The organism is Bulleidia sp. zg-1013 (assembly GCF_019798045.1).
GTDB lineage: Bacteria > Bacillota_I > Bacilli_A > Erysipelotrichales > Erysipelotrichaceae > Bulleidia.
Genome location: NZ_JAGXEX010000004.1, coordinates 1 through 108,976, shown reverse-complemented (window position 1 = coordinate 108,976; position 108,976 = coordinate 1). Strand labels below are relative to the sequence as shown.

Genomic DNA, 108,976 nt, shown 5'->3' with positions numbered 1-108,976 from the left:
GGAGGAATTTTAATGAAGATATATCCATATTTTTTGATAGGAATAAAGCAGACATGGGACAATAATCTCTTTAAAATTGTGCTATTTACAGTTGGAACTGTCCTTCTTGTATCGTTGATACGCAAGCTTGTGATGGTCAGCAAGAGTGGCGGAAAATTTTCAGAGCCTATGCATATCGCCAATGGAAATTTATATATTCATAGCGGTATTGTTCCGGGGAACCGAGTGATTCCTTTGAAGGAGCTCGAAGCGGTTGATATACACTTTGTGCGCGAAAGGCATCTAAATGGTCACAGATATTTTATAGAGTTTGTGAGAAAAAAGGGAGAAACAAGGGTATCATTATTGGAAAGGATAAGGGTACTGAAGAGAGACTGTCTCAGATTAAGAAGCAGCTGAAGAAGAACAGAGTGAAGGTTCACGAGATAAAGTAAGTGAAGGAAAATAGGTTAATGATAGTGGAAACTAAGAAAAAATCGGTTCCTTGGAAAGAAGGGAAAGTCATATCGGTGTACCTTCGAGATGGGAGATACATATTGGCGCAGATGGTAAAATCGCCATACATGGTTTTCTTTAACCTTTTTAGCGAGGATAACTCGTGGGAAGGTGTGACTTTGTCAACTGATAAGGTGCTGTTCTGTCATGCGGTTACGCGTCAGTGGAAAGCGCACAGTCCCATCGAGCGCATTAAAGGTGTAGAGTCGCTTTCTGACTACGAGCTTCCAACCAGATGGATTCATACAGAAGGGCTCGGTCACAGAAGTCGAGAAATTATCGTTGATGGAGTAAAGCGAAGTGTGGTAATTCTCGGTACACGACTAGCATTGGTTGAAAGAGATATGATAGATAATAGCAAGAACAATGCACCGTGCGGACTCTATCATACGATGGTTAAGTCTGATTTAAAAGAAGCAGATTGGCCGATGGTGGAAAATATAGAAACAATGTCAGTCGAGATGTACCCGGGCTTGAATGAGCGGCTATACTTGTGTAGCCTTCTGGGGAAAAATGTAAATCCGGAGCTTGAGATTTACCTCGGTAGACCGATTCCGGAAGTATATAACACATATGTAAAGATAATGTGCGGAGACAAAATCCCCGATTACTGTTAATACGACGAATTAAAATCAACACCTAGTTAAACCCCTTGAATCCGGAAGATGAAAAGGGTATTATACTGGGCACAGATTAATGGATTTAACCATGGTAAATCAAAATAAATCGAAGGAAATGGGAGGACACAATGGGAAATAGAGAAATGAAAGTTAGAGTTAATATGCCGGTACTCCCCGAGAGATTAGGGGGATACACAGTTACAGCAAATAGGTTCGACGACATGTTCCTAAAGCTCTTCGACAAAGAGCCTTACGGAATCAACTCGGAGATTAACCTTATCGCCGGGGACGAGAGAACTAGCGTTGAAACCTTGGATATAGATAGAGGTGGAAGCTGCATGAGCATCAGCCTCAAGATTGGATATCCAGAAGCATTTACTTCAGGTGAAGTGCTAAGTAGACTTGCTGATGCGGTTGTGCCTTATAAGTGTGGCGTCGAGAAGATAGCGTAGATATTAAATGAAATCGGATGAAGCCCATAAAAGTTTACATATAGAGCGAAAAATAGCATGTAAATAGCGATAAAATGACTCAGACACTCGATAAATCACATGTAAACGTGATATATTTAATGGGATTGTGCATTTGCGAGAACAAAACGGTAATAGGAAGGATATACTATAGTTCGTTTCCTTATTGTGTTGGAGAGATTGAGTACTTATGCCCGGAGTGTATAGCTAGTGGTGAGGCAGCTAAAGAATTCGATGCGGAATTCGTGCAGGATGCCGAATGGGAAGGAGAAGTCGAAGGAGTTATTTGAAAGAACTCCAGGCTATATGAGCTGGCAGGGAGAGCACTGGCTATCATGCTGTAACGACTACTGCGCATATCTAGGAACAGTTGGCACAAAGGAGCTTGAGGAGATGGGTATTGCAGATGAGGTTATAGAAGAGTACGAGATGAGATCAGAATATACCGATATCAGAGAGTACCTATACAAAGATGGCGATATCTATGTCGATGCGAGTTAATTTGTACGGTTGATAGGTGAATCTGGCATATTAAAGCGAAAGACGAATTCGGAGGAATTTTAATGAAGATATATCCATATTTTTTGATAGGAATAAAGCAGACATGGGACAATAATCTCTTTAAAATTGTGCTATTTACAGTTGGAACTGTCCTTCTTGTATCGTTGATACGCAAGCTTGTGATGGTCAGCAAGAGTGGCGGAAAATTTTCAGAGCCTATGCATATCGCCAATGGAAATTTATATATTCATAGCGGTATTGTTCCGGGGAACCGAGTGATTCCTTTGAAGGAGCTCGAAGCGGTTGATATACACTTTGTGCGCGAAAGGCATCTAAATGGTCACAGATATTTTATAGAGTTTGTGAGAAAAAAGGGAGAAACAAGGGTATCATTATTGGAAAGGATAAGGGTACTGAAGAGAGACTGTCTCAGATTAAGAAGCAGCTGAAGAAGAACAGAGTGAAGGTTCACGAGATAAAGTAAGTGAAGGAAAATAGGTTAATGATAGTGGAAACTAAGAAAAAATCGGTTCCTTGGAAAGAGTTTTCCGGAATGATAAGAGAATGCAAAAAGGAAATATAGATATAGTATTAACTAAAGGTATAAGTTGTTTTGATTATGATACTAAAGATGAATTAGAAGCTATAAGAAAATTCAAACCGTGGGAAAAAGAATTATTTTTGTGAAAGATAAAATTGATACCGAAACGGTAAATGATGAACTATAAATAATTGGAGAAGTGAAAATATGCGTTGAGGATTGAAACACAGGGTAGAGAATGGAATATCAGGATTATATAGTAGAGTTTGCTATGGCTATAAAAAAGGTAAAAATGGCATGCTTGTCATTGATGAAGTAGAAGCAAAAGTCGCAAGAAATATTTTTGATTGGTATTTAGAAGGACTGAGCATTGGTGGGATTATAAATAGGCTTGAAGAAAAGAAAATCAAGATACCTAAAGGGAAAAAGCGTTGGAGTAAAAGAGCAATTTGAAGCAGTTCAACTTGAAATGGTATCTCGCAACAATATGGAAGTTTTAGAAGACGGAACAGTGCATAGAAAGAATAAAAAATATAGTTCGAAGAAAGGTGTCAAATCATGATGGAAAACTTAAAATATAGATTATGGTATTCATTAATCTTATGTTTCAGAAAATTTATGGGATTGTTATTTTTCGTTTATGAAATTGTAAGATACCCAATTAAAAATATTTCAATATGGTTAGTGGGATCTTGAATTTACACTCTAAATGCAACAATTAAATAATGACTCATAGCCTTGGTATAGTGGTGTTTGAGAAGACATCCCATTACCCAAGGAGGAACTATGAGTCATTGCAAATATCTTACATTAAATGATAGAAATAAGATAGAGGTTTGAAATGCGACGGGATATTTTGAGGATGAATATGGTGTTTGTGCGGATGCTATCACAAGCATATTGGATTCCGGCTATGATTTAATGAAGCTGAGATAACAGGATATTATAAAAAACTCACAGAGTTATACCATCAATAAGTCAGATAATAATATAGATTTCCGTTTAGTAAGAAATTGAAAAGTCTACTTTGATAATACCGAATAAAGTTTGATCATAGATATGATAAATCAACGTGGTATCACCTATGTTATTCATCATGCTAGTCCATGGCAATTTTCTTATAAACAAGATATTTTAGAAAAGAGAGATGATATTATTAATTATTATCGTATTCAAACTTAATAATCATTAAAAAAGGAACAATCGTTCCTTTTTTAGCCTTTATTGTAATTATCAAGTGATTTAATTAAGAATGGCATGGCTTGTTCAAAGTTAACCCCATAGGTATTATAATTTTCTTCTTCCAATGTCTTATGAATAGACTCTTTCACATAATCACAAGCAAGGGTCATAGCTTTTAACAATGATAAACCTTGTATAAGTCCACCACTGAAAGTACTTGCCCAAATATCACCAGTACCATGGAAATGTCTCGGTTCTTCTTGATTGAAGTAACTCGTGAAGGTATCGCTATCTTTTTCATATGCATAAGCACCAATAGAGCCATGTTCAAATTGAATACCTGTAAGAATAGCAGTAGGACAACCAAGGTCGGTTAGTTTACGCAAAACATCTTGAATATAAGCTTCATCATATTTTTCTTGATAAGGAATGTCTAATAAGAAGGATGCTTCCGTAAGATTGGGGACAATTATATCTGCAACAGCGCATAATTCACCCATTTTATGAGCAAATGGAACATCAAATCCGGGGTATAATTCACCATTATCTGCCATGCATGGATCGACAACCTTTAAAGCATTTTTGCCGAATTGATTAAATAAATTTTGTGCTAACTCAATCTGAGCAAAGGACCCTAAGTATCCAGTGTATACTCCATTAAATGAAAAGCCTTCTTTTTGCCAATGGGCAAGAATCGGTTCAACTTCTCTTGTTAAATCATGAAAGGTGAATTCTGAAAACATGGTATGAGTAGATAATACAGCAGTAGGGATAACAGCTGTTTCAATACCTATTGCCGAAAGAATTGGTAAAGCAACCGTTAATGAACACTTTCCTACACAGGAAACATCCTGCATTGTAATAATTTTTTTCATATAAACTATTCTCCAATACCATCATTATAATGGTTTTGTATGAAAATACCATTGCATGATAGTATTCTTATACAGAATTAGTTGTGTTGAGAGAGATAAGTTAGAATGAAAGTAACAAAAGAAAGTTATCATTAGGGGAAAAATAGGGCATATGAAAAGGCATGAAATATCGATTATTGATATGAACTAATCCTATTTCTACCATTGGAAATTTTTAGAAGATATTCTAAATGAGGAAAGGACACAACGAAATAGAAAATCCTTTGTGCAACAAAGAATTAAGAGAAATGAAACTATTTATCTAATTATAAGTGTATTATTATAAGAGCGATGATGAGTAAAAAAGAGAATTTCAGTTATATGAAGTTATTTTTTGAAATGATGCTAATCAGTGCATTTACTTTTGGGGGTGGATTTGTCATCATCAGCATGATGAAAAAGAAATTTTGTGAAGAATTGCACTGGGTTGGGGAAGATGAGGTGCTGGACATGACCGCAATTGCTCAATCTGCGCCAGGAGCTCTTGCTGTTAATAGTGCGATTATTTTTGGGTATCATGTTGCCGGAATTACGGGTGTTTTGTTATCTACTCTTGCGATAATTATTCCGCCAATAGTTATCATTACAATTGTTTGTATGATATATGAGGCATTTTCTACTAATGCGGTAGCACAAACAGCTTTACGTGTTATGCGTGCAGGTATAACAGCAATAATTATAGATGTTGTTATTGATCTTGGAAGTTTAGTGATTCATGCAAGGAATAGAATTCATATTTTTTTGATGTCGGTTGCATTTATAGCAGTCTATTTCTTTAGTATTGGTACCATTACAATTATTTTATTATTTATTATTTTGGGTATTGCAATGAATTTCTTAAAAGGGGAGATATCATGATATTTATTGAAATGTTTCTAACCTATTTTCAAATTGGCTTGTTTTCATTTGGTGGTGGTTATGCTGCAATGCCACTTATTCAGTCTCTTGTGGTCGAAGGCAAGAAGTGGTTAACTTTTTCGGAATATTCGGATTTAGTAACAATCGCAGAAATGACACCGGGACCTATAGCTGTTAATAGCGCGACATTTGTTGGGCAGAAGATAGCCGGCATGCCCGGAGCGATTGTTTGTACACTGGGTTGTATTACACCATCTTTGCTTATTGTCCTATTGCTGGCATGGGCATACAAAAAATATCGTGGATTATCAATTGTTCGGAATATCTTAGAAGAAGTACGATTGGCAGTAATTGCAATGATTGCTGGAGTGGGTATAACTATTTTATTGTTATCCTGTTTTAAAATTCATTCACTTTGGCACATAACTAATGCAGATATACAGTGGGTAGAACTAGTCTTATTTGTGGTGTCACTTATCTTGTTGCGTAAAAAGAAAGTTGGTCCAGTACAAATTATTTTTGGGACAGCAGTAATTGGAACATTTGTTTACACAATGATTTTATAAATAATTCACTTTAAGAAGGTTGCCATTACCTCGTGTTATAAGGCTAGCTTTTTTATAATGGAACGGATGATAAGTTGTATTCTTAAAATTCAAGAAAAAAGTATTTGTTCATTGAATAAAAAAAGTAAAAGGAATAATTCCAGTGCATCGAAGATAAGAAAACAGATAGATTGATTTTTAAAACCCCCAAAAAGCAATTTATCTCTGAAAATAATCTATAGTTTAACCAGTTGAAAATCACTTATCATGATTTCTACGGAATTGATTCGGTGAAACACCATTCTTGTCTTTAAAATACTTGTACAGGATATTAAGATTAGAAAAACCAGTATTCTCAGCAATTTTTTCAATCGTTAAGGAACTGTTCAGAAGATATTTTTCAACCTCTAAAATTTTATTATCAATTTGAATTTCTTTAAATGTTTTGCCATAGTTCTTCTTTAATAAGTTAGACAAATATTTTTCATGATAGCCAAATAGCTTAGCCACTTGTGTTAAAGTAGCTGTTTTGTAGTTATTGTTCAAATAATTAACGATATTAAAAACATGATTGGATTTTTGATCGGAAAAATGAACCGTTGAAGTCAAATAATCGTTTTTAGGATTGAACAATTCAAGTAAGATGATAGAAAAATAGTTTTGAATAGAATACAACTTATAAGGATTATCTTCATAGTATTCAATTAATAAATATTGAAATAAGTGTCTAATTTTTGGATTTTTAGCAGTCTTAAAAATAATGTAGTTATCATGACTTTCATTGGAGTAAAGAGCCTTGTTCATAAAAGTAGATAAAGTATTGTTCGTATTGACCGTTAAAAGTGATTTGAAATAATCATTGGACATAACAATATTGATGATAATATCTTTGAATTTCGGTTTCATCTTAGCTCTTACAACCTGTGTATCAAAGAAACAAATATCTCCTTCTTCAAGAATAATTTCTTTATCTTCAATAAAATACGCACATTTACCTGAATAAATATAATTCACATTCAAATTGGTAAAGATATGAAAAGGCATAAAATTATAACGAGAATCCTTACGAATGAATAAAGGTGAATTTTCTAATTGCCTTGTTGTAACCTCAATCACTTCTTTTCCTTTAATAAACTTTCTTTTTGAATAGCCCAGTTCATACTTTTTGGAATAACTACCAGCATGACTAAGGTAATACAATTCATTTTCAGTATGTGTAAATAGTTTTTTTTCTAAGTTTTTAATTTCTTGATCCATAAAAATATTATATCTTACTTTTTGATAAGAAATACCTTTCTTTCTGGAATTTAGATGAGGATATTTATGAGGTAGAATAAAATTGTTAAGGGATAAAGGAGGAACATACTATGGGGAAAGATTATTCTGCATTGGCTGCTGACATTGTTAAGCATGTTGGTGGAAAAGAGAATGTTATTGATTTAAGACATTGTGTTACTCGCCTTCGCTTCAAACTAAAAGATGAATCGAAAGCAGATACAGAGTATCTTAAAAAACGTGAGGGTATTGTTACGGTTGTACAAGCGAGTGGTCAATACCAAGTGGTGATTGGTAATCATGTTCCGGATGTTTATGCTGCTGTCGTAAAAGAAGGCATTACGGTTGGCAGAGAAGTAGAGGAAGAAGAATTCGTTGTCACAAAAGGAAATATTTTCAACCGATTAATTGATGTGATTTCGGGTATTTTCCAACCAGTATTAGGGGCTATGGCCGCCGCCGGTATTATCAAGGGTGTTGTTGCACTGTTGAAAGCAGTGTGGGCTATTACTCCACAAAATTCAATCTTGGCTTTATTGTTAAACGCCGCCGGCGATGGATTGTATCAATTTTTACCGATTATTTTGGCTATTACAGCCGCAAGAAAATTCAAAATGTCTGAATTTACCGCTACAGCTATTGGAGCGGCATTAGTATATCCCACTTTACCGGCCGGTGTTGCCGCTTTGAAAAAGGTAGGAATAACAACGATATTTGGTATTCCATTTAGCTTACCGACAGCCGGTAATTACTTATCTACCGTTGTGCCAATTATCTTAGCTATTTGGTTTGCGTCACATATTGAAAGAATTGTAAAGAAACATTCACCGGACTTCATCAAGATGTTTCTAGCACCATTCGTAACAATCATTTTAACAGTTCCACTATCATTTATGATTATTGGACCGGTTGCTAATATCCTTTCCGATCTTCTTTCGCAAGGATTCACGAGTATTTTATCTTTCAGTCCAATTTTATATGGCTTCGTAATGGCCGGTATGTGGCAAATCTTGGTTATGTTTGGCTTACACTGGGCAATTGTTCCTTTAGGAATTTTGCAGTTCTCGCAAAATGGATGGGCGACAATTTTAGTTCCTAACGCTATTGTTGCCTTTACACAAACAGGCGTGCTTTTAGCTATCCTTATGAAGACAAAAGAATCGAAGGTGAAATCACTTGGTTGGCCAGCGCTTATTTCCTCTGTGTTTGGTATCACAGAACCATCGATTTATGGTATTACCTTACCAATGAAAACACCATTTATTATCTCATGTATTGTATCCGCTATCTTAGGTGGTGTGTTGCAAATCTTTAATTTAAAAAACTATGCCATGGGAGCTTTGGGTGTCTTCGCAATCCCGGGTTATATCAGTCCAACCGAAGGTTTAACACCGATGTTTATTTTGATTGCCATGCAGATTGTAGCTGTACTTGTTTCTTTTGCGGTTCAAATGGTGATTCCAATTCCTATTTTATATGGAGAAGATAAGAAACAAAATAATGTTGAAAAGAATGAAACTGAACAAAAAGATATGGAAACAGTAAAAGGAGAAGTATTCACAAGTCCTATGATGGGAACTATGGTTCGTTTAAAGGATGTTCCGGATGAAGTGTTTGCGTCAGGCTCTATGGGAAAAGGCGTTGCGATTAATCCAAGTGATGGTACAGTCGTTGCTCCAATTGATGCAGAAATTACTGTTGTATTCCCAACCGGTCATGCGATTGGCATGCGCACAAAAGGAGGTGCTGAAGTCTTGATTCATATAGGTATGGATACAGTATCTTTGGCAGGTAAAGGCTTTAAACCATTTGTGTCTGTTGGTGATAAAGTAAAAGCAGGAGATAAGCTTCTTGAGTTTAACTTAGATATCATTCGTGAAGCAAAACGACCAGTAATTTCACCAATCATCGTCACAAATTCAGCTGAATTCAGTGATGTGGAAGTAACAGATGCAGGAAATATTCAAATCAATGATTTCCTATTTAAAACAATCAAATAAGGAATTCTTTCCTTATAGCAAATAAAAAGGGAGGTAAAATCATGAAAAACAATTTTCCAAAAGGGTTTTTATGGGGTGGTGCCATTGCGGCAACCCAAGCTGAAGGGGCGTATGATGTTGGGGGTAGAGGTTTAATCAAGTTAGATGTTACGACCGGTGGATCAAAGGAGCACCCACGTATTACGACTTATATTGATAAAGACGGTAAACCGGGCGAGGCCTTTGGTCATGGTCATCATGCTATGATTCCGGAAGGTGCCAAATACGCTATTTTAGACGGCTATTATTATCCAAATCACGATGGCGTTAATTTTTATTATCGTTATAAAGAAGACATTAAGTTATTTGCAGAAATGGGCTATTCTATTTTCAGACTATCTATTTCTTGGAGCCGTATTTTCCCAAATGGTGATGAATTAGAACCAAACCAAGAAGGCTTAAACTTCTATCGCCAAGTGTTTGAAGAATGCCACAAATATGGCATTGAACCATTGGTTTCTATTTGGCATTTTGATACACCACTTACCTTAGAAGTGAACTATGGTGGTTGGAATAACCGTAAGCTAATTGAATTCTATGAACGCTTTGCAAGAGTTATTTTCACTGAATACAAAGGTCTTGTTAAGTATTGGCTAACTTTTAATGAAATCAATAATACCGTAATGATGCTAGATATGTTTGGTGGTAAAGCAACGAAAGAAATGTATCAACAAGGGTATCAACAATTGCATTATCAATTCGTAGCAAGTGCTCGTGCTGTACAAGTTGGTCATGAAATTGATCCCGAAAATAAGATTGGTTGTATGATTTGCGGAATTACCTTCTATCCGGCAACTTGTGATCCTAACGACATTTTGGCGAATGAACATAAGTGGCAACAAGGCATTTATTATTGTGGTGATGTTCAAGTAAAAGGTGAATATCCAAGCTATGCAAAACGTCTATGGAATTTACATGATGTGAAGTTGGATATAACTGAGCAAGATTTGCAAGAATTAAAGAAGGGTTGTGTGGATATGTACACATTCTCTTACTATATGTCCAACAATGTAACAACCCATGCGGTAAGTGAAGAGGATAAGGTAAAGGGAAATTTTTCAACAGGTGCTCGTAATGAGTATTTGGAATATTCTGATTGGGGTTGGGCACAGGATCCAAAGGGTTTAACTTACTATCTTGAGAAGATTTACGATCGTTATCGTGTACCTTTGATGGTGGTTGAAAATGGTTTAGGTGCTTTGGATAAGGTAGAAGCAGATGGTAGTATTCATGATGATTATCGTATTGATTATCATCGTAATCATATCAAAGCTATGGCGGAAGCTATTGCTAATGGGGTTGATTTGATTGCTTATACAACTTGGGGCTGTATTGATATTGTTTCAGCGGGTACAGGTGAAATGCGTAAACGCTATGGTTTTATCTACGTAGATAAAGATGATGAAGGCAAGGGAACATTTAATCGTACACCAAAGGACTCTTTCTATTGGTATAAAAAAGTAATTGCTTCGAATGGTGATGATTTGGATTAGTTGTTATTGCACTAGAAAAGCGATTGAGAAAACATATTTCTCAGTCGTTTTTCGTTGTAAAATAAAAACGCTCTTTAAAAGAAGAGCGAGCAAGGGCGATTGAAATGGATACCTATTGTATACCACCAAATAAGAAAAGCCCTTAAAACAAGGACTTTTAAACCATATAGGCGATTGACGAGACTCGAACTCGCGAGTGCTGGAGCCACAATCCAGTGTGTTAACCAACTTCACCACAACCGCCATGTGCCTGAATATTCTAGCATATAGAAAGGATGAGTTCAATATGCAAGATATAAAATTTTTATATTCCATTGCGAATGAGCTTTATACTGTAAAGGTTCGTTTTAAAAACATTCGTCATTTGTACTTAAGAGTCATTGGCGATCACGTCATTCAGATTAGTTGCAATCGTTTTGTTGAAAAAGAAAAAATACTTCGTTTTATTCAATCAAAGGAACTGTGGATACATCAACATTCAAAACCACGCTCTAAAATAAAAGGAGTGAGCATTCAAGATGGATACTTAATTGTCTTTGGTCAAAAGAAAGCCATCACTTTAAAAAGAGGAGATAGACACAATATTGTTCCAATTAAGGATGATTACATTATTACACTTCCGGAATTTACACAAAAAGAATTCGAGAAAGTGGTACAAGCATTTTATCGTTTTTATATGCTTAATGAAGCAATGGCTATGCGAAATAAATACGATGAAAAAATTAAAGCGACTGGTATGGATAAACTTCCACATATCTATGTCAGCAAAATGAAATCGCGCTGGGGCTCTTTCTCAGTTAGAACCAATCGTATTCATTTAAATCAACAACTCATCTTTTATCCTAAGAGGGCATTAGAAGCTGTCTTGGCTCATGAATATGCCCATATTTTAGTTCCTAATCATAGTCTTTCTTTTTATCAAGTGTTATTAAAATGGTTACCTGACTATAAAGAATACACCAAACTATTAAAAGAAGAACCATACGATTTCGAAGGAAATGACATTCTTTGAAAGTGCTTTCATAATTTTTAATAAATTTAACATAAGAACAAAGTAAAAGCTATTGAGTTGTGCTAAAAGATTGTTACAATGAGACTAGAAGAAAGTCAAAGCGAGGTGATCATTATGAAAAGGGTCGTTCAAATACAATTCGTTTTCATTGAACCATCCGATAGGGTTGTCTTGGTCTTTGGCGTGGAAAATGGTGTAGGTTTTAAAGTGGACTGATTTTGATTGGTCCACTTTTTCTATACTTGTTTGAGACAAGGAGGTAAAGAAAATGGATCAGACAAACCTGGAATTCTTCGAAGCTGCCGCAAATGGTGATTTCGCAAAAGTATGTAGTACAGTTGCTAAAGGGGCTGATGTGAATGTGGTCAATGGCGAAGGTAGAACAGCTTTAATGAGAAGTGCAAAACGCGGCTACGAAGACATCGTTCGTTTCTTAATCGACCATGGTGCAAAGGTGGATGCGCGTGATAAGAATAATAAGACAGCCATCATGGGAGCGGCTAAGAAGGGACATTTAGAAATTGTTCGTATGCTGGAGCATGCCGGAGCAGATGTGAATGCGCGTGATAATAAAGGTCGTAGTGCACTGGCAAGAGCTGCTTTATTGGGAGAATTAGAAGCCGTAGAATATTTAATTTCAAAGGGAGCTGATGTGAATTCACAAGATGAAAAGGGAAGAACTGCTTTAATGGAAGCTGTCAATTCCTACAGTATGGATGTTGTAGAAGTCTTGGTGAAACATGGAGCGAATGTGAATCAAGCTGACTTTGAAGGTTGCACCGCTTTAATGAGAGCGGCTTATACAGGCATTCCAAGTTTAGTACAAACTTTATTGCACTTAGGGGCTGATCGTAATGTTATGGATCACCATGGTAAATTAGCCATTCATTATGTTCGTAAAGAATGCTTTGAAGATTTGAAAGGCGTTTTGGCGTGAGGTGGTTTCTATGCAATTAAGAGATTATAAAGCAAATGAGGTTCGTAATGTTGTCGTACTTGGTCATTCTGGAGCTGGTAAGTCTTCTTTAATGGAAGCGGCTTTGTATTACACCAAAGGAATTGAGAAATATGGTAAAAACCAAGACGGTACCAGTGCCTTAAATTACGATGCCGAGGAAGGGAAAAGAGGTGTATCGGTGTATTGTCATGTGGCACCAATTCTTTGGAAAGATATGAAAATCAATCTATTGGATACACCGGGTTATTTAGATTATCAAGGTGAAGAAGTCACGGGTTTAAGAGTGGGTGATAATGCTTTGATTGTTGTGGATGCGAAAGAATCTTTGAAATCAGGTACGATTCGTGCTTGGAAAGAAGCGGTTCTCAGACAACAGCTTCCAACCATTTTCTTCATCAATAAATTAGATGATGAACAAGCGGATTTTCAAACACGCTATGAAGAATTAAGAGAGAAATTCGGGAAGTCTGTCATCTTATTTGAAAGACCAATTATTGAAAATCGTAAGGTGTTAGGATCGGTTAATATTCTTCGTAAAAAAGCTTGGTATTATGATCATCCTGATAAGCCGGAAGAAGTGCCGGCTAATCTAAAAGAAGAAATTGATGCTTATTACAATGAAATTAGTGAAGTCATTGCAATGGGTGATGATGAATTGATGGAAAAGTTCTTCTCGGGTGAAGCCTTTGATGAGCATGAATTAGCAAAAGGCTTGCGTTTGGGTGTTCGCTCGGGTGAAATTCATCCGGTTTATTGTGGTAGTGCTGATCAACAAACCGGTATTGAGCGTTTGTTGGATTTAATTCATGAATACTTCCCAAGCTATGCAGAGAAAGGAAGTATAGAAGCAGAAGATTTAAAAGGTAATCCGGTTTTATTGGAAACCAATGAACAAGAAGCTCTTAGTGCCTTTATTTTTAAGACAATCGTGGATCCATATGTTGGTAAGATTTCTTACTTGAAAGTGATGAGTGGTGTCTTAAATAGTGATTCGCAAGTTTACAATCCAAAGAAAGATACAACTGAAAAGGTATCGCAGGTTTATGTTTTAAATGGCAAATACCAGATTGGTGTAGGTAAATTATTTACCGGTGATATTGGAGCGGTTGTTAAGCTGCAAAAAAGTGAAACAGGGGATACCCTGGGAACTCGTGCTAAAGAAGTGGTTTATCCGGAAATTGATTATCCAAAACCAATGTTGGGCTATGCGATTCATCCTGTTTCCAAAGCCGATGAAGATAAGATGTCAGTTGGCATTCATAATTTAATGTTGGAAGATAAGACCATTCATTTTATGAATAATGAAGAAACGCATGAACAAGTGTTATACGGGTTGGGAGATCAACATATTGATTTAATTCTAAGTAAGCTAAAATCTAAATATAAAGTTCAGGTAACAACGTCCGTTCCAATCATTCAATATCGTGAAACCATTACACAAACGGCACAGGCACAAGGTCGTTATAAGAAACAAAATGGTGGTGCTGGTCAATTTGGTGATGTTTGGGTACGCTTTGAACCATGCGATAGTGAGGAAATGGTCTTTGCAGAAGAGGTCTTTGGTGGAGCTGTTCCAAAACAATTCTTTGCGCCGACAGAAACAGGCTTGCGTGAAGCGATGAAGAAGGGTCCTTTGGCCGGCTATAAAGTGGTCGGTATTAAAGCTACCCTATACGATGGTTCTTACCACCCGGTGGATTCAAAAGAAAATGCCTTCAAAGAGGCGGCACGTTTAGCTGTTCAAGCCGGTTTACCAAAAGCAAAGCCGGTCTTATTAGAACCAATCGGTAAAGTGACAGTTATGGCACCGGAGGAATACACGGGTACGATTATGGGTGATGTTACGAAGAGACGTGGTGTGATTACCGATGTGAGTGCTAATGAAACGGGTGAACAGATTATTCAAGCCGAAGTTCCGATGGCAGAAATGTTAACATACGCGACAGAGTTAAGGTCGATGAGTCAAGGCGTTGGTACCTATGTCTTAGAGTTTGACCGTTATGAACCTGCTCCTCGTGACGTATCAGAAAAAGTTATCGCAACTAGAAAAGAAGCACGGCAATAAAGGAAATCGAAAAGATTTCCTTTTTTAAAGGGGATTTTTCGTTTTGGCGGGAAAGAAATAGATGAGGCAAGAAAAGCCGAGGAGGAATACTATGTGTGATACCAATGCGGTAGAAATCAGTGGAACCATTGCGGAAGAACCTGTTTATCGAACCACGAAGAACAATCAAGGAATGTCTACTTTTTGCATTAAAGTGCAAAGACAAGAGCCTTCCAAAGCTAAAGACTTTTTAAATGTGGTTGCTTGGGGTGAACAAGCTAATCTAGTTCGTGAATCATATCATGAAGGTGAACGAATTGGGGTAAAGGGTCATCTGCGTAAGCAATACTACATAGGTCAAGATGGAACGAAACGTTATAATCTGCAAATTGTAGCAGAAGATATCTATCAACCAAAAAGTTAGAAAAAGTGCGGTGTCATCCGCATTTTTTATGCCATAATAGTAACCATGGATGCCTTTTCAACTTTTCAATGGATTTTAGAAATGCTCGGAACAATTGCGTTTGCGATATCTGGTTCCATCATCGGTATACGGTCAAAATTGGATTTATTCGGTGTATCGATGTTGTCAGTGATTACCGCTACTTGCGGGGGATTGATTCGTGATGTCATACTGGGTATTTTTCCGCCGGTTTCTTTACAAAATCCAAGTTATATATTGTTATCAATTGCAGTTGGGATTATTACTTTTTGTGTGGTTTACTTTCGTATGGAAGAGAAAATATCGGGACGTAAAAATGCGCGGATTGTCTTATTGTGGATGGATTCCATTGGTTTGGGTGTTTTTACAGTTGTTGGGATTGCCCAAGCTTATCGCTTGTACCCCCAAAGAAGCAATTCTTTGTTTGTACTGGCCGGTGTTTTGACTGGTGTTGGTGGAGGATTGATTCGTGATGTGATTGTGAATGATTTGCCACAAATCTTTCGGAAAGACATTTATGCGAGTGCTTCGATTGTCGGAGCCTTGGTGTGTACTTTGTTAATTCGTATGCAAGTTTCCATGAGTGTTTGGATGTTATTTGGTACAATATTGATAACGATTATACGCTTAGTAGCGGTGTATCGGAAATGGGAGCTACCGAAGCTTAAATAAAGGAGAAAAAAATGAATGAAGAAAACAAACAAGTCCTCTATCATCCGGTAAAGTTGTCAGTAAAAGCTGAACAATTGGAAAATCAATGGGCTAAGGTATTAGTTACCAATAAATTTGAAAGTAAAATTTTAGATACTTATTATGAAAACGGAAACTATGTGGCTCGTTTTCTGCCTCGATATGAAGGTCGTTACAACTATGTTTTCCAAAGCAATTTTGGTTTAAAGGAACATGGCACAATTGATGTGGAAAAAGGACATTTCCATGGTCAAGTTATGGTGAAAGATGGTCAATTTGTTTATCAAGATGGTAGTTATTTCTATCCTTTTGGTAGTGTTGTAATGGATTTATTACAGTATGAGGAAGAAGAATTTAGAGCATGTGTGCATGAATTGGTTGAAAATGCTGTGAACTTAGTTTCTTTTTCTATCCTGGCTGACAAACAAGAAACCTTGGATGATGCGTATTGGAGCTATTTATCAGATGTAATAGCTTATCTTGAAGACAAACAAATTCAAGCTGAGCTTGTTTTATTGACGGAAGATAGCCCAAGCATTTCTCGTTTGGATTGGTTAAAGATTGCTTTAAATCGTTTGTCGGTGTTTACAAATGTTTGGTGGAACTTAGGTAATCCAAATGAAGCGATTGTATGGACAAATAATGATTTCAATCTTCTAGCAAAAGAAATTGTTTCAAAGGATCAAGACCATCGTCTTCTCAGTGTTATTTCAAATGAAATAATGGATGTTGAAAACTCTTCCTTTACACACATCGAATGGGATGCAAGCGATAATTATGCTAAAGAAATAGAAATGATGAAGTCTTACCATAAACCACTCATCGTTCGTTCTTATGGTCATGAGGGTGGTGATATGGAAGCAATTATGGCGCAAGAAGTTAGTCGCCGTATGTGGGATATTATTTTAAGAGGAGCTTCTATTTTTGCCGGTGGATTAACTTTGAAGCGCATGCCTCTATTGGCAATTTTCTTTGAACAAATGAAGCCGGTCGTTGCTTCAAAAATATTAAAGGATACCTTAGTTCTAAAAGAAGAGGAGACAACATTAAAGCCGACGATGTCCTTACGCTACTTTGGGTACCATACACCAGCTAAAGTGAAGTTGGATTTCGATAAGGAAGAAAGCTATCAGGTAGAAGTAATGGATACTTGGAACTTGGCTTTTAGTGAAGCTTCTTATCATGGACAAGATGAGGTTGTTTTGCCGGAAGAACCTTACATGGCACTATTTATACAAAAAAATAAAGGGATTTCTTTACTGAAAGAAGCCTATGGTGTAGAAGATGAAATGGAAGAAGAACCAATTCAAGAAGAAGTGGTAGTGGAGGATTACCAAACAGAACAAGAAGAACTTCCATCTTTCGCAAATGATTTTGATTTTGAATTACCGGATGGACCGGTTGAAAGAGATTTAATTGATGAATTGAAAGATTCTTTTTCCTTGTCTACATTGGATGAAGGTGAAACGGAATCATTTTCTTTAACCGATTCTTTACAGGTATCAACTGACTTTGATTTAGTGGACGACGAATTACCGGATATTGTGACACAAGCTCATGACTTCCGGTTGGATGAAAAAAAGGAAGAAGATTCCTTGGAAATACCTAGTATCCGTTTTCATGATTAAGTAGTATATAATATGTAGAGGGAGAATAATTATGGAACCATTAGAATTTAAATTTGATACACAATTATTAATTGATGGCGAAAATCTTGATGAAGATGAAATTGATGAATATATTACCGAAAATTTTGAAGGAGATAGTTTATTAGTGGTAGGTGATGATACTTTAATTAAGATTCATTTCCACACCAATCGTCCTTGGGAAATTTTGGCATATGGTCAATCCATTGGTGACATCTATGATGTGGTTGTCGAAAATATGGAGCGCCAACAAAATGGTTTAAAGGGTTAAAGCCCTTTTTTTGTACTTAAAATATAACTATAGAAATAATTCATAGCAATCCAATAGCTGTACTCACTTAAACCAGTAATCTTACCTTGACTAATGATGGATAAAGCCGCTAATAAGAAAAACAAACTTAATATTTTCCAAGTGGATGGGTAACAATAAAATTCCTTTAAAAAAGGATAGGTATAAAGAGCCAATGAAATATTTGCGAAAAGTAAATGAAGCTGTGGATGTATTGGATAAGTAATAAACAAAGTCAACAATAAAGAAGTCAATAAACAAAAAGAAATTTTATGATATTGAATGCGATAAAGGGTATAGGAAACCTGCAGTGCCATTCCGAAAGCGATAAGTTGATAGAAAAGAGATTGATTAACCAATCCGCTTAAATTTTCTTGTGGATGAGCTATCCATAAACAAAGATATAAGAAAGACATAATCCATTTAAGGAAGAAAGAATAATGCATACAATTAGTATACAAGTCTTCATTTGAAAAATTAAGAATGGAGTCTTATAATAATCGAGGACTCAAGGGCAAGGGCCCGTTGAAGTCTTTTTTATTTGGAAAAGAGGAGGATTTGGATGGAATACTTATTTAATCTAGCGATGATTTTATTCGTAGCAAAGTTATTGAGTGTTGGTGCTAAGAAATTAAACCTCCCGGAAGTGGTGGGCATGATTTTTGCGGGTTTATTATTGGGACCATCCGGTTTTTCACTTGTGAAGGAAACGGATTTCATTGATAAAGTAGCAGAAATTGGTGTCATTTTATTGATGTTTGAGGCCGGTTTGGAAACGGATTTAAAACAATTAAAGGAAACGGGATTGAAGTCCACTTTGATTGCCTGTGCCGGTGTTTTTGTGCCAGTACTTTTGGGAACCGTCTTATTCATGTGTTTTTATGGTTTTGGTCCTTTTGGTTCAGAAGCTATGTTGAAGGGATTGTTTGTAGGAACGATTATGGCAGCCACTTCAGTTTCCATTACGGTAGCGGTCTTAAAAGAGTTGGGAGTTTTAACTGGAAAGGTTGGGACGACGATTACGGGTGCCGCTATTATCGATGATGTGATTGGGATTGTGGTTTTAACACTTGTTATGAGCATGAAAGACACAAGTACAAATGTCGGGATTGTTATTTTGAAAGCCACCTTATTCTTTGCGTTAGCAATTGGGTTAGGTATTATTATCTACCGAACATTTGCGTGGCTGTCAGCTCGTTATTCCAAACAAAGAAGAATTTCCATCGCTTCACTTGTGTATTGCTTAATCATGGCGTATATGGCGGAAACGTATTTTGGTATTGCGGATATTACCGGTGCTTATGTGGCAGGTGTGGTGCTTTGTAACTTAGATGATTCCACTTATATTGAAAGAAGGATTGAAATTAGCTCTTACATGATTTTTGCGCCGGTTTTCTTTGCGAGCATTGGTTTAAAGACAAGCTTTCATTCAATGAATTTAACTTTATTTTTATTCTCCATTGCTTTTGTGCTTGCATCCATGCTTGGAAAAGTGATTGGTTGTGGTGGGACCGCTCGTTTGTTAGGCTTTAATCAAAAAGAATCCCTACAAATTGGTTCGGGTATGATGGCTCGAGGAGAAGTGGCTTTGATTACGGCACAAAAAGGATTAGCGATTGGTTTATTAACATCTGAATTTTTTACGCCGGTGATTTTCTTAATCTTAGTTAGTTCCTTTGTGACACCAATTGCATTAAAGAAGCTTTTTGGCTCAAAGGCTTAGATGAAAGGAATTTGTTAAGAAAGCATCTTAAGCAATCCAGCTAAAGCGATAGATGCTTTGTGTAGAGCTATTCAACAAGTGGAGAATAGACTTCTAACGAAGTTGGGTGAAAATTTAGTAAGCTAAGTGAAAGAGCTTCGCAAGCAGGTCAGTAAACACGAAGCGATATATAACAAAATCATAAAAACGGTTTGGGACTTTAAAAGTCCAAATCAGATAGTAGAAGAGTAGTTCTCAAAGTGTAACATTATGTGTTGATCGTTAAGAAGGTGATAAAACCTGTTGCCAAATATATCCATCGAAACGTAGTTAAACCAATTATCCAGTTTGCAAAAAATAAAATACTGAATCCTATCGGTTAATTTTTTAAGAGATTATGGAGATAAAGGAGGCAGAAGATGAAGAAGAAAAATTTACTAGGGATTATGACAATAATTGTATTGACAGTAGTATTGATTGGATATGGTTACTATAACGGCTATTTGATAGAGTATATAGAGATAAATTTAATTAATAAAATGATAAGCAAGTGTAATCAGCTTATTAACCGATTACACTTGTTTCTTCATGCCTAAAAGCTATAGCTTCAGAGTATAGCTACAGTGTCATTGTATCCAAGACAGAAGAAAACTAGAAAGAAAGATAGACAAGTAGTGAATTTTTAGATAGAATAATTAAGCGCCCTCGTGATGAAATTGGTAGACGTAGGGGACTCAAAATCCCCCGGTAGTGATACCGTGCCGGTTCGAGTCCGGCCGAGGGCACTGAATAATATATCGCTAGTGTCCGCTAGCAAGTAAAAAGTCAGTTAAATACTGACTTTTTTATTTTCGCCTTTATTTTAATATCCGCCAGAATACCCTGAAAACCGTTTAAAACTATTCATAAACTATTCATGAAAATAAAAAGAGAACTACTTTGATTTTGATTTAATTTGGCAATTTGAAATTTTGTAGGGTCTAGTTGTATAAAACTAAAAACTCCTTTTTAGAATGAGATTGAATCTTATTCTGAAAGGAGGTTTTTTATTTATGATTAACGATTCAATCAGTTCTATCATCGCTCTTAAAGATGATGAAGTAGAATACTGTAAAGAGGTAATATCTAAAAAGAATAATAAAGATGTACACACCTTCTATGTACGCTTAGTAAACCACGGAGGTAGATGCCCTAAGTGTGGCACCTTCTCCGAAAAAGTTAAAGCATACAGAAAAAGAACCATCAAACACTCTATCTTTCTCCAAGATACTTGTACTATTAAATACTCTGCTAGAAGATTTATATGGACCGGCTGCCATTCCACCTTTTATGAAGATAATCCCTTCCAAAAACAGTATAAAGCTTTCTCTGATAAAAAAGTTCCTGTATCGGTTAATACTGTAATATCTATCTTTGATGAACACGTTCAACCGGAAAGGAATATTCTTTCTACTAGTATCGGTTTAGATGAGTTCTATTTCTCTAGGAAAGCTAGGAAGAAATATGCCCTTATGATACTTAGTTTAGACAAAGGTTATATCATCGATATTCTTCCTAACATGGGGAAGAACTCATTGGCTTATATGTGTTTTCATAATTCCAAGGTATGTGCCGATCCTTTCCATGTACTAAAACTGATTAATAAAGCTTTAGATGAACTGCCCCATTGAAAATGGACAGTTCAAAATGGGGCTTTTATAATTTTGTGATAACAAAATACGCCAAAGTAATACCGGCTACCGAAGGCACAAAGGCAGAAGAACCAGGTGGCTTCTTTTTTAAATTCAATGTTTCACCAAAATAATTCGGTTTGATGGGTGCCTCTATACTATGAACAACATCCAGAGAAAAAATACCCTTTTTACGCAATTCATGGCGCATCACTTTCGCTAAAGAATCGTGAGTGACTTGAAATAAATCGTCAATTTGAACTTTTGTTGGATCTAAGCGATTACCACAGCCCATGGCAGAGACAATAGGAATGCTATTTTCTTTAGCCCGTGAAATCAATTCTACTTTGGCAGACACCGTATCAATTGCATCAATGATGTAATCAAAATCATGTAAAGGAAATTCGTCTGCGTTTTCAGGTAAATAAAACAAGGGGTAAGTATGTACTTTTATATCTGGATTGATAGCCAATAAATGTTGTTTCATGATGTCTACTTTAAGACAATCTTTTGTATTGATTGTAGCAACGTACTGACGATTGATATTGCTTAATGTTACACAATCGTGGTCAACAATAGAAATTTCACCAATACCACTACGCACTAAAGCATCAATCGCATGCCCCCCAACACCGCCTACGCCGAAAACACAAATATGTTTCTGATGTAAGATATGCATTCGCTCTTGACCAACAAGGAAGGCGGTTCTTTGAAATAATTCTTCGTTCATATCTCCATTCTATAATGAAAGAAAAAAATGTGTTAGACTTTTCCGGGTAAGAAAAGAAAGGATGAGTGATGAATATGGCTAAGAAAGAAAAAAAGACCAATGCACAACGCATGTTAGACCAAAATGAGATTGGGTATGTCAATCATGAATTTGATGTGGATGAAAAGGTTTTAGATTATCAAACTTCAAATAATCATGAAAATGTATATAAAACATTGGTAACACAGGCAAATACAAAAGAATACTTTGTGTTTATGGTACAAGTAGACCGAACATTGGATTTGAAAAAAGCGGCTAAAGTAGCAGGCGTGAAAAAAATTGAAATGTTGGCACAAAAAGATTTATTGGCTTTAACAGGTTATGTTCATGGTGGATGTTCACCCGTTGGTATGAAGAAAAAATTTCCTACTTTCATTGGCGAAAGTTGTTTAAAGCACGATAAAATTCTTTGCTCTGGTGGAAGAGTCGGATTGCTTGTCGAGGTGAATCGAAAGGCTTTGTTGGAATACATTGGCGTAAAAGTTGCAGATGTTGAAATCGGATAATGGTGTTATAATACGGAATATGAAGAAAAATTGGGTAACAATCATAATCTTTTCAATGATGGTTTGCTTGGGTACTATTCGTGTACAGGCAGAGCCGAGTTACGATGATACAGCGTATTGGACAGAGAAGTGCGGCAAAGCGGTTCCAAGAGCGAGTGATGTGAAAGCTTGCAAAGCATTCCGTGCTCATTTGGCTTCAAAATCAGATGATTTGAATAAACAATTAAAAGATATTGCCTCAAAACGCTCAGAAATCTTAAAGAATATTTCAGAATACCAAAAATTAATCGATGATTATGCGAATCAATCAAAGGAAGTGCAGGCTAAGATTGGTGAATTATCACAAAAGATTAGAGGTTTTGAGCAACAAATCAACGATATTCAAAAAAATATTGATGACCTCATGATTAAAATTGCGGACAAGCAAAAGATAATTGATGAAATCAAAGGGAAATTAAAGAAGCGTATGGTTGAAAAACAACCAACCATGCGTATGAATAGCCTTGTGGAATTACTTTTGGGAGCAAAATCGTTTGATGAAATTTTACGTATCTTAAGTGGTTTGGATGCGATTGCTAAAAGTGATCAAAAAGCACATAGTGAGTTCTTAACGGCTGTTGAAGAATTAAACAAAGAAAAAGCAGATTTAGGCAAACAAAAAGGAGATTTAGAAACAGCGAAAACCAATTTGGATGTGCAAAAGAAAGCTTTGAACGTTCAAGCGGAAAAGATTATGGCTTTAAAAGCGAGAGCGGAAGTGGTTCAAGATGCTTATGAAAGCCAATCAGCTCAATTAGAAGCGCAAGGAAATACGATTGCCGGTGATATTGCAAATATCAAGAAGAAGATGGCTAGTATTACCACTCGTTTGGAGCAAGTTCCAGAAACGAATCCACATAACACAAACCCAAGTAATATCAATACCGCCAGTGGTTGGGTTAGACCGGTGAATGGAGCGTATCGTTCAGCTGGTACTTGGTATTATTCCGGTGGCGGTGTTCATTTGGGTTATGACTTTGCGGCGGCGGTAGGTACTCCTGTTTTAGCTGTTGGTAATGGTGTTATTCTAAAATCGGCAGATGGTTGTCCGACGATTGGTGGAATTGGTAGTGGTTGTGGTCCAAGTAATGGTGGTTCTTATGGTGGGGGTAATCAAGTTTACCTATTAACTAAAATCAATGGAAATTTATATGCCATCAAGTATTTGCATCTGCAACAAGGTTCGCCAATTGCTACAGGTACAATTGTGATGGCCGGTCAACAGATTGGTCTTCTTGGTTCATCGGGTAATTCTTCCGGTCCACATTGTCACATTGAAGTCTTTTATTTAGGAAATTCAAGCAATTTCGCAAGCTATGCGCAAAGCTGGAATGGTGATTTAGCCTTTGGGGCCGGTTGGGGTCATGCGGCGTTAGCAAATACTTGCAGTAGCCGTGGTGGTCGTGCCCCTTGTCGCTTACGACCGGAGAGTTTCTTTGGTGGAGAATAATGTAAAAGCCTTCGTTAGAAGGCTTTATTTATGTAGCTTAATAAATAAGGTTTGTAGCTTTCGTTTGATCTTATTGGATAATTCGAGAGCTCTTTTTCCGGTTGGATTTAAAACATAGTCAAATTGCCCAATATCTTCAATGAAAGTTGCGTTCCATTGATGCTTGTATTGATAAAGAGAGTAACCAATATCCCAATCATGTGGAGTTGTTAGTCCACCAAAGCCTAGAAAGTCAAAAGCCTTATGCCCATTATTTCTGGCTTGTTGGATGGCGTGGAATAGCAAAGAATCCAAAGGGCTTAAGCTTTCGATGGCATGATCACGATAATAATATTTTCCATAACTGACATGACCATCATCAAAAATCATACCTACCGCTAAGACAGGATTGTTCCCTTTTTCTTTTTGCAATTTTAAAGCTTCTTGGTAATGCTTCAAGGCACTGGAGGCTTCCTTTGGATTATCAGACTTTGTTTTATCAAGCAGGACGGAAAGATAGCTTTCCATCGGTAAAATAGTTTTGTAAAAGTGAACATGTCCCGCAAAAGCATCATAAATTGCTTCATAGAAAGAAAGTGGATGACGAATGACTTCTTTGGTTTTTCCTAAATCATCCTCTAAACGAACAAATTCTTGGATTTCACTTCGATCGGCTTCTACTGTGTATAAATGAAACTTATGGTTTTTCTTAATACTTCTTTTCCGTAGCGTGCTAAAGCCTTTAAAAATAGTTTCAATTGGTTCATCTAATTTGGTGATTAAGGTAAAACGATTGGAGAAGGAACCGTCATAAGCATACGTATAACCACGATGCTTAAAACCGATTTGATTGATATACTCTGTAACAAATTCATTATTTTCACCATGTTCAATTTTATTGCCCTTGATATCTCTTTCCATGCGTAGTACATTGGGGTCAATGGTCATAAAAAGAGCACGATTTTTTTTGGTATATTCTTTCAATAAAGTAAGAACCTGATTGGTTAATTTTTGATCTTTGTAATCAACACATGGTCCTTTTGGAACATAAAGGTAATGACCGAACAATGTTTTTTTAACCAAGATTAAAGCGGTCGCAACTAATTCATTTTGATTGTTATAAAACCCCAGCATATGATAGGGGCTGTGTTCTGTTTTTTGAATAAATTCACCCCACATAGCTGTTTTTTGAAAGTGGGAATAAGGATGGCTTTGGACAAATGCATCGAACTGTTGAACATCTTCCATTTGTTTATAAATCATAAAATCTCCTTGCTTATTGCCAAGTCATTATACTTGATTTTAGCAGGCAGTGAAAATGAAAATTAGGGGCTAGTGAGAAATAAAGTGGCTATGTTATAATAAGCAACGTGGATAGAAAAGTGATTAAAAACTTAATATTTGTTGTGATTGGGACATTTTTATTGACAGTTTCCGTCCAATTTTTTATCTTGCCTTATCACATTCTTTCTGGTGGAGTAGCCGGTTTAGCAGTAGCGTTTAACCCTTTTTTCCACATTGATGAAACCCTTTTTGCGAATGTGTTAGTGTTGGTTTTATTTGTAATAGGGGCTTGGACTTTAGGGAAAGAATTTGCGATTAATACAATGGTTAGTTCTTTATTGTATCCTGTGTTCAATGGCTTGTTATCGCATATTGCATTGTCTGTTGAAATACCGACAATTTTAGCTTCTTTTTACGCCGGTTTAATTGGTGGAGCCGGAATTGGTCTTGTAATGCGAACCGGAGCCAGTACAGGTGGAATGGATGTACCACCATTAATTGTGCATAAATATTTTGGTGTTAAGGTTTCGACTTTGGTGATTATTACCGATGGACTGACTGTTTTATTAGGAGTTGCGGCGTATGGTTTATCGGCCGCCTTAATCGGTTTGGTTTCCGTTTTTTCTGCTGCCGCGGCGATTGATAGAGTCTTGAGCTATGGACAAGGTTCCAGAGCGAAGTCAGTGCAGATTATTTCAGAACATTGGGAAGAAATTGTTTTGGAGGTTTCACAACGTTTAAAGCGTTCGGCAACGGTGATTCAAAGTACTGGCGGATTTACAAAAGAAGTGAAACCGATGGTTTTGTGTGCAGTATCTGATAAACAATATAGTGCATTAATGACGATCATCAATGAAATTGATGATAAAGCCTTTGTGATTACTACAGATGCTTCAGATATGCATGGCGAAGGATTTACATATCCTTCTGTGGGAATTTAAGGAGTGGCTTATGATTGAATGTAAGAGTGTCTATAAACGCTATAAAAGTGGCACAAATGCTCTTTATGATGTCAATTTAAACATTGATCAGGGGGAATTTGTTTATATTATTGGTCCAACCGGTTCGGGAAAATCAACGTTGATTAAGATGTTTAATGCTGAAGAAGTACCGACAAAAGGGGATATTAAAATGATTGGTATCAATGTTGGTAAATTAAGAAGACGCCAAATTCCTTTGTTTCGAAGAAATATTGGGGTTGTTTTCCAAGATTATAAATTATTACCAGCTAAGACCGTTAGTGAAAATGTGGCTTATGCTTTAGAAGTAATTGGTATGCGTAAACATCAAATTCAAGTGCGTGTTAAAGAAGTCTTATCTGTTGTTGGTTTAGAGGATAAGGGTGATTCTTTTCCGAAGCAATTGTCCGGTGGTCAACAACAGCGTGTCGCTATTGCCAGAGCGATTGCTAATCGTCCTAAAGTATTGGTGGCAGATGAACCAACAGGTAATTTAGACCCTACTAAGTCGGATGAAATCATGGAATTATTGAAACGCATTAATAAGCTATATGGCTCCACTGTATTGATGGTTACTCATGATTTAACGATTGTGAATAAGTATCGTAATCGTACGATAGTTTTAGAACATGGTCATGTGGTGGCTGACTTGAAGGAAGGAGGCTATGTTCGTCATGATCAGTAGACCTTTTAAAGAAGGCATTAGTGGTGTGGGACGCCATTGGGCTATGTCTATTTCTTCTGCTTTAGCAGTAACGATTACATTGATTATCATTAGTTTGATTTCTATTTTATCGATAAATTTACAATCTTTTACTAAATCTATTGAAAATACAGTTCAAATCTCGGTTCAAGTGGCTTATGAAGCAGAAGGCAATGAAGCAAACATTAAAAATCAAATTCTAGCGATTGATGGTGTTGCAAAAGTGAACTTTTCTTCCAAAGCACAAGAATTGGAATATTATTTGAATTCTTTCGATGATGAGAAAACAAGGAAGATTTTTGAACCATTTAAGGAAGAAAATCCAATGCACGATTCCTTCTATGTTGAAGCAAAGTCGGGTAATAAGATTGAATCTATTGCGAAAGAAATTCGTAAGATTAAAGGTATTTATTCGGTTAACTATGGTGGTCAAAGTACCATTACCTTAGTAACGGCAATGAACGGGATTCGTCGTTCCGGTTTGATTTTAGGAGCCGGTCTTGGTATCTTAGCTATCTTCTTAATTCAAAATACGATTCGTTTGACCATCTTCTCACGTCAAGATGAAATTACGATTATGAAAAACGTCGGGGCAACTAATCATTTCATTCGTAGCCCATTCTTGATAGAAGGAATGTTGATAGGAATTATGGGGTCGATTATCCCAATTGTTCTGACGGCTTGGTCCTATATTTACATTTATAATCGAACCAACGGTATTTTATTATCGAGTTTATTCCGATTATACAAACCAAATCCATTTGTGGTTTATGTGTCCTTGGCTTTAGCAGCCGTGGGAATGGGCGTTGGTTTGGTTGGTTCTTTTATTTCTGTGAACCGTTATTTACGACAACATCGTTGAAGCCTCAGAGTGCTCTGAGGCTTTTGCCCTAATAGAAAGTAGGTTTTTATGAAAGACTTAGAAAAATCAAATACGAAATTAATCCCTCTTCAGAAACATGTTTTTCAAGAAGAGGCTTTACAAAAATCCTTGCGAAAAGAAAAGAAGTTAAAAAATATCCTATTTGTATCAATTATTATCTCTTTAATTTTAGGTTATGTGGCAGGTTCTATTTTACCTTCACAAGGCTTAAATCAATTAAGGAATAGACTTCAAGAAGGACAAGTTATTTCGGATAATAAGATCAATGCTGTTTTAGATATCATGAAAAAAAATTGGTTTTTTGGGAAGGATATTTCTAATCTTTCTTCTCGTTTGGAAGACCAAGCTTTAAAAGGTATCACGAGTAATAAAGAAGATGACCATACGGAATACATGACGAAAGAAGAAGTGGTTGCCTTTAATAATCAACTGAAAAGACAGTATGTAGGTATTGGTATTCAATACCTAAAAAGCAATGAAAAAATTCTAGTTCAAAAAGTTTTCCGTAATTCTCCGGCTGAAAAAGCAGGGGTTCAGGTGGGTGATTTAATCAGTAAGGTTAATGGTACTTCTTTAGAAGGCAAAACGGTGAATGAAACAAGAGATTTAGTAAGAGGAAAAGAAGGCACAAAGATTGTCCTTGAAGTTCAACGCGGCTCAAAAATAATATCCCTTCAAGTTACCCGTGGTCCGGTATTAGCTTCTACTTATGGAAAAATCATCAATGATACGACTGCTTATCTTGAATTATTCCAATTTGGTGAAAGCACACACGTAGAATTAAAACCGTATTTAGATGAATTCGAAAAAAAGGGTGTCACCAAATTGATTGTTGATTTAAGAGATAATGGTGGGGGTTACTTAACAACCTTAAAGGATATTGCTTCTTATTTCTTATCGTCAAAAACAACCGTCATGGAACAAGTGTATTCTGATGGTAGTAGAGAAGTGATTCGTACCTCGGGAAAGCCTTACGAAAATTTCAAACAAATTGTTCTGTTGGTGAATGAAAATACAGCTTCAGCTTCAGAAGTGCTTACTTTAGCTCTTAAGGAACAAAGAAAAGATGTGACGGTGATTGGCACAAAAACCTATGGTAAAGGAACCGTTCAGGTGAGTCGAGCTTTCAGAGATGGATCAGCTATCAAATACACCACAAGTAAATGGGTTTCACCAAAAGGAGAATGGATTAATAAAAAAGGAATTGAACCGGATATTAAGACCGATGTACCGGAAGTTTTAAGAACGGCACAACCAAATCTGAAGGAAGGGGATGTTCTAAAGGTAGATAGTGTTTCACCGGTTACGAAGTATGCACAAGAAGCTTTGGCTTATTTGGGATATCAACCAGGAAGAAGGGATGGCTATTTCTCTGAACAAATGCGCAAAGCGATTCTGAAGTTTCAAGAGAAGGAAGGCTTAGAAACAACGGGTGCTATTAACCGTAAGACCTATAACGCTATTGTGTCTCGCATGGTTTATGTGTATAACACCGATAAATCCAAAGATAAAGCCTATCAAAAAGCCTTAGAGGTTTTACATGGATAATCGACCATTTGAACTAGTATCTTCTTTTAAACCAACGGGTGATCAGCCAAAAGCAATCAGCGAATTGGTACAAGGCATTTTGTCCGGTAAAAAAGAACAGGTCTTACAAGGGGCGACGGGAACCGGTAAAACTTTTACAATGGCGAATATTATCGCCAAAGTGAATAAGCCAACCTTAATCTTTTCTCACAACAAAACCCTGGCCGGACAATTATATTCTGAGTTTAAAGAACTCTTTCCTAAAAATCGAGTCGAGTATTTTATTTCAAACTTTGATTACTACCAACCAGAAGCTTATGTAGCACAAAGGGATATGTATATTGAAAAAACAGCGGCGATTAATGACGAATTGGATATGTTTCGAGAATCTACCATCAATTCTTTGTTAGAAAGAAGAGATACGATTGTGGTTGCTTCGGTAGCTTGTATTTATGCGGCGAGTGATCCGAAACAGTATAAAGACATGTTCTTTACGATTCGTGTCGGTGAAAGTTATAACCGTAATGCACTATTAAGAAGATTGGTTGAAATGCAATATGTGCGCAATGATATTGACCAAGTGCGTGGTTCTATGCGGGTTCGTGGGGATGTAATTGATTTAACGCCATCTTATACGGATCAATTTAATATTCGTATTGAATTGTTCGGTGATGAAATTGAACGAATCACAGAAGTGAATCCAACCACAGGGGCAACCTTAAATGCATATCAATTTTATAATATTTTCCCGGCTTCCGGTTATGCTCGAAATAAAGAATCTATTCAGCGCGCCTGTGATGCGATTGAAGAAGAACTTGAAGAGCGTTTAAGGTATTTTAAAGAGCATGACAAGTTATTGGAATATGAGCGTTTGGAACAAAGAGCGCGATTTGATATTGAAAGTTTACGTGAAAATGGTTATGTGTCAGGTATAGAAAACTATTCTTTTCATATTGACCATCGCAAACAAGGGCAACGACCATGGAATTTATTTGATTATTTCCCAGAAGATTTCTTGATTATGATTGATGAATCGCATGTTTCTTTACCGCAAATTCGAGGTATGTACAATGGGGATCATTCTCGCAAACAAACCCTGGTGGATTATGGTTTCCGTCTTCCGAGTGCTTTGGAAAATCGACCAATGAAATGGGATGAATTTGAAACCATGATACCGCAAGCTATTTATTGTTCAGCAACGCCGGGAGATTATGAATTGGAAAGGGTACATAATCAGGTGGTTGAACAGATTATTCGACCTACGGGGTTATTGGATCCGGTGGTGGAGCTGCGTTCAACCAAAGGGCAGGTGGATGATATCTGTATGGCTCTGGATGAGCGTATTCAAAAGAAAGAAAAGGTCTTGATTACAACCTTAACGGTTCGCATGTCGGAGGATTTAACCTCTTATTTGAAAGAGCGTGGCTATCAAGTAGCGTATATTCATCATGAAACGAATACGATTGAACGTTCGCAAATCATTCATGATTTACGTATTGGGAAATACGATGCGATTGTTGGAATTAACTTATTAAGAGAAGGCTTGGACATACCGGAAGTTAGTTTGATTTGTATCTTAGATGCGGATAAAGAGGGTTTCTTGCGTTCTAAACGTTCTTTAATTCAGATTATTGGTCGTGCGGCGCGTAATGCGAATGGGCATGTGTATATGTATGGAGATACAATCACCGATTCTATGCGTGAAGCGATGGATGAAACGAATCGTCGTCGCTCTATTCAAGAGGTTTATAATAAGGAACATGGTATTATACCAAAAACAGTTATGAAGTCAGTGGGTGATGTGATTCGCGGCAAAGAAACGCAAGAAATGGCAAGTCGTTATGTTCGTAAGAAAGCAAAGATGTCGAAACAGGATACCAATACATTGATTGTTAATTTAGAAGCTGAAATGAAAGAAGCCGCGACAGCCTTGAATTTTGAAAGAGCGGCTGAATTGAGGGATATGGTTTTGGAGTTGAAGTCGGAAATGGCTTAGATGGTATTTATGAACTTGAAAAAGTAGAAGTATAAGTTATGATGTTAAAAGTTAATAATTCAGTCGGCTGGAATTGAGGTTGTTATCAAGAAAAAGAGGGTATTCCTTTTTAGCTAAATCTATGCTAGCATATTACGGTGAGTGGATTAACCACTCCTTGCCTGAAAAGGCCATTAGACCAGAAGGAGGTGTACAAATGAGAAAGTATGAAGTAATGTACATCATCAAGGAATCTGTTGAAACAGAAAAACGTGGTGAATTAGTGAGCCAAATCGCCGGATTCTTAACCGGCAATGGTGCTGTTATCACAAAGACAGATGAATGGGGAATGAGAGACTTTGCCTATGAAATTGATGATATGAAGAAGGGTTATTACGTTGTATTAAAGTTTGAAGCTGACAATACAGCAGTCAAAGAATTTGACCGTTTAATGAGTATCAATGTGAATGTAGTTCGTTTCATGATTACTCGTGATGAAGCGGCTGAAGCGGAGGCTAAGTAATGATTAATCGTGTTGTGCTTGTCGGTCGTTTGACCAAAGATGTTGAAGTCCGTAAGACACAAAGCGGTATTTCTTCGGCTCGATTTACGGTTGCTTGTGATCGTCGAGTTAGTAGAGATGCGAATCCTAACCAACCAACAGCTGATTTCATCGGTTGTGTAGCTTGGCGTCAGTCTGCTGATTTCTTGGGGCAATACGCTCATAAAGGGAATGTAGTAGCAGTAGATGGTCATATCCAAACCGGTAGTTATGAACGTGATGGACAAAGAATTTATACAACGGATGTAGTTGTGGATTCGGTTCGTTTGATTCGTGAACAACGTGCAGAAACCGGTTCTTATAATTCGGATACTATGAATTATAATCAACCATCTAATAATTCTGCTAATCCTGAACCAAGTAATCAAGGGTTTGGTGATGATGATTTCGGTAATGGTGGATTTGATTTGTCCACAGATGATTTACCATTTTAGAAAAGGAGACCAACATGGCTTTTAGAAAACAAAGAATGGGTCGTCGTAAGGTTTGTTACTTCACAAAAAACAACATCAAGTTTATTGACTACAAAGATGTTGAATTATTAAAGAAGTTTATTAGCCCTAATGCTAAGATTACACCGCGTCGTGTAACCGGTACTCGTGCTAAATACCAAAGACCGTTGGCTATCGCAATTAAGCGCGCTCGTCAAATGGCTTTACTACCATACGTAGCTGACTAATGGAAAGGACAAAGAAATTTGTCCTTTTTTTGTGAAAGGATAAAAGATATAAGAATATACAAAAAAATATATTTGAATTCATCCTACACAGTCAGTTTATTCTAACTAGAATGAAGTTAGAGAAAATAAGGAGGTTTCATGAATTTTTTAGAAGATGCAAGACACTATGAAAAGGATATGGTTGAAGACATTCGCTCTTTAATGGCAATTGAATCAGTGCGTGATGATGAAAATGCCGGTCCCGGTCAACCTTTTGGACCGAATATCCGTAAAGCTTTAGAAACAATGCTTGAAATTGGCAAACGAGATGGTTTTAAAGTTAAGAATGTAGACGGCTACGCCGGTGTGGTTCAATATGGTGATCAGGAAGAATCGGTCGGTGTTCTAGGTCATTTGGATGTAGTTCCATTGGGTGATTTAAACGATTGGCATTTTGATCCTTTGAAAGGTGAAATTAAAGATGGATTTATTATGGGTCGTGGTAGTGCTGATGATAAAGGACCGGCTATTGCGGCTTATTATGCGGTTCGCATTTTGAAAGACCATGGTTTTAAGTTGAAACATAATATTCAATGTATCTTCGGTACAGATGAGGAGACAACTTCAGCAGGTGTTCTTTATTATAAGGCACATGAAAAAAATCCAATAATGGGAATTGTACCAGATGCGGATTTCCCTTGCATTTATGCGGAAAAAGGAATTTTAGATTTCAATGTTTATGGGAAAGTAAACACATGTATTCAAGAAATGGAAGCCGGCAATGCCTATAATGTGGTCATTGGTAAAGCGAATGCCCTTGTTAATAAACCATTAGAAAAAGACTACTTTGAAAAATATTTATTAGCACAAAATATCGCCGGAAGTTGCTATGAAGATGAAAAGGGAGCTCATTATCATATTGATGGAAAGCCATTCCATGCTTCAAAACCATTCCATGGTATCAATGCGGCGGTGAAGATGTTCCAATTTATTGGCAGCTGCTATAATGATGAATTCTCTTTAAAAGCAAGCCATATCTTAGCGGATCATTATGGAGAGGGCTTTGGTGTTGATTTTAATGGTGCATATATGGGACCATTAACTTTTAATTTAGGTAAAGTGAACATTCACGATGGTGAAATTGATATGTTCTGCGATTATCGTTATCCAAATGAATGTACGGGATCAGAATTATTTGCTCAAAGTGCTAAGATCTTAAAAGAAAGCCTAGGTTTAGAAGCAAAAATCTTTGATGATTCTAAATGGTTATTGAGTGATCCGAATAGTGAATTGGTAAAGACAGTTATGAAGCATTATCGTGAAATGAGTGGAGACACTTACACACCTGCATTAAGCATTGGTGGTGGTACTTATGCTCGTACATTTGATAATTTCGTTGCTTGTGGACCGGTTTTCCCAAATCGTCCTTATCCATCTTGGGTAGCGGGGGAGCATGAAGCGGATGAAGGCTTCGAGATTGAAACGATGTTAAGAGCTTGTGCGGTTTATGCAAACATCCTTTATGATTTAGCTTGTGAAAAAGAATAAAGAATGGCTCAACGGGAGTTCCGGATCAGTTTTTATGTAAAAAAGTGATAATATTGGTTGACTATGTTCATTAGGGGGTGTAGATTACTAGGTAAGGTATACCTAATAAGGAGAATTTACTATGAAGAAAATTATTGCGTCAATGCTAAGTATATTGATGCTGGCGGCTTGTGGTCAGCCAAGTACAAGTACCACACAACCTACTAATGAAAAGAAATTGAAGGTAACGGTTACGACTTCTTTCTTACAGGATATGGTCACTCAGTTAGCGAAGGATTACACCGATGTTAAGTTGGTTATTCCAGCGGGTGAAGATCCTCATACCTACGAAGCAAAACCGGAAGATTATAGCAAGATTAAGGATGCGGATTTAGTTTTATATCATGGTCTTCACTTTGAAGGAAAGATGGTTGAATTGTTAGAAAACGCCAAAGGACATGCGGTTACGAAAAACTTTGATAAGAAATCACTATTAACCATGGAAGAAGATGGTGTTAAGATTACTGACCCACACTTTTGGTTTGATGTTGACTTATACAAGAAAGCAACTACCGAAGCGGCGAATAGCTTGAAAGAAAAATTGCCAAAATATAAGGACAAGATTGAAGAAAACCTGCAAGCTTATCTTAAGAAGTTAGATGATTTAAAGGTATATTGCCAATCACAAATTAACATGATTCCTAAGAAATCACGTATTTTAATTACTCCTCATGATGCGTTTAGTTATTTTTCCAGACAGTATGGTATTGCAGTGGAAGCGCCACAAGGTGTTAGCACGGATGCGGAATTAAGTACGAAAGATATGGCTAAGACAGCTCAATTTATTGTTGACCATCAAATTAAGGCCATCTTTGCGGAATCCACAACCGATCCGGCACGTATGGAAAAATTAAAAGAATCTTGTGCCGCAAAGGGCTTTAAGGTTAAAGTCGTAAAAGGTGAAGGGCAAGAATTATTCAGTGACTCTTTAGCACCTAAGGGACAAAAGGGTGATACCTATATCGACATGGTTAAGATGAATGTAGATTTAATGGTATCGAATTTGAAATAGAAAAGGAAGTGCGTATGAGTGTTATTCATGTGGAGGATTTGACCGTTTCTTATGGCTATCAACCGGTATTATGGGATATTGATGTGGATATTGAAGAAGCTAGTTTGACCGCTATTGTAGGACCGAATGGAGCTGGCAAGTCGACTTTATTGAAAGCTATTTTAGGTTTTGTGAAATCTTTGTCAGGCGTGGTAACACTCTATGACTTACCTTTGAAAGATGTGTTAAATCGTTTGGCCTATGTCCCCCAACAAGCTTCTGTAAATTGGGATTTTCCAATTACGGTTTTTGATGTTGTATTGATGGGACGTTATTCTTCTTTGGGTTGGTTTCATCGACCAAACAAAGAAGAAAAAAAGCTGGCCATGGATGCTTTAGAAGAAATGAAAATTAGTGATTTGAAAGATCGTCAGATTTCGGAATTGTCAGGTGGTCAGAAACAACGTGTGTTTATTGCTCGTGCTTTGTGTCAAAATGCCCAGCTAATTTTAATGGATGAGCCATTGGCTGGAGTGGATAAAACAAGCGAAAAAATCATTATGGATAAAATGAAGGCTCTTCAAAAAGAAGGAAGAACGATAGTTTGTGTGCATCATGATTTACAGACTTTAAGAGATTATTTTGACCATGTAGTTCTTATCAATCGAAACATTATTGCTTATGGACCAATAAAAGACATATTAACCCAAGAAAATTTAGATATTACTTTCCAAGAGGGACCGGTATGTTAGCGGTATTAACATCGTATGACTTTCTAGTGGTTGCCTTCGGGACAACAGTGTTAGCCATGGTTAGTGCTGTGGTGGGTTGTTTTAGTGTCTACAAAGGACAAAGTCTAGTTGGTGATGCGATAGGGCATGCGACTTTTCCGGGGATTGTATTGACGTTTATGCTTTTCCAAACTAGAAATCCACTTTTATTAACGATTGGAGCTGCGCTATCGGCCGGGCTTGCTTATGAAGTGATACAGGCTTTCGTGCGTCATAGTAAAATTCAATTTGATGCGGCTTTAGCAATTGTATTAAGTGGCTTCTTTGGCTTGGGCTTGGTTTTAAAAAGCTATATTCAGGGTCATCCAAGTTATGTGAATGCCTCGCAAGCAGGGTTGAAAAATTATATTTTTGGTTTAGCGGCATTCATGATGAAAAAGGATGTTGTGTTGATTTTTATTGTGGCGGGCGTTTGTTCATTGATTTTATTTTTATTTTATAAAGAATTGGTTTTAAGTGTTTTTGATGCAACGTATGGCGAAAGTATTGGCATTTCTTCTAAATTGGTGGATCGAATTCTTTTGATTATGACGATTGCGTTGATTGCGGTTGGTATTAAAAGTGTGGGAGCTATTCTGATTTCTTCTTTTTTAATTATTCCATGTATCTGCGCTCATCAGCATAGTCATCGTTTAAAGAATGTGTTGATGATTGCGTCTGGTACGGCAGGCTTTAGTGCTTTCTTAGGAACGTTCTTGAGTTCGTTATATCGTGGTCTATCGACCGGTCCCACCATTATTTTAGTGATGGGTACATTAACTTTTCTTTCAATGATTTTTGGTAAGAATAGTGCCTTGCAAAAAAGGAGGTCACTTGTATGATGGAAGTTCTATTGGTCATTTTAATGACCTCTTTAGCTTGTGCCATTCTAGGACCTTTCCTTGTTTTACAGAAATTATCGATGACGGCTGATGCACTTTCTCATTCTGTTTTATTGGGAATTGTAGTGGCCTTTATGTATGTGCAAGATTTGAATTCACCTTGGTTGTTTATTGGGGCCGCTTTGTTTGGACTATTGACTGTTTATGTGGTTGAGACGGTAGCCGATAAATATCAAGTGAAAAAGGATGATGCCCTAGGAATTATTTTTCCGATGTTTTTTTCATTGGCGGTGATTTTAATCAGTCGTTTTTTCCGCAATGCGCACTTGGATGTGGACATTGTGTTAATGGGGAATCCGTTATTTGCACCATTTATTCGTTTGTTTGATTTACCGAAATCCTTTGTGGTGATGTTGATACTATTTATCTTAAACTTAGCTTTTGTGCTATTGTTCTACCAACCTTTAAAGATAACTAGCTTTGATCCAAAATACGCTCGCTTAAAAGGCATTAAGACGGGGTATTTGTTCTACGGCTTAATGACTTTGACTTCTTTAACAACCGTAACAGCTTTTGATAGTGTCGGAGCGATTTTGGTGATTTCTTTCTTGGTAGCACCAGCAGCTTGTGCTTGTCTTGTCACAAAGGATTTGAAATATACACTTATTGTAAGCTTATTCTTTGCGATGAGCAGTTCTATTTTAGGTTTTGCTTTTGGTAATTTATGGAATGTGTCAATTGCCGGTATGTGTAGTTTTATTGGTCTTTTACAGTGTATTCTAGTGATTCTTTTTCATAAGAATGGTTGGTTGAGTGAAAAGATAAAAAGATCCAAACAAAGAAAGGAAGTGTATCGTGATTTATTCTTAATGCATGTCTATCATCATCCGGGAAATCAAGAAGAAATTGGATTAAGCACGATACAAAATCATCTAAATTGGTCATCGAAACAAACAAAAAAAATCATTCAAGATCTTTTGAAATTCGACTGGATTGTAGAAAATGAAACACTTAATGTCTATGAACTTAGACCAAAAGGCTTAAAGCGTGTTACACTTTTAATGGAGAATTTATATGACCAACAATCGAGAAGATTATTTAAAAACCATATTTCGCCTTCATGAATCAGGCGAAAAAGCAACGAATAAAAAGATTTCGATGCATTTAAACATTGCACCGGCTTCTGTTTCAGAAATGTTGAAGAAGCTGTTATCAGAGGGCTTTATTATCTTCAATGGTACAGAAATTTGTTTAACTGAAGAGGGAGTAAAAGAAAGTAAGCGAGTGTTAAGTTGCCACCGTTTATGGGAAACTTTCCTTTTAGAAAAGTTACATTACAACTGGCAAGATGTGCATGAACAAGCGGATTTATTGGAACATGTTACCAATGATGAATTAAAGAAGCATCTTAATGTGTATTTGAATTATCCAAAGAATTGTCCACATGGTTCAATCATCTATGAAAACATGGATGGACCGGTGGAAGAAAGTTTATTCTTAGCGGATTTGGAAGTTGGTCAAAAGGCGATGATTATTAAAGTAGATGATGATGAGAAACAATTTTTAGCTTACTTGGATCGCATTGGTTTAGAACTTCATGATGAGCTGGAAATATTAGAGAGAGATTCTTTTGATGATTCTTTATTGGTGCTTTGTAAGGGAAAGAAGATTTCAATTTCCATAAAAGCCATGCGCCATATTTACGTTAAAGTTTTAGATAAGTAAGAGCCATAGTGCTCTTTTTTAGTGAATCTGATAGTGATGATTGTAGAAATCCCACAGAAGCCAGGTATTTAGAATTATTTTTGGGATAAAGGGAGAAGAGCTAAAAAGGGCAGTTTATCATCTGCCCTTTAGATAAATATAGTGTCGCATTTTCAATTTTGCTAGACTACTTAGTAAGTTTCACTGTTATCAAGATATTATCCAGGTTATGATATAAGAATCATTTAATGAAAGCTTAGGAAAGTATGTGGCGGAAGAATTATTGCTGATGGGATATAGCAAGAAAATCTGCTCTTGTTCACTTTGGATAATAGCTTGACGGCTATATAGCTATTTAAACCGGAAGTAAATTTCGGTATGGTCAATTTTGTTGAAGCTATGGTTTGAGAATCAATGATTGCGGATCTATTTTTTTTGATGATTGATTTCTTGACAATATGAATGAATATTTCGCTGTTTTTAGAGTCGAGTTCAACCTTGAGGTATTCATTTTTCTCTATATCCTTGATAGGAATGTTGAAGTCATGTATGGATCTCCACTTATGCTGACCGGTATTAGAGTGATAAACAGTGAATTTCACTTCTTTATAGGGAAGATTTTCTTTTGAAAAGCCTACGTCATTTCTGTATTAGATTTCTTTTTTACCACAGTCGGAAACGAGGAGTGCCAGAATAAACAACCATGTCATTTTTCGTATAATTTTTAGTTTTTTCATTTTCCCTCCCAAAGGATTATTTTACTTTAACCACATCTAATGAAGTGTCAATATGTATTTTAGAAGCGTTAGTCTTATACCTGGAAATATACATAAAATATAGGATTACCTTTCTCAATCAAGTTATAAAGTACATTTCAAAAAAGTAAACGGTTTCATTTGTTATAAAATAGCTTCTAAAAAGAGCTTACTTGTTATTTGACAATATAATCGAGATAATAGCATAGTGTGTTATCACCTAACATGTGATATCTAAAAGGAAAAAGGAGTATGTTAATGAAGGGAAAAATATTATTAGTTGAAGATGATGAAGTTACACGTGAAGGTGTTGCTGAATTTCTTACTGTAAAGAATTACGAAGTAGTATCTGTTGCAGATGGAGAAAAAGCTATTCGTACGTTTCTAAATCAAGACTTTGATTTAGTTATTTTAGATATTATGCTTCCAAAGGCAGATGGCTTTGAAGTTTTGAAGAAAATAAGATCACACAATCAAACATTCGTCTTAATGTTAACAGCTATGGCTGATGATAGTACACAGATTATGAGTTTTGATGAACAGGCAGATGACTATATAAGTAAACCATTTTCGCTTGCAATTTTAGAAAAACGTGTCGAAGCCTTGATTAGAAGAAGTCATTTTCAACATAAAAAAGAAGAATGGGTATATGGGGATGCTAGGGTGAATTTATCCGGATTTAGTGCCACCTACAAAGGTCAGTATGTAAATATCAAGCCCAAGGAGATAAAAATATTAAATCTTCTAATTAACCATCCGGGACAAGTTTTTTCACGTGACCAAATACTGGATAGGTTATGGATTGATGAAGTGCCTTTTGATAGGGTGATAGATGTGTACATTAAAAATTTGAGAAAAAAGCTTCACCTAGACTGCATAAAAACGGTAAAAAGTGTGGGCTACAAGTATGAGAGTGATGTATGAAAAGATTAAAGTTATTCCCGAAGACTTTCATATACACTATGGTGATTATGAGTGTTATCACCATAATGATTCATGGTCTTATATATTTTCTCCTACCTAGCTTTTATTTCAATAAAAAGCAAGAGGAGGTCAAGAATAGGTCTATGGAACTGGTTAAAATTTTGGAGGAAACTAGTGAATCAAAGGCGTTAGAAGTAACAAAGAATTACGCTATTATATACAACGTAAATATAACTCTTTATATTGGAAATAATACATATCAGTATCACGGTTTTACACCTGCTAATATCCAACTTGACCCTGTTAGAGCAAAAGATATATTAAGGAGAGATACTTCTATTACACAGTTAGAATCACTTGGTGACCATCCGGTTATCATTGATAAAAAGACCTTTAAAAATAAAGATAATCAAGTCTGTGATCTTTACTTAATTTTAAGTACCGGATCTATAGACGAAACAAAACAAGTTACTATTAAAGTTCTTCCTTATTCCATAGGCATTAGTTTTATTATTTCTCTTATTGCAGCATATATTTATAGTAAAAAAATTACTAAACCTATAAAAAACATATTAAAATCCACAAAAGATATGGAAAGGTTAAAAAAAGATAGTTATTGCAACGTAGAAAGTGAAGATGAAATTGGAATGATAGCTAATAATATTAATTCTTTATATGACACGATATGGAATACAATTGAATCACTAAAACAAAAGATTGATGATATTAGTCAAGTAGAAAAAGAAAAGGTAGAATTTTTACGAGCGGCTTCCCATGAACTTAAAACGCCTTTAACATCACTACGTGTTTTATTGGAAAATATGCGCTATAAGATTGGTAAATATAAAGATCGAGATTTTTATTTAGACAAGGCACAGGAAATAGTCATAGAATCGACAGATATGGTTCAAAGCATATTAGATATAAGCAAATTGCAGGTAGTTAATAAAGGTTGTGAAGAGGACTTGGATATACGAATGATTTTAGTTGAGATAATAGAATCATATAAGGTTTTAGCAAGGGCGAAGGATTTAAAAATAAATTTGAAAATAGAAGAGCCATGTGATTGTTTTATGAACAAGGAATCTATGAAAAAAGTAATTTCTAATATTATCTCAAACGCTATTAACTACACAGACCAAGGCAATCGAATCAATATACAGATATCAAATGGAATATTAATAGTAGAAAACGAGTGTAAATCACTTTCTGAAGATGTGTTAAAGCATGTATTTAAAGCTTTTTATAGACCGGATTTTAGTAGGGATAAAAAAGATGGTGGGACTGGTCTAGGTCTATATATCGTTAAAAATATTTTAACCGATGCTAATCTTGAGTTTCAGTTTAAACCTAGCCATTTAGGTATGAAATTTACTATTGATTTTAGAAGCCATTAAAGTTAATATCCTAATTTTGAAAAAAGGCAGATATATTTTGAAAAATCGAATTGTATAATTAATAGTGAAATTAGAAAAAATATCAGCAGAATAATTTAGAACTAAGCCCCAAGAGCAGAAATTAGAAAAATTTACTTTTGGGGTTTTGTGTGCTGAAAAAAGAGCATATTTTTTATAAAGAAAGAGATAAGATGAACTAGAAAAGGCATCCTGATGAGTTTAAGTGAAAAACTAATGGAATTATTTTTAAAAATTTCATATGGGTTTCATATAGAACATTAATATAGATACAGATGAGGAGGTCATAAAAATGTCAGTATTAAAAAGGGCGTTACTATATGTAACAAGAAAGAAAGCTAAATCCATCATAATGTTTTTCATTTTATTTGGAATCGCAACTTCTATGATTGCGGGTTTTGCTATTAAGTCCGCCACAAAACAAACTAGAAAAAATATAAATAGTTCAATTAGAGCGAGTTTTGAAATTGGTGTAAATTTACAAAATAGTTTTGGAGTAGGTACAAGGGGGCTTGGTAATGTACCGGGATCTATTGTTGAAAAAGTCAAGTCAATTGATGGAGTTACTTCAAATGATTTGAGAACTATATCTGAAGTTGATATTTCCGGCTTGAAAAAGGTGCCGTTAAATACCCCAAGAAGACAGTACAATCCTGAAAAAGAAGCCATCATTAAGAAAATGGCGGATTTACAAGGTAATGAAGAATCAAAATTTGATAATAAATTTGTAGGTGGAGCTTTAAAACTAACGCAAGGTAGACATATTAAAAGAGGGGATGTCAATAAAGTTTTAGTGCATGAAGAGTTTGCTAAATTAAATAATCTAAAAATTGGTGATAAGATTACTGTTACACCAAGCAAGCATAGATCTGTAAATTTAGATAAAGAATTAAATGCTAAAGTAACGCTTGAGATAGTAGGGCTCTTTACTGGTAGTAACCAAGATAGAGCTACTCATGAAATCGAGTTAATAGAAAATATCTTGATGTCAGATGTACATACTGCTACACAATTAAGTGGAAATTCTAAAGAGAATCTATACTATCAAGATGTAAAATTTTATGTTTCTGATCCGGCAAGATTAAATGAAATTATTGAAAAAGTTAAAAAATTAGATATAGACTGGTCACAATATACAGTAACAAGTTCAGATAAAAACTTCCTATCATTAACAACTTCACTAGATGCAATGGATAATCTAATCAGTCAACTAATTGTTGGTTCTATCGTGGTCAGTTCAATCATCTTATCACTTGTATTAGCCTTCTGGATTAATGGTCGTATTCATGAAACGGGAGTTTTACTGTCACTAGGAATTTCAAAAATAAATATTGTCGTTCAATATGTAATTGAATTATTGATGATAGCTATTTTCAGTTTTGGAGCCTCCATTGGGTCAGGATTTTTAATTGCACAAAAATTGGGGGACAGTTTAGTTAAGCAGGCAAACAATGCCGGTAGATTAGCTCTTGGTCAAAACCTTGGTGGACTTAATTTAGGAGCGGATGCCGAATCAAGTTTAATTGCTAAAACACTTGACAACTTAAATGTTTCAATTGGAGCCAATGAGTTTATGTGGGTGTGGATTATGGGAATTGCAATTATAGTAGTATCAGTTGCAATCTCTTCAATGAATATCATTAAATTAAAGCCAAAAGAAATACTATCTAAAATGAGCTAAGAGAGGATATAAATTATGAGTATTATTCGACTAAAAAATGTAAGTTATGTATATAAAGATAGCAAAAAAAATAAAATCTTAAGTGATGTGAGTTGTGAATTTGAAAGGGGAAAGTTTTACGCAATCGTTGGAGAATCAGGTTCAGGTAAAACTACCCTACTGTCAATACTAGCCGGTCTTGACGAACCCACAGGTGGAAATGTACTATTTGAAGATAAAAGCATAAAAGACATAGGATATACATTTTACAGAAAGAACGATATCTCAATGGTGTTCCAAAATTATAACCTATTAGATTATTTGACTCCATTAGAAAATATAAAACTAGTAAAACCGGATGCAAAAAGTGACATACTATTGAGTATGGGTTTAGAAGAGGAACAAATTAATAGAAATGTTTTACATCTTTCGGGAGGTCAACAGCAACGTGTAGCGATTGCTAGAGCCTTAGTGTCTGGTGCACCATTAGTTTTGGCTGATGAGCCTACTGGAAATTTAGATGAAAATACATCGGATGAAATTATTAGTTTATTAAAGTCTACAGCACATGACCAAAACAAATGCGTAATTGTAGTGACCCATAGTAAACAGCTTTCAAGACAAGCGGATATTGTTTTTAGATTAAAAGGTAGGAAACTTATGAAAGCCCATTAGGAAAATTGGAAGTTGTGTCATGTGATAAAACATGTGTTACAACTATTCTCATAGAAAGCCTTTCTCTGATACTACGATTTGTTAGTTAAACTCATTCTATCAGATGGCTTTCTATTTTTTGTATTTTCACCTAACACTTTTTAAATTTTTAATGTATAATACAAGGGTCACATATCGTATATCCTCTCGGATTGGCGAGAGAGTTTCTACCCCATGGCCTTAACTATGGGACTACGGTGTCTAGGATATTTTTAGGCACTCTGTAGGAATCTACAGAGTTTTTCTTTTTTCGATGTGTGATAAGAAAAAGGAGAAAATATGTTGGAAAATTTCTTTAAGCTTAAAAAGAATGGTACGAATGTTCGTACTGAACTCATGGCCGGTGTAACCACATTCATAACCATGGTCTACATTTTGGCGTTAAACCCATCGATTTTGAGTGCTTCCGGTATGGATAAGGGAAGCATTTTAACGGCAACGGCTGTTGCTTCAGCTATTGCTTGTTTCGCAATGGCTTTATTGTCGAATAAACCGTTTGCCTTATCGGCCGGCTTGGGCTTGAATGCTTACTTTGCGTATACAGTTTGTGGACAAATGGGATTTAGTTGGCAAGTGGCTTTAACAGCTGTATTGGTAGAAGGAATTATATTCCTTATTTTATCGGTAACGAATGTTCGTGAAGCAATCTTCAACGCAATTCCAGCTTCTTTAAAGACGGCTGTTGGTGTCGGCATTGGTTTCTTTATCACATTTATTGGTTTACAAAATGCCGGTATTATCGTTGATGGTAATACATTAGTTAGTTTATTTAGTTTGAAAGCGGCGATTTCTTCGGGAACAATTCATACCCAAGGGGTTGCGGTTCTATTGGCTTTACTTGGTACACTACTGATTGCATTTATGTTTATCAAGGGTATTAAGGGATATATGTTATGGGGAATTTTAATCACTTGGGGATTAGGAATTATCTTACAATTGGTTGGTTTCTATGTACCAAATGCGGTGGCTGGTTATTATTCTCTTATTCCAAGTGATTTGTTCTCAATGCCTTCTAGTATGGCTCCAACTATGTTTAAATTTGACTTTGGTTTCATAACATCACATTTGGGTGATTTTATTGTGGTGTTATTTGCGTTCTTATTTGTGGATATATTCGATACGATTGGAACAGTTATTGGCTGTGCTGAAAAGTCCAGCATGTTGGATAAGGAAGGTAAATTACCTGAAATTAAGGGTATCTTATTATCCGATGCGATTGGGACAACGGTCGGTGCTTGCTTAGGTACTTCTACCGTCACAACATTCGTTGAATCTTCTTCCGGTATTTCCGAAGGTGGTCGCACTGGTTTAACAAGTGTTACAACGGGTGTGTTATTCTTATTGGCTTTATTCTTTAGTCCATTATTCTTAACAATTCCATCTTTTGCGACAGCGCCTGCTTTGATATTTGTTGGTTTCTTAATGATGCAACAAGTCGCAAATATCAATTGGCAAGATTTAACCAAAGCTATTCCGACTTTCGTTACAATCACGATGATGGGGTTTGCGTATAGTATTTCTGATGGCATTGCGTTTGGTTTCATCACGTATACCATTTTACATTTATTCACAGGTAAGAAAGATGAGTTATCACCATTGATGTATATTTTAAGTGTTGTCTTTGTTTTAAAATATTTCTTAGTATAAAATGAGAGAAGAGATGCTTAGGCATCTTTTTTCTTTGGCTAAAAAATGCTAAAGTAGATATGTTAATAGATGGAGGATTCTATGAAATTAGTATTAGTTCGTCATGGTGAAAGCGAGTGGAATAAGTTAAACTTATTCACCGGTTGGACAGATGTTGAGTTATCAGAAAAAGGTATTGAAGAAGCGAAGGCCGGTGGTCGTGCTTTAAAAGAAGCAGGATATGATTTTGATTTATGCTATACATCGTATTTAAAGAGAGCCATTCATACATTGAATCACATTTTGGCTGAAATGGATCGTGAATGGTTACCGGTCACAAAGACTTGGAAATTAAATGAACGTCATTATGGTGCTTTACAAGGTTTGAATAAGTCAGAAACAGCGGAAAAGTATGGTGAAGAACAAGTTAAGATTTGGCGTCGTTCTTTTGATGTTCAACCACCTGCTTTGGAGGTTAGTGATAATCGTAACCCAGCTAATCAAGAAGCTTATCGTAATGAAAACAAGGATGAATTGCCATTATCTGAAAGTCTAAAGACAACGATTGAACGTGCTGTTCCTTATTATGAACAAGAAATTTTACCTAAGATGAAAGAAGGTAAGAGAGTGTTAATTACAGCTCATGGAAACAGCTTACGTGCTTTGGTGAAGTATTTTGAAGGTTTAAGTGATGAGGAAATTATCGGTGTTAATATTCCAACCGGTGTTCCTCTTGTGTATACTTTCGATGATGAAGGTCATTTCATTTCAAAGGAATATTTAGGTGATCAATCAGCTATTGAAGCTAAGATGGCTGCGGTTGCTAATCAAGGTTCTGTTAAGAAATAAATGGAAAACTTCCTTCGGGAAGTTTTTTAATAGAAAGAAACATTTATGAAAGTCGGTATTTACGGAATTGAAAGTCTAATTAGTAGACAGTTGTTAGAAAAGAAAGAAATAAATTGGGTTTTATTAGACCAAAAGAAAGATAAGAAACGTATCCAAGGTATTGAATGGAGAGTATATGATATCCATCATTATCCCGTCCATGAATTAGATGCCCTTATTTGTTTAAAAGAGGAAAAAGTGTCTTGTTCAATACCACAATTCAAACAAAAAGCAGGGATGAGTTTGGTTCACTTTGTTGAAGAAATGAAGAAGCGTTTCCCGGATGCTAAGAATGTGAGCTTACACATCTATCCCTCTTTAGCACATTATGGGTTACAAGGCTTTCGCCAATATCAGCAAGAACTAAGTGCATTAACCACAGGTGAAGAAATCATTTCTTCTTTCTCAGATCCTATTTTGAATAACTTGGTACCGCATTCCATTGGTTGTATTGACTGGGAATGTTTATGGGAAGAAAAGGTGAGTGTTGTACAAGTACCCATTTTAAGGGTAGATAGTGTTGAATTTGAGTTTAATTCTGAAGTGCAACAACCATGGTTAGAAAGTGATATTGTCTTAAAAGAAAGAGGTTCTTCGTATTCCCTAGCCAATCAAGATAAGGTTGGAATATGTTTGAAAAAAGATTGTGCGAAAAATTATTATCACTTTTTTGCGTATGTGGATACCATTTATTATCAAGTGAAAGAGATAGAAAATTGGCTCTTAGATGTAAAAAATAAATAATATGGTAAAATAAATAAAGAGAGGTTATAAATATGAGTATTAAATTTTGGGGAATTGTTGCGGCGGCGACGGTTGGAGCTATCGTAGTAGCGAAGAAAGTATTGGACAAAAAAGATGAGTCTGAAATGGAAGAAGTTGAACTTGTTGAAGTTGATAATTCCGGAGAAAGTGATGAAATTTTGGAATTAAAGACAGTGTATCCTTTTTTACCAACGAACTTTTTAAAAGAAACTGTGGAAAATGAAAACAACTATGTGGAGAGATTTATACCGGGTGAAGAAGTTCAGATTGTGCATCATGTATCTTATGACTCACAAGAAAGTGCTGAAGATTTTAAAGGTATTTTAGAAAGTGCCGGTTACAGCGTTTCGGAGGATGAAGTATTAGCTTATAGCGTTAAGCGTTCGTTTGCTTATGAAGAGGGTGCTGTTGCGAGTGATATCTTCAATGTCGCAAACCAAGTGATTTCCTTAGGTGGTAATTATCACGAGACTTTTGTTGAAAAAGTCTAATGATTCATACTAATAAAAAGTTGGTATGTACCAACTTTTTTATCGCTTAATTTTTTCATATAGGAGGATTGGAAATGATAAAAGCTGTATTTATAAACTATATTCTATCCGTTATCTTACCTAAGGGTGAAGATTTTCAAGCGGTTAGTGATGAAGTTGTGCATCATAGTAAATTAAATTCCACAGAGGAGGCGCGTGATTGGCTTTTGAAGAAGATGGATAGTTATGTGCAAGATAAACCTTATACGAAATTAGAAAATACGGTTTTAAATATTCTCAAATATAAATCTGATGATATAAAATTTAAAGGGAGTTCACAAAAAGTCATACGTGCTCTCCAAACCTTTTGGATGTACGCGCCAATTAGTGATGACTTCAAAAATTTTTTACGACAATGTCCGATACCGGTGTATATTATCTGTAATGAATCAGCGGATTATGTTCGGGTGAATTTGAAAAGAAACAATTTGCATGTAGCAGAAGTGATTAGCGCTGATTTTGTTGAAAAGACATTGATGAATAAAGAAGCATTTGAAAAGGCGTTAGAAGTGGCACAAGTGAAGAAAGAGGAAGTGTTGAATATTAGCTCCATTTTAGAGGAATTGGAAGTTGCGGAAAAAGAAGTTGGTTTGAACTCCATTCTTTTAGATCGTAATCGAAAATACCTTAATAGCAAGCACAAACGAACAAGAGCTCTTTTAGAAACTTTGCCACAGATATTTAAAGAATTAGGGGATAATGAATGGCAAACACAATCGAAGTAAAAGACTTATATTTCTCGTATGAGCTAGGGAACCCAGTCATTCAAGGCGCCTCTTTTTCTATTTCTGCCGGTTCTTATACTACGATTATTGGTCACAATGGTAGTGGAAAAAGCACATTAGCGAAACTGCTGGCAGGATTATTGGAAAAAGAATCTGGTTCCATTCAAATTCAAGGAAAAGAAATGAGTGCAGAAAGTTTGGATGAAATTCGTTCGCAAATCGGAATTGTTTTCCAAAATCCAGATAATCAATTTATTGGTTCAACCGTACGAGATGACATTGCTTTTGGTTTAGAAAATCACCAAGTGGAGCCTGCTAAAATGGATGCAATTATTGAAGATAATGCACAAAGAGTGGGAATGTTTTCGTTCTTAGATAAAGAACCAAGTCATCTTTCCGGTGGTCAGAAACAAAGAGTGGCGATTGCGGGTGTTTTAGCCATGTCTCCGGATGTGCTAATTCTGGATGAAGCTACGTCAATGTTAGATCCAATGGGAAAATATAGTATCAACCAATTGATTAAGCAACTATACAAAAAAGAAGGTCTAACGATTCTTTCGATTACTCATGATATGAACGAGGTGCTTCAAAGCACAAATGTGATTGCATTGGCGGATGGCAGACCAATTTATACAGGTGATCCGATGCCATTATTTCACCAACCGGATTTATTAAAGAAGCTTCAAGTTGAAGTCCCTTTCGTGGTTGAAGTAGAAGCAAGATTGAAGAAAAAGGGCATTTCGGTAGATGCAACGAAAGGAATAGAAGGGATGGTGGATGAGTTATGGCAATTCATTTCCAAGAAGTAAGTCACTTTTATTCCAAGGGTTCTAAGTTTGAAACAGAAGCTTTAAAGAAAATTAGCTTGTCTATTGCAGAACATAAAATGACAGCTATTATTGGTCATACCGGTTCTGGTAAGAGTACTTTGGTGCAACACTTAAATGCATTATTATTGCCGGATGAAGGGCAAATTGAAATTGTGAATCGAACCATTGTGGCAGGAGATAAGAATAAAGGTCTAAAATCCTTACGCAAAGAAGTTGGTTTGGTGTTTCAGTTTCCTGAATACCAATTATTTGAAGAAACGGTTTTAAAAGATGTTTCTTTTGGTCCAAAGAATTTTGGTATGTCAGTGGAAGAGGCTATTGAAAAAGCGAAGCTTGCTTTGAAGGCGGTTGGTATTTCCGAGAATTTGTATGAAAGAAGTCCTTTGGAGTTATCTGGTGGTCAAAAAAGAAGAGTGGCGATTGCGGGCATTTTAGCCATGGAACCAAAGATTTTAGTTTTAGATGAGCCAACAGCCGGTTTGGATCCACAAGGTGCGAAACAAATGATGACTTTATTTTCACAGTTACAAAAAGAAAGAGATTTAACGGTTATTTTAGTTTCTCATGATATGGATCAAGTCTTGCAATATTGTGAAGATGTGGTTGTTTTACAAGAAGGAAAACTAGCTTTTCAGGGTAATGCTTGGGACTTTTTCCATGAGCCTGCTTTGTTGGAACAGCTCCATGTTTTAGCTCCTTCCTTCATTCGTTTTCAACAAGCAATGATTCAGAAGGGTTTTCCTTTAGAGGAGTTATTCCAAACAAAAGAAGAATTCTTTTCGTGGATAGAAAGCCAGGTGGCGCATGTCTAATTTTACACTTGGTCGTTACGTCCCGATGGATTCACCGATTCATTGCATGGATCCTAGAGCAAAAATCATGGCGATGTTGGTGTTGCTGGTGTGTATTTTTATTCCGGCAGGATGGGCCGGCTATGCTTTGATGTTTGTGGTTGCTTGTTCAGCTATTTTGATTGCTAAGTTGTCATTCAAGTTTATTTGGAAGAGTATGAAGCCAATGTTATTTATGTTGGTATTCTTATTCGCCATTAACATTTTTTCTATTCAATCGGGCTCTGTTTGGTTAAAAATCGGTTCTTTTGAGCTTCATTCACAAGCGGTTTTCCAAACACTATATATTGCGGTGAGATTGTTGTTGATGATTATGATTACTACTTGTTTAACAGCTACCACCAAGCCGTTGGATATGACGTTAGGAATAGAAGATTTATTAAAACCTTTTGAAAAAATTCATGTGCCTAGTCATATGATTGCGATGTTAATATCAATTGCTTTGCGTTTTATTCCGGATTTAATTGAAGAAACACAACGAATTATGAAAGCGCAAGAATCGCGTGGTGTGGATTTGAAGGAAGGAAAACTCAAGGAAAAGGTAATGGCTATTTTAGCCTTGATTGTGCCTTTGTTTGTGTCAGCTTTTCAAAGAGCGGAAGATTTGGCTGAAGCAATGGAAGCGAGAGGTTTTGTGCCGGGGCGTATGCGTACTAGATATAAGCAACTTCATTTTACAAAGGTGGATTATGTTCTTTTAGTCTTTGTGCATATACTTTTACTCGTTTTAATGGGAATAGCAATTTGGTTATGAGATACTTTAAAGCCATTGTGTCCTATGTGGGAGCGAACTATTGTGGTTGGCAATCCCAGAAAAAAGGAAATTCTATTCAAGAAAAGATTGAGGATATACTAGAACAAATCAATCAAAAAAAGACGAGTATTATTGCTTCGGGAAGAACGGATGCGAAAGTGAATGCTTTGGGACAATGTTTCCAATTTCAAAGTGAGAAGGATATTGATGCGTATCATTGGTTGGGTATTTTTCATTCTTTTTTACCAAAGGATATTTATGTAAAAGAAATAGAAGAAGTGGATGAGGATTTTCATGCTCGCTTTCTTGTGGAACAAAAGACCTATGTGTATCGGCTTCATTTGGGGGAGTATGATGTTTTTCAAAAAGATTGTGCTTTGCAACTGGATGAAAGTTTGGATTTAAATGTCATGAGGGCTTGTTGGCATTTGTTCAAGGGGACACATTCTTTCTTATCGTTTAACACTTCTTCCTTAACAGAATATCCAAATCAAATTAGAACGATTTTCCATACGGAATTTCGGGAATTAACATTTGGCTTAGAGTTGGAGATTAGTGGTAATGGCTATTTAAGACATATGGTTCGCATGTTGGTGGGAACTTGTCTTGAAGTGGGAAGAAATAAACTTTCTTTGGACGAGGTTTGTACTATGTTGAAGGAACCTTCTCGAAAGTATTCGACGAAGAAAGTTGCTGCACAGGGCTTGTGTTTAAAGAATGTGACCTATCATCATGCTTTGGCTCGGAATGAGGCATATCTTTTGCGGGATGTCAGCTCATATGATCGATTGGATGAAAAGGTTGCTTATGTGTTAATCGAGCGAAAAGAGAATGGTTGTTGTTATGCGTTGGATTCGTCCGGTTGTTTGTTAGAGGGTAGTTTACCAACGGATGCTAATTTCCTGGAAATTGTTGAAAAAGCTAAGAGAAAAGGGCTTTGTATCATTGACAAGGCAAAGTGAATCATGAATTGATTGTGGTATAACGGTATCGGTAAGAACGCTTATTCAGCTCTCTTACCGTAGTCTTTAGCCTCTTGAAGTAGTTTGTCCAACTCTTCAAGGGCTTTTTCTTTTGTGTGGATAGTGGGCATAAAATTCAGAAAAATCACTTTTATTCTGTAAAATTAAATTGTCTGGATTTGACTTTTCATTTAAAGACAATGTACTAAAGTCGGTAGAGATGACACTGCTTTGGGATGATCCTTTTTAGGTTTAATTTGTCAAAAATTGATTCATGAAGGTTTTATTTAAAGATTTCATTGAAAAGAAAGGGTTTTCATAAATATTAAAAGAGTTAAGATAGATGTAAAGATATAAATAAAACAGGAGGAAACTATGACAAATGGCAAAATTTTAGGACTGGATATTGGTGTTGCTTCGGTTGGTGTCGGGATTATCGATAGTCAAACAGGCGATATTCTTCATGCTAGTTCACGCTTATTTAATTCGGCAAACCCAGACAATAATGTAATAAGAAGAACGAGACGCTCTGCCAGAAGATTACTCAGACGTAGAAAACATCGTGTTGAAAGAGTGGAAGAGTTATTTGATCGGTATCATATCGAATATTCCTTAGGAAATGAAAATTACAATCCATACGAAATTCGAGTGAAAGGATTAAGCGAAGAATTGAGCCCTGAGGAACTATTTGTGGCATTAAGAAATTTGGTTAAACGTAGGGGGATTAGTTATTTGGATGATGCGGAAGAGAATGGTATGAATTCGTCTAGTGACTATAAAGAATCTATTCAAAGAAATAAAAAGCTTCTTAAAGATAAAACCCCTGCTGAAATTCAGCTGACGAGATTAAAAGAATTTGGTCAAGTTCGAGGGGATTTCACCATTGAAAAAGATGGACAAAAAATTCGCATCATCAATGTTTTTTCGACCGGTGATTACCAAAAAGAAGTCCTTAAAATTTTTGAACATCAACCACAACTTTCAAAAAAATTTCAAGAAGAGTATTTAAAAATCCTTTTAGGAAAGAGAAAATACTACAAAGGACCAGGGAATGAAAAATCCAGAACAGATTATGGTATTTACAGAGAGAATGGAGAAAAACTAGAAAATTTATTTAGTATTTTGATTGGTACTTGTTCGTATTATCCAACTGCAAGAAGAGCAGCAACTTGTTCTTACTCTGCACAAGAATTTAATTTCTTAAATGATTTAGTGAATTTGAAAGTTCCCACAGAAACGAAGCATCTTTCGGAAGAAACTAAGCGTAAGTTGTTAGATGCTGTTAAAAAGGAAAAGGAGATGAATGGATCGAAGCTGATTAAGAAGCTGATTAAACTGATTGCCAAGGAACTCGGCTGTAAGGAAGAAGATATCACAGGATTCAGAAAAGATTCAAAGGATAAACCAACTTTGCATACATTTGAACCATATCGTAAATTAAAGAATTTCTTTCACCATTTGGAAAATGAAAATGAAAAAGTAGATATTGATGCTTTGATTGAAAAACAAACAACTTTTTATCAACATATCCAAAAAACCCCAGATGATTTTAAGTTAGGTATTTTTGATGAATTGTTGGAAATTTTGACCATCAATACGGAAAAAGAAGGAATAGAGGAATCCATTAAAAATAGATTGCCAAATCAATTTTCAGATAAGCAAATTCTTTCTTTGTATCAATTTAGAAGAAAGAATTCACAGTTGTTTTCAAAAGGTTGGCATAGGTTTTCAGTTAAGTTAATGCGTTTGCATTTGATAGAAGAACTGTTCGTTGGTGACAAAGAACAAATGGCGATTCTTTCTGAAATGGATCATATCAAGTCGGTAAAAGTTTCGAATAAAACGGTTTATTTAGATGAACAAATCGCCACGGACGAAATTTATAATCCAGTCGTTGCTAAATCAGTTCGACAAGCGATTAAAATTATCAATCTAGCCATGAAAAAATATGGAGACTTCGGTTATATTATGATTGAAATGCCACGTGATAAAAATAAGGAGCCAAAAAAGAAGGAAATTGAAAAAATACAAAAAGAAAATAAAAATCGAAAAGATAAAGCGTTGGAAAGAGTAGCACTTCTATATTGTGGTAGCGATGTATTGCCAACCGAAAAATATTTCAAGAATAAAAAGTTGCATGAAAAGATTCTGCTTTGGGATCAACAGGATGGCATTTGTCCATATTCTGGAAAACACATTAGTCCGATAGATTTAGTGGATAATGTTATGCCTTTAGAAATTGATCACATTATTCCATTATCGATTTCTTTTGATGATAGTTTTCATAACAAAGTATTGGTTTATCGTGAATATAATCAGGAAAAAGGGCAAAGAACACCTTTTCAAGCCTTGGATACAATGGAAACGGCATGGTCTTATCGAGAATTGATAGATTGGTGTTCGAATAATAAAAAATTAACGAAGAAAAAAAAGGAATATTTATTATCGCAAGAAGACTACAACAAAATAGAAGTAAAGCAAAAATTTATAGCTCGAAATTTGGTGGATACAGCCTATGCTTCTAGAACGGTTTTAAATTATTTGACTTCTGAATTGAGGAGACTAGGCAAAGAAACAAAAGTCGGTGTTATTCGTGGAGCTTTTACACATAATTTAAGAAAGAAGTGGAAAGTTGATCCAAGTGGTGAAAAGAGTCGAAAAACCAATCATCATCACGCTATTGATGCTTTGATTATTGCGGCTTCAGCGAAGTTAAGATTATGGGAAAAGACAGATAATCCAATATTTGAAGATTATAGTATTGGAATTAAGGTAAATCAAGAAACCGGAGAAGTGGTGGATATTACGGATAGTGAATATAAGGAATTGGTATTTAGTCCTCCGTATGTGAATTTTGTGAATCAAATTCGAGAATCTGGTTTTATGGATTCCATTAAATTTTCTTATCAAGTGGATTCCAAACCAAATCGACTCATATCTGACGCAACAATTTATAGTACACGTACAACTAAGTTAGGCAAGGATAAAGAAGTTATCTATACACTTGGAAAAGTCAAGGATATTTATTCAGACAAGGGATATGAAAAATTTAAGGAAATTTATAATCACGATAAATCTAAATTCCTTCTCTTTCATAAGGACCCAGATACATGGTATAGTGTTATTGAAGTGATTCTTTCACAATATCCTGATAAAAAGACAGGAGAAGACGGAAAAGAGATTAAGGTAAACCCATTCTTGGAATATCGAAAAGAATTTGGAATGGTTCGGAAATTAAGCAAGAAAAACAAAGGACCAGCGATTAAAAATTTAAAATATTATTATAAGAAGCTTGGTTCACACATTAATATTTCAGATAAAGTGGATAGCAAGCATAAATTGGTAGCGTTAAAGTCTTTAAAACCATGGCGCGCTGATGTATATTTTAACGAAGAAACAATGAAATATGAAATCCTAGGATTGCGTCACAGTGATTTGAAGTTTGAAAAAGGCGCATATGTTTTGACGGATGAAAAATATCAAGAAAGACGAAAAGAGGAAAAAATTGGCGAGAAGTCAATCTTTAAGTTCTCATTGTTTACCAATGATTTCATTATGATTAAAGATGATTTGGGAAATGTTTTGAAGGCTCGCTTTTTATCAAGGTCTAAGCCAAATAGCAAGAATTATGTGGAATTGAAGCCGATTGAAAAAAATGAGTATGAGGGAGGAGAAAATTTAATCCTTCCAGAATTGGGAACTGTTCCGAATAAACAGCGCCAAAAACCTCAGTGCCAAAAACCTTTGGGAAAAGAGAAGATTTCTATTTATAAAATTCGAACAGATGTGCTGGGGAACCAATATCTAATAAAAGAAGAAAAAGGTCCGATGTTTAATATTCAGTTGTAAGGGGTTGCTATTTTTGTAGGAAATGGTAAAATGAGAACGCAAAGGACGCTTTGCACATTCACTTAAAACTTGCTAGAGCCTACAAAAATAAGGCTTAATGCCGAACTCAACACCCCTTCAGGGGTGTTTTTCGTTGTGAAAGGAGAATTATATGGCTTGGCGTACGGTATATGTTTCAGCAAGTGAATATATGCGTTTAAAATTAGACAATTTATTTGTAGAGAAAAATCTTGAGCAGTTCACAATTCCATTGCAAGATATTTCTATGGTGATTGTGGAAGGTGGAACAACGGTGGTGACGGTTCGTTTATTAGCAGCTTTAGCAAAATATAATATTGTTTTGGTTGTGTGTGATGATAAGCATTTACCAGCTGGAATCTATCTTTCTAGTAATCAACATTTTCACGCTTATAAAAGATTGATGTGCCAATTATCTTGGGGTCAGGAACAAAGAAACCAAATTTGGAACCAAATTATTAAGTATAAAATTTTAAATCAAAGAGAAGTCTTGTGTTTTTATGAAAAAGATTTAGAGTCTACGAAATTATTACTTTCGTATATTGCTGAAATTCACGATGGTGATGTTTCGAATCGGGAAGGACATGCCGCAAAAGTTTACTTTAATAGTTTGTTTGGGCAAGGTTTTAAAAGAGAAAGTCAGTGTGAAACGGATGCCATTAATGCAGGAATGAACTATGGATATACTATTTTTAGAGCTCAGTTAGCTAGAGTGGTTTGTGGCACTGGATTAAATCCGATTTTGGGTGTTTTCCACAAAAACGAATATAATTCTTTTAATCTTGTGGATGATTAAATTGAACCTTTTCGGCAAATTGTGGATATGTGGGTTTATGCGAATCTTCAGCAATCTCAATTTCTTACCTTTAAAAACAGGAAAGATATTGTTGCTTTATTGAGTTGCAAAGTGATTTATGACCAACAAAAAATGACAGTATCAACAGCGATGGAAAAGTATGTGGCAGCGTTCTTGGAAGCAATGGAATCAGGGAATTATACACATTTCCATTTTCCACTTGCCTCGAGTTTAATATATGAGGTATCTGATGAGGTATAATGCTGTGAGATTATTATGTTTATTTGATTTGCCAATGGAAACTGCTCAAGAAAAAAGGGCATATCGTTTATTTCGGAAAAAGTTAATAGAAAATGGCTTTGTGATGTTACAATTTTCTGTTTATTATCGAATTTGCCCAAATAGAAGTTTTGCGGAAAAATACAAACAAAAATTGCAAAAGTCGTTTTTACCAGAAGGTAATGTAAGGCTTTTGTGTGTTACGGAAAAGCAATTTGAAGATATGGTCGTTATCGTGGGAGGGAAAACAAAGCAAGAGGATATTGTTGGAAAAAATGCTTTGGTTATTATATGAGATGGAGTATACCAACTAAAAGAAAAGGGAATATTGAATTAGAAGTTTCAAATTTCACTCAGTTGACGGGGACGAATAAACAATTAATTTTTGATATTATGCAAGTTGTGAAGTGGTATTTTTGTGGTAGAAAATACACGGAAGAAGATTTATCGCTGTTTTTTCAAAATGAACTAATTATTGAAAGGGAGATTGGCACTGTTAAACGGGATAGTTTCAAAGTGATTTGTTTGGATACAATGGAAAGTATATCCAATCAACTTGGGTTTAAAAAAAGTTCTATTTCTTTTGAATATTTGAAATATGTGATGAGAAAAACTTCTTTTGAAGGACATTTGGAATTGCTTAATAATGAATTGTTGTCTTTAGTCCAACAAATAGATAAAGATTCTGCCATTTATATGGAAGAAAGCTCGTTTCATGTGGCTATAAAAGAAATATTGTCGGAAAACATTATTCAAAAATTTTTAAATCCAGTTTTTGCATGGAGTGATATGGAAGTAGCTTTTGAATGGTTAGACAACTTTGAAAAAATGTTTTTGATTTTAAAAATGTTGGAATATATTCTTATGAATTCAGATGAAGATTATTTATTGATTTTAGAAGGAATGGATCAATATTTGACTGGGGATCAATATCAAAAGATTCTTAAGAAATTGAATCAAATCAGTGAGCAATATCATTTGACAGTGGTGAATGAGGTTTTTGATGGGGAATATTTATGGATGGAAGATAAAACTTTACCAAGTATAAATATTATTTCGGATTACATAAATCATTTCCATGATTTAGAATTTATGAAAGAGAGATTTATGAATGAGTATCCTACTAATATTGAGATGGAGGATAAAGAAATGTTAGAGGTATTGAGAAATGTAAGCCAATTTATATTTACTGAGAATTTGGAGCGGAAATCAATTTCGGAGTTTGATTTGATAGCGACTGCTATTATCAATAAGCTATATTTACTGGAAATTTCACCAAAAATTTCGTATAGAGAGTGTTTAGAAACAGAAAAGAATTTTCAAAAAAAGTGCTATTTTAATGTGAAAAATAATGGTAAAATTGAGGTGTAGAGGATAAAAACCTTAATTTGAGGTTTTTGTACTCTAAAGTTTTAAGTGAATGTAAAACATGTTTTGAAGCAGGCTTTACATATAGCCGTTTTTGTACTCTAAAGTTTTAAGTGAATGTAAAACATATCCATGGGTTTTTGAAACTTTAAAAGAGTTTTTGTACTCTAAAGTTTTAAGTGAATGTAAAACGGGGCAGAGGTTGAAATTATTGACAATTTGTTTTTGTACTCTAAAGTTTTAAGTGAATGTAAAACGAGATTGGTATGAATCATACCAATTGAATAGTTTTTGTACTCTAAAGTTTTAAGTGAATGTAAAACTAGTTCAAATTTCAGCACTTGCAAAAGATGGTTTTTGTACTCTAAAGTTTTAAGTGAATGTAAAACTATTAGCCGGTCATAAGATAGAAAATGATAGTTTTTGTACTCTAAAGTTTTAAGTGAATGTAAAACTTGTTAGCACGAATTTAGAGAAAGGAAATCGTTTTTGTACTCTAAAGTTTTAAGTGAATGTAAAACGAATATTAAGCGTGATAGCTTAACAGACTTGTTTTTGTACTCTAAAGTTTTAAGTGAATGTAAAACGGCGCTTCTATACACTGTATATAGAGCTGTGTTTTTGTACTCTAAAGTTTTAAGTGAATGTAAAACCTTTGTTTGTATTGGATGTTATCTTCAACTGTTTTTGTACTCTAAAGTTTTAAGTGAATGTAAAACCAATTAGAAGAATTATCAAACAATAAGGGGTTTTTGTACTCTAAAGTTTTAAGTGAATGTAAAACGCTTTTTGTTAAAAAATACTGCTCCACCACGTTTTTGTACTCTAAAGTTTTAAGTGAATGTAAAACAAGTAAGATCTTCATCCTTTGGTGTACCATGTTTGACACCATCATCAATTTGTTCCCTTTCTTTGTTGTTGCTCATGTCCTTGTGTTTGCCTAATTATCAAAACTCTTCCAGCCTTGATAACTATCGTGAATTAACACAAATAAGGTTTGTTGGTTATATCATAAATATTTTCTATATTTCCATAAAAACCGACATCCCCACTGAAACATTAGGTTTCATATTGAGAATATCGGCTTATTTTAAATCAAATTTTGATGACGATTACCAAACTATTTTTAGATTTTATCATCACTACCAAAAGTGATAATCTTCTTCATGACTGCGTCTTCAATATTGGTTTTAACTTGCTTTGTTAGCTTTTTAGGATCAATTTCTTGACGACTAACAACCGCACATTGATTTCGGATAGTATCTGTATACACCTTTTTCAATTCAGTGCCCACGTTGATTTTACTCATACCACAATCCACACAACGCTTAAAATCTTTATCAGGAACACCTGTACCACCATGTAAGACTAGATGGCACGGAACGAGATTCCGTATGGTTTGAAGACGTTCAAAATCAATTTTAGGTTCTTTTTTATAGAAACCATGGGCAGTACCAATAGCTACCGCCAAGGCATCCACTTTCGTTGCTTCATAGAACTTTTGAGCATCGCTAGGATTTGTTAATAAAGCATCCTCCTTGGAAACAACGATGTTATCTTCCACTCCACCAACATGACCGATTTCAGCTTCTACACTAGCTCCATACTTACGAGCAAATTGAACCACTTCCACGGTATCATGGATATTGTCTTCATAACTTTTCGCAGAAGCATCAATCATGACAGAACCAAAACCAGCCACAATCGCTTCTTTACACAAATCAACTGAAGTGGAATGATCCAGATGTAAACAAACAGGAATATCCACGGCTTCAGCAATACCTCTGACCATGCCTACAATTTGTTTTAAACCAAAATAACGAACCACACTCATAGAGGCGGCCACAATGATTGGTGCATTTAATTGACTGGCAGCATTGACAATGCCTTGGACATCTTCGTAACCATTAAAGTTAAAAGCCCCGACAGCGAATTTTTGATTTTTTGTATTCCTCAAAACTTCCTTTAAATTAACATAAGACATTAGGCTACCTCATTATTACGATTCTTTTTAGCGTATACACGTTTTTCATGAATAATCATCAAAGAGGCAACAACGAAGACACCAACAATTAAGGCTAGTAAGAATCCGGTGATGTTTTCAACGATTGGCCACATGAAGAAACCATAGGAAGACCCCGGGAAAACATTAGCTCCCATGCTGAAACCAATTGCTCCACCAATACCAGAACCAATCATACAAATAGGAATAATCATTGGATCCATGATAATAAATGGTAAGACACCTTCAGAGATACCCAATACCCCTAAAATTAAGCAAGATAAGCCACCAGCTTGAAGCTGAGGATCAAACACATCTTCTTTTAATAAGTGCTTGGAAATCAAAGTAGATAAACCAATACCAATAGGTGGTATCAAAGCTCCTAACATTAAAGCAATGTAGGAATAGCCGGTATCAAAATACAATTGTTTACCAATGGTACCAGCCATTTTATTCGCCGGTCCACCAAAGTCAAAGGCACGAGCAGCCCCTAAAGCTGCCGATAACAAAGAGCCTCCTCCTTTACCGATGGAGTTAACAATGGTTTTACTGAGTAAAGAAAAACCGGAGCCAATAGGAGCAATCACAAAGTAGGCGATAATAGCGGTGAATACACCTCCCAAGACAGGTAAAATAAATAACGATTTAACACCAACATATTTTCTATCCAGTTTGATGAGTGTATTAAGACTTTTCACTAGATAACCAGCGCAAAAGCCAATTAAGACAGCCCCAATAAATCCTGAATTTAAATGAACGGCTAAGTAGCCACCCAGCATACCGGGAGAAAGACCCGGACGGTCGGCAATAGCGAAGGCAATATAGCCGGCTAAAACAGGATACATCAAGCTAAACATTCCTTTACCGGCAATTTGGTTCAACCAGCATAAAATATATTTCAAGCCGGTAGCTTCTTTGATAATATCTTTAGTTCCAATATTGACATTGAAGATGGTTTGACCAAGTAAAGTTGTCAATCCTAATGTAACTCCCGCAATGACGATGATTGGCATCATGTAAGAAATACCGGTCATGAGTTGTTTATGAATATTTTCTAATTTTTGTTTATTCATTTAAGAATACCTCTTTTCATCATTTCGTTTTTAATAAGTTCATTTCCTTTTGCGATGACATTTTGAAGCGAAACTACGAAAATCTTATGTTGGTAGTTTTGAAATCGTTCAAATTCTCTAACAGCAACAGCCGCTGTGATAATGACAATATCAGCCCTGTTAATATCATCGATGGTTAATTTGTTTTCGATACCGATAGAACCTTGGGTTTCAACCTTGAATTCAGCTCCGAGATTTTGAGCCGCCTTTTCAATAGCATCCGCCGCCATATACGTGTGTGCGATTCCTGTTGGACATGCGGAAATACCAATTACATACATTTCATTTCCTCCTTTATATATTTTCCACTTTCTAATCGAATGATTTATTCAAGACTTGCGCATAGTTCTTGATAAATAGCATCTTGATTGTTTTCGGATGTAAGTTGAGCTCTAAAATCTTCATCCATCAGCTTTTTTGCAAGCTTGCTTAGTAATATCAGATGCAAATTGCATTCGGAATTAGCGGGTACAATAATCGAAATAACAATACGAATGAGCTGACCATCTAAACTTTTCCAATCAATTCCACGATTGTTTTTAATGAATAGAATAGCGGGTTTTAAAACACAAGCATCTTTGGCGTGTGGAATGGCAATTCCATCGGTAAAACCGGTGCTGATTTCGTTTTCTCGCCGCCAAAGGCTTTGATAAAGACTTTCCGAATCACTAATTAGGCGCAATGATTCAGCTTTTTCACTAATAAACTTAAAACAGTCATCTTTGGTTTCAATATTCATATTTAAAATCACGGCTTCTTTATTAAGAATGGCATTCATGATTCATCTCCTTCGTTTAAGATATGGATAAATTCGAGGTAGCTGTAAGAAGATAATAATTGATCAACAATTTTATATTCGCCAATTTTTTTATACAGTTTTTTGAGTATTTCAATTTTATTCAGGTCTTTACGATTGAGTAATAGGATAAAAATTAGTTGTACTTCTCCTGTTGACCAAATGATTTTTTTATCATTTCTAAAGACGGCGATAAAGGATTTGAAATCGCCACTTTTAATAGCGTGCGGCATAGCGAAAAGATGACCGATTTCAGTGGTGGATAGTTGTTCTCGTTCCATGATGGCCTCCATGAGGTCTTGTTCAATAGCAAGGGTATCGATTAATTTCTTTTCAATGATGGTCAAGATTTCATCTTTATTGCGACCTTGAATATTGAAGAATAAGTTTGGACTGAAGAAAAAGTTTAGATTGTTGTCGGTGGTAAAATCCAGCTCGTAGTTGTCCTTTAATAAAACATCACCAGCATCGATTAAAGGGATATTGGATGGATAATAATCCAACTTGGTTGTGGTAATGATGAAATCCGGGGAACTGTTGATAGCAATGTTCAAAAAAGTTGAAGGATAAACACCGATAATTTCGATGTCATCATATGTTTTTTCGATTTTTTGTTTGACAATCAAAGAGGTTCCTACACCATAATTGCAAAGGATGATGGCAGTTTTCTTTTTGTTTATTCTCCTAGCCGAAGAAGCTAAATGAATGGCTAAGTAGCCGATTTCATCATCGGATATTTCCAAATCAAAGTGTTCTTTAATTAAGTTTCCCAGTTTAATAGCGTCATTGAATTCAACCAGATACTCTTTTTTGATATTGCTTAATAAAGGGTTGATGAATACGTTTGGAGTATTGGTGCGTTTGATTAATAAATCCATGTGAATGAATAATAGGTTATAAAAGTTATCATTGAATTGATAATAATCAGGGTTTTCTTGATGAATTACCGCCATTGCCATGTGAATAAAGTCTTTAATTTTATTATTGGTGACATCGGAAGCTGTTTCCTTATTAAGAATTGTATTGGTACTGATATAATGAATTTCCTTGTCGTCCATGTTGAGTTGAAAGGATTCGTTAATTTCGTTGACAATTTCCTGAATGAAAGAATCGTCTTCATTTCCTTGGAAAGTAGAAGCGGCTTTGGTGTGGGAATTTCTAAAAGAAGCCGCAATAATCACTACTAATAGATTGGAGTAATCCATATCCGACAGAATGAAATGATAGTCGTATAATTTATTTTTAATGATTTTTTCTAGTAATTTGAAATTTTCTTTGTTGAAGATGGGAAGAATGGTATCGACGATGCGATTGTTGTTGAAAATCATGTATTCTTGGATGATTAAATTTCGAATATGAGCTTCACTTCCTTTGATTTCAATTCCATAATTTGGTTTTGAAAAGTACGTGAGGTGATATTTGTTTAATAAAGACTCCACGTTTTTTAATTTAGAACTGATAACCGATTCGCTATAATACAATTTTTCAGCTAAGTCTGTAATGCTGGTCGGTGAGTTCTGTAGAATTTCCGCAATGATTTGAAGTTCAATGGTATTTTTTGAAGAAATATCCAGCTCTTTTTGTAAGTTTAATAGATGGTTGTGATTGTCGAAGGATAATTTATAACCTAAATGTTTATGTAACTGGAGAGTCATGTGATAATCCTTCAATTTATCTTTGATATCGGAAATGGCTCTGCTTACCGTACGGTTGGATATGGATAAATCATCAGCGATTTTTTGAATATGAATATATTCACCGTTTAAAAACATTTTTAAAATGCTTGTTTCTTTATCGTTAAACATATAGCCCTCCCTAAGCCTATGATAAATAGAGTCATCAATTTAATTAATTTACGAAATGTCACCATATATGGACAAGTAATAGAGTTTGTCTTGAATGGATGGGCTTGGCTATGTTTTTCACAAAGAGTAGATAGATTTACATGTATCATCTCTATTGGGGGGACAATCAACTACCGAAAGTGTTTCATTTTTCAAGAAATGGCTTTATAGGAGATGGAATTTAAAGGGATAGAGAGGTAAATAAAAAAAGATATTATGAATGACTTTCTTTTCGGGAATGGATTTAAGGATAAAGAAGCTAAAATCAAATTGACTTAAACAAGGTTTTGAAGTATCATATTTCATGTCACTTTATGGCGTGAGCCCCGGAAACTCAGTCAAAAAAGGAGAAATTATTATGCGTCAAACAACTATGTTAAAACCGGCAGAAGTTAAGCGCACTTGGTATGTCGTTGATGGTAATGGCAAAACTTTAGGTCGTTTAGCAACTCAGGTCGCAACTATTTTAAGAGGTAAGCACAAGCCTACTTATACACCAAATGTGGATTGTGGAGATTATGTAATCGTTGTGAATGCAGACAAGGTTCAAATCACAGGCGATCAAGACTTCAAGAAGTTCTATTACAGTCATTCTCAATTCCCGGGTGGATTACGTACAAGAAGCACTAAGGAAATGCGTGAAAACTATACAATTGAATGGGTTGAAAAAGCCATCAAGGGTATGTTACCACACACAAAGCTTGGTGATGTTATGCGTACTCATTTATTTGTTTATGTTGGAAATGAACATCCACATGCTGCTCAAAAACCGGTTGTGATAGAAGTTAAATAAGGAGGAAAAGACAGATGGCAACTAAGAAGAAAACAGGTGTTACCTACGTTGGTACAGGTCGTCGTAAGACATCCGTAGCTCGTGTCTTTATGACTCCGGGTACTGGTGTAATGACAGTGAATGGTAAAGCGTTAGAGGAATATCTTCCATTAGCAACGTTAAGAATGGTTGTTAATTCACCATTAGTATTAACAGAAACAAAAGATCAATTTGACATCAAGGTTAATGTTTATGGTGGTGGATACACTGGTCAAGCCGGTGCAATGCGTCATGGTATTGCTCGTGCTTTGCTTGAAGCAAGTGAGGATTACCGTCCGGCTCTTAAGAAGGCCGGTTTCTTAACGCGTGATTCTCGTGGTAAGGAACGTAAGAAGTACGGATTAAAGGGTGCTCGTCGTGCTCCTCAATTCAGTAAGCGTTAATTCAACGTATTATTGCAAATATTCGGAAAGTCCCATCTATAGGGGCTTTTCTTTTTGTATTTCTATGATGATTGTTTTGATTAATGCCCTTCAATGGACTTCTGGTGTTTTTATTATTAGGCAGTAAAAGAGGCTTTAATATCTACTTTTCTAGCACATATCCTTTGTACAAGTATGATAAAAGGGAACTTTTAAAAATATTGGAGTCTTTCCTTTGGTGTTTACCTATGGTTACCGGATGGTCTATTAGAAAAAAGTATGATATATTATAAAAAACATAGTTGCAGGGAAAACAGCCTACATAAGTCCTGCACTTTTCTATGTCTATAAACGTAAATGAGATAGGGCTTTCATACTAATGGATAGTTGGCTTTATCAAGAATGAAGAAGGAGAATTTGAAAAGTATGAAACAAATGGAGAGAATTGCCGGCTTTATTTTGCTTGCAATTGTAGTATTGTTCGGCATGTTTGGACTGAGTTCCTCTATGCTATATTTCAGGTTATTGATGGGTGTGCTTTTAGGCTATGCGCTATCAAGAGGCTATATGGGCTTTGCGGGAAGTGTCAATCGTGCCTATAATGGTGGTTCTACTAAATTGATGAGGGCTTTGATGTTTATGTTTTTTGTTACGGCTGCAGTTAGTACTGCGGTTTTATACAATGCGGATGTTTCAAAGTTTGATCTCTGGATAAATCCGATTAATATTGGCTTGCTTTTAGGAGGACTTCTCTTCGGTTTTGGTATGGCGTTTTCGTCTTGCTGTGCATCGGGAGTATTGACAGACCTTGTAGCTGCATTCCCAAGAGCTTTTGTTACCTTAATATTTTTCTGTATGGGTGTTTTTGTAGGCTTTCCAATTCAAAATACAGCAAGCTGGGTACAGGATTCTCTGATTAAAATTGAAGGAAAAAACGGTGTGTATTTTCCGGATTTATTCGGATTTGACGGTTTACAGGGTTACCTAGGTGCACTCATTTTGACTGGAATCCTTTGCCTTATCGTAGTGAAGTTGAGTTATATCTACGAAAACAGAAGAAAGAAAGCAGGTACATATTTTGGGGTCATAAGTGAAACCGCACAGCTTTCTGGTGAAAAGAAGTCTCTGGAAGAAAGTGGAGAGGTTTGTCCTTTCTGCGAGAACGGTTATGAGAAAATCTTTGTACGTCCATGGAGCTTAAAGACAGCGACTCTTGTCATTTCTGCTGTTTTTATACTTCTGATGGGTGTTACTAAGGCTGGTTGGGGAGCAAGTACACCATACGGCTTCTGGTTCGGGAAAATTCTTATGGTCTTTGGAGTTAAGGTAGATGCTATCGTAGAGTTTACAAAGGGAGTGGCAGGACCTTATGAAATGCCTTTCTTTAAGCATCCAATAAATGTACAGAATATTGGTATTGTCTTAGGCACATTGTTCTATATGCTTACTTCTAACAGCTTCTTATCCACATGCAAGGCAAGTCTGAAGATTAATGCAAAGCAAGCCTTCTTCTATGCCCTTGGTGGATTTGCAATGGGATTTGGAACCAGACTTGCTAACGGATGTAACGTAGGAGCTTTATATACTCCAATTGCAAACTTCTCCTTATCTGGATGGATTTTCCTTGTCGTCCTAGTAGCTGGAGGAATTATCGGGAATATGGTGGCAAAAAAAGTTCACCTATAAAATTGATGAATAAAAAATTAAGATACATTGATGTTCTTGGATTAGTAATAGGAGCCATTATAGGCTGGGGCTCCTTTACTCTGCCGGGCACAAAGTTTTTAAAAGAAGCGGGTGTAATCAATACCTTTATAGGACTTTTGATTGGAGGTATTTTTATCATGGTGATACAAAATGCTTATCACATCATGCTGGAAAGTCATAGAGAAGATGGTGGAGAATTCACTTATACCTTAAATCATTTAGGCAAGGTACACGGCTTTGTAGTAGGATGGTCCTTAAGTCTTTGTTATTTAAGTATGGTTCCGTTAAATGCGGGCGCCTTTGTGCTTCTTCTCCGTGAGATATTTGGGTCGAAGATGGACTTTTTATATCTGTATTCCATTTCAGGTTACCCAATATACCTTACGGATGTGCTTGTGATGTCAGCCGTGATTCTGTTGTTTGGCTTCATCAATATCCAAGGATTAAAAATTAGCACTAAGGTGCAGAATGTTATGAGTATTCTTTTAGCCATGATTGTATCGGTGCTTCTCTGCCTTATGTTTATGAAAAGCGATCTACAGGCTTTTCATCAAAACTATGTGGGAAATTACCACTTCTCTCTAAAGGAGATTTCTAAAATTATTGCGATTGCTCCCTTTTTGTTTGTGGGATTTGATGTAGTGCCACAGGTTTCAGAGGAGTTGGGTTTTAAACCCGAAAAGTCTACCTTACTTGTAGGGATTTCGGTGCTGGTTGGTATATTTCTCTATGGTGCTTTAAATACTATAGCTGGACTAGGCTTTTCACCAGATGCAGCAGTGAAAACACATTGGGCTGTAGCGGATGCCGTGATTCATATTTTAGGGAAAACAGGATTTTATGTCATGTTGATTGCCTTGGCGGCTGCAGTAGTAGGTGGAATCAATGGCTTTATGATTGCGGCAAGCAAACTCATTGCCAGTCTTTCCCGAAGAAAGCATCTTGGGGAAAGATATGGGATAAAGAATAAAAAAGGGGTACAACCTTATGCCATTATCTTTGTTTGTGCCATTAGCCTTATTGGTGCGTTTATAGGCAGAAGAGTGATTATTTACATTGTGGATATGGCGAGTGTTCTGGCTGCGGTAGCCTATATGTATGTTAGCTTTATCAGCATTTCCTTTGCGAAAGGGAAAGTAGAAAAAGTTTTAAGTGTACTATCTGTGCTGATTTCCATAGGTTTTATTGTACTTTTGGTGTTTCCAAGATCTCCCGCAAGACTTTCAAAGGGAGCCTTTATCAGTCTGATTTTGTGGGTGTTTTGTGGTGTTTTGGTATATCAATTTCAAACTAGAAAAAGAAAGAATTCATAGTATAGTATAGAAAAGGAGGAAAGTATGAAAATTGTAATTGTAGGAGGTGTAGCGGGTGGAGCCGGTGTTGCTGCAAGAGCAAGAAGAATCGATGAGACAGCAGAAATCATTATGTTTGAAAGAGGAGAAAATGTATCCTTTTCTAACTGCTGTTTGCCTTTCGCTTTAAGTGGGGTAGTGGATAACAGTGATAAGCTAGTGCTCATGAATCCGGACGAGTTTTGGAATAAATACAGAATTAAGGCGCTAGTAAAGCACGAGGTTACAGAGATTATTCCGAGTAAAAAAGAAGTGAAGGTAAAAAATCTACTTACAGGAGAATGCTTTATGGAGAGCTATGATAAGCTTGCTCTTGCACCGGGAGCGAATGCTATTTTACCATCTTCCATCAAAGGAATTGATAGAGAGAATGTTTTTGTTGTGAAAAATGTTACTGATATCAAGAGAATCGAAGCCTTTGTTGCTAAAAAGAAGGTAAATAAGATAACCGTTGTTGGTGGAGGTTTTATTGGTCTTGAGGTAGCGGAAAACTTCAAAAAGGCTGGAAAAGAAGTGAATCTTGTGGAGGGTTTACCACAGGTCATGAAGCCTCTTGATGAGGACATGGCGCAAATTCTCCATAAGGAAATTATTGATAACGGTATTCAACTTTATTTGGGAAAGACCCTGACCGAAGTGAAAGAGGGAGAGGTTGTTCTTTCCGGCGGAGAGCGCCTTCCGGCAGAATTAGTCATTATGGCTATTGGTGTTACACCGGAAACGAAGCTCGCAAAGGATTGTGGAATCAAACTCGGAAAGACAGGAGCTATTTTAGTAAATTATAATTATCAGACTAATTATCCCGATATTTATGCTGTGGGAGATGCTATTGAAGTGACAAATAGACTGACGAATGATAAGACTAGACTCCCACTTGCAGGTCCTGCACAAAGACAGGCAAGAGCTGCTGCTGATCACATGTTTGGAGAAACACATAGTAATAGAGGAGTGATTGGATCCAGCTGTATTCACCTCTTTAATCTTAATGTGGCAAATACCGGCTTAAATGAGAAAGATTGTCAGAAGTATGGCTATAACTATGATTTTGCCTACACCATTCCAGCAGATAAGGTCAGTCTTATGCCGGAATGCAATCCACTCTTCTTTAAGCTGATTTATGAAAAGCCTACAGGAAGAATTTTGGGAGCCCAAGCTGTTGGAAAGGGAAGTGTAGATAAGAGAATTGATGTGATTGCGGCTATGATTAGCATGAATGCAACATTAGAGGATTTAAAGGAACTAGAGCTTTGCTATTCTCCTTACTATTCTACGGCTAAAGATGTTGTTAACCATACCGCCCTTGTAGCGTTGAATCTTTTGCATGAGAAATTCAGACAGGTTCCGGTTTACAAGGTTAGAGAGTTGGTGGAGAGCAATGCATGCATTATTGACGTGAGAGAGGAAAGTGAGTTTGCAAGAGGGCACCTCATTAATGCGGTGAATATTCCCATGTCCCAGTTTAGAGAGAGACTTTCTGAAATCCCGAAGGATGTTCCGGTCTACTTGCATTGTCGCTCCTCACAACGTAGCTACAATGTGATTTGTGCTCTACAGAAGCTCGGATATACGAATCTCTATAATATTTCCGGATCCTATCTCGGTATTAGCTTCTATGAGTATTACAAAGATAAAGCGGAAGGCAGAAAGCCGATTGTAACAGAGTATAATTTTGCTTAATAGTAGGCGTTATACTCAAAAATATAATTAGGAATAGATGAATCATAGCTTAATCCTAATTATCAATACAATGAAACATAATATAAAATAACAAAGGGTAGAAAGAGTAGATGAGAGTAATGTCTCTAAGTTTACAATTTCTATCTTTTTTTTGTAAATGCAAAATACATTATACCTAATTGTAGATGATGATTATTTTCATAATTGGTTCTAAGTCAACTAGGGGATAAACCATAGACAAACAAATTCTTAGTAGACAACGTTTTGCAAGCCTTATCCTATGTCGCACAAGTAGAGCGAAAAAAGTACCCATCAAAGACAAACGGAAGGTATAAAAGAAGCCAAAGAAAAGTGCCAAGTTTGGTAAACCAAAACAAAAACTTCCGAAAGATTTTTACGAAATCGTAACATTATGACAAAACGATAAAATCAACCGTAGAGAAGGCGCTAAACATTTAAAAATAAGCCATTCAACATTTTCAAGAAAACAAATAAAGATACTAAAATTATATGTTTAGTAAAGATTGGGTAAAGGCGAATAGTCCCTAGAAGTATATTGTGGTATACTTAGCTTGGCAATGTATATTCTTGTGGTGATTATTGTCATAACAGAAATATATTGAGTAATGAAGTGTCTTTAATTACGACAGGAGAAAGGAAAAGAAAATTATGAAAACTAAGTTAGGTCATAAGATTACTTCCGTGTTTGTAGTTCTTATGATAGCGTTAGGTATGCTGGTTCCTTCAGCAAGTATTGTTCATGCTGCGAAGGAATTAGAAATTGCAAAGCACACAAGTGTTAGTGGGACAGTTAGTGGTGTAACTGGTTCAAACAAGGGTACTTACACAGGTATATGGACCGCAAAAGTTCCTATGGCTGATGTTATGGCCGCTTTTGAAGAAGATATGAAGTTTCAAGCAGACCACGGTTATTTCCCATGGGATAAGGAAACGGTCAGTACAAGTGCTTCTGTTTACTATAATGTTACGTTCCCGGAGAATGTGACAATCGGGACACCCGTTACAAATAGTAAATCAGAGATGTTCCCTAATTCAACTGTAACAAACACAGTATCGGGACAAAAAGTTTCATTTAAATTTAAGCTCATAGATTCAAACTGGGCAGATATTTTAGAGGCTTATAAGAAAGATAAGGCTGCCGGAACAGAAAATAGAACAATCGATGTTGCAATTCCATATACTGTAAAAGCCAACAGTAAGAGTGAAGCGGAAAGTTTTGATTCAAAAAAGATTATGGGGCAAGGAAACTTTTCGTTCTATCCAAGTAAATCATGGGGCAAATGGGGCGTGGGGCTTCAAACCTTCAATTCAGATACTTCCTCGCTTCCTTTAACGAAAGATTTTGCGAAGTCAGATATTTTCAAGGTACAAGAAGGCAATGTGACATATACAGTTGATTTGCCGGCTGATTTGAAGTTGGGTGGTAACACAGGCAACCAAGTTATCACAAAGAAACGTGATGACAACATGGATTTTGAAGGTGTTATTAATGCTAAGACCATCAAAGAACAAATGGCTAATATTGAAAGTCAATACCAAGCAGAAGCGCAAAATATTAAATTAGAAAAATTAAGCACTTCTTTCACAGCAAAATTGAACCTACCAGAACAACTAAGTTTCACCGCACAAAATCCAGTTTTAAGTGGTGCGAATGGTTCTTTTGAAATTGAAAGTACAACTTTAGAAAATAATGCTAAGACAGCAGTGGTTAAGTTTAAATTAAAGAATGCTAATCAGATTACGAATTTTGCGCAATTAAAAGAAGCTGTTAATAAAGTAGAAGATGAATTAAAAGTAACTTTTAAGACAGCTAAGTTTAATGGGAATGCCCAAGCCGATACCGACTATGAAGTGACAGGTAGTATTGCAGGTAGTCTCAAAGCTAAGGCAACGCACACTGTTTCAAATAAAGTTATCAACTTTGACTTGAAATGGAATGGTAAACAAACCGATGAAGGTAAGAGTGGAAGTAATCCTAATGCGATTGCTCTATCGGTTAGATATCAAAACCCAATGACGGGCAATGTTACAGAAACCGGTAAGTTACAAGGTGATTTGTTAGCCAATGATGATACGCAACATGATAAGGTACTTGAATTCAAGAAGAGTGATGTCTTTAAAGTAACCGGTTTATTAGATGTTTCACCAATTAAGAAGAAAATTCATGATCTTGAAACGCATTACAATATGGCTGGTAATGCCAGCAATATTTCCGTTGAAAACATGAAGAATGAATTCACGGCGACAATGGAACTTCCGGAAGGGCTCCAATTTGTGAATAACATTGAAGATAAAGTTTCTTTGGTTGGAACTAATGGCAAGTTTAAGATTTCGGAAGTGAAATTAGTGGGAAAGAAATTAACAGTTAAGCTTGTATTAACTAATCCGGTGAATAATTTCCAAGAACTAAAGGATGCTGTTACTGCGGTGGATAATCAACTTAGGGTAGATGTGAATGGCGTCACTTTTGCGCCAAGTGCTACTAAGGGTACTAATTATACAATTAGAGGTAATGTTTCCGGTTTATTCAGTGCGAAAGCAACCAATACAGTAACTGGTAATGCGATTAATTTTAACTATAAATGGTTTGGTGAACAATTGGATGGTGGTGAAGATTTCACTGATCTTGCAACAAACGATATTAAATTAACGGTTAAATACACAAAGGGTTCTGAAGGAACTTATGAAAAGACAGAAAAATTATCCGGTGATATCTTAGTCGGTAATGAAACAGAGCATGATAAGGTTTATGAAGTAACGAAAGATGAAACCGTCAACTTTATGGGTTCTTTAGATGTTTCAACTGTTAAGAAACAATTACGAGATATTGAAGCGTTATATAACAAAACGAGTGCTAATCCAAATAGTATCGCTTTGGATAATTACAGTTCAACATTTACTGCTAAGTTAAGGTTGCCGGAAGAAATGGATTTCGTAACTCATCCAACTGTTACACTTTTGAATGATAATGGTAAATATAAGATTGTTGATACGAAGTTTGATGGTAAGACAGTGACTGTTACTATGACTGTTACGAAGGAAGTTCGAACATTCGCTGATCTTCGTGATGCTGTATTAGGTATGGAAGATAGGCTAAATGTGGTTGTCAGTGGTGCTAAATTTAATGCAAAGGCTAAACCAAATACCAATTATACAGTTAAGGGTATGATGCAAGGTAACTTAAAGGCTGATGCTTTGGATACAGTAAGTGGTAGTGTTGTTCATTTCAAGTTGAATTGGTTGGTTGAACAATCTGCTGAAGGAGCTGATTTCATCAATCCGACAAGTAAGGCTATTACTTTTACGTTGAAGTACAGAGAAAACCCGGCTAAACCAATACCAGGGAAACCATCTAATCCGAATAAACCTAAGATGCCTAGTACCAGTGATTCAACGAACATTTGGATGTTGGTAGGATTACTTGGAGCCGCTTTGGTTAGCTTAGGTGTTGTATTTATGATATTGAAGAAAAAAGATAAAAAGTAAATAACTCTTGGAAACACTCCTTATGCTAGATGAAACTAGGATGAGGGGTTTTATTTTCAAAAAATATTGATGGAACAGCATTTATGAAAAAATTTATGGCATGGATATTAAAAAAATAGTTATCGCAGACCATTTCATAAAATTTAAGAGGATAAAAATAGCATAAAATTTCATGGTATTTTCCATAAATGTATATTATTTATATTTCCTTTTTTAATGACTTTATATGTAATAACAGATACTTTTGGTAGAAATATAAATTTCTTTAATGCTCTCTTTTTTCTTTGTATTCTACATTGTGTTACAATGAATTGAATGAAAAAAGCAACTTTACAAACGACAGAAGGAGCTATGATTTTAGCGATGATGGGAGTATTTCTCCTGATTGATCGGCAATTAGCTGGAGGTTTATCGTCCATCTTTGCTTTTGTGATGCCATTACCAATGGCGGTTTACACTCGAAAACATAGTGAGAAAGCAGGAATCATTGTCTTAATAGCAGCCTTTTTCTTGAATGTCTTATTAGTCAGTCCTTTGTCCTTATTCTTGGTATCGGCAGAAGAAGTGATTGGTTTTTTCTATGGCTATTTAGCCAATAAAGGAAATAGCTTTAAACAAATTCTTTGGAAACTAATGGTAGTTGGTGTTGTGGTACAATTAATCGATTTCACCATTTCATTAAAAGTCTTCGGAATTAGCCTTGATCAACAAAGCCAAGAAATGGCGGAATTATTCCCATCTTTAACAAGGATGTATCAACCATCAGTTTTGAAGAATCTTGTGTATTTAAGTTCTATTTTGCTAGGCATCTTACAAGCCTTGAGCACCTGTTTATTATCACAAATTCTTTTGGATCGCTTAAAAATTGCAAGCCCTGCTTTTGAACGTTTTAACAAACAAAGGACAAAACCTTTATATGGTTATTTAGCTTCATTTGCGACCATCCTTTTTGTCTATCTAATGCGTCAACCATTGCAACAAGAATTACTGCAAATGTTAGGATTAACCATTGGTTTGCTTGGCTTTTTATACCTACTTTTCTGGGGTTGTTTAACAGTAAGCATTTGGTTGATGCGTTTTCATTTTCCGAGAATGGTATCGGTTTTATTGGTGTTAATAGTGGCTTTTTTATTAAGCTATGTCATCGTATTGATAGGGATGGTTTCCGTCTTCTATCCAAAAATTAGGGGATAAGAATTATGAAAGAAAAGTTATCGCAAATACAACGAATAGCCGCCATCATCATGGGGATTGAACTACTTATGGCGATTGCCCTAGGTGTATTCGTTAAAATCAGTGTTTGGCCAATGATGTTAGTTTTGATTGCCGAAGTGGTTCTTTTGGTTTGGTGTTTCGATTACCTTGAAAAAAGTTCTTTAGAGGAAACCACCACCATTGAACATGTCTTGGGTAAATCAGCTATGAATGGTTATCGCCTAGCGAAGTTAGGTATGATTGTCTATGATGAGAACTATGTCATTATTCAAATGTCTGATTTATTTAAAGATTTAGGAATTGACCGTATTGGCTATAAATTATTAAGTTGGTTACCAGAAGCGAATGATTTATTAAGTGGCGATGCGGATATTAGTTATGTTAGTCTGGATGGAAGAATCTATGAATTAACTCGTCAAGAAGATGAACCAATTATTTTCTTTAAAGATGTGACGGATTTGCATGAATTAAAAAATCAATTAAAACAAGAAAAGATAGTGGTTGCCTTAGCCAACTTTGATAACTACGAAGAAAGTATCTTGTATGCGGATGAAGGGGATATTGCTTTCGTTAATGCCGGTATTCGTACCCCATTGAATGTTTATGCCCAAGAACATAAGATGTTTTTACGCCGTTTAAGTAATAATCGTTACCTAATGGTTTTAAATGAACAAATCTATGAAGAATTGGTGGAAGATAAATTTTCTATTTTAAGAACCATTCGTAAAGCCGCTAATGCAGTAGATGTATCCATCACCCTATCCATGGCTTTTGCGAAAGGAACAACGGATTTCTTGGAATTAGATGAAATGGTCACCAAGTTATTAGATTTAGCCCAGACTCGAGGGGGCGATCAAGTAGCTATTCAAACTAAAGGTGAAGAAGTCCAGTTCTTTGGTGGTTCTTCAGAAGCAACGGAAAAACGTTCTCGGGTACGTGTACGTGTGATTTCTCATGCCCTTCGTGATTTAATTCTAAATAGTTCAAATGTGATTATTGCAGGGCATAAAGATGCGGATTTTGATTGTGTTGGCTCGGCTTTAGCGCTTGCTAAAATGACCATGTCTTTAGGTAAGGATACTTCGATTATTACCAAAACAGGTGGTTTAGAAGAAAAGGTTGGAGCGGCTTTAGAAGAACACCTTACTGAATTTGAAGAAGAAGGTATTCATTTTATTTCTGAAAATGAAGCTTTGAATGAGCTTCGCTCTGAAACATTGGTCATTATGGTTGATCACCATAATGTGCAACAATCCAATGGTTCTAAAGTGGAAGAACAAGCTAAAAAAGTGGTTATCATTGATCACCATCGTCGTAGTAGCGAGATGGGTGTTAAGCCAATTCTAATGTATATCGAAGCAGCAGCTTCAAGTGCCAATGAATTGGTTTCGGAGATGATACCATATGTGGCACCTAAGGCAGATATTAGTCCATTGGATGCGTCCTTTATGCTAGCAGGGATGATTATTGATACAAGACAATGGCGTGTGCGTACAGGTTCTCGTACTTACGATGCGGCGAGTGTCATTCGTAGTTATGGTGGGGATCCTCAAGTTGCTTATGGTTATTTAAAGGAAACCTATGAAGAGTTCCAACTTAAGAACCAAATCATGTCAAATTCCGAACGCTATGAGGGTGGAATTGTAATTTCCCTGGTTACACAAAAACGAATTTCTCGTTCAATGATGTCGCAAATCGCTGATAAGATATTAAGTGTTCAAGGCAGTGAAGCCGCCTTTGTGATTGCGAATGATGAACAAGGTCTAAGTTGTGTTAGCGCTCGTAGTAATGGGAATGTGAATGTACAAAGAATAATGGAACAATTAGGTGGTGGTGGTCATTTAAGTGCCGCCGCTGTACAAAGAAACGATATTGATATTAAAGAATTAAAAGCCCAATTGATTCAACAGATTCAACAAGAAGGAGGAAATGAGAATGAGAGTGATCTTGAAACAGGACGTTAAAAAAGTAGGTAAAAAAGGAGAAGTCGTTGAAGTCTCTGATGGTTATGGACGTAACTTTTTAGTCGCTCGTGGTTTAGCTGTTATGGAAACAAAAGCTTCTCGTGAAATTCTTTCTGAACAAAAAGAAGAGGCGAGAAAGGAATATGAGGCTAATCAAGCAAAAGCGCAAGAAACAGCGAAAGAATTAGATAATCTTGTGTTAACTTTCCATGTAAAATCGGGAGAAGGAGGTCGTATGTTTGGTTCTGTATCCACCAAACAAATCATGACTGAATTAAGAAAGCTTGGTTATCATTTTGATAAACATGTCATCTTAGATACTCATCCTATTCAAAGCTTAGGTACAACTAAAGTCCGCTTGGAAATTTTTAAGGGTGTTATTGGTACCATTTCAGTGAAAGTGTTAGGAACAAACTAATGGCTAAGAAATTACCAACTGTCCCGGAGATAGAACGAAGCTTTTTAGGGACTATTTTACTGTACCCGGAAGGTAATCATCAAGTTTTAGAAAGTTTGGAGGAACAAGATTTCTTTGAAGAAAGACATCAATATGTATTCCGTGTTTTAAAAAAGCTAAGAGAGAAAGGAATACCAAGTGAAATTCCCTCAGTTCAAGTCGCCTTGGAAGATGAAAATCTACTGGATTTAGTGGGTGGTTTCCCCTATTTATTAGAGCTACAAGAATCGGCTGTTTCGTACAATAAGCCAGAACAATTTGTGCCAATTTTAAAAGAAAAACGCATTCAAAGAGAAATGATTCAAGCCAGTGAAGCCATTGCTGAAAAAGGTTATCAAGGCGTAGTGGATGTAGGGGAATACCTGTCGGAAGCAGAGGACCATATTTTACGCATTGCCCGCTCCAGGCAAGCGGGTGACTTTAAAGATATGGTTCAAACCATGGATGAATTAAAAGATGAACTAAAGAGAAATGCGGAATTAAATACAGATATAACGGGTTATAAAACGGCATATAAGGATTTGGATCGTATGACCCATGGTCTACAAAAAGGAGATTTAATTGTTGTGGCGGCTCGTCCGGCGATGGGTAAAACAGCCTTTGCTTTAAATGTGTTAAAGAACGTTGCGAATCATAATGAAGGGGCTGTAATTATGTTTTCTTTAGAAATGGGGAATGTGGATTTAGGAAGACGTATTCTAAGTGCTGCATCGGGTATTAAATCCAATAAATTAAAATCACCAAGGAATTTAAATAATGATGAATGGAATTTATTGTATGAAGTGATGAATGACTTCAAGGCAAAGAATAAGATTTTTATTGATGATGCCCCTAATCGAAAAGTTAGGGATATGTATCAGAAGTGTCGGGAAATTAAAAAGCAACATGGTCTTAGTCTTGTGGTTGTCGACTACATTCAGTTATTATCCGGTGATCGTAGACCGGGTGAAAACCGTCAACAAGAAGTTTCAGAGATTTCGCGTGCTTTAAAAGGACTGGCAAGAGAGTTAGAGGTGCCTGTTCTTGCCCTTTCCCAATTGTCCCGTGAAGTTGAAAAGCGTGAAAATAAACGACCAATGTTATCAGACTTGCGTGAATCGGGTGCGATTGAACAGGATGCGGATATTGTTATGATGTTGTATCGTCAAGCGTATTATGATAAGGCTGGAGATGAAGTGGAAAAGAAGCCGGAAGATGAGGATAAATCCGATGATTTAGAGGTAATTATTGCAAAGCATCGTAATGGTGGAACAGGAACTGTGTTATTAGCGTTCACCGGTAGTACCAATGCAATTAGCTCCGTGGATTTTCGAGGTAGCCGGCAATGAAAAAATGGGCTCATTTGTTAGTAGCTCTTGGTTTAGCTATTAGCATCACAATCTGTAGTCAAGATATTTCATCTGTGCCTTTATTTCAAACACAAAAGATGGGTATTTTTAATCAGAAAGTGGAGTCCCTTTTCTTATCTTCAAAAGTGCAGTTGGCTTTATACCATCAAGATACTTTTGTTGGCTTTATTTCTTCTGAAGAAGTCTATCAAAAGCACTTGAAAAAGGTTTATGAAACTAAGTATGCACAAAAATATCCCCATAGTCATTGTGCTTTAGGGAATGGTTTTTATCTTTTGAAGCAGAAAGGATTTGAAAAGATTGAAAATCAAGATAAAAAAATCTTTGCGTATTTGGAAAAAAATGAAGCCTATACCTTAGAGACCAAAGTCGTTCGTTTTCTGAAAAATGGAAATGAATACGCTAGAATGTATGTGTCTTCTGAGGCTTTATACCAAAAGGCTTATCAACGCTTCTTGCATTATTTCGTTCGTGAAGAAAGCTTAAAGGATTTAAAGAAACCAGAAAGTCAATTCAAGGATTATGGAACAAAAGTAAAGTCTGTTTCTTTACCAGAAAACACAAAAATAGAAACAAGCTATGCTTTACCAAAGGATATTAAAAGTAGTGAAGAAGAAGTACTTCATTTCTTAGAGTATGGTGATTTAGAGGATAAAACTACTTATATCGCAAAGCAAGGTGATCAGCCGGATGGTATCGGTACTTTAAATGGTGGTTTAAGTGTGGAACAGTTAAAGAACTTAAATCCAAGCTTAAATACCGTTTCCGAAGGACAAAAATGGAATGTGCAATATTTCCGATCCCCATTGGAAGTGGTTGTGTATAAAGAGGTTTTAAAGAAAGAAGAAATTCCTTATCGACATGAATATATTTATGATAACTCCTTAGCGAAAGGACAATGGAAACAGATTCAAGCCGGGCATAATGGTTTTCGTAATGTTCTATATGAAGAAAAATGGGTGAATGGTATTTTAGTGAGTGCGAAGGAAATTAGTCATAAGAATGTAGAAGAAGCTAAGAATGCGTTGATTGCTATCAATAATAAGAACAATAGAGTGATAGGAACGGGTAGTTATCGAGCACCAGTGGATAATGCTAGAATCAGCTGTACTTGGGCGTGTTATACAGGACACAATGGTGTTGATTTTATTGATGCTTATCAGCGTTGGGGAAAAGTCTATGCGAGTGATGATGGTACGATTGAAAAGATGGCGAAAACGGATGAATTAGGGAATTATGTGGTGATTAATCATCACAATGGCTATGAAACCATCTACGGTCATTTAAAAGAAAGAGCGATGGGACAGCTTGGTTCAACGGTTAAAAAAGGGGATGTGATTGGTTGGATTGGGATGAGTGGGAAAGCTAGCCATCCACATGTCCACTTTTCCATTCGGCAAAGAAAAACAGATAAGTTCATTAACGCATGTGATGGTTTAATGGACTGTAAAGGGTATTTGAAATGATGAAGTATACATTGATTTGTTCAGGGTCAAAAGGGAATAGTTTTTATTTAGAAGATGATAGCACTCATATCCTCGTAGATTGTGGTTCTTCAAAGAAAAGAATTCTAACTGGACTTCATAATTTCGGTGCTGATGAAAAGGATTTGGATGCGGTTTTGATTACGCACAGTCATAGTGATCACATTGCGGCAGTATCAGCTTTTAAAGACTATCCCATTTATTCGCCTGTTGAATTGGAGGATATAGATGTTTTCTTAGTCGATGCGGATAAATCCTTTACAATTGAAACCCTTCGAATTATGCCTATTGCTTTATCACATGATGCAGGCAAAACAGTTGGCTATGTCTTTGATAATGGCATTGAGCGTTTATTGTATATGACCGATACCGGTTACTTAAATGAAAAGTATTTTTCTTATTTAAAAGGGATGGATTATATCATTATTGAAAGCAACCATGATGTTGAAATGTTGATGAAAACCAATCGTCCTCATTATTTGAAACGAAGAATATTGGATGATGAGGGACACTTAAATAACGAAGATTGCGCAACAATATTGGAAAGAATTGTAACTGCGAATACAAAGTATATTTGGTTGGCACATTTATCCCAAGAGGCCAATACACCGGAACTGGCTTTAAGGACAACAGTGGAGACGCTAAACAGAATGGGCTTAGAGAATACCATTCAAGTCGCTGTCGCCGAACAATTTCGAGCTTTACAGAAAGGGGGAATGGATGAAGAAATGGATTTTGGTAATTATTGCGCTACTGTTTGTATGGAATCTCGTTTTTAGTTGGAAAGTCTTTTTAGACCATCATTCACGTACCATTCCTACTTTAAATAGGGCAAGACAGAGTAAAATTGATGATGTGGGTGTTCTAGTGGTGGATAGTCCAAAAGATTCTTTGTTTAAAAAGGAAATAGTATCCATTTGTCAATTCGTCGTGTGGGTAAAGAAAGTGCTATTTGGTGATGTCTAATGATACGCATAATTGTGGTTGGTAAAGTCAAAGAGGCTTGGATGCGTTCGGGTATTCAAGAATATTTAAAACGTTTGTCTGCCTATGAAAAAATAGAAGTGGTTGAGGTCAATGATGAAAAAGCACCAGAGTCAAACTCCAATGCGCAAAATGATGAAGCCAAGAAAAAAGAAGGTGCACGCCTTCTAAAGAAAATCAAAGATCAGGAATACGTGATTTTATTGGATTTAGCCGGAAAAATGAAAAGTAGTGAAGAGTTATCTCGTCAATTAGATCAGCTTTATACACAAGGAAAAAGTCAAATTTGTTTTGTGATTGGCGGTAGTTTGGGCTTTAGCTCAGAAGTGATTGCTAGAGCGAATGATCGTTGGTGTTTATCTTTATCTACTTTTCCGCATCAGTTGGTTCGTATTCTTCTCTTAGAACAAATCTATCGTAGCTTTCGTATTTTAAATCATGAACCTTATCATAAATAAAAGACTTCTTCTTGGGATGAAGTGAAGCCAATCTCTTGTTAAGCAGAAAAATTTTTATGTGAAGAAATAGTATAAAAATTAAGAGGAGTAGCGAACAATATCTCTGAGTATCTTCGGTTCGTAGCTTTATAAACATTAATAAGGGAAGAGAAAGAATCATACACAGGCAAAAGTCCCCTTTCCGGATAGTACGTTCAATACCATTTTAAGAAAGGAGACTTTTAATTTTATAGGGTACCCTACGGGAAGGCACATTTCCTTTTTATTTATCTGCGTAATAAACTATTGTTGAAAGAGTAAAGAGCAGCTTTATCATCCTTAACAAATTCATAGGTTTGTAAATTGTTAGAAGCATTGTCTTCTTCTTCCACTTGTTCCTTAACAAACCAATTCAAGAATTCTTGGGTTGCGTAATCCTTTGTTTCAACAGATTCGGTGTAAATGTCATTGATTGACTTAGTGATGAATTGTTCATGTTCTAAAGCTAATTTGAATGGTTCACCTAAATTTTTGTAGTCATTATGGATACCATCAATAGTCGCATAGATTGGACGAACGCCGTTTTCTTGTAGGTAAGAAATAAACTTTTCAGCGTGTTCTACTTCTTCGGCGGCTTGTTTAACAAACCAATGAGCAAATCCTTTTAAGCCCTTATCTTCATAAAAAGCGGCTAAATCTCGGTAAAGATAAGCAGAATAAAGTTCCTTTGTGACTTGAGCTTGTAGTAAATCGGTTACTTTCTTATTTAACATATTTCGTTTCCTCCTAGATACATATGTGTCTTCATTGTATCTTAGAGATAAGAAAGTTCAAATCATATACTCTTATTTTGATTATGAAATCGCTTAACTTTCGATTGCAACGAAAAATAAAAGGGTATAAAATGACAATGTAATAGTTAGAACGTTAGGAGGAGTTTTACATGAAGGAAATTACAGTTATGGTCATTGATCCGGTTGGGTTACATGCACGTCCTGCTACCGTAGCCGTTAACGCTGCAAGCAAGTTTAAGAGTGAAGTTAAAGTTTCCTATAAGGGACGTACAGTGAATATGAAGTCCATTATGGGTGTCATGTCTTTAGGTATTCCTACACAGTCAGAGATTACTGTTTCTTGTGAAGGTGATGATGAAGAATTAGCCGCTAAGACAATCGAAGACGTATTGCGTGCGCAAAAAGTAATTGCTTAATTAAGAATTCGAGAAGGGGCTTTATGCTCCTCTTTTTTAGATAAGGAGGGAATTGTATGAATGTGGAATACGGTCGTTGGTGCCAACAAGATTTAGAGGAATTAGATTTGGTTGAAGAGTTACACGAAATGGAAGGTCAAGAAGATGTGATTGAAGACCATTTTGGTAAGTCTTTAAGCTTTGGAACAGCCGGGTTAAGAGGCGTTTTAGGAGTTGGTACAAATCGGATGAATCGATTTGTGGTGCGTCAAACCACCCAAGGATTAGCGAATTATGTTCAGCAAATCCAAAATCTAAAAGTAGCGATTAGTTACGATACCCGCTTAAAAGGATGGGATTTTGCGAAAGAGGCGGCTTCGGTATTAGCGGCGAATGGTATTCATGTTTACTTATATAGTGCGGCGATGCCGGTGCCAGCTTTATCCTTTGCGACGCGTTATTATCATTGTGGAGTTGGAATTATGTTGACAGCCTCTCACAATCCAGCGACTTATAATGGCTATAAAGTGTATGGCGGCGATGGTTGTCAATTAACAGATGAAGGGGCTGCAATTGTTTACAAGGAAATTCAGAAGACCGATATTTTCAGGGATATTAAGAAGATGTCATTTGCGAAGGCTGTGCAAGCCGGTTTGGTTGAGTTTGTTTCTGAAGAATGTATAGAAGCCTTTTATCAAGCCATTCTTTCTCAACAAGTGCGTAAAGATGCAGTGAAACAATCTGGTTTGCGGTTGGTGTACAGTGCTTTGAATGGAACAGGATTAGTCCCGGTTTGTGAAATTTTAAAACGAGTTGGTATTCAGGATATTTATTTAGTCAAAGAGCAAGCGTATCCAAATGGTTATTTTTCAGCTTGTACGTATCCAAATCCAGAAAAGAAAGAAACGATGGAGTTGGGGATTGCTTTAGCCAAGAAAAAAGAAGCTGACCTTGTTTTAGCAACGGATCCAGATGCGGATCGTGTGGGAATTGCGGCACGTTTGGAGAATGGAGAATATAGATTGATTAGTGGCAATGAAATGGGTGTTCTTCTTTTGGATTATTTAGCCAAGAGTAAAAAAGAATTAGGTATCTTGGTGACTCAACCAGTCGCAGTTCGTTCTATCGTATCGACACCTTTGGCAGATGAAGTGGCGAAAGAGTATGGTATTGAATTACGCCATACCTTAACTGGTTTTAAATGGATTGGCGACCAAATTCATCATTTAGAAGAAAAAGGAGAAGAAGAACGTTTCTTATTTGGTTTTGAAGAAAGCTATGGGTATTTATCAGGAACTTATGTGCGTGACAAAGATGCAGTTGTGACCAGTATGTTGATATGTGAAATGGCGGCTTATTATCGCTCTATTGGTTCTTCTATTATGCAAGCTTTACAAGAAATTTATCAGAAACATGGATATTATTATTCTAAGGTAAATAGTTATGAGTTTACTGGATTTAAGGCAATGGAAAGGATGGCAGCTATTATGAGCCATCTTCGTGAAAATCCATTGCTTATGGTGAACGGGGAAAAAGTGGTGGATATTGTGGATTATCAAGCTGAAACAGGTCTACCAAAAGCCAATGTCCTTTCGTATCGTTTTGAAACAGGAACTCAAGTTATGATTCGCCCATCCGGTACAGAGCCAAAATTAAAGATTTATCTTACAATTGTTAGTGCGAATGAAACACTTGCTAAACAAAAGGCAGTTCCATTCTTAGAAGAACTGCAACAACAACTTCATCTAGGGGAGCAATCATGAGGATTACGCGAAATAAATTAATAATCTCTTTATCTTGTGCATGGATGGCAATATCACTTTTGACACCGGTCAAGGCTGAGCAAAGCTTTCGTGATTGGGAAATGAAACAATTCAAGGACATCATGGAAGAAGATTATATGAATCTTCATTTCTCTGTCAAAAATCCGGCGAAATATGGTATTCAAGTCAAAGATATTTCTCTTGGTAAAGCACCCGGTCGAAAAGAATATGAAAAAGGCTTAGAAGAAAATAAGAAGTCCTTAGAAGAATTAAAACAGTTTGATCGTTCTAAACTAAGTGAACAAGAAAAAGTGGATTATGATGTATTGAAAGACTATTTAGAGGAAAGTGGAAGCCAAAATTTCTATGATTTTCAATTTCATTTTTTGCCACAATCCGGCTTGGTGACGAATTTAACAACAAATTTTACTGAATTTAAAATTAAAAATGAAGAAGATATTAAAAACTATCTTAAGGTTTTAGAAAGTGTTCCATCTTATGTGGATGGGGCTTTGACGATGACCAAGGACCAAGCCGGTCGTGGTTTCTTTATGAGCGATAAAGCCTTGGATGAAACAATCTCACAAATCAATAAGTTTGTTAGGAAAAAGAAAGATAGTGCTTTAATTCTTACTTTCCATGAAAAAGTGAGAGCTATTAAGGGTTTATCTAGTGCAAAAAAAGCCGAATATGAAAAGAAGAATCGTGAACTTGTTTTGCAAAGTTACATCCCTTGTTATGAAAAGATTCGTAAAGAATTAGGGGCACTTCGTGGTAGTCGTAAAGGGAAAACGCTTTATGATATGAAAGGTGGATTGACGTATTACAGTCATTTATTACGTCAGAAATCGAACAGCAAGGGAAGTCCTAAAGAAATCTTTGATGTTGTTGATAAGGCTTTGGATAAAGAAGTTCAATCGTTAGTATCGGTAGCGATGTCTTCAAAGGAAAGTGAAGTAGAAGAAAAACTGCCTCCAAAAGACCCAACCGCTATTTTAGAAGGACATAAGAAGAACTTAGAAAAGCTATTTCCTACTCCTGCTAAGGTACAGTACAAGGCTAGTTATTTGGATCCATCGGTAGCGAATGATGGAGTTGTGGCTTATTATTTAAATCCAATGATTGATGATATTCAAAATAATGTAATTCGTATCAACAAAAAAGCCGTCAGCAATACTAATGAAATGTATTCAACCTTAGCCCACGAGGGCTATCCCGGTCATTTATATCAAATGACTTGGTATTTAAATACCAATCCGCATCCAATTCGTTCAGTGGTTAGTCATATTGGTTATAGTGAAGGCTGGGCTATGTATGTGGAAGATGCCATGTGGCAATTTTCCGGTATGAATAAAAAAGCAGTGGAATATAATCGTTCTTTAACGAATATCAACTATATGCTTTCAGCGGCGATTGATATTGGTGTTAATGGTCTTGGTTGGAAGCAAGAAGATGTTGTCAGCTATGTAAACAGCAAAGGATTAAGCGGAGATGCAGCGAAGAATCTATACGATGTTGTGGTGCGTGATCCGGCGGCTTATGTACCTTATGGAGTTGGTTTAGCTCAATTTTTAACAATGAAGTACAAAGTGGTTGAAAAACTTGGTGTGGGTTCTTTAAAAGAATTGCACGAAGTATTCTTAAAAAATGGTGATCGTCCTTTTTGGATGGTGGAAAAAGATGTAGAAGATTTCTTGATCAAAAAAGGTGTTCAAAAAGAAATTTCTTTCAAGAATTTTATTCGAGATTTGATTCAAGGTTTTCAGGAGCTTATTTTAAATGACTAAAACAAAAGCTTGGAATGGTTATGTAGCACAAGAGCTTAGTCATCCAAACTATCAGCATCTCCATGAATTTGTTGCGGAAGAATATAGTCATCACGCTATTTTCCCACCATTAGATGAAATCTTTCATGCTTTTGATTTATGTCCTTTTGACCGGATTAAAGCTGTCATTTTAGGTCAAGATCCTTATCCAACAAGAGGGATGGCACATGGATTAGCTTTTTCAGTGAAAGAAGGTAGAAGTCTACCAGCCAGTTTAAAAAACATATTTCAAGAAATTCAAAGTGAATATGGTTATCAACGTCAAAAAGGAAATTTGCAAGATTGGTCGAAACAGGGCGTCTTTCTTTTAAACGCCATTTTAACTGTCCGAGAAGGGCAACCATTAAGCCATCAAGGACAAGGATGGGAAGAATTTACGGATACAGTGTTACAGAAGATTAGTGCTGAAAAGGAACATGTGGTGTTTGTACTTTGGGGTAGACAAGCACAAGCGAAAGAAAGGTGGATTGACCATCAGAAACATCTGGTATTAAAGTCAGCTCATCCATCTCCTTTATCGGCGCATCGAGGTTTCTTTGGTTCAAATGTTTTTCGTAAGGTGAATGAACAATTAGAACAATGGGGTTATGATTCAATTCAATGGTAAAAAGCGGTTCTTAGGGAATCGTTTTTTACATGAAAAGGCTTACACCCAGAAAGTCAATGAAAAGGATAGAAAGCCTTGAAAACTTAGTGATATAATAAACAAGTAAAAGGAGGATAACCATGGCAAAGGTTACGGTTAAAGACTTAGAGGTAAAAGGAAAACACGTCATTGTTCGTGTTGACTTCAATGTACCTCATAAAGATGGTGTTATTACGGACGATAATCGTGTTCGTGCAGCATTACCTACCATCAATTATTTAACAGAACAAGGTGCAAAAGTATTATTGCTTAGCCATCTTGGAAAGGTGAAGACGGAGGAAGACAAAGCGAAGAATGATATGTCTATCGTGGCAGATTGTCTTGCAAAGCTTCAAAGTGCTCCAGTCAAATTTGTGAATGCGACTCGTGGTGCTGAATTGGAAGAAGCAGTGAAGAAACAAGAAAATGGTTCCATTGTCTTGATGCAAAATACGCGTTATGAAAAGGGTGAATCCAAAAACGATGAAGAGCTTGGGGCTTATTGGGCTTCTTTAGGGAATTTGTTTGTGGAAGATGCGTTTGGCTCTGTTCATAGAGCACACGCTTCAACCGTGGGTATTGCTAGTCATTTACCTAGTGCTTTAGGCTTCTTGGTTGAAAAAGAAGTAAACGTATTAGGCAAGGCAGTCAATGATCCTCAACGTCCATTCGTTGCTATCTTGGGTGGTGCCAAGGTATCGGATAAGATTGGTGTTATTGAAAACTTATTGAAGATTGCCGATAAGGTTCTTATTGGTGGCGGCATGTCCTATACATTTGCGAAAGCCAATGGCGGTGAAATTGGAACTTCTTTATTAGAAGAAGATAAGATGGATTTGGCAAAGGAATTCATGGCAAAGAGTCATGGTAAATTATTCTTACCGGTGGATACCGTTATTGCAAACGATTTCTCAAATCCAACGGAAATCAAAACGGTTGAAGCAGGTAATATCCCTAGTGATTTCATGGGCTTAGATATTGGTCCTAAGACGGTTGAATTATTCAAGAAAGAATTAGAAGGTGCTAAGACAGTATTCTGGAATGGTCCTATGGGGGTATTCGAAGATGAACGTTTCGCTAAGGGAACCATCGCTATCTGTGAAGAATTAGCCGGTTTGGAAAACGCTACAACGATTATTGGTGGTGGGGATTCCGCTTCGGCCGCTAAGAACTTAGGATATGCAGAGAAGTTCAGCCATATTTCAACCGGTGGTGGAGCATCACTTGAATATATGGAAGGAAAGGAGTTACCGGGAATTGCGATTATTCCTGAAAAATAAAATGACTAGAAAACCGATTATTGTTGGTAACTGGAAAATGAATAAGACACCGGTTGAAACAGAAGCTTTTGTGCGAGCCATTGAAGCTACTTTAACGGGTGATGAAAAGGCCGATTATGGTATTGGCGCACCATTTGTGGATTTGGATGTGGCTGTTCGCAATGCGAAGCATTTAATCATTGCGGCTGAAAATTGTCATGAAAAGGACAATGGTGCTTATACTGGTGAAGTATCTGTTCCGATGTTAAAAGCAGTGGGTGTTACTTATTGTATTATTGGTCACTCCGAAAGAAGAACTTACTTCAACGAAACGAATGAAGCTTGTGCCGCTAAGGCTAAGCGTTTATTCCAAGATGGTATTACACCTATCTTATGCATTGGTGAAACAGAAGCGGAATACGATGCTGGTAAGACAGAAGAAGTGATTAAGACACAATTAACTGGTTCTTTAGCGAATTTAAGCGCTGAAGAAGTTTCAAAAATGGTGATTGCCTATGAACCAATCTGGGCTATCGGTACTGGTAAGTCAGCGGATTCCAATACGGCTGAATCTTGTTGTAAACTAGTTCGTGAAACCGTTTGTGCTTTATATGATGAAGTAACAGCTCAAGCTGTTCGTATTCAATATGGTGGTTCGGTAAAGCCTGGTAATATCAAGGAATACATGGCTTGTGAAAATATTGACGGGGCTTTAATTGGTGGTGCTTCGCTTAAAGAAGACTCCTTTAAAGAACTCATTGATGCAACAAAGTAATTACATTAGGATAGGAGGATATAAGAATGCCTAATTTTATTGATCCAATTGCGGAAGTATTTGCTCGTGAAGTGTTAGATTCACGTGGAAACCCAACAGTAGAAGCTGAAATCTACACAGCATCTGGTGCCTTTGGTCGTGCTATCGTTCCATCCGGTGCATCCACCGGTGAACGCGAAGCCTTAGAATTACGTGATGGTGATAAGAACCGTTACTTAGGTAAGGGGACTTTAACGGCTGTGGAAAATATCAATGAAAAGATTGCTCCGGTTGTTGAGGGTTTGAATGTATTTGATCAAGTCTTAATTGATAAAGTGATGATTGAATTAGATGGTACAGAATTTAAGAGTAATTTAGGAGCTAATGCTACTTTAGCTGTTTCTCTAGCCGCCGCTCGTGCCGCTGCTGATTCTTGCGGTCTTCCATTATATGAATACATTGGCGGCACAAACGCAAAAGTATTGCCTGTTCCTATGATGAATGTCTTAAATGGTGGCAAGCATGCAGACTCGGCTTCAGATTGTCAAGAATATATGATTATGCCTGTAGGTGCTTCCAGTGTTCACGAAGCGGTTCGTATGGGTGCTGAAACTTTCCATGCTTTGAAGAAGGTATTGAAGAAGTATGGTTACAACACATCAGTTGGTGATGAAGGTGGTTACGCTCCATCTACCATTGCCGGTAATAATGGTCCATTAGAAACATTAGGAAATGAAGGTCCATTAGAATTGATGGTTGAAGCTGTTAAAGAAGCTGGATATGAATTAGGCAAGGATATTTGCTTTGCAATGGATTTAGCCGCTTCTGAATTCTATGATTCGGAAAAGCGTAAGTATGTCTTAGCTCGTTCCGGTGAAGGTGAAAAGTCTTCCGAAGAAATGATTGAAATGTTAGAAAAATGGGTTGAAAAGTATCCATTGATTTCTATTGAAGACGGCTTAGCAGAAAATGACTGGGACGGTTGGGTTGAATTAGCCAAGCGTTTAGGTGAAAAGGTTCAATTAGTTGGTGATGATTTATTCGTTACAAACACAACTTACATCAAGAAGGGTATTGAACTTGGTGCTGCTAACTCGGTATTGATTAAGGTAAACCAAATTGGTACGTTAACAGAGACATTAGATGCGATTGAAATGGCTAAGGAAGCTAAGTATACAGCTGTTGTTTCTCACCGTTCCGGTGAATCTGAAGATAGCACTATCGCCGACTTGGTTGTTGCAACAAATGCCGGTCAAATCAAGACTGGTTCTCTAAGTCGTACAGATCGTATTGCGAAGTACAACCAACTGATGAGAATTGAAGAAGAATTAGATGAAGTGGCTCAATACCGTGGTAGAAAGGCTTTCTACAACGTTAAAGCTGTTTCTTCAAAATAAGTTTTTTATCAAGGAAGAAGATTTCTCATTTGAAATCTTCTTTTTTATTTGATTTTTTAAGCTTGGTTTTTAAAACTTAAAAATTCTTAAAAAACAATCCTACTTTTATTAAAAAATATCATTTGCAATTAATGTTTCAATTTATAATTAAACTTTAAGACATCATTTTGGTTAGACTTCAAGACTAAAGTATGGTATATTTGGGCTGAATTGAAAGGAGTGAAAAGCTATGAAAAAGAAATGGTTATGTTTCTCTTTGCTTGCGGTTTTATTGGTGGCTTGTGCGAAACAAACAGTGAAACCAACAGAAAAAAGGGAAGCGAATTTATCCACTCTTTATAAGGATTTACCAAAAGATAACCAATTCGAACAAATGGAAAAAAAGGATGTTTTAAACTTTTTAGAACATGGAACAGGTGTCTTAACACTAGGCTTTCCGGAATGTAAATGGTGTCAAGCTTATTACCCTTATTTCAATGATGTTTTAAAAGATGCTTCTCTTAAAACAAAGTATTTTAATATTTATGAACAAAAGAAAGCCGACCGTTCTTTCTATGATCAGCTTGCGTCTACTTTGGAAAAAGTAAATACGACAGGTAAAAAGATTGTACGATACGATAATGAGGGCAAACAGGTGATTTATGTGCCTTTAGTTTTATTTGTTGAACATGGCAAGATTGTTGGCTTTGATAATGAAACTAGTGATATTTCCGGAATGGAAACCAAAGATTATTGGACAAGTGAAAAGAAGGGTGCATTAAAACAACGCTTAACGAAGTTTGTGAAGCAAAATAAACAAGCCCAAGAAAAGAACCAAGATGGTGGTTGTAATAGTGATAACCCAGCTTGTAAAGTAGGCTAGTTGTTGAAATGGAAAGTAGATGCTATAATTCTTGTGATAAAAAGGTGGTATAAATGGTAACAAATATTCTGAATCCAATCTTAATGATTGTGTCTGCTTTGATCATCGTCTTAACGTTGTTACAAGGTGGTAAGTCTGATGGTATTTCTGGAGCGTTTACAGGAAACGGTGGACTGAACTTATTTGCGAATCAAAAGGAAAGAGGATCTGAGAAAGTCATTTCCAATATGACTTTAATTCTGGGTGTTATCTTCTTTATCTTAGTTGTCGCAATTCGCGTCGTTAAATAAAAGCCGGTAATCCTACCGGTTTTTTGTATGAAGGATCTTTATGGAAGAATTAGAAAAAAGAATATTGCGTTACTTACAAACAGAACCAAGGCATAAACACACAGTGTCACATCTCTTGGAGGCTTTTCAAATGGTTTCTTCCTCTGATTTTATTCGCTTGAACCGCATTTTAGAAAAAATGGAGAGAGAATACCTTGTTTTCCGCAATACGCATAATGAATTTTTAACCCAAAGTCAAGCCAAAGTGATGGAAGGACGCTTGTCGGTAAATCGAATGGGTGTTGGTTTTGTGGATATGGAAGATGAAAAGTCCTATCGAATTGAAACGGCTGATTTAGCAAGTGCGATGCATGGTGATTTGGTTCTTATTCAAGCCTTAAAAATTCCTCCTTTTGCGAAAGTGATTGCGATTAAAGAAAGAGCGAAGGATACGATTGTTGGTACGCTTTTGGTGAGAGGAAAGAAAATTTATTTTGAAGCTGATGATGAACGTTTGAAAGAAAGGAAAGTTCGTTTATCATATTCTAAAGATTTTTTGGTAATAGATGGTTTAAAGGTGGTTGGTCATATTACCGGTTATGGTAATCCTTTAGATGTTATCATCCTAAAAGCCATTGGACATAAGGATGATCCGGGGACAGATATTGCTTCAATTTTAGTGGACCATGAAATTCCTTTAGAGTTTCCAGATGAAGTCGTAGAAGAATTAAAATTTATTCCCCGGGAAGTACAGAGTGAACAACTACTTGGTAGAAAAGATTTGCGTAATCAAACCTTTGTGACAATTGATGGGGATAGTTCAAAAGACTTTGATGATGCGGTATCAGTTGAAAGAAATGAGGATGGTTATCGTTTGTGGGTATCTATTGCCGATGTTTCTAGTTATGTCAAAGAAGATACGGCTTTGGATAGAGAAGCACAACAACGTTCCTTTTCTACCTATGTGGTGGATCGAGTTGTACCGATGTTACCACATGAATTGTCAAATGGTATTTGTTCTTTAAATCCTCATGTGAATCGCTTGACATTGACTTGTGAAATGCAAATTTCAAAGAAAGGTCAAATTGTGTTCTATGATGTTTATCCATCGGTTATCAACTCAAAAGAAAGAATGACCTACAACAAAGTTAATCAAATTTTGATTGGTGACGAAAGTGTTATGAAAGAATACGCTTCAATGGGTGACTTTTTCATGGCATTATTGGAGTGTGCTGATGCTATTCGTCATGAAAGAGTGAACAAAGGGGCGATTAACTTTGAGCATCCGGAAACGTCTATGGATCTGGACGAGAAGGGAAAACCAATTCGTATTTACGCTAAACGAAGAGGAGTTTCCGAAGAAGTGATTGAAGATTGCATGATTGCGGCTAATGTAGCGGTTGCTAAATACTTACAGGAACATAAAATACCTGGAATTTATCGTATTCATGAAGAACCCGGTGCAAAGCGTATCAAAGAATATCGTCATTTGGCAGAAATTTTAGGAAAACCTTTTACCTTAAAGGCATCGAATATTCGTCCTAAGAATGTGCAACAGTTTTTAACGAGTATTCAAGATGAGCATAGTGCTCCGGTTTTGAATATGATGATGCTAAGAACCATGCAAAAAGCTCGTTATGATATTCAGAATCGTGGTCACTTTGGTTTGGCGGAACAAGATTATTTGCATTTTACTTCACCAATTCGTCGTTATCCAGACTTGATTGTACATAGAATGTTGTGGAAATATGTATTTGATGGGAATAAGAAGTGGAATAAGGACAAGGATAATAGTCGTAATCAAGAATTTGCGGAACATGCTTCTAGGCAAGAAAGAAATTGTGCCGATGCAGAATATGCTTGTTTGGATATGAAGAAAGCAGAATATATGCAAGACCACTTAGGTGAACGTTTTGATGGGATTATTATAGGCGTTACTCGCTTTGGTGTCTTTGTTCAATTGGAAAATACAGTAGAGGGTTTGGTGCAAACTCGTTCTATCCCAGGGGATTATTATATGTTCCACGAGGATCGAAATGAATTGATTGGGCAAAGAAATGGCGTTACCTATCGCATTGGTCAAGCGGTTAAAGTTAAAGTGGTTGAGGCGGATAAACAAAAGGGTAATGTGACTTTTGAATTTGTATTACCAAGGCAGAAGTTTCAAGATGATCGTGGAAAGAAATCCTTGGATTCCAGAAGAAGAGAAGAAGATTCTATTTCATATTGGGATAATCCAAAGGATCGTAAGCAGAAATTTGAAAAGGATAAGAAAAAGCCGAAAATTTATAAAGATCATGCAAAACGAAAAAAAGAAAGCCACAAATTGTTTGATAAAAAGGGACATAAGAAAAAAATTAGGTATCGATAAGGAGAGGAGAGAACATGGATTCTATAAAAGTGATGGCGATAAATCGTCGTGCTTCGCATGATTACTTCTTGGAAGATCATTTTGAATGTGGGATGTTATTAACGGGTACGGAGATTAAATCCATCCGTTTAGCTAAGGTTCAATTTCAGGATTCTTATATCACCATTCGTAATGGCGAAGCTTGGGTTAAGATGTTACATATTTCTCCTTATAAATATGGCAATATTTTCAATGTTGATGAAACAAGAGATAGGAAGTTATTGTTACATAAATTGGAAATTCGTCGTTTGGAACAAAAGGTTCGTTTAAAAGGATATACATTAATTCCAGTTCGTATTTATTTGAAGAATGGCAAGGCAAAATTAGAAATCGCATTGGCTAAGGGTAAGAATCTTCATGATAAGCGAGAAAGTCAAAAGGAAAGGGATGCGAAAAGAGAGATGGCGAAAGCCTTAAAGCGATATTGATTTCTGATAAAAACTCGTTTATAGTTATCGCATGGGGCTGTCAAGGTTTCGACAGGTTAATGTTTGATTCGAGTGGCAGTGGAGTGATGACCTAATCATTAAACAAATTAAACGCAAACACAAATAGAAGCGCAAGCTTCGCATTCGCTGCTTGATTTAGCGCTAGAGGCGTTCGCGGCGCCCTATTGGAAGAGTAGCCGTCTGCTTTCAATAGTGTAAAAAAACGGATACGAAGAATAATGGTCTAGCTTATTTTTCCGACAATCAATAGACAAATTCGAATATATCTTGGTTGCTTTAGAAGTATTCGTCTTATTACAAAGTAACTAAACTGTAGAGGCTCGAATGTGGGACTTCTCTTGGACAGGGGTTCGACTCCCCTCAGCTCCACTTTATAGTAAAAAAACCGCTTTAAATGGTGGTTTTTTATATCTGACTTCAATTATATTTTTCGCTATTTCGTTAAGTTTATCAACCACTTCATCTAATCTATCAACAAACATATGGCTGTATGTATTTGGTGTTTGTTCAATATTGGCATGACCAAGATATTTCGCTACAACGGTTACATTTGCCCTATTATTGATGAGTAAACCGGCACAATTGTGCCTGAAGTCATGCATACGTGTATTTTAAGCAATCCGAATTTTTGGGTTGCTATTGCTTTTATAGTATCCATATATGATTCGTTTAAAGGACGAATACCTCCAAAACAATACCATTCATCATTGAAATAATAATCGATATGTCTATATATGGCTTCAATTTCACGAATGTTTTGAGGTCTTGTTGATATTTTCTTATTGCTTAAAAACTTTTCATATACCTGATTTAACGTAATCTTATTTTGATCGGTTATATTGGTAAGTAGCAATTTTTTTTGCTTCAGCAGTGGTTGCTTCAGATTTTAGAGCATATTTTTTTGATTTATATACTTTGCTTTTCCCAGTCAAAACATCAGTGTAATAGAATTTAAAATACCATCTTCGACCATCTTTGGTCTTTTCAGTAGACTTATAAACAGGCATGCCTTAAATTCTCCTTTTGTGCTAGAATTGGGGTACAGTAAAAGCACTTTAGGCGGTGGATGGAAAATGGAGTTTAGGTTGGCAATTTTAGCTGATTTACCCCAATTAAAAAAAGTATACAAAGGTATTATTCAAGAGATGAATAAACAAAACATAGAAATTTGGGACGAGATTTATCCTTGTGAATTTTTTGCGGAAGATATTAGGGAAAAACAGCTATTTGTTTTAGTTGATAAAGATGAAATAGTTTCAGCTTTTGCTTTAACTAAGAAGAATATCGGAGAAACATCAGTTGAATGGGAGAAAAGAAGTAACAAGGTATTCTATTTAGACAGATTAGGAGTAAATAAAAAATATTTTCGTAAAGGAATAGGCAGCTATATGTTAAATAAAGCAAAAGATATTAGTAAAAGTTTTGGAGCGGAATATTTAAGACTATTTGTGGTTGATATAAATAAGCCTGCTATCAATCTTTATACCCAAAGTGGATTTAACAAAGCCAAAGGTATTTATGAAGAAAAATTTGATGATGGTTTTGTTTTACATGAATTTGGATATGAGATAAAACTTTAATGAATATCTTAAATTGAGTTGAAAGTCAGATTAAGGAAGTTTTAGAATATGGAAGTAATTGCACTATTGAGAGGAGTAACACCGACAGGGAAAAATAGAATACCTAAAATGAAATATTTGGTAGAAATACTTGAAAATGTAGGATTGAAAAATGTAAGGACTTATATTCAAAGTGGTAATGTTATTTTGGAAACAGAGTTATCAAAAGAAGAAACGGCAAAATTAATTCATGACACAATAGCTAAAGAAATAGGAGCAGATTTAAGTGTTATCATAAAAGAAAAAAATCAATTACAGATAGCTATTGAAGAAAATCCTTTTAATGAAAATTATGATTTTTCAAGAATACATTTAGTATTCACTAACGATAGTATGGGAGAAGATGAACTAAAAAAACTTGAAAATAAAGATTTTGGAGATGAAAAGTTTATTATTGGTTCTGAATGTTTGTATATGTATCTTCCGAGAAATGCAAGTACAAAAAGATTGAATACAAATTATCTTGAAAAACAGCTTTCAATAACCATGACAATGAGAAAATTAAATGTTGTTGAGCATTTAGTCGAATTATGTAAGAAATAGGAATAAATATCATCTTATTGAAGTAACAATGGAACATAACTAACACAAGAACAGTAAATTAAAAAATGAAGTGAAGTTCCTTTATTTGTTTATCCAACTTTTGGGGGTTCACTTCAATATTGTATCTATCTTTTCTGTTCTTTTACTGTATGTTCTAGGCTTAAGTAGGAAATCAGACAATAAAAAATATCTTTTTATATGAACCGTAAGAAATCTCCTACTCGAAAAATTGTGTATCAATTCTTTTTTTCCTTCATGAATTTGAATTGCTGTCTTGTTATAAGTATTTTTTCAATGGATATTATGATATAGCTCTACTAAGTTCGTATGAATGATTCATGCTAAGGAAAACCATTTTCTTAAGATGGATGAAACACCTGAACGGTTTATTGTAATAGATATTTTGTTATTTTGAAGTATCTTATTATACAATAAGTAGTAAAGAGGTGAATGTATGTTTCCTGAATCAAAAAATATGTCGATTCTTTCCGCTACTTTATATATCTTAATTGGTTCTGTTATGGCGCTTTTTCCAGGGATGAGTGCCCAATTATTATCCATAAGCGTAGGACTTGTATTCGTCATCATTGGTGTTATCTTATTAACAACTTACTTTGTTTTAGATATTGATAAAATTTTATACCGAAACGATTTCGTATTTGGTATTTTATCCATCTTAGCCGGATTGGTCATTATCATTCAAAAAGATTTAATTTTAACTCTAATTCCAATTGTATTAGGTCTAGTCATTATGTCTAGTGGTTTAATGAAGCTTCAGAAAGCCGTTGTTGCCCATAGAATTAAATCCAATCAAGAAATGACTTATTTCATTTTATCGGTTGTTGCGTTAATCCTTGGTCTAGTGGTTATCTTTATATTAGCAGGGCATCAGTCGCAACAAGTGCTATTTATTGTGATTGGTATTGGTTTAATATACGCCGGTATATCAGATTTATTTGCTCTATTTGTTTTGGAAAATTCCTATAAAAAAGCCGTTGAAACATTAAAAAATCCACAGACTCCTAGGGAAGAAGTGAAAGAAAGTGAGGAAGAAAATGTATAATAACTGGTTTAAAATTGGATCAGTGACCATTCATGGCTATGGTGTCATGATTGCGTTAGGTATTCTAGCAGCCTTCTGGATGGCAGAAAGATTGGCGAAACGATTTCATCTGGAAACGAATAAGATTGATAATTTAATTTTTTTGTGTGTCATTGTGGGCTTTATTGGGGCGAAAGCTTTATTTATCTTAACGGATTTAAAGAGTTTTATGGCTAATCCAATTGCCGTTCTCGGTTCACAAGGATTTGTGGTGTATGGGGGTATTATTGCAGGTGCTTTGGTGGGTTACTTATATTGTCGTCATCATCATTTAGATTTTTTTACTTATTTTAATGTATTGGTTCCATGTATTGCTTTAGCTCAAGCATTTGGTCGTATTGGCTGTTTCTTGGCGGGATGTTGTTATGGAATACCAACAGATGCTTGGTATGGTGTAACTTTCCCGGCCGATTCTTTAGGTCCCGGGGCAAATGTAAAGGTTATCCCAACAGAATTGATTTCTTCTTTAGGAAATTTCATTATTTTCGCTATTTTATACTATGTTCTAACTAGGACAAAAGAATCCAATAAGACAGGAGCTTGGTATCTTATTTTGTACGGCTTTGGTCGCTTTATGATTGAATTTATCCGTGGTGATTTGATTCGTGGTAGTGTTGGTATCTTATCTACTTCACAATTTATTAGTTTATTTGTAGTGATAGGTGGAATTGCCCTATTGGTATTTGAAAACAAAAGAAAGGTGGTTATTGGATGAAAATTGGGATTGCCGGCGATCATAGTGCTGTAGAATTAAAAAAAGAGCTTATTGATTATCTAAGTAAAAAAGGATATGAGCTTATCAATTATGGTACTGATACAACTCAATCCGTTGACTATCCAAACTATGGTGAAACATTAGGAAAGGCAGTTATGGCCGGTGAAGTAGAGCGTGGTATTGCGATTTGTGGAACCGGCATTGGTATTGGCATTGCTTGTAATAAAGTAGAAGGTATTCGCTGTGGTATTTGCAGTGATCCTTATTCAGCTAGGATGGCCTGTTTACATAATAATGCTCAAATTATTGCTTTTGGAGCAAGGGTGGTTGGAGATGAGTTAGCTAAGATGATTGTAGATACTTTCTTAGAAACAGAGTTTGAAGGTGGTCGTCACCAAAGAAGAGTGGATTTATTGAATCAAATTCGTTGAAAAATACGTCTCATTTGTGAAAATAAAAGTGTTTAAAACAAAGTCTAAAAACTTTGTTTTTATTTTGTCCGAAACGGACAATGACAGTTCTTTTAATTGGTGAAAAAATGAATTTGTTAGGAGAGAAAAGATGAAATTCAAAAAAATAATGGCAATTTCGGTTGCCTTGGCAATGTTACTGACAGGTTGTTCCGGTTCTTCCACAAACCAAGCTAAAAAAGTCGAAAAGAAACAAGCAGATGTTGTGGTTATTGGTGCAGGTGCTGCCGGCTTAAGTGCCGCATTATCAGCTCAACAAGGTGGAGCCAAGGTAATCTTATTAGAAAAGGCGGCTTCTGTAGGTGGTGTTTCACAATTTGCGGGTGGAGTTATGGGAATTAATTCCAAAGCTCAAAAAGAATCCGGTGTTGCTGGTACTTTTAGTGCAAAAGATGTCACAAAGTCTTGGCAAGATTATAACGCTTGGATGAGTGATGGTAGTTTATTCTATAATATCGCTAGTCGTTCTGGGGAAACAATTGATTGGTTGCAAGAAAATGGCTTACCATTCACATTTATGGGAACGGAGCAAGCTTCGCATAAAGATGGGTATCAAACCTATCATATTTTTAAAGATCAAACTAAAAAATTAAGTTATTTCCAAGGTTTGGCGAAGAATTTTCAAGCGAAAGGTGGTGAAATCTTAATGGAAACACCAGCCACAAAGCTAGAAACAAAAGACGATGTGATGACAGGTGTTGTAGCCAAAGCAAAAGATGGTACAGAATATTCCATTTCAACAAAATCTGTTGTTTTAGCAACGGGGGGCTTTGGTGCTAACAAAGATGTGATTAAAGAGAAAGTTGGTTTTCCATTAGAAACATTCACAACTGGAACACAAACCGGAGACGGTGCTCGTATGTCCCAAGAAATTGGGGCAGGTGTTGGTAAAACCATTCAACAATACCATGGTGTTACTTCTTATTCCGGCATCCAAACAGGAACTGGTAAGGATGAAATTGCGAAAGCTATTTACTTATCCACTTCTGTGTGGATTAATCAAAGAGGATCTCGTTTCTGCCCTGAAGATTTGAACTATGATACAGCTTTAAGTTCTAACGCAGCAGCCACGCAAGGGGAATACTACTATTCCGTTCTTAGTGAAGAAATGGTTTCTAAGCTAGAAAAAGGTGGCTCAAAAGCATTGGGTATTGAGGAAGTTGTAAAATACGAACCAACAGTTCCTTTATTTGATGTGAATAAGCCATGGACTGAATTTAGAAAAGCTTTGGATGAAGGTGTTTCTAAAAAGACCGTTTTTAAAGGAAATACAGTTGAAGAATTAGCGAAGGCAATGAATATTGATGCTGAAACCTTAGCAAAAACGATTAAAGCTTACAACGCTGACGCAAAGGCGGGTAAGGATACTGTCTTTGGTAAGGACAAGAAGTATATGCAAAGCTTAGGTGATGGTCCTTTCTACGCTGTTAAAGCTCGTCCTGTTTCTCTTGGTGGTATTGGCGGTGTCTTAGTCAATGCAAGTCAACAAGTTATCAAGGAAAATGGTACGGTTATCAGGGGTTTGTATGCGGCAGGGAATGAAATTGCTGAACAATACAACAACTCCTATCCATTAGTGGAAGGTGTATCCATGATGTTTGCTTTAGTAGGCGGACGCATGGCTGGTCAACAAGCGGCGAAGTACGTAGGGAACTCGAAATAGTTCCCTTTTTCTTTGTGCTAAAATAAGAATATGGATGTATTTGAACTTGTTTATCAATGTGAAACGCTTGAGGCTTATATCAATGCGGTTGCTAAAGAAATCCAATGTCCAATGTGGCTGATGGATGAATATTTTCAAGTATTAGCGATATCTAACTATAAAAACGCTAGTCAATATCTCAAAAGGATACAAGAAAGTGCCACTTGGCTAGAAGTGCTGGATCAATGGAATAATACTTTATCCAATCGTAGCTTAGAAGAAGAGTACCAATCCTTTGAAGATTATTTTTTTCATGTGCAAACCTATGCTCTGGATGTTCGCCAAGGGAAGAAACGGATTGGTCGTTTGACGATTATGAATGTAGATGGTGTTCCTATTCCATCCTCTGTTTTAAAACAAATTGTACAAGGAGCCTCGATTTATCTTCGCAAACAAAAAGAACAACTTCCTTTTTCTTCAAAAGAATATTATTTATATCAATTGCTCCATCGCTCTTCAGATGTTACACCGAATAAATTACCTTGGCATCGTTCTTATCGTTTATGGTTAGTGGAGATGGTTGAGAACAATAGTAATGCCCAAGCGTATTTATGGAATTGGTTGAAGCAAATTCCTGAACCGAAGATTGCCTATGTGCAACAAGAACAAGCTCTTATTTTAAGCAACCAATCAATTGTTTTGGAAAAGGAAATGATTTCCGGATCTTCTTTTTATTACGATGATTTACAGTATTTGCCAGAAGCGTATCAGCAAGCCTCTTTCGCTCTTTCTAAAAGGAAACATATTCTCCATTTTGAAGATGTGTATTGGGAATTTATTTATCAAAGCTTGAATGAAAAATATAATGGTCAGGCTTTTATTCTTCCATCATTATGGCGAATGAAACATTATGACAACCAATACCACAGTGACTATTGTCAAACCTTAGAGGCTTATATTCAAGGCAATTATTCTAAAAGTGAATGTGCTCGGCTATTAAAGCTTCATTTAAATACTGTTAAATACCGCTTCAAACAAATGGAAGAACTGTTTGGGCTGGATTTAAAGAAAGAAGAGCCCTTGTTAGAGCTTAGTTTACGATTTATGCACTATCAAGAAAAAAACCAAGATGATTAGTCTTGGTTTTCGTCTGTTTGGACTTGTCCACTTGTTCCATTCAAGATATTCATGAATTCTTCACCGGTAATGGTTTCTTTTTCATAAAGGAATTGAGCTAGTTTATCTAGGTCTTGTTTATGTTCGGTTAATAAGGATTTTGCTAAATCGTGTTGCTTCTTAACCAAAGCAACGACTTTCTTATCAATTTCACCAGCTGTCGCATCGGAGCAAGCTATAGATGTATCGCCGCCTAGGTATTTATTCTGCACGGTTTCCATCGCCACCATATCAAAATCAGACATACCGTAACGAGTAATCATGGCTCTAGCTAATCGAGTGGCTTGTTCAATATCATTGGAAGCTCCGGTTGTAATTGAACCAAACGCTACTTCTTCAGCGGCACGACCACCTGTTAAAGTCGCGATTCTTTCTTCCAATTCTTCTTTAGTGTATAGAGGATGGTTTCCTTCTTCCACTTGCATGGTATAACCAAGAGCACCGGAAGTACGAGGGATAATCGTAATCTTTTGCACAGGGGAGCTATGTGTTTGTAAAGCGGCCACTAGGGCATGACCTATTTCATGGTAAGAAACAACCAACTTTTCTTTGTCCGTTAAAATCGCATTCTTCTTTTGATAACCGGCAAAGACAACTTCGATACTTTCCTCTAAATCTCTTTGACTAACGGCTTGACGATGTTCACGAACAGCTCTTAAAGCGGCTTCGTTAATGATATTCGCCAGTTCAGCACCAGAAGCACCGGAAGCCATACGAGCAATGATGTTGTAATCAATATTTGGTTCTGTTTTTACCTTCTTAGCATGAACCTTTAAAATATCTTCACGACCTTGCAGGTCCGGTAATTCAACAGGCACACGGCGGTCAAAACGACCTGGACGAAGTAAAGCCGGATCAAGGTTTTCCGGACGGTTTGTGGCAGCTAGGATAACCACCCCATTATTGTTTTCAAAACCATCCATTTCCGTTAGTAATTGGTTCAGAGTTTGTTCACGCTCATCATTACCACCAATGTTACCGGAGCGTTTACCGCCAACCGCATCAATTTCATCAATGAAGACGATACAAGGTGCTTTTTCTTTCGCTTTTTTAAACAAATCACGAACTTTGGAAGCTCCCATACCAACAAACATTTCAATAAACTCAGAACCGGAAATAGAGATGAATGGCACATTGGATTCACCGGCAACGGCTTTCGCTAACATGGTCTTACCCGTTCCCGGAGGACCAACTAAGAGAATGCCCTTCGGCATCGTAGCACCAATGGATTTGTATTGGTTTGGATCATGTAAGTAGTTGACGATTTCTTGTAAGTTTTCCTTGGCTTCATCTTCCCCGGCAACGTCTTTGAAGCGAATATCTTCTTTGGATTTCTCATGTACACGTGCATTGGATTTACCAAAGTTAAATATTCCACCACCAAGAGGGGAATTGGAACCATTCTTAGTGGCATTTCGCATCAACATACGAACAAAGAAAGTAGCGATTAGAATCGGGAATATCCAAGCTAATAGAATGTCTATCCAAGTATTACTTGCTTCTTTGATGGTGGAAGAAAAATCTACTTTGTGTTCATAAAGACGTTGCGTTAATTGCGGATCATGGATAACCCCTGTTTTATAAATGGTTTTATCGTTTTCAACTTCGTAATAGATTTGATTTTGTTCGACACGGACTTTCTTAACTTGATTATTATTGGTTTTCTCAATGAAAGTGGTGTAGGATGTTTCCTTGATGTTTTGTTGCTGGACAATTGGTCGCAAGATTAAATTCATGGAAATCAGCACTAACATAACCAAAGAGTAGTAATACAACAACGGTTTTCGTTGTTTGTTATTGTTGTTATTATTCATATTCATATTGTCACCTCTTTAGCACTCTTAATGAAAAAGTGCTAAAACTATTTTATCATCCCCGGTTGAATTGTAAAGCAGGTTGATTATGTGAAGTTGTGTGTTGACAGACGGTCACTTATTTATTCGTCAAAAAGAGTGGCTTTATATTATAATAAGTAAGATTTTGGCTTAGAAATAGAAACAGAGCTAAGGGGTTGAATGAATGAAGAAAATAAAAATTGATTTTTCAAAGAAAATGATCAAAATTGCGACACTTATTTTTGCACTGTTGATGCTTGGGGCAATCGTCTCTGGTGGAATGGGTTACCAAAAATTAAATGCCAAGGTGGGTGAAACCAAATACGTTGGTCAACTAGAAATGACAAGGGATAAAGAAAATGAAGATTTCAGTGAAGATGCGACGGTATTTGATGTGGTTTACCGACAGGGTGAACAAAAGATGATTGTGAATTATTCCAAAGAGGAATACGACCATTTGGAAAAGGATACCATTCAAGCCCATCAATACAAAAGTCAAGATGGTACGAACTTATTCTTTACAGAGAAAAATCCTAATTTAGAAAAAATACAGGCTACTTATAAAGAAAAGATGGCTGAAAAAACAATGTTCTTTTTTAATCTATGTTCAGCCTTAACAATCTTATCCATTTCATTATTGATTATGATTGTCTTTGGACAAATGTTTACGACCTACGAGAAGTCGTGGTTCTTATCGATTATGGTTTTAGCGACGATAGTCGCCATCGTCTCTCCATCGGAAAGTGCGAATGGGGTGAATGGAATTATCATTATGTGGTTGTACCTCATGGATACTTTCCTTAATATCTTATGTGAACTATTAATATCGAAACAAAGTAAATACAATTTCCTTGTCTCGATTGCAGTGGAATTGGTTGAAATAGCGATTAGCTTGGTCTTGATGTATCGCTTTGCGTCTATGGTGGTTACATTGTTGTTCTGGATACCGATTGATATTTTAAGCTTTATCAATTGGTCGAAACATGAAGATAGGGAAGATGAAGATTTAACCATTGTGCGCCGTTTGACTGGTTGGCAAGAAGTTTTAGTTATTAGTGGAATTGTGGTCTTTACAGTTGTAGTTGGCTACTTTATTAGTGGCTTAGATATTCAAACTGACTTTGTGATGAATCGTACAGTAGCCACTTGGCTTGCGTATTTAGATGCTTGCGCAACAGCGGTTGGTATAGCGAATGGTTTATTCATTTTCTTTCGCTTTCGTGAACAATGGTTGGCGTGGTTTATCAGTGCTATTTTAGAGGCAACGATGAATATTATGTTAGGACAATACGTCTTATTGGTGTTGAAGCTTGGTTATTTAACCAATTCAACCTATGGCTATATTAAGTGGACAAAGTATATTAAGTCTCATAAAGAAGAGAGACTAACAGTTTTCTAAGAGAAGCTTAATTGCGTGAATGACTTGAAAAGACTAGAATTAGTGTGAGCAGAATTGATTTAGGAGGATACTATGGCAATTTTAGCAGGTGATTTTAAGACGGGATTAACCGTATTAGTGGATGATGATCCATGGGTTGTTCTGGATTTTCAACATGTGAAACCAGGTAAGGGAGCAGCTATTTTAAAAACAAAGATGAAGAATCTCAAGACAGGATCGACGCAAGAGAGAAACTTCAACGCTTCAACAAAGTTTGAAGCGGCGATGATTGAAAAGAAGAATGCACAATATTCATATAATGATGGTTCTATTTACTATTTCATGGATCAAGAAACTTATGAAATGTATGAATTGGATGATGCGCATGTTGGTGACAGTAAGAATTTCTTAGTGGATGGTATGGAAGTCACATTGATGTTCTTTGATGGCAATGTGTTATCCATTGATTTACCAGATAAGGTAACGTTAACCGTCGTGGAAACAACACCGGCAATTAAGGGCGCTCCTTCAACGCAATCAAAGGATGCGACTTTGGATACAGGAATCACAATCCGCGTTCCTCAATTTATTGAACAAGGGGAAAAGATTCTTGTGTCTACCGCTGATGGTAAATATGCAAGTCGTGCCTAAGATTGCTTTAATTACAGGGGCCGCTAAAGGGATTGGTAAAGCAATTGCTATGACATTGGCGAAGCATCAATACGCTGTGGTGATTAATTATCAACACTCAAAAAAAGAAGCGTTGGCTTTAAAAGAAATGTTAGATAAGGAGTGTCCTATGCCTTGTCTGGCCATTCAGGCGGATGTTTCTAAGGAAGATGAAGTGGATGCGATGGTCAGCCAAGTTGAAAAAGAGTTAGGTTATATCGATATTCTAATCAACAATGCAGCGATTGATTTATCTAATTTATTCCATTTAAAGACAGCTGAAGAATTTCGTCGGACTTTGGATGTGAATGTGGTGGGGGCATACAATTGCGCAAAGAGAGTATATCCTCATATGATTGAAAAAGAGTATGGTAAGATTATCAATATTTCTTCTACTAATGGAATGAATAGTTATTATCCTATGAGTTTTGACTACGATGCTTCGAAAGCGGCTTTGATTTCTTTAACCCATAACCTAGCATGGCAGTGTTCGCCATACGTGAATGTGAACGCAATTGCACCTGGTTTTATTGGTACAGAGAGTGAGCTGGATGGCTACGATGAGGATTTCTTGCAAAAGGAATGTGAAAAGATTCTAGTTCAGCGCTATGGTAAACCGGAAGAAGTCGCTAATTTGGTTCGTTTTTTAATTAGTGATGAAGCAAGCTACATCAATAATACGGTCATTCGTATCGATGGTGGACAAATGGGAAGTTGTTAGTGAGAAATGACGGATTATTTTTTAAGACTCTATGTCAAATGTTGGAGTAAGCAAAAATTTGTAGATTGAAAAACATATAAAAACAAGGCACTAGCTGATGCAGGGAAAGACCTGTACACTAGTGCTTTCTTTTTAGGGAAATGGTATAGTTGGCAAAAATCAACCAAGCCTTTTTGATAATTTCTGGTATCTTGGAAACAAAAAGCCCGTTGTAACGGGTTATTGGATAGTTGTGTTCAATTTGGATAAAGCTAGAAGAATGGATAGCTTACCATATTCTAAGGATAAACCACCTTGTAGGTAGAGTGTATAAGGTGGAACAACAGGTGCATCAGCACTTAATTCAATGGTACTACCTTGGGTAAATGCCCCACAAGCCATAACCTCATCAAAGGGATAACCGGGCATTGTGGCCGGTAGTACTTTCACATAGGAATCGATTGGTGAGGTTTCTTGAATGCCTTGGGTGAAATTTATTAAGTTTTCTTTTGTTTCTAACTCGACGGTTTGGATAATATCAGTGCGACATTCATTGTATCTTGGGGATACGTTTTTATAATGTAGCTTTTCCAGCATATAGGCAGTGAATATTTGTGTCTTTAAAGCATTTCTTACCACACTTGGTGCCATAAAAATGCCCTTAAAGAAAGAATTGTTGGTGTTAAAGTTCGCTCCCAGTTCTTTACCAATACCAGGAGCGGTTAAACGGTCGGCGATACTTTGAATGATGTCTTTTTTACCAGCTACATAACCACCGGTCGAAGCAATTCCTCCACCTAGATTCTTCATTAAAGAGCCAACAACCACATCGGCTCCAATATGACCAGGTTCTTGTTTTTCAACCAACTCGCCATAACAATTATCCACCATGATTATTACCTCTTGGTTTACTTCACGGATTTTCTGAATTACATGAGCAATCTTATTCAAACAAAGAGAATCACGAGAAGAGTAACCCCTAGAACGTTGAATTTCGACCAATCGAACATTAGGTGTTTTTAAACGAGTAATAATTTTTTCTTCGTCCAACTCATTGTTAATTAAATCGATTTGTTCATAAAGTACACCATTGGCTCTTAGGGATTGACTGGAATTACCACTTAAACCAATCGTTTCTTGCAAAGAGTCATAGGGTGTTCCGGTTAGGGAAATCATCGTATCTCCATGTTTTAAAAGGGCAGAAAAGGTTAGATATAAAGCGTTGGTGCCTGACATGATTTGTGGGCGAACCAAGGCATCCTCACAACCAAGAACACGAGCAAAGATGCACTCTAATTTATCTCGACCTTCATCGTAGTTACCATAACCGTTAATGTCCGCAAAATCGGAATAAGAAACCTTGTTTTCAATAAAAGCAGAAAGAATACGATCGGAATTATAAAGACAGACATCGTCAATGTGTGCATAAATTTCTTTTAAATCAATATCGGATTGTTCGGCTAGTTTGAATAGTTCTGGTTTAATTTGATTTTGAATCATCTTATAAAACTCCTTTTCTGCGCTTATCATTATACTCTAGTATTAAGTAAGAAAGAATGCGTGCTATGATGATAGAGAAAATAATGAAGAGGTTGAAATGAAAGATAGTAGTTCATTGGTATTTACAGGTGATATCGGTTTTGATAAACATATGAATCATAAATGGGAAGATGAGGATTTGATTGATTCAGAAATAATGGCTTTTTTGCATGAGGCTGACCATGTGGTTGTGAATGTGGAAGGAGCCTTGGTTGAACAGAAAGAAAGCGACCGTGAATTGGTGCATACGATGAATCCGAAAGCTATTTCTGTATTGAAAAAGATGCGGACTGATATTTGGAACCTCTGCAACAATCATATTATGGATGCAGGTGAAAAAGGAATTGAAAATACCTTGAAATTAGCTCGTCTGCATCAGGTTCAGACAATTGGCGCAGGAATGAATATAGCCGAAGCTAGAAGACCTATTTACTTAAATGAAGCTGGTGGTATTGGTATTTTCAGTTTGGGTTATCGTAGAGGCTGTAAACCGGCCGGCGAAGATAAAGCGGGTTGTTATTTATGGAATGAAATGGAATTGATTCAAGAAAGTATCCAGGAAATTAAGAAATTGTGTAAGTGGTGTGTGCTGGTGGTTCATGGAGGGGAAGAATTTACTTCTTTACCTTCTCCCTATACTCGTAATCGTTATTTGACTTATTTGGATATGGGAGCAGATGTGATTGTGGCTCATCATCCGCATGTACCAATGAATTATGAGATAGTAGGTGATAAGATGATTTTCTATTCTTTAGGGAATTTCATTTTTGATACAGATTATCAACGTAGTCAGTTCAATACAGAGTTTGGCGAGGTGGTTCGCTTACATTTCACGAAAGAAAAAATGACTTGGGAGGCAAAGGGTATTTTCATCAATCGCAAGACAGGAAGAATTGAAGCTTGCCCTTTACCATCTATTTTTCAGAATGTGAATGAAAAGGAGTATCGTTTATTACTTCCTTTGGCGGCGAAAATGATGGTGGCGGCTTATAAGCGTCAATTGTTGTATCAAAAGCCAGATGAATTTAAAAATGCTAGTGAAGAAAAGTGGAAAAAGAATTTTTTACAGGAAAAGAGAAGTGGTCGTGTTCCCGGTGAGGTCTTGGATTTTCAAATCATTTATCCTTTGTCTTTAGAAGCAGAAAAGAGGGAGTGGGAAAAAAGTTCTTTGGAAGATGTGAAGAAGTATATCTTGGAACAACTTTAAGATTTAGTTTAGACATTCGCAAAAATAACGGTTTCCCTTTGAAAATAAAATTAGTTCGCAATATGTGTTGAAATTTTTCGATAAATATGTAAATTTTAAAATAAATGCAGAAAGATATAAAAATGTATCGTCTGCATTTTTTGTTTCTTTGAAAGGAGAAGGGATAAATGGAAATTACACATAAAAGGGGAAAAAATGATCGCATTAAATTAGA

Annotated in this window: 107 protein-coding genes, 2 tRNA genes, 1 other RNA gene, 1 pseudogene, 1 CRISPR repeat array and 1 riboswitch; of the genes and pseudogenes, 95 read left to right on the top strand and 16 right to left on the bottom strand. The window is 36.2% G+C overall.

The features are described 5' to 3' along the window. From K7I92_RS04695 to K7I92_RS07485, 8 genes and pseudogenes are all read left to right on the top strand, one after another. The coding region (locus tag K7I92_RS04695) for a hypothetical protein (RefSeq protein WP_220282254.1) at positions 1-399 on the top strand (399 nt) is incomplete at its 5' end. A 53-nt stretch (positions 400-452) separates the two neighbouring features. Beyond that, positions 453-1,112: a hypothetical protein gene (locus K7I92_RS04690; protein WP_220282253.1), complete on the top strand. Its 660-nt coding sequence runs from the start codon at positions 453-455 to the stop codon at positions 1,110-1,112. Positions 1,113-1,243: 131 nt separating this feature from the next. Next, a complete protein-coding gene (locus K7I92_RS04685) occupies positions 1,244-1,567 on the top strand; it encodes a hypothetical protein (RefSeq protein WP_220282252.1) in 324 nt (107 codons plus the stop codon). A gap of 74 nt (positions 1,568-1,641) precedes the next feature. Further along, positions 1,642-2,086 (top strand): annotated as a pseudogene (locus K7I92_RS07665) (CbrC family protein). Positions 2,087-2,148: 62 nt separating this feature from the next. Beyond that, positions 2,149-2,535, top strand: a complete 387-nt coding sequence (locus tag K7I92_RS04670; protein WP_220282250.1) for a hypothetical protein — start codon at positions 2,149-2,151, stop codon at positions 2,533-2,535. A 115-nt stretch (positions 2,536-2,650) separates the two neighbouring features. After that, positions 2,651-2,773 carry a hypothetical protein gene (locus tag K7I92_RS07490; RefSeq protein WP_255520666.1) on the top strand — a complete coding sequence of 41 codons (123 nt, stop codon included), beginning with the start codon at positions 2,651-2,653 and terminating at the stop codon, positions 2,771-2,773. 73 nt (positions 2,774-2,846) lie between these two features. Then, positions 2,847-3,080 (top strand): recombinase family protein, encoded by a 234-nt coding sequence (locus K7I92_RS04665; protein ID WP_220282249.1) that lies wholly within the window; start codon positions 2,847-2,849, stop codon positions 3,078-3,080. Positions 3,081-3,686: 606 nt separating this feature from the next. Next, the gene (locus K7I92_RS07485) at positions 3,687-3,809 is read left to right on the top strand and encodes a hypothetical protein (protein WP_255594339.1); all 123 of its coding nucleotides are present in this window, start codon (positions 3,687-3,689) and stop codon (positions 3,807-3,809) included. Between the two features lie 32 nt (positions 3,810-3,841). On the opposite strand, the gene K7I92_RS04660 is transcribed toward K7I92_RS07485, so the two are convergent. After that, entirely contained in the window at positions 3,842-4,684 is an 843-nt protein-coding gene (locus K7I92_RS04660) for a pyridoxamine kinase (RefSeq protein WP_220282248.1), read from the bottom strand. Positions 4,685-5,014: 330 nt separating this feature from the next. Between K7I92_RS04660 and K7I92_RS04655 the strand changes: the two genes are divergently transcribed. Next, entirely contained in the window at positions 5,015-5,581 is a 567-nt protein-coding gene (locus K7I92_RS04655; protein WP_203245132.1) for a chromate transporter, read from the top strand. Positions 5,582-5,592: 11 nt separating this feature from the next. Continuing rightward, on the top strand, positions 5,593-6,147 hold the full coding sequence (locus K7I92_RS04650; protein WP_220282247.1) for a chromate transporter: 555 nt from the start codon (positions 5,593-5,595) through the stop codon (positions 6,145-6,147). A 237-nt stretch (positions 6,148-6,384) separates the two neighbouring features. Here the strand turns inward: K7I92_RS04650 and K7I92_RS04645 are convergent, their stop codons facing one another. Next, complete coding sequence (locus K7I92_RS04645) at positions 6,385-7,383, bottom strand: AraC family transcriptional regulator (protein ID WP_203245135.1); 999 nt, start codon at positions 7,381-7,383, stop codon at positions 6,385-6,387. Between the two features lie 110 nt (positions 7,384-7,493). Here K7I92_RS04645 and K7I92_RS04640 point away from each other — a divergent pair, with 110 nt between their 5' ends. Beyond that, positions 7,494-9,401, top strand: coding sequence for a beta-glucoside-specific PTS transporter subunit IIABC (locus K7I92_RS04640; protein WP_220282246.1), 1,908 nt, complete (start codon positions 7,494-7,496; stop codon positions 9,399-9,401). Between the two features lie 41 nt (positions 9,402-9,442). Beyond that, positions 9,443-10,933: a family 1 glycosylhydrolase gene (locus K7I92_RS04635; protein WP_220282245.1), complete on the top strand. Its 1,491-nt coding sequence runs from the start codon at positions 9,443-9,445 to the stop codon at positions 10,931-10,933. Positions 10,934-11,102: 169 nt separating this feature from the next. Here K7I92_RS04635 and K7I92_RS04630 read toward each other — a convergent pair. After that, a tRNA-His gene (locus K7I92_RS04630) sits at positions 11,103-11,176 on the bottom strand. A gap of 43 nt (positions 11,177-11,219) precedes the next feature. Here K7I92_RS04630 and K7I92_RS04625 point away from each other — a divergent pair. The 8 genes from K7I92_RS04625 to K7I92_RS04590 all read left to right on the top strand — a co-directional run bounded on the left by K7I92_RS04625 (position 11,220) and on the right by K7I92_RS04590 (position 17,996). After that, complete coding sequence (locus tag K7I92_RS04625; protein WP_220282244.1) at positions 11,220-11,945, top strand: M48 family metallopeptidase; 726 nt, start codon at positions 11,220-11,222, stop codon at positions 11,943-11,945. Positions 11,946-12,023: 78 nt separating this feature from the next. Continuing rightward, positions 12,024-12,161 (top strand): hypothetical protein, encoded by a 138-nt coding sequence (locus K7I92_RS04620; RefSeq protein WP_220282243.1) that lies wholly within the window; start codon positions 12,024-12,026, stop codon positions 12,159-12,161. 52 nt (positions 12,162-12,213) lie between these two features. Next, entirely contained in the window at positions 12,214-12,882 is a 669-nt protein-coding gene (locus K7I92_RS04615) for an ankyrin repeat domain-containing protein (protein WP_203245141.1), read from the top strand. 10 nt (positions 12,883-12,892) lie between these two features. Next, positions 12,893-14,968 (top strand): translation factor GTPase family protein, encoded by a 2,076-nt coding sequence (locus tag K7I92_RS04610; RefSeq protein WP_220282242.1) that lies wholly within the window; start codon positions 12,893-12,895, stop codon positions 14,966-14,968. Between the two features lie 91 nt (positions 14,969-15,059). Beyond that, positions 15,060-15,371, top strand: a complete 312-nt coding sequence (locus tag K7I92_RS04605) for a single-stranded DNA-binding protein (protein ID WP_203245143.1) — start codon at positions 15,060-15,062, stop codon at positions 15,369-15,371. Positions 15,372-15,416: 45 nt separating this feature from the next. After that, positions 15,417-16,061 carry a trimeric intracellular cation channel family protein gene (locus K7I92_RS04600; protein ID WP_220282241.1) on the top strand — a complete coding sequence of 215 codons (645 nt, stop codon included), beginning with the start codon at positions 15,417-15,419 and terminating at the stop codon, positions 16,059-16,061. An 11-nt stretch (positions 16,062-16,072) separates the two neighbouring features. Further along, entirely contained in the window at positions 16,073-17,707 is a 1,635-nt protein-coding gene (locus K7I92_RS04595) for a DUF5605 domain-containing protein (RefSeq protein WP_220282240.1), read from the top strand. A gap of 31 nt (positions 17,708-17,738) precedes the next feature. Further along, positions 17,739-17,996 (top strand): kinase to dihydroxyacetone kinase, encoded by a 258-nt coding sequence (locus K7I92_RS04590; RefSeq protein WP_203245146.1) that lies wholly within the window; start codon positions 17,739-17,741, stop codon positions 17,994-17,996. Here K7I92_RS04590 and K7I92_RS04585 read toward each other — a convergent pair. Then, positions 17,993-18,460, bottom strand: coding sequence for a hypothetical protein (locus tag K7I92_RS04585; protein ID WP_220282239.1), 468 nt, complete (start codon positions 18,458-18,460; stop codon positions 17,993-17,995). The genes K7I92_RS04590 and K7I92_RS04585 overlap by 4 nt on opposite strands. Positions 18,461-18,576: 116 nt before the next feature. Between K7I92_RS04585 and K7I92_RS04580 the strand changes: the two genes are divergently transcribed. The 4 genes from K7I92_RS04580 (at position 18,577) to K7I92_RS04565 (ending at position 21,386) form a co-directional block, all read left to right on the top strand. Further along, positions 18,577-19,737, top strand: coding sequence for a cation:proton antiporter (locus tag K7I92_RS04580; protein ID WP_220282238.1), 1,161 nt, complete (start codon positions 18,577-18,579; stop codon positions 19,735-19,737). Positions 19,738-20,135: 398 nt separating this feature from the next. After that, positions 20,136-20,312, top strand: coding sequence for a hypothetical protein (locus K7I92_RS04575; protein WP_220282237.1), 177 nt, complete (start codon positions 20,136-20,138; stop codon positions 20,310-20,312). Between the two features lie 105 nt (positions 20,313-20,417). After that, a tRNA-Leu gene (locus K7I92_RS04570) sits at positions 20,418-20,501 on the top strand. A 267-nt stretch (positions 20,502-20,768) separates the two neighbouring features. Beyond that, the gene (locus K7I92_RS04565; RefSeq protein ID WP_220282236.1) at positions 20,769-21,386 is read left to right on the top strand and encodes a transposase family protein; all 618 of its coding nucleotides are present in this window, start codon (positions 20,769-20,771) and stop codon (positions 21,384-21,386) included. A 25-nt stretch (positions 21,387-21,411) separates the two neighbouring features. Here K7I92_RS04565 and K7I92_RS04560 read toward each other — a convergent pair whose 3' ends face one another. Beyond that, positions 21,412-22,116 (bottom strand): ThiF family adenylyltransferase, encoded by a 705-nt coding sequence (locus tag K7I92_RS04560; protein ID WP_220282235.1) that lies wholly within the window; start codon positions 22,114-22,116, stop codon positions 21,412-21,414. Between the two features lie 74 nt (positions 22,117-22,190). Here K7I92_RS04560 and K7I92_RS04555 point away from each other — a divergent pair, with 74 nt between their 5' ends. Continuing rightward, positions 22,191-22,661 (top strand): aminoacyl-tRNA deacylase, encoded by a 471-nt coding sequence (locus K7I92_RS04555; RefSeq protein WP_220282234.1) that lies wholly within the window; start codon positions 22,191-22,193, stop codon positions 22,659-22,661. Positions 22,662-22,680: 19 nt separating this feature from the next. Then, entirely contained in the window at positions 22,681-24,150 is a 1,470-nt protein-coding gene (locus K7I92_RS04550; RefSeq protein ID WP_220282233.1) for a murein hydrolase activator EnvC, read from the top strand. 24 nt (positions 24,151-24,174) lie between these two features. Here K7I92_RS04550 and K7I92_RS04545 read toward each other — a convergent pair whose 3' ends face one another. Then, entirely contained in the window at positions 24,175-25,392 is a 1,218-nt protein-coding gene (locus tag K7I92_RS04545; RefSeq protein WP_220282232.1) for a peptidoglycan bridge formation glycyltransferase FemA/FemB family protein, read from the bottom strand. 107 nt (positions 25,393-25,499) lie between these two features. On the opposite strand from K7I92_RS04545, the gene K7I92_RS04540 reads away from it, so the two are divergent. The 32 genes from K7I92_RS04540 to csn2-St all read left to right on the top strand — a co-directional run bounded on the left by K7I92_RS04540 (position 25,500) and on the right by csn2-St (position 58,286). Further along, the gene (locus tag K7I92_RS04540) at positions 25,500-26,354 is read left to right on the top strand and encodes a YitT family protein (protein WP_220282231.1); all 855 of its coding nucleotides are present in this window, start codon (positions 25,500-25,502) and stop codon (positions 26,352-26,354) included. Positions 26,355-26,364: 10 nt separating this feature from the next. Next, on the top strand, positions 26,365-27,057 hold the full coding sequence (gene ftsE, locus K7I92_RS04535) for a cell division ATP-binding protein FtsE (protein WP_203245155.1): 693 nt from the start codon (positions 26,365-26,367) through the stop codon (positions 27,055-27,057). After that, positions 27,047-27,937 carry a permease-like cell division protein FtsX gene (gene ftsX / locus K7I92_RS04530; protein ID WP_220282230.1) on the top strand — a complete coding sequence of 297 codons (891 nt, stop codon included), beginning with the start codon at positions 27,047-27,049 and terminating at the stop codon, positions 27,935-27,937. The genes ftsE and ftsX overlap by 11 nt, the downstream gene beginning before the upstream one ends. Before the next feature lie 48 nt (positions 27,938-27,985). Continuing rightward, positions 27,986-29,506: a S41 family peptidase gene (locus K7I92_RS04525; protein WP_220282229.1), complete on the top strand. Its 1,521-nt coding sequence runs from the start codon at positions 27,986-27,988 to the stop codon at positions 29,504-29,506. Continuing rightward, the gene (gene uvrB, locus K7I92_RS04520; RefSeq protein ID WP_220282228.1) at positions 29,499-31,481 is read left to right on the top strand and encodes an excinuclease ABC subunit UvrB; all 1,983 of its coding nucleotides are present in this window, start codon (positions 29,499-29,501) and stop codon (positions 31,479-31,481) included. Before K7I92_RS04525 ends, uvrB begins: the two co-directional genes overlap by 8 nt. 196 nt (positions 31,482-31,677) lie before the next feature. Continuing rightward, positions 31,678-31,983, top strand: a complete 306-nt coding sequence (gene rpsF, locus K7I92_RS04515) for a 30S ribosomal protein S6 (protein ID WP_203245159.1) — start codon at positions 31,678-31,680, stop codon at positions 31,981-31,983. Continuing rightward, the gene (ssb, locus tag K7I92_RS04510) at positions 31,983-32,456 is read left to right on the top strand and encodes a single-stranded DNA-binding protein (protein WP_203245160.1); all 474 of its coding nucleotides are present in this window, start codon (positions 31,983-31,985) and stop codon (positions 32,454-32,456) included. Before rpsF ends, ssb begins: the two co-directional genes overlap by 1 nt. Before the next feature lie 14 nt (positions 32,457-32,470). Continuing rightward, complete coding sequence (rpsR, locus tag K7I92_RS04505; RefSeq protein ID WP_006626602.1) at positions 32,471-32,701, top strand: 30S ribosomal protein S18; 231 nt, start codon at positions 32,471-32,473, stop codon at positions 32,699-32,701. A gap of 138 nt (positions 32,702-32,839) precedes the next feature. Further along, positions 32,840-34,228: a Sapep family Mn(2+)-dependent dipeptidase gene (locus K7I92_RS04500; RefSeq protein WP_220282227.1), complete on the top strand. Its 1,389-nt coding sequence runs from the start codon at positions 32,840-32,842 to the stop codon at positions 34,226-34,228. 121 nt (positions 34,229-34,349) lie between these two features. Continuing rightward, positions 34,350-35,279 (top strand): metal ABC transporter solute-binding protein, Zn/Mn family, encoded by a 930-nt coding sequence (locus tag K7I92_RS04495; RefSeq protein WP_203245162.1) that lies wholly within the window; start codon positions 34,350-34,352, stop codon positions 35,277-35,279. Positions 35,280-35,293: 14 nt separating this feature from the next. Further along, positions 35,294-36,010, top strand: a complete 717-nt coding sequence (locus K7I92_RS04490) for a metal ABC transporter ATP-binding protein (protein WP_203245163.1) — start codon at positions 35,294-35,296, stop codon at positions 36,008-36,010. Further along, positions 36,004-36,870: a metal ABC transporter permease gene (locus tag K7I92_RS04485; RefSeq protein ID WP_220282226.1), complete on the top strand. Its 867-nt coding sequence runs from the start codon at positions 36,004-36,006 to the stop codon at positions 36,868-36,870. The genes K7I92_RS04490 and K7I92_RS04485 overlap by 7 nt, the downstream gene beginning before the upstream one ends. Next, positions 36,867-37,994 carry a metal ABC transporter permease gene (locus K7I92_RS04480; RefSeq protein ID WP_220282225.1) on the top strand — a complete coding sequence of 376 codons (1,128 nt, stop codon included), beginning with the start codon at positions 36,867-36,869 and terminating at the stop codon, positions 37,992-37,994. The genes K7I92_RS04485 and K7I92_RS04480 overlap by 4 nt, the downstream gene beginning before the upstream one ends. Further along, on the top strand, positions 37,945-38,595 hold the full coding sequence (locus K7I92_RS04475) for a metal-dependent transcriptional regulator (protein ID WP_203245166.1): 651 nt from the start codon (positions 37,945-37,947) through the stop codon (positions 38,593-38,595). Before K7I92_RS04480 ends, K7I92_RS04475 begins: the two co-directional genes overlap by 50 nt. Positions 38,596-39,581: 986 nt before the next feature. Beyond that, positions 39,582-40,253 (top strand): response regulator transcription factor, encoded by a 672-nt coding sequence (locus K7I92_RS04470; protein ID WP_255594335.1) that lies wholly within the window; start codon positions 39,582-39,584, stop codon positions 40,251-40,253. Positions 40,254-40,396: 143 nt separating this feature from the next. After that, positions 40,397-41,650, top strand: a complete 1,254-nt coding sequence (locus tag K7I92_RS04465) for a HAMP domain-containing sensor histidine kinase (RefSeq protein WP_203245167.1) — start codon at positions 40,397-40,399, stop codon at positions 41,648-41,650. A 310-nt stretch (positions 41,651-41,960) separates the two neighbouring features. Then, positions 41,961-43,349 (top strand): ABC transporter permease, encoded by a 1,389-nt coding sequence (locus K7I92_RS04460; RefSeq protein WP_220282224.1) that lies wholly within the window; start codon positions 41,961-41,963, stop codon positions 43,347-43,349. 15 nt (positions 43,350-43,364) lie between these two features. Beyond that, positions 43,365-44,003 (top strand): ABC transporter ATP-binding protein, encoded by a 639-nt coding sequence (locus K7I92_RS04455; RefSeq protein WP_203245169.1) that lies wholly within the window; start codon positions 43,365-43,367, stop codon positions 44,001-44,003. 154 nt (positions 44,004-44,157) lie between these two features. After that, positions 44,158-44,257, top strand: a riboswitch (purine riboswitch). Between the two features lie 64 nt (positions 44,258-44,321). Continuing rightward, complete coding sequence (locus K7I92_RS04450) at positions 44,322-45,689, top strand: NCS2 family permease (protein ID WP_220282223.1); 1,368 nt, start codon at positions 44,322-44,324, stop codon at positions 45,687-45,689. An 81-nt stretch (positions 45,690-45,770) separates the two neighbouring features. Next, positions 45,771-46,517, top strand: a complete 747-nt coding sequence (gene gpmA / locus K7I92_RS04445; protein WP_222150661.1) for a 2,3-diphosphoglycerate-dependent phosphoglycerate mutase — start codon at positions 45,771-45,773, stop codon at positions 46,515-46,517. 45 nt (positions 46,518-46,562) lie between these two features. Next, complete coding sequence (locus K7I92_RS04440; protein ID WP_220282221.1) at positions 46,563-47,300, top strand: hypothetical protein; 738 nt, start codon at positions 46,563-46,565, stop codon at positions 47,298-47,300. A 32-nt stretch (positions 47,301-47,332) separates the two neighbouring features. Further along, positions 47,333-47,812, top strand: a complete 480-nt coding sequence (locus K7I92_RS04435; protein WP_203245173.1) for a hypothetical protein — start codon at positions 47,333-47,335, stop codon at positions 47,810-47,812. A gap of 74 nt (positions 47,813-47,886) precedes the next feature. After that, positions 47,887-48,576, top strand: a complete 690-nt coding sequence (locus K7I92_RS04430) for a hypothetical protein (protein WP_203245174.1) — start codon at positions 47,887-47,889, stop codon at positions 48,574-48,576. Beyond that, positions 48,555-49,385: an energy-coupling factor transporter ATPase gene (locus K7I92_RS04425; protein WP_220282220.1), complete on the top strand. Its 831-nt coding sequence runs from the start codon at positions 48,555-48,557 to the stop codon at positions 49,383-49,385. The genes K7I92_RS04430 and K7I92_RS04425 overlap by 22 nt, the downstream gene beginning before the upstream one ends. After that, complete coding sequence (locus K7I92_RS04420; protein WP_203245176.1) at positions 49,361-50,218, top strand: energy-coupling factor transporter ATPase; 858 nt, start codon at positions 49,361-49,363, stop codon at positions 50,216-50,218. The genes K7I92_RS04425 and K7I92_RS04420 overlap by 25 nt, the downstream gene beginning before the upstream one ends. Then, entirely contained in the window at positions 50,211-51,011 is an 801-nt protein-coding gene (locus K7I92_RS04415; RefSeq protein WP_220282219.1) for an energy-coupling factor transporter transmembrane protein EcfT, read from the top strand. The genes K7I92_RS04420 and K7I92_RS04415 overlap by 8 nt, the downstream gene beginning before the upstream one ends. Then, positions 51,008-51,973 carry a tRNA pseudouridine(38-40) synthase TruA gene (gene truA, locus K7I92_RS04410; protein WP_220282218.1) on the top strand — a complete coding sequence of 322 codons (966 nt, stop codon included), beginning with the start codon at positions 51,008-51,010 and terminating at the stop codon, positions 51,971-51,973. Before K7I92_RS04415 ends, truA begins: the two co-directional genes overlap by 4 nt. Before the next feature lie 375 nt (positions 51,974-52,348). Next, positions 52,349-55,822: a type II CRISPR RNA-guided endonuclease Cas9 gene (gene cas9, locus K7I92_RS04405; protein WP_220282217.1), complete on the top strand. Its 3,474-nt coding sequence runs from the start codon at positions 52,349-52,351 to the stop codon at positions 55,820-55,822. Between the two features lie 151 nt (positions 55,823-55,973). Further along, a complete protein-coding gene (cas1, locus tag K7I92_RS04400) occupies positions 55,974-56,636 on the top strand; it encodes a type II CRISPR-associated endonuclease Cas1 (protein ID WP_220282216.1) in 663 nt (220 codons plus the stop codon). Between the two features lie 27 nt (positions 56,637-56,663). Then, positions 56,664-56,897 (top strand): hypothetical protein, encoded by a 234-nt coding sequence (locus K7I92_RS04395; protein ID WP_220282215.1) that lies wholly within the window; start codon positions 56,664-56,666, stop codon positions 56,895-56,897. 4 nt (positions 56,898-56,901) lie between these two features. Continuing rightward, positions 56,902-57,210 (top strand): CRISPR-associated endonuclease Cas2, encoded by a 309-nt coding sequence (gene cas2 / locus K7I92_RS04390; RefSeq protein ID WP_220282214.1) that lies wholly within the window; start codon positions 56,902-56,904, stop codon positions 57,208-57,210. Next, entirely contained in the window at positions 57,207-58,286 is a 1,080-nt protein-coding gene (csn2-St, locus tag K7I92_RS04385; RefSeq protein WP_220282213.1) for a CRISPR-associated protein Csn2-St, read from the top strand. The genes cas2 and csn2-St overlap by 4 nt, the downstream gene beginning before the upstream one ends. Before the next feature lie 22 nt (positions 58,287-58,308). Further along, a CRISPR array of direct repeats spans positions 58,309-59,133; the repeat unit is 36 nt; unit sequence GTTTTTGTACTCTAAAGTTTTAAGTGAATGTAAAAC. Between the two features lie 276 nt (positions 59,134-59,409). On the opposite strand, the gene K7I92_RS04380 is transcribed toward csn2-St, so the two are convergent. From K7I92_RS04380 to K7I92_RS04360, 5 genes are read right to left on the bottom strand one after another with little or no spacing between them, the layout of a single operon-like run. After that, complete coding sequence (locus K7I92_RS04380) at positions 59,410-60,267, bottom strand: class II fructose-bisphosphate aldolase (RefSeq protein WP_220282212.1); 858 nt, start codon at positions 60,265-60,267, stop codon at positions 59,410-59,412. Next, positions 60,267-61,358, bottom strand: coding sequence for a PTS fructose transporter subunit IIC (locus K7I92_RS04375; RefSeq protein WP_220282211.1), 1,092 nt, complete (start codon positions 61,356-61,358; stop codon positions 60,267-60,269). Before K7I92_RS04375 ends, K7I92_RS04380 begins: the two co-directional genes overlap by 1 nt. Then, positions 61,355-61,678 (bottom strand): PTS fructose transporter subunit IIB, encoded by a 324-nt coding sequence (locus K7I92_RS04370; protein WP_203245181.1) that lies wholly within the window; start codon positions 61,676-61,678, stop codon positions 61,355-61,357. The genes K7I92_RS04375 and K7I92_RS04370 overlap by 4 nt, the downstream gene beginning before the upstream one ends. Positions 61,679-61,722: 44 nt before the next feature. Beyond that, complete coding sequence (locus K7I92_RS04365) at positions 61,723-62,175, bottom strand: PTS sugar transporter subunit IIA (RefSeq protein WP_203245182.1); 453 nt, start codon at positions 62,173-62,175, stop codon at positions 61,723-61,725. Next, positions 62,172-63,998, bottom strand: a complete 1,827-nt coding sequence (locus tag K7I92_RS04360) for a transcription antiterminator (protein ID WP_220282210.1) — start codon at positions 63,996-63,998, stop codon at positions 62,172-62,174. Before K7I92_RS04360 ends, K7I92_RS04365 begins: the two co-directional genes overlap by 4 nt. A 397-nt stretch (positions 63,999-64,395) precedes the next feature. On the opposite strand from K7I92_RS04360, the gene rplM reads away from it, so the two are divergent. The 14 genes from rplM to rlmH all read left to right on the top strand — a co-directional run bounded on the left by rplM (position 64,396) and on the right by rlmH (position 81,385). Continuing rightward, positions 64,396-64,830: a 50S ribosomal protein L13 gene (gene rplM / locus K7I92_RS04355; protein ID WP_220282209.1), complete on the top strand. Its 435-nt coding sequence runs from the start codon at positions 64,396-64,398 to the stop codon at positions 64,828-64,830. A gap of 14 nt (positions 64,831-64,844) precedes the next feature. After that, the gene (gene rpsI, locus K7I92_RS04350; protein ID WP_203245185.1) at positions 64,845-65,252 is read left to right on the top strand and encodes a 30S ribosomal protein S9; all 408 of its coding nucleotides are present in this window, start codon (positions 64,845-64,847) and stop codon (positions 65,250-65,252) included. A gap of 405 nt (positions 65,253-65,657) precedes the next feature. Then, positions 65,658-66,917 (top strand): YeeE/YedE family protein, encoded by a 1,260-nt coding sequence (locus tag K7I92_RS04345; protein ID WP_220282208.1) that lies wholly within the window; start codon positions 65,658-65,660, stop codon positions 66,915-66,917. A gap of 5 nt (positions 66,918-66,922) precedes the next feature. Further along, a complete protein-coding gene (locus tag K7I92_RS04340) occupies positions 66,923-68,251 on the top strand; it encodes an APC family permease (protein ID WP_220282207.1) in 1,329 nt (442 codons plus the stop codon). Positions 68,252-68,275: 24 nt separating this feature from the next. Next, a complete protein-coding gene (locus tag K7I92_RS04335; RefSeq protein ID WP_220282206.1) occupies positions 68,276-69,967 on the top strand; it encodes an FAD-dependent oxidoreductase in 1,692 nt (563 codons plus the stop codon). 669 nt (positions 69,968-70,636) lie between these two features. Then, on the top strand, positions 70,637-73,474 hold the full coding sequence (locus tag K7I92_RS04330) for a hypothetical protein (RefSeq protein WP_220282205.1): 2,838 nt from the start codon (positions 70,637-70,639) through the stop codon (positions 73,472-73,474). A 315-nt stretch (positions 73,475-73,789) separates the two neighbouring features. Continuing rightward, positions 73,790-74,668 carry a DUF2232 domain-containing protein gene (locus K7I92_RS04325; RefSeq protein WP_220282204.1) on the top strand — a complete coding sequence of 293 codons (879 nt, stop codon included), beginning with the start codon at positions 73,790-73,792 and terminating at the stop codon, positions 74,666-74,668. Positions 74,669-74,673: 5 nt separating this feature from the next. Further along, positions 74,674-76,653, top strand: a complete 1,980-nt coding sequence (locus tag K7I92_RS04320) for a DHH family phosphoesterase (protein ID WP_220282203.1) — start codon at positions 74,674-74,676, stop codon at positions 76,651-76,653. Next, positions 76,625-77,071, top strand: coding sequence for a 50S ribosomal protein L9 (rplI, locus tag K7I92_RS04315; protein WP_220282202.1), 447 nt, complete (start codon positions 76,625-76,627; stop codon positions 77,069-77,071). The genes K7I92_RS04320 and rplI overlap by 29 nt, the downstream gene beginning before the upstream one ends. Next, the gene (gene dnaB / locus K7I92_RS04310; protein WP_220282201.1) at positions 77,071-78,438 is read left to right on the top strand and encodes a replicative DNA helicase; all 1,368 of its coding nucleotides are present in this window, start codon (positions 77,071-77,073) and stop codon (positions 78,436-78,438) included. Before rplI ends, dnaB begins: the two co-directional genes overlap by 1 nt. Then, a complete protein-coding gene (locus tag K7I92_RS04305) occupies positions 78,435-79,925 on the top strand; it encodes a peptidoglycan DD-metalloendopeptidase family protein (protein ID WP_220282200.1) in 1,491 nt (496 codons plus the stop codon). Before dnaB ends, K7I92_RS04305 begins: the two co-directional genes overlap by 4 nt. Beyond that, a complete protein-coding gene (locus K7I92_RS04300) occupies positions 79,922-80,722 on the top strand; it encodes an MBL fold metallo-hydrolase (protein WP_220282199.1) in 801 nt (266 codons plus the stop codon). The genes K7I92_RS04305 and K7I92_RS04300 overlap by 4 nt, the downstream gene beginning before the upstream one ends. After that, positions 80,664-80,909 (top strand): hypothetical protein, encoded by a 246-nt coding sequence (locus K7I92_RS04295; protein ID WP_203245196.1) that lies wholly within the window; start codon positions 80,664-80,666, stop codon positions 80,907-80,909. The genes K7I92_RS04300 and K7I92_RS04295 overlap by 59 nt, the downstream gene beginning before the upstream one ends. Next, entirely contained in the window at positions 80,909-81,385 is a 477-nt protein-coding gene (rlmH, locus tag K7I92_RS04290; RefSeq protein WP_203245197.1) for a 23S rRNA (pseudouridine(1915)-N(3))-methyltransferase RlmH, read from the top strand. Before K7I92_RS04295 ends, rlmH begins: the two co-directional genes overlap by 1 nt. A 266-nt stretch (positions 81,386-81,651) precedes the next feature. On the opposite strand, the gene K7I92_RS04285 is transcribed toward rlmH, so the two are convergent. Then, positions 81,652-82,137 (bottom strand): ferritin, encoded by a 486-nt coding sequence (locus tag K7I92_RS04285; RefSeq protein WP_203245198.1) that lies wholly within the window; start codon positions 82,135-82,137, stop codon positions 81,652-81,654. A gap of 170 nt (positions 82,138-82,307) precedes the next feature. On the opposite strand from K7I92_RS04285, the gene K7I92_RS04280 reads away from it, so the two are divergent. From K7I92_RS04280 to ssrA, 12 genes are all read left to right on the top strand, one after another. Beyond that, positions 82,308-82,574 carry an HPr family phosphocarrier protein gene (locus K7I92_RS04280; RefSeq protein WP_203245199.1) on the top strand — a complete coding sequence of 89 codons (267 nt, stop codon included), beginning with the start codon at positions 82,308-82,310 and terminating at the stop codon, positions 82,572-82,574. Positions 82,575-82,630: 56 nt separating this feature from the next. After that, entirely contained in the window at positions 82,631-84,316 is a 1,686-nt protein-coding gene (locus K7I92_RS04275; protein ID WP_220282198.1) for a phospho-sugar mutase, read from the top strand. Further along, positions 84,313-86,103 (top strand): DUF885 family protein, encoded by a 1,791-nt coding sequence (locus K7I92_RS04270; protein WP_220282197.1) that lies wholly within the window; start codon positions 84,313-84,315, stop codon positions 86,101-86,103. Before K7I92_RS04275 ends, K7I92_RS04270 begins: the two co-directional genes overlap by 4 nt. Then, a complete protein-coding gene (locus K7I92_RS04265) occupies positions 86,096-86,749 on the top strand; it encodes a uracil-DNA glycosylase (protein WP_220282196.1) in 654 nt (217 codons plus the stop codon). Before K7I92_RS04270 ends, K7I92_RS04265 begins: the two co-directional genes overlap by 8 nt. A gap of 119 nt (positions 86,750-86,868) precedes the next feature. Then, a complete protein-coding gene (pgk, locus tag K7I92_RS04260) occupies positions 86,869-88,047 on the top strand; it encodes a phosphoglycerate kinase (protein ID WP_220282195.1) in 1,179 nt (392 codons plus the stop codon). Between the two features lies 1 nt (position 88,048). Further along, positions 88,049-88,801 (top strand): triose-phosphate isomerase, encoded by a 753-nt coding sequence (gene tpiA / locus K7I92_RS04255; protein ID WP_203245204.1) that lies wholly within the window; start codon positions 88,049-88,051, stop codon positions 88,799-88,801. 26 nt (positions 88,802-88,827) lie between these two features. Next, positions 88,828-90,177, top strand: coding sequence for a phosphopyruvate hydratase (eno, locus tag K7I92_RS04250; protein WP_255594330.1), 1,350 nt, complete (start codon positions 88,828-88,830; stop codon positions 90,175-90,177). A 229-nt stretch (positions 90,178-90,406) separates the two neighbouring features. Next, positions 90,407-91,039 (top strand): hypothetical protein, encoded by a 633-nt coding sequence (locus K7I92_RS04245; protein WP_220282194.1) that lies wholly within the window; start codon positions 90,407-90,409, stop codon positions 91,037-91,039. Between the two features lie 53 nt (positions 91,040-91,092). Continuing rightward, a complete protein-coding gene (gene secG, locus K7I92_RS04240; RefSeq protein ID WP_203245207.1) occupies positions 91,093-91,329 on the top strand; it encodes a preprotein translocase subunit SecG in 237 nt (78 codons plus the stop codon). A gap of 40 nt (positions 91,330-91,369) precedes the next feature. Beyond that, the gene (gene rnr / locus K7I92_RS04235; RefSeq protein ID WP_220282193.1) at positions 91,370-93,679 is read left to right on the top strand and encodes a ribonuclease R; all 2,310 of its coding nucleotides are present in this window, start codon (positions 91,370-91,372) and stop codon (positions 93,677-93,679) included. A gap of 14 nt (positions 93,680-93,693) precedes the next feature. After that, positions 93,694-94,146, top strand: coding sequence for an SsrA-binding protein SmpB (gene smpB, locus K7I92_RS04230; protein ID WP_203245209.1), 453 nt, complete (start codon positions 93,694-93,696; stop codon positions 94,144-94,146). A 33-nt stretch (positions 94,147-94,179) separates the two neighbouring features. Then, positions 94,180-94,539: a transfer-messenger RNA gene (gene ssrA / locus K7I92_RS04225) on the top strand. Here ssrA and K7I92_RS04220 read toward each other — a convergent pair. Both K7I92_RS04220 and K7I92_RS04215 read right to left on the bottom strand, forming a co-directional pair. Beyond that, complete coding sequence (locus K7I92_RS04220; protein ID WP_220282192.1) at positions 94,539-94,769, bottom strand: tyrosine-type recombinase/integrase; 231 nt, start codon at positions 94,767-94,769, stop codon at positions 94,539-94,541. The two genes, ssrA and K7I92_RS04220, sit on opposite strands and share 1 nt — an antisense overlap. A gap of 219 nt (positions 94,770-94,988) precedes the next feature. Further along, complete coding sequence (locus K7I92_RS04215) at positions 94,989-95,174, bottom strand: hypothetical protein (RefSeq protein ID WP_220282191.1); 186 nt, start codon at positions 95,172-95,174, stop codon at positions 94,989-94,991. A 78-nt stretch (positions 95,175-95,252) separates the two neighbouring features. On the opposite strand from K7I92_RS04215, the gene K7I92_RS04210 reads away from it, so the two are divergent. The 7 genes from K7I92_RS04210 to K7I92_RS04180 all read left to right on the top strand — a co-directional run bounded on the left by K7I92_RS04210 (position 95,253) and on the right by K7I92_RS04180 (position 101,395). Further along, positions 95,253-95,747, top strand: a complete 495-nt coding sequence (locus tag K7I92_RS04210) for a GNAT family N-acetyltransferase (protein ID WP_220282190.1) — start codon at positions 95,253-95,255, stop codon at positions 95,745-95,747. Positions 95,748-95,795: 48 nt separating this feature from the next. Next, positions 95,796-96,329, top strand: a complete 534-nt coding sequence (locus K7I92_RS04205) for a DUF1697 domain-containing protein (RefSeq protein ID WP_220282189.1) — start codon at positions 95,796-95,798, stop codon at positions 96,327-96,329. A 454-nt stretch (positions 96,330-96,783) separates the two neighbouring features. Beyond that, complete coding sequence (locus K7I92_RS04200) at positions 96,784-97,392, top strand: DUF308 domain-containing protein (RefSeq protein ID WP_203245212.1); 609 nt, start codon at positions 96,784-96,786, stop codon at positions 97,390-97,392. Further along, positions 97,385-98,146 (top strand): prolipoprotein diacylglyceryl transferase, encoded by a 762-nt coding sequence (gene lgt / locus K7I92_RS04195; RefSeq protein ID WP_220282188.1) that lies wholly within the window; start codon positions 97,385-97,387, stop codon positions 98,144-98,146. Before K7I92_RS04200 ends, lgt begins: the two co-directional genes overlap by 8 nt. Continuing rightward, the gene (rpiB, locus tag K7I92_RS04190) at positions 98,143-98,577 is read left to right on the top strand and encodes a ribose 5-phosphate isomerase B (RefSeq protein ID WP_203245214.1); all 435 of its coding nucleotides are present in this window, start codon (positions 98,143-98,145) and stop codon (positions 98,575-98,577) included. The genes lgt and rpiB overlap by 4 nt, the downstream gene beginning before the upstream one ends. A 130-nt stretch (positions 98,578-98,707) precedes the next feature. Beyond that, positions 98,708-100,279: an FAD-dependent oxidoreductase gene (locus K7I92_RS04185; RefSeq protein ID WP_220282187.1), complete on the top strand. Its 1,572-nt coding sequence runs from the start codon at positions 98,708-98,710 to the stop codon at positions 100,277-100,279. Between the two features lie 30 nt (positions 100,280-100,309). After that, complete coding sequence (locus K7I92_RS04180; RefSeq protein WP_203245216.1) at positions 100,310-101,395, top strand: CdaR family transcriptional regulator; 1,086 nt, start codon at positions 100,310-100,312, stop codon at positions 101,393-101,395. Here the strand turns inward: K7I92_RS04180 and ftsH are convergent. Beyond that, positions 101,392-103,254 carry an ATP-dependent zinc metalloprotease FtsH gene (gene ftsH, locus K7I92_RS04175; RefSeq protein ID WP_222150659.1) on the bottom strand — a complete coding sequence of 621 codons (1,863 nt, stop codon included), beginning with the start codon at positions 103,252-103,254 and terminating at the stop codon, positions 101,392-101,394. The two genes, K7I92_RS04180 and ftsH, sit on opposite strands and share 4 nt — an antisense overlap. Positions 103,255-103,453: 199 nt before the next feature. Between ftsH and pnuC the strand changes: the two genes are divergently transcribed. The 3 genes from pnuC to K7I92_RS04160 all read left to right on the top strand — a co-directional run bounded on the left by pnuC (position 103,454) and on the right by K7I92_RS04160 (position 106,037). Then, on the top strand, positions 103,454-104,668 hold the full coding sequence (pnuC, locus tag K7I92_RS04170; protein ID WP_220282186.1) for a nicotinamide riboside transporter PnuC: 1,215 nt from the start codon (positions 103,454-103,456) through the stop codon (positions 104,666-104,668). Between the two features lie 72 nt (positions 104,669-104,740). Beyond that, positions 104,741-105,298, top strand: coding sequence for an elongation factor P (gene efp / locus K7I92_RS04165; RefSeq protein ID WP_203245219.1), 558 nt, complete (start codon positions 104,741-104,743; stop codon positions 105,296-105,298). After that, the gene (locus K7I92_RS04160; protein ID WP_203245759.1) at positions 105,282-106,037 is read left to right on the top strand and encodes an SDR family NAD(P)-dependent oxidoreductase; all 756 of its coding nucleotides are present in this window, start codon (positions 105,282-105,284) and stop codon (positions 106,035-106,037) included. The genes efp and K7I92_RS04160 overlap by 17 nt, the downstream gene beginning before the upstream one ends. Before the next feature lie 219 nt (positions 106,038-106,256). On the opposite strand, the gene K7I92_RS04155 is transcribed toward K7I92_RS04160, so the two are convergent. Then, positions 106,257-107,516 carry a methionine gamma-lyase family protein gene (locus K7I92_RS04155; protein WP_220282185.1) on the bottom strand — a complete coding sequence of 420 codons (1,260 nt, stop codon included), beginning with the start codon at positions 107,514-107,516 and terminating at the stop codon, positions 106,257-106,259. 97 nt (positions 107,517-107,613) lie between these two features. Between K7I92_RS04155 and K7I92_RS04150 the strand changes: the two genes are divergently transcribed. Further along, positions 107,614-108,762 carry a CapA family protein gene (locus K7I92_RS04150; protein WP_220282184.1) on the top strand — a complete coding sequence of 383 codons (1,149 nt, stop codon included), beginning with the start codon at positions 107,614-107,616 and terminating at the stop codon, positions 108,760-108,762. The last annotated feature ends 214 nt before the right edge of the window (positions 108,763-108,976 follow it).

Coding starts and splice junctions, on each gene's coding strand:
- K7I92_RS04690 (WP_220282253.1), top strand. CDS start 453: ATGATAGTGGAAACTAAGAAAAAATCGGTTCCTTGGAAAGAAGGGAAA.
- K7I92_RS04685 (WP_220282252.1), top strand. CDS start 1,244: ATGGGAAATAGAGAAATGAAAGTTAGAGTTAATATGCCGGTACTCCCC.
- K7I92_RS04670 (WP_220282250.1), top strand. CDS start 2,149: ATGAAGATATATCCATATTTTTTGATAGGAATAAAGCAGACATGGGAC.
- K7I92_RS07490 (WP_255520666.1), top strand. CDS start 2,651: ATGCAAAAAGGAAATATAGATATAGTATTAACTAAAGGTATAAGTTGT.
- K7I92_RS07485 (WP_255594339.1), top strand. CDS start 3,687: ATGATAAATCAACGTGGTATCACCTATGTTATTCATCATGCTAGTCCA.
- K7I92_RS04660 (WP_220282248.1), bottom strand. CDS start 4,684: ATGAAAAAAATTATTACAATGCAGGATGTTTCCTGTGTAGGAAAGTGT.
- K7I92_RS04655 (WP_203245132.1), top strand. CDS start 5,015: ATGATGAGTAAAAAAGAGAATTTCAGTTATATGAAGTTATTTTTTGAA.
- K7I92_RS04650 (WP_220282247.1), top strand. CDS start 5,593: ATGTTTCTAACCTATTTTCAAATTGGCTTGTTTTCATTTGGTGGTGGT.
- K7I92_RS04645 (WP_203245135.1), bottom strand. CDS start 7,383: ATGGATCAAGAAATTAAAAACTTAGAAAAAAAACTATTTACACATACT.
- K7I92_RS04640 (WP_220282246.1), top strand. CDS start 7,494: ATGGGGAAAGATTATTCTGCATTGGCTGCTGACATTGTTAAGCATGTT.
- K7I92_RS04635 (WP_220282245.1), top strand. CDS start 9,443: ATGAAAAACAATTTTCCAAAAGGGTTTTTATGGGGTGGTGCCATTGCG.
- K7I92_RS04625 (WP_220282244.1), top strand. CDS start 11,220: ATGCAAGATATAAAATTTTTATATTCCATTGCGAATGAGCTTTATACT.
- K7I92_RS04620 (WP_220282243.1), top strand. CDS start 12,024: ATGAGACTAGAAGAAAGTCAAAGCGAGGTGATCATTATGAAAAGGGTC.
- K7I92_RS04615 (WP_203245141.1), top strand. CDS start 12,214: ATGGATCAGACAAACCTGGAATTCTTCGAAGCTGCCGCAAATGGTGAT.
- K7I92_RS04610 (WP_220282242.1), top strand. CDS start 12,893: ATGCAATTAAGAGATTATAAAGCAAATGAGGTTCGTAATGTTGTCGTA.
- K7I92_RS04605 (WP_203245143.1), top strand. CDS start 15,060: ATGTGTGATACCAATGCGGTAGAAATCAGTGGAACCATTGCGGAAGAA.
- K7I92_RS04600 (WP_220282241.1), top strand. CDS start 15,417: ATGGATGCCTTTTCAACTTTTCAATGGATTTTAGAAATGCTCGGAACA.
- K7I92_RS04595 (WP_220282240.1), top strand. CDS start 16,073: ATGAATGAAGAAAACAAACAAGTCCTCTATCATCCGGTAAAGTTGTCA.
- K7I92_RS04590 (WP_203245146.1), top strand. CDS start 17,739: ATGGAACCATTAGAATTTAAATTTGATACACAATTATTAATTGATGGC.
- K7I92_RS04585 (WP_220282239.1), bottom strand. CDS start 18,460: ATGCATTATTCTTTCTTCCTTAAATGGATTATGTCTTTCTTATATCTT.
- K7I92_RS04580 (WP_220282238.1), top strand. CDS start 18,577: ATGGAATACTTATTTAATCTAGCGATGATTTTATTCGTAGCAAAGTTA.
- K7I92_RS04575 (WP_220282237.1), top strand. CDS start 20,136: ATGAAGAAGAAAAATTTACTAGGGATTATGACAATAATTGTATTGACA.
- K7I92_RS04565 (WP_220282236.1), top strand. CDS start 20,769: ATGATTAACGATTCAATCAGTTCTATCATCGCTCTTAAAGATGATGAA.
- K7I92_RS04560 (WP_220282235.1), bottom strand. CDS start 22,116: ATGAACGAAGAATTATTTCAAAGAACCGCCTTCCTTGTTGGTCAAGAG.
- K7I92_RS04555 (WP_220282234.1), top strand. CDS start 22,191: ATGGCTAAGAAAGAAAAAAAGACCAATGCACAACGCATGTTAGACCAA.
- K7I92_RS04550 (WP_220282233.1), top strand. CDS start 22,681: ATGAAGAAAAATTGGGTAACAATCATAATCTTTTCAATGATGGTTTGC.
- K7I92_RS04545 (WP_220282232.1), bottom strand. CDS start 25,392: ATGATTTATAAACAAATGGAAGATGTTCAACAGTTCGATGCATTTGTC.
- ftsE (WP_203245155.1), top strand. CDS start 26,365: ATGATTGAATGTAAGAGTGTCTATAAACGCTATAAAAGTGGCACAAAT.
- ftsX (WP_220282230.1), top strand. CDS start 27,047: ATGATCAGTAGACCTTTTAAAGAAGGCATTAGTGGTGTGGGACGCCAT.
- K7I92_RS04525 (WP_220282229.1), top strand. CDS start 27,986: ATGAAAGACTTAGAAAAATCAAATACGAAATTAATCCCTCTTCAGAAA.
- uvrB (WP_220282228.1), top strand. CDS start 29,499: ATGGATAATCGACCATTTGAACTAGTATCTTCTTTTAAACCAACGGGT.
- rpsF (WP_203245159.1), top strand. CDS start 31,678: ATGAGAAAGTATGAAGTAATGTACATCATCAAGGAATCTGTTGAAACA.
- ssb (WP_203245160.1), top strand. CDS start 31,983: ATGATTAATCGTGTTGTGCTTGTCGGTCGTTTGACCAAAGATGTTGAA.
- rpsR (WP_006626602.1), top strand. CDS start 32,471: ATGGCTTTTAGAAAACAAAGAATGGGTCGTCGTAAGGTTTGTTACTTC.
- K7I92_RS04500 (WP_220282227.1), top strand. CDS start 32,840: ATGAATTTTTTAGAAGATGCAAGACACTATGAAAAGGATATGGTTGAA.
- K7I92_RS04495 (WP_203245162.1), top strand. CDS start 34,350: ATGAAGAAAATTATTGCGTCAATGCTAAGTATATTGATGCTGGCGGCT.
- K7I92_RS04490 (WP_203245163.1), top strand. CDS start 35,294: ATGAGTGTTATTCATGTGGAGGATTTGACCGTTTCTTATGGCTATCAA.
- K7I92_RS04485 (WP_220282226.1), top strand. CDS start 36,004: ATGTTAGCGGTATTAACATCGTATGACTTTCTAGTGGTTGCCTTCGGG.
- K7I92_RS04480 (WP_220282225.1), top strand. CDS start 36,867: ATGATGGAAGTTCTATTGGTCATTTTAATGACCTCTTTAGCTTGTGCC.
- K7I92_RS04475 (WP_203245166.1), top strand. CDS start 37,945: ATGACCAACAATCGAGAAGATTATTTAAAAACCATATTTCGCCTTCAT.
- K7I92_RS04470 (WP_255594335.1), top strand. CDS start 39,582: ATGTTAATGAAGGGAAAAATATTATTAGTTGAAGATGATGAAGTTACA.
- K7I92_RS04465 (WP_203245167.1), top strand. CDS start 40,397: ATGGAACTGGTTAAAATTTTGGAGGAAACTAGTGAATCAAAGGCGTTA.
- K7I92_RS04460 (WP_220282224.1), top strand. CDS start 41,961: ATGTCAGTATTAAAAAGGGCGTTACTATATGTAACAAGAAAGAAAGCT.
- K7I92_RS04455 (WP_203245169.1), top strand. CDS start 43,365: ATGAGTATTATTCGACTAAAAAATGTAAGTTATGTATATAAAGATAGC.
- K7I92_RS04450 (WP_220282223.1), top strand. CDS start 44,322: ATGTTGGAAAATTTCTTTAAGCTTAAAAAGAATGGTACGAATGTTCGT.
- gpmA (WP_222150661.1), top strand. CDS start 45,771: ATGAAATTAGTATTAGTTCGTCATGGTGAAAGCGAGTGGAATAAGTTA.
- K7I92_RS04440 (WP_220282221.1), top strand. CDS start 46,563: ATGAAAGTCGGTATTTACGGAATTGAAAGTCTAATTAGTAGACAGTTG.
- K7I92_RS04435 (WP_203245173.1), top strand. CDS start 47,333: ATGAGTATTAAATTTTGGGGAATTGTTGCGGCGGCGACGGTTGGAGCT.
- K7I92_RS04430 (WP_203245174.1), top strand. CDS start 47,887: ATGATAAAAGCTGTATTTATAAACTATATTCTATCCGTTATCTTACCT.
- K7I92_RS04425 (WP_220282220.1), top strand. CDS start 48,555: ATGGCAAACACAATCGAAGTAAAAGACTTATATTTCTCGTATGAGCTA.
- K7I92_RS04420 (WP_203245176.1), top strand. CDS start 49,361: ATGGCAATTCATTTCCAAGAAGTAAGTCACTTTTATTCCAAGGGTTCT.
- K7I92_RS04415 (WP_220282219.1), top strand. CDS start 50,211: ATGTCTAATTTTACACTTGGTCGTTACGTCCCGATGGATTCACCGATT.
- truA (WP_220282218.1), top strand. CDS start 51,008: ATGAGATACTTTAAAGCCATTGTGTCCTATGTGGGAGCGAACTATTGT.
- cas9 (WP_220282217.1), top strand. CDS start 52,349: ATGACAAATGGCAAAATTTTAGGACTGGATATTGGTGTTGCTTCGGTT.
- cas1 (WP_220282216.1), top strand. CDS start 55,974: ATGGCTTGGCGTACGGTATATGTTTCAGCAAGTGAATATATGCGTTTA.
- K7I92_RS04395 (WP_220282215.1), top strand. CDS start 56,664: ATGTGGGTTTATGCGAATCTTCAGCAATCTCAATTTCTTACCTTTAAA.
- csn2-St (WP_220282213.1), top strand. CDS start 57,207: ATGAGATGGAGTATACCAACTAAAAGAAAAGGGAATATTGAATTAGAA.
- K7I92_RS04380 (WP_220282212.1), bottom strand. CDS start 60,267: ATGTCTTATGTTAATTTAAAGGAAGTTTTGAGGAATACAAAAAATCAA.
- K7I92_RS04375 (WP_220282211.1), bottom strand. CDS start 61,358: ATGAATAAACAAAAATTAGAAAATATTCATAAACAACTCATGACCGGT.
- K7I92_RS04370 (WP_203245181.1), bottom strand. CDS start 61,678: ATGTATGTAATTGGTATTTCCGCATGTCCAACAGGAATCGCACACACG.
- K7I92_RS04365 (WP_203245182.1), bottom strand. CDS start 62,175: ATGAATGCCATTCTTAATAAAGAAGCCGTGATTTTAAATATGAATATT.
- K7I92_RS04360 (WP_220282210.1), bottom strand. CDS start 63,998: ATGTTTAACGATAAAGAAACAAGCATTTTAAAAATGTTTTTAAACGGT.
- rplM (WP_220282209.1), top strand. CDS start 64,396: ATGCGTCAAACAACTATGTTAAAACCGGCAGAAGTTAAGCGCACTTGG.
- rpsI (WP_203245185.1), top strand. CDS start 64,845: ATGGCAACTAAGAAGAAAACAGGTGTTACCTACGTTGGTACAGGTCGT.
- K7I92_RS04345 (WP_220282208.1), top strand. CDS start 65,658: ATGAAACAAATGGAGAGAATTGCCGGCTTTATTTTGCTTGCAATTGTA.
- K7I92_RS04340 (WP_220282207.1), top strand. CDS start 66,923: ATGAATAAAAAATTAAGATACATTGATGTTCTTGGATTAGTAATAGGA.
- K7I92_RS04335 (WP_220282206.1), top strand. CDS start 68,276: ATGAAAATTGTAATTGTAGGAGGTGTAGCGGGTGGAGCCGGTGTTGCT.
- K7I92_RS04330 (WP_220282205.1), top strand. CDS start 70,637: ATGAAAACTAAGTTAGGTCATAAGATTACTTCCGTGTTTGTAGTTCTT.
- K7I92_RS04325 (WP_220282204.1), top strand. CDS start 73,790: ATGAAAAAAGCAACTTTACAAACGACAGAAGGAGCTATGATTTTAGCG.
- K7I92_RS04320 (WP_220282203.1), top strand. CDS start 74,674: ATGAAAGAAAAGTTATCGCAAATACAACGAATAGCCGCCATCATCATG.
- rplI (WP_220282202.1), top strand. CDS start 76,625: ATGAGAGTGATCTTGAAACAGGACGTTAAAAAAGTAGGTAAAAAAGGA.
- dnaB (WP_220282201.1), top strand. CDS start 77,071: ATGGCTAAGAAATTACCAACTGTCCCGGAGATAGAACGAAGCTTTTTA.
- K7I92_RS04305 (WP_220282200.1), top strand. CDS start 78,435: ATGAAAAAATGGGCTCATTTGTTAGTAGCTCTTGGTTTAGCTATTAGC.
- K7I92_RS04300 (WP_220282199.1), top strand. CDS start 79,922: ATGATGAAGTATACATTGATTTGTTCAGGGTCAAAAGGGAATAGTTTT.
- K7I92_RS04295 (WP_203245196.1), top strand. CDS start 80,664: ATGAAGAAATGGATTTTGGTAATTATTGCGCTACTGTTTGTATGGAAT.
- rlmH (WP_203245197.1), top strand. CDS start 80,909: ATGATACGCATAATTGTGGTTGGTAAAGTCAAAGAGGCTTGGATGCGT.
- K7I92_RS04285 (WP_203245198.1), bottom strand. CDS start 82,137: ATGTTAAATAAGAAAGTAACCGATTTACTACAAGCTCAAGTCACAAAG.
- K7I92_RS04280 (WP_203245199.1), top strand. CDS start 82,308: ATGAAGGAAATTACAGTTATGGTCATTGATCCGGTTGGGTTACATGCA.
- K7I92_RS04275 (WP_220282198.1), top strand. CDS start 82,631: ATGAATGTGGAATACGGTCGTTGGTGCCAACAAGATTTAGAGGAATTA.
- K7I92_RS04270 (WP_220282197.1), top strand. CDS start 84,313: ATGAGGATTACGCGAAATAAATTAATAATCTCTTTATCTTGTGCATGG.
- K7I92_RS04265 (WP_220282196.1), top strand. CDS start 86,096: ATGACTAAAACAAAAGCTTGGAATGGTTATGTAGCACAAGAGCTTAGT.
- pgk (WP_220282195.1), top strand. CDS start 86,869: ATGGCAAAGGTTACGGTTAAAGACTTAGAGGTAAAAGGAAAACACGTC.
- tpiA (WP_203245204.1), top strand. CDS start 88,049: ATGACTAGAAAACCGATTATTGTTGGTAACTGGAAAATGAATAAGACA.
- eno (WP_255594330.1), top strand. CDS start 88,828: ATGCCTAATTTTATTGATCCAATTGCGGAAGTATTTGCTCGTGAAGTG.
- K7I92_RS04245 (WP_220282194.1), top strand. CDS start 90,407: ATGAAAAAGAAATGGTTATGTTTCTCTTTGCTTGCGGTTTTATTGGTG.
- secG (WP_203245207.1), top strand. CDS start 91,093: ATGGTAACAAATATTCTGAATCCAATCTTAATGATTGTGTCTGCTTTG.
- rnr (WP_220282193.1), top strand. CDS start 91,370: ATGGAAGAATTAGAAAAAAGAATATTGCGTTACTTACAAACAGAACCA.
- smpB (WP_203245209.1), top strand. CDS start 93,694: ATGGATTCTATAAAAGTGATGGCGATAAATCGTCGTGCTTCGCATGAT.
- K7I92_RS04220 (WP_220282192.1), bottom strand. CDS start 94,769: ATGCATGACTTCAGGCACAATTGTGCCGGTTTACTCATCAATAATAGG.
- K7I92_RS04215 (WP_220282191.1), bottom strand. CDS start 95,174: ATGCCTGTTTATAAGTCTACTGAAAAGACCAAAGATGGTCGAAGATGG.
- K7I92_RS04205 (WP_220282189.1), top strand. CDS start 95,796: ATGGAAGTAATTGCACTATTGAGAGGAGTAACACCGACAGGGAAAAAT.
- K7I92_RS04200 (WP_203245212.1), top strand. CDS start 96,784: ATGTTTCCTGAATCAAAAAATATGTCGATTCTTTCCGCTACTTTATAT.
- lgt (WP_220282188.1), top strand. CDS start 97,385: ATGTATAATAACTGGTTTAAAATTGGATCAGTGACCATTCATGGCTAT.
- rpiB (WP_203245214.1), top strand. CDS start 98,143: ATGAAAATTGGGATTGCCGGCGATCATAGTGCTGTAGAATTAAAAAAA.
- K7I92_RS04185 (WP_220282187.1), top strand. CDS start 98,708: ATGAAATTCAAAAAAATAATGGCAATTTCGGTTGCCTTGGCAATGTTA.
- K7I92_RS04180 (WP_203245216.1), top strand. CDS start 100,310: ATGGATGTATTTGAACTTGTTTATCAATGTGAAACGCTTGAGGCTTAT.
- ftsH (WP_222150659.1), bottom strand. CDS start 103,254: ATGAATATGAATAATAACAACAATAACAAACAACGAAAACCGTTGTTG.
- pnuC (WP_220282186.1), top strand. CDS start 103,454: ATGAAGAAAATAAAAATTGATTTTTCAAAGAAAATGATCAAAATTGCG.
- efp (WP_203245219.1), top strand. CDS start 104,741: ATGGCAATTTTAGCAGGTGATTTTAAGACGGGATTAACCGTATTAGTG.
- K7I92_RS04160 (WP_203245759.1), top strand. CDS start 105,282: ATGCAAGTCGTGCCTAAGATTGCTTTAATTACAGGGGCCGCTAAAGGG.
- K7I92_RS04155 (WP_220282185.1), bottom strand. CDS start 107,516: ATGATTCAAAATCAAATTAAACCAGAACTATTCAAACTAGCCGAACAA.
- K7I92_RS04150 (WP_220282184.1), top strand. CDS start 107,614: ATGAAAGATAGTAGTTCATTGGTATTTACAGGTGATATCGGTTTTGAT.